Below are 111,527 nucleotides of genomic sequence, written 5' to 3' on the forward strand. Positions count from 1 at the left end.
GGCATATTTTCAGCCAGGGCGATCAGGCGCTGGGTGTGCAGGTTGATTTTAATCCCGCAGCGGGCCAGCAGTTCGCGTGAATCGTCGCTTAAACGGCCTGATTTTTGAATAGCTATGCGTAAACGTGAGTTATCTAACATTCTGTGTTCCTCGTTAACCTGTTTTAACCTGTCTGAATGCGGTCCAAAAAAAAGCCCCCGGAAGAAGATCTTCCGGGGGCTTTTTCATGCGTTCATGCACCACTGGAAGATCCAAACGTCTTCCAGCACACATCGCCTGAAAGACTAGTCAGGATGATGGTGATGATGGTGGTTTTTAAAAGGAACGCGTGTCATATAAATTCTCGTTGAATGCTTATGCATTTGATGTCTTTTAACCTAAACCAGTTGTACGCCATAAAGCAAGGGCTTTTTTTGATCATTAATTCATTTCATATTGATGGTATGAATTGTGCGTTCCAACAGGCTGGCGTAGCCTTATAACAGGCATCGTTAAGCGGAGAATGTAATGAAAAAGGTCGCGATTGTCGGGTTAGGATGGTTAGGAATGCCACTGGCGATGTCATTAGCCGCGAAAGGCTGGCAGGTGACAGGGAGTAAGACCACCCGAGATGGGGTTGAAGCGGCACGCATGTGCGGCATTGATGGTGTTGAGCTGCGTCTCGAACCCGAGCTTATCTGCGATACCGACGAGCTGGATGAATTGATGAATGTGGACGCGCTGGTCATTACCTTGCCGGCGCGGCGCAGCGGCCCGGGTGAGTCTTTTTACTTGCAGGCGGTGCAGGAGATTGTCGACAGCGCCCTGGCGCACCATATCCCGCGTATCATTTTCACCAGCTCCACCTCCGTCTATGGCGATATCGACGGTACGGCGAAAGAAAACACCGAGCGCCGTCCGGTGACCGCCAGCGGCCGGGTGCTGAAAGAGCTGGAAGACTGGCTGCACAATTTGCCTGGCACGCAGGTGGATATCTTACGCCTGGCCGGGCTGGTGGGGCCGGGGCGTCATCCGGGGCGCTTCTTTGCCGGTAAATCCGCGCCGGATGGCCAGCACGGGGTTAATCTTGTGCATCTTGAGGATGTTATCGGCGCCATAGAACTGCTTTTGCAGGCTCCGAAAGGGGGCACATCTATAATATATGTGCGCCTTCGCATCCGCCGCGCAGTACCTTTTATCCGCTGATGGCGCGCCAGCTGGGTCTGGCGCCGCCGGTATTCAGTGAGGCGCAGGGAGAACGCAAAGGCAAAATTATTGATGGCAATCGTATTTGCCATGAACTGGGATTTGAATATCAGTATCCCGATCCGCTGGTTATGCCCATGGAATAATTGCGCCGGCGGAGACAATCGCACACCGCAAGGGGGCGAAGATGAAACCGCTGCTGGATGTTCTTGTTATTCTGGATGCGCTGGAAAAAGAGGGGAGCTTTGCCGCCGCCTCGGCGAAGCTCTATAAAACCCCTTCGGCTCTGAGCTACACCGTGCAAAAGCTCGAGAGCGATCTTAATATCCAAATCCTTGACCGCACCGGGCATCGCGCGCGTTTCACCCGTACAGGGCAGATGCTGCTGGAAAAAGGGCGTGACGTGCTGCATACGGTTCGCGAGCTGGAAAAACAGGCCGTCAAACTTCACCAGGGCTGGGAAAATGAGCTGGTAATTGGGGTTGATGATACATTCCCTTTCTCCCTGCTCACTCCGCTTATTGAGGCGTTCTATCAGCGCCATAGCGTCACGCGGCTGGTTTTTATTAATGGCGTGCTGGGCGGTTCCTGGGAGGCCCTGACGCAGGGCAGGGCGGATATCATCGTTGGGGCGCTGCATGAGCCTCCCCAGTTGAGCGAATTTGGTTTTGCGCGGCTGGGTGTTCTGGAGCAGGTTTTTGCCGTTGCGCCTCATCACCCGCTGGCGAATGAACCGGAGCCTGTTACCCGACGCGTCATTAAAAACTATCGCGCCATTGTGGTTGGAGACAGCTCTCGCCCCGAATGCGGCATTTCATCGCAGCTGCTGGATGAGCAGGAGGCCATCACCGTTTTTGATTTTAAAACCAAGCTGGAGCTGCAAATAAGCGGCCTGGGGTGCGGTTACCTTCCCCGTTATTTAGCGCAGCGGTTTATTGACAGCGGAGCGCTGGTGGAAAAACAAGTTTTAGCGCAGAGCAGTAACGAACCGGTATGGGTGGGCTGGAATGAACAGACCGCCGGGCTTGCCAGTGCCTGGTGGCGAGACGAAATTTTAGCAAATAGTGCTATCGCCACAGTTTACGCTCAGGCAGATGATGGGAAATCAATCAGTTAGTAAAATTAATTTATGGGCAGGTTTCTCAATGTATTGCCTTTTGTATCTGGAATAGGGCAAAATGCCGCCGCTGCAAACAAATGAATAATCGACGATATAAAAGGCGTCGGTTATTTTTTTTTGCATGTACGAAACGAAACTAAAAACCAAGAGGCCGGGCTTCGTACCGGATAGATATTTACTAAAATCCGACAGTTGTTGTCGCTGAGGAAGAAAGAAATGGGGCAATTTTTCGCTTACGTGGCGGTTATCACCGTAAAGGAGAATAACTATGTCGCATAACGCAACTCCAAACACCTCTCGCGTGGAATTACGTAAAACGCTTACGTTGATTCCGGTTGTTATGATGGGCCTTGCCTATATGCAACCGATGACGCTGTTCGATACATTCGGTATCGTATCAGGCCTTACTGACGGTCACGTTGCAACGGCGTACGCCTTTGCGCTGGTCGCCATCCTCTTTACAGCGCTGAGCTACGGTAAACTGGTTCGCCGTTTCCCGTCCGCAGGCTCTGCGTACACCTATGCTCAGAAATCCATTAGCCCGGCGGTTGGCTTTATGGTGGGCTGGTCATCACTGCTGGACTACCTGTTCATGCCGATGATCAACATTCTGCTGGCAAAAATTTACTTCGAAGCGCTGGTGCCTTCCGTGCCGTCGTGGATCTTCGTTGTGGCGCTGGTGGCCTTTATGACCATCTCTAACCTGCGCAGCATCAAGACCGTGGCTAACTTCAACACCCTGATTGTGATCCTTCAGATGGGGATTGTTGCGGTTATCGTTGGGCTGATCATCTACGGCGTTTCCCACGGGGAAGGCGCAGGTACGCTGACCAGCACCCGTCCGTTCTGGTCTGAAGGCGCTCACGTAGTGCCGATGATCACCGGTGCAACTATCCTGTGCTTCTCGTTCCTGGGCTTCGACGGTATCTCTTCTCTGTCTGAAGAGACCAAAGACGCTGAGCGCGTGATCCCGAAAGCGATTTTCCTGACCGCGCTGATTGGCGGCCTGATCTTCATTGGTGCGTCTTACTTCTTACAGCTGTACTTCCCGGATATCTCTCGCTTTAAAGATCCGGATGCATCACAGCCTGAAATTATGCTGTACGTGGCGGGTAAAACCTTCCAGTGGGGCGTGCTGATCTTCTCCAGCGTCACCGTACTGGCTTCCGGTATGGCAGCGCACGCGGGCGTCTCTCGTCTGATGTACGTGATGGGCCGTGACGGTGTGTTCCCAACCCGCTTCTTCGGTTACGTGCATCCTAAATGGCGTACCCCGGCGTGGAACGTGCTGCTGGTGGGCGCTATTGCCCTGCTGGCGATTAAATTCGACCTGGTAACGGCCACGGCGCTGATTAACTTTGGTGCGCTGGTGGCGTTCACCTTCGTTAACCTCTCCGTGATTTCGCAGTTCTGGATCCGTGAGAAGCGCAACAAGACGCTGAAGGACCACATCAACTATCTGGTGCTGCCAGTGTGTGGTGCCCTGACGGTGGGCGCCCTGTGGATCAACCTGGAAGAGAGCTCAATGGTTCTGGGTCTGATCTGGGGTGCAATCGGTCTGATTTACCTGGCTTGCGTGACCAGAAGCTTCCGCAACCCGGTTCCTCAGTACGAAGACGTCGCGTAAGACTGTGTCGGGTGGCGGCTTTGCTCAACCCGACCTACAGTTTCGTAGGCCGGGTAAGCGTTAGCGCCACCCGGCAAAAAAAAGCCGGAGACATCGCCTCCGGCTTTTTTGTACCCGCTATTCAGACAATCTCTTGCGCATACTGGAACAGCGCTTTCAGCAGCGCCTGCTTCTCAGCATTCCCTTCATACTGACCGTAAAGCATCTCCAGCTCCTGGGCGTAGCTATTAAGAAACTCCGGCGTAAACACGTTGCGCCGATGCTGTAACCAGCGTTCCTGCTCTGCTTCATCCAGCGTGCCGGGATAGTTACGCGCGCGATAATTAAACATCAGCTTCTCAATGCGCTTATCTGCGAAGGTGATATCCAGCGCGGGCAGGTTACGCGGGTCGGTTTGCAGCACGATATTCATCGCCGCGCGATCGGCGTCGCTGAAGAAGCCGTTATAAAGCTGCGCATCCACATTCTCAGACGGCACGAACGGCTCTGCTTCGGCAAAAATGGCGACAACTTTCTCGCGCACCTGCGGGTTGTCGCGCAGCACTTTCAGGTTATCGAGGCAGTGCTGACGGTTAATCCCCAGCCGGTCGGCGTCTTCCGGGCGCAGCGTGTTGGCCTGCGCCAGCACCGGGCACTTATTGATGTGCACCAGTTTTACCGGTACGGCTGGCAGGTCACCCAGCGCCTCTTTCGGCGTATAGAGCCGTTCACGTAAGGTGTCGCTGTTGAGCTCAAGCAGCGGGGAGATATCTCCGGCGAGATCCACCATGATGACGGCGTTACGGTTGTCCGGATGCCAGGCAAGCGGCGCCACCCAGCTTGTATTCCCGCGCCACGCACCGAACATCCCTGAAATATGCACCAGCGGTTTCATCTGCGGCACGTCAATTAGCGTCATCAGCTTTTGCTTGCTGCGATGGCTCAACAGATACTCAAACAGGCGCGGCTGCGCGGTTTTTACAAGTTTCGCCATAGCGATGGTCGCGTAAACGTCTGCCATCGCGTCGTGGGCGTTGCTGTGCTCAATGCCGTTGGCCCGCGTCAGGTGCTCGAGCCTGAAGCTCGGCAAGCCGTCGTCGTTCTCCGGCCAGTTAATCCCCTCCGGGCGCAGCGCATAGCAGGCGCGCATGATATCCAGCAAATCCCAGCGTGAATTACGGTTCTGCCAGCTCCAGGCATACGGATCGTAGAAGTTGCGGTAGAAGATATTGCGCGTCACTTCATCGTCAAAACGGATGTTGTTGTAACCCACCACGCAGGTATTGGGCACCGTGAACAGGTCGTGGATGCGACGGGCAAATTCTGCTTCGCTAACGCCTTTATCCCGCGCTTCCTGAGGCGTGATGCCCGTCACCATTACCGCGCCCGGCTGCGGCAGATAGTCATCGGCGGGCTTACAGTAAAACACCTCGGGTTCGCCGATGACGTTAAATTCGTCATCGGTACGGATAGCCGCAAACTGCGCCGGTCGGTCCAGCGCCGGATGGGTGCCAAAGGTTTCGTAATCGTGGAACAAAAAAGTCGGGCGCGCGGCAGAGTCAGACACCAGTAATCTCATCCTGTTAAAAATTGACGTCTCTATGGTAAACGATTGGGGTGAGCAGTCCGAATAAAAAGCACCGTCAGGCAAGAAATTTGCGAGATTTGTTCCGAAAAAATCTGCGTGCTGTCACATTTTTTTGCAATTAAGGCAGGTAACGACATCAGAACTCCCGTAAAAAGGTCATCGATTTTTACTGACCTGAGGATATACCGTTGAAACGCCGTCTGTTTATTGCTGTTTCTTTACTCGCTTCGAGTATTTCTTCCGCGCTGGCTGCCGAGCCGCTGGATTTTTCACCTCAGCCACCTGCCATCCAGGCTGGCTCCTGGGTATTGATGGATTACACCACGGGTCAAATCTTAACGGCGGGCAACGAACATCAGCAGCGTAATCCGGCGAGCCTGACCAAACTGATGACGGGGTACGTTGTCGATCGTGCTATTGATAGCCACCGCATCAGCCCCGATGACATTGTGACGGTCGGACGTGACGCATGGGCAAAAGGCAATCCGGTCTTTGACGGTTCGTCGCTGATGTTTCTGAAGGAGGGCGATCGGGTTTCCGTGCGCGATCTCAGCCGCGGCCTGATTGTTGATTCCGGCAATGACGCCTGCGTGGCGCTGGCGGATCACGTGGCGGGCGGTCAGCCGCAGTTCGTCAGGATGATGAATGACTACGTTGAAAAGCTGAACCTGCGCGATACCCACTTCGAAACCGTACACGGGCTGGATGCACCGGGTCAGCACAGCTCCGCTTACGATCTCGCCGTGCTTTCCCGGGCCATCATTCACGGCGAGCCTGAGTTCTATCACATGTACAGCGAAAAGAGCCTGACCTGGAACGGCATCACCCAGCAGAACCGCAACGGCCTGCTGTGGGATAAGACCATGAACGTGGATGGCCTGAAAACGGGTCACACCTCGGGCGCGGGCTTTAACCTGATTGCCTCCGCGGTGGACGGTCAGCGTCGACTGATTGCGGTGGTGATGGGGGCAGACAGCCCGAAAGGACGTGAAGATCAGGCGCGCAAGCTGCTGCACTGGGGACAGCAAAATTTTGATACGGTGCAGATCCTGCATAACGGTAAAAAAGTGGGAACCGAGCGCATCTGGTACGGCGATAAAGAGCAGATCGCGCTGGGCACGGATCAGGACTTCTGGCTGGCATTACCCAAATCGGAAGTGCCAAACATCAAGGCGAAATACGTGATGGATAAAAAAGAGCTGGAAGCGCCGATCGCCGCGCATCAGCGGGTAGGGGAGATCCAGCTGTACGATCGTGACAAGGTGGTAGCGCACTGGCCATTGGTTACGCTGGAAAGCGTTGAAAAGGGCGGCCTTTTCTCCCGCCTCGGCGATTATCTGCATCATAAACTCTGACCTTTTTGGGCAGACTGGCAGTGTTGCGAGTCTGCTCACATAATAAACACTCCTGGTTTGCCGATAATCTCGATTCTGCTTTACAGTGTATATATATACAGTAATAAACGGAGGCAGCATGGACTACAGCATCAGGCAGCAACAGAAACGTACGATCGCTGGCTTTCATCTCGTGGGGCCGTGGGAAAAGACGGTCAAGCAGGGATTTGAACAGCTGGTCATGTGGGTAGACGGGCGTCATATTCAGCCGCAGGAGTGGGTGGCCGTTTATTATGACAATCCGGATGACGTGCCGGCAGAAAAGCTCCGCTGCGTTACCGCCGTAACGGTAACGGACGATTTCACTATTCCTGAAAACAGCGAAGGGGTGATGATGACCGAAATTGCTGCCGGAGAGTATGCTATTGCCGCCGCGCGCGTCGAAAATCATGATTTCGCCACTCCATGGTATCAGTTCTTCAACTCCCTGCTGGAAGACAACAAATTCCAGATCGCGGCAAAACCCTGCTTCGAACGTTATCTTAACGATGGCAATGCTGACGGCTACTGGGATATTGAGATGTTTGTACCGGTAGAGCACAAAGTGGGATAATCCTGCGGAATGCAGGGTTTTTCAGCCGGGCGCGATCCACCCGGCTGAAAACACAGTACAATTGTGGTTTGCCGTAGAGCTGGAGACGGGTGTGCGCCCCGACAAGTCATTAACCCCTTTTGAAATTCGGTTATACAAACATTATCGCGTGGTGCACGGTTGCCGCATTGCGCTGGCGTTTGTGTTGACCTTCGTACTGGTTCGTCTGCTGGATATCCCGGAAGGGACGTGGCCGCTGATCACGCTGGTGGTGGTGATGGGGCCGATCTCATTCTGGGGGAACGTGGTCCCGCGCGCTTTCGAACGCATAGGCGGCACCGTTTTAGGCTCAGCGCTTGGGCTTATCGCCCTGAAGCTGGAGCTGATTTCGTTTCCGGTCATGTTGCTGTGGTGCGCGGTGGCGATGTTTCTTTGTGGATGGCTGGCCCTCGGCAAGAAACCGTATCAGGCGCTGCTGATTGGCATTACGCTCGCGGTTGTGGTCGGCGCACCGGCGGGCGATATGACCACCGCATTGTGGCGAAGCGGGGATGTAATCCTCGGCTCGTTGCTCGCCATGCTGTTTACCGGCATCTGGCCGCAGCGCGCCTTCCTGCACTGGCGCATTCAGATGGCAAACTACGTCACGGCATTTAACCGGGTCTACCAGGCCGGGTTTTCGCCGAATCTGATTGAGCGCCCGCGTCTGGAAAAGCACCTGCAAAAAATCCTCAATGATGTGGTCAAAATGCGCGGGTTGATTACCCCGGCAAGCAAAGAAACCCATATCCAGAAAGCCATTTTTGAAGCTATTCAGACGGTCAGCCGTAATCTGGTCTGTATGCTTGAACTGCAAATCAATGCCCACTGGGCCTCACGCCCCAGCCATCTTCTGATGCTCAACGCGCATACGCTGAAAGAGACGCAGCAGATGACGCAACAAACCCTGCTGACCATCGCCCATGCGCTATATGAAGGTAACCCACAGCCGATACGGGCGAACAGCGAGCGGCTGAACGAAATCGTCGCCGAGCTTAAACAGCTGATGAATGAGCGCCAGGGAGACAATGTGGCGGAAACGCCCATCCATGGTTATGTCTGGCTGAGTATGGAGCTGGCGCGACAGCTGGAGTTGTTATCGCAGCTGATTTGCCGGGCACTGCGCAAATAAAAAGCGTATGTGATGCCTGCTGCTTCGATTCAGCAACAATTAGGGTTATGATGGTTTTAAACGATATACTCATTGTCATTCGCAGCCGCTGTCTGTTAAAACGGTTGCTTTAACGAATCCGAATCTCACATTATCAGGGGTGTAAAAATGGAAACTACCAAGCCTTCGTTCCAGGATGTTCTGGAGTTCGTCCGCCTGTTCCGCCGCAAAAACAAGCTACAGCGCGAAATCCAGGACGTAGAGAAGAAGATCCGTGACAACCAGAAACGTGTCCTGCTGCTGGACAACCTGAGCGACTACATCAAGCCTGGCATGAGCGTTGAAGCTATTCAGGGCATCATCGCCAGCATGAAGAGCGATTATGAAGATCGCGTTGATGACTACATCATCAAAAACGCTGAGCTGTCCAAAGAGCGTCGCGACATCTCCAAGAAGCTGAAAGTGATGGGCGAAATCAAAAACGTCGACGCTAAAGGCGAGTAATCGCACACTCTGTTGCCCGGTGGCGCTGCGCTTACCGGGCCTACAGGACTGTTATCACGTAGGTCGGGTAAGGTGAAGCCGCCACCCGACAATTTCACGAACGCAGAAAAGCAAAAAGCCTGCTCTAAAAGCAGGCTTTTTAAATTTGGCTCCTCTGACTGGACTCGAACCAGTGACATACGGATTAACAGTCCGCCGTTCTACCGACTGAACTACAGAGGAATCGTGTGAACGGGGCGCATATTATCGATGCGCCCTGAGGATGTCAAAGGGTGAATGCAGATTTTCAATCGTTTGCCGATTTATTCTCCACTTCGCACATTTGTCAGGCACTTGCCGTTTCCGAAACCTCCTGCTCCGGTTTTTTTCGCGGATATTTCCACAGCCAGCGCCCGCTCACCATGCGCCAGTAGAACAGCGCCCCGCGCACGGCCCAGTCAAGGAACATCCCCAGCCAGACGCCGACAACGCCCATACCCAACATTACCCCCAGCGTGTAGCCCGCCACAACGCGACAGCCCCACATGCCGAGCATGGAGACCCACATCGCAAACCGGGCATCGCGCGCCCCTTTCAGCCCGGCAGGAAGTACCCAGGACGCGGCCCAAATTGGCATAAACGCCGCGTTGAGCCAAATGAGCACCTTCACGACCTCCTTCACGTCATTTTCATGCGTATAGAACGAGGCCATCAGCCCGGCAAAAGGCGCAGTTCCCCACGCAATCGCCGTCAGTCCAATAGTTGAAAGCCAGAAGACGTGCCGAAGTTGCCGTTCCGCCTGCCCTATCTGCCCCTTTCCGAGACGTCTGCCGGTGATGATCGTCGACGCCGACCCCAGCGCGTTTCCCGGCAGGTTAATGAGTGAGGCGATGGAGAAGGCAATAAAGTTGCCGGCGATGACGTCTGTTCCCATCCCGGCAACAAACATCTGCGTCAGCAGTTTCCCACCGTTAAACAACACGGATTCGATGCTGGCCGGAATCCCGATCCCCATCACTTCCCAGATAATGGCGAAGTTAAGCGGACGGAAATAGCTTTTCAGCGTCAGGCGCAACGATGGCGTAATTCCCGCCATCAGTACGCCAATTATCGCCGCCGCACCAATATAGCGGGAAATGGTCAGCCCTAAACCCGCGCCGACAAAGCCCAGCCCCTCCCAGGAAAAGACGCCGTAAATCAAAACGCTGCTGATAATGATGTTCAGGATGTTCATGCCGCCGTTGATCAGCAGCGGAATTTTGGTATTTCCTGCTCCACGAAGCGCACCGCTACCAATCAGCGCGATGGCAGCCGCCGGATAACTCAGCACCGTCATTTCCAGGTAGGTGAGAGCCAGATCCTTCACCTCGCTGGTCGCTTCTCCCGCGACAATGTCGATAATTTCTTTGCCGTAATAATGGATAACCGCCGCAAGGATGATCGAAAAGAGGGTCATGATCATTAGCGACTGTCTGGCCGCTTCGCGAGCACGCTTCGGATCAAGCTTGCCCAGGCTAAACGCCACCACCACCGTCGTACCGAGATCGATAGCGGCAAAGAAGGACATCACAACCATATTGAAACTGTCCGCCAGCCCTACCCCGGCCATGGCTTCTTTACCGAGCCAGCTCACCAGAAAGGTGCTCAGCACCCCCATTAGCAGGACGCAGGTATTCTCCAGGAAAATAGGCACGGCAAGGGGGGTGATTTCACGCCAGAACAGAACTCGATAGCTCTTACGTTTTGCATACCAGGGCGTGCGCATAATCGCCTGGCGTAGGGGTGCGGTGACGTTCAAAATGGACCTTAGCGAGAAAGTTGAAACTCCATTTCAAATGATGGGGCAGAAATGCGTATCCTGCAAAGTATTTTCCATAAAATTATGTTTGGATTTACAACAAAATGACGACAGAATCATCAAACAAACGCTTTTGCCTGAGATCAGGTTTGACAAAAGTTTTTTCGCCGCTAAGATAAGCCTCCACAACGATTCCTCTGTAGTTCAGTCGGTAGAACGGCGGACTGTTAATCCGTATGTCACTGGTTCGAGTCCAGTCAGAGGAGCCAAATTTGAAAAGCCTGCTTTTAAAGCAGGCTTTTTGCTTTTCTGCGTTCGGTCAGTTTGTCGGGTGGCGCTCCGCTTACCCGACCTACGGAATCCCAGGCCGGGTGAGTGGGTCCTTGTTATCAGCGGAACGGTGGCTCATTGAAGGTGCGCAGCTTGCGGGAATGCAGTTTGTCGCCCTCTGCACGCAGTAAATCGATGGCGCGAATACCAATCTGAAGATGCTCTGAGATCGCCCCTTCGTAAAAACGGTTCGCCTGGCCCGGCAGTTTGATCTCGCCGTGCAGCGGTTTATCGGACACGCACAGCAGCGTGCCGTAAGGGACGCGGAAGCGATAGCCCTGCGCGGCAATGGTGGCGCTTTCCATATCGATTGCGACCGCACGGCTGAGATTGAAACGCAGGGCGGAGGCGGAATAGCGCAGCTCCCAGTTACGATCGTCGGTGGTGACGACCGTACCGGTACGCAGGCGCTGCTTCACCTCTTCACCCGGCATGCCGCTCACCTCTTTGGTGGCGTCGTACAGGGCGCGCTGCACTTCCGCGATACTCGGGATAGGAATATCCGGCGGCAGAACCGCGTCAAGGACATGGTCGTCACGCAAATAAGCGTGGGCGAGGACGTAATCGCCAATCAGCTGACTTTCACGCAGGCCGCCGCAGTGGCCGATCATCAGCCAGACGTCCGGGCGCAGTACCGCCAGATGGTCGCAGATGGTTTTCGCATTCGACGGGCCAACGCCGATGTTAATCAGCGTAATGCCCTGACCGTCGGCGGTGATCAGGTGCCAGGCTGGCATCTGGTGCTTTTTCCACGCCAGGTCGGAAATGGCCTCTTCCGGTGCTTCGGTTTCGGCGGTGATCCAGATCCCGCCCGCGCAGGAGAGGGCGATGTAAGGGCTGTCCGGGTCGAGGATCTGGCTACAGCCCCAGCGGACAAATTCGTCCACATAGCGGGTGTAATTGGTAAACAACACGAACGGCTGGAAATGTTCGGCTGGGGTGCCGGTGTAGTGGCGCAGGCGTGCCAGCGAGAAATCGACACGGCGGGCATCAAAGTGCGACAGCGGTGAAAACTCTGCCGGGTGATAGATCCCGTCCGCCGTCTCATCGCCAATCTGCGACAGCTCAGTGGTCGGGAAGTGGCGGGTCAGCCCCGCGCTCATGGAGCGATCCAGCGTCAGCGCCGAGCCGTCTATCACGTACGGGTAAGGGATCTCGTGCAGGGACGGCTCAACGCTGATATGCGCGCCGTAATCCTGATACAGCAGGGTAAGCTGCTCTTCCAGATAGGGGCGGAACAGCGCTGGTCGCGTGATGGTCGTGCTGTAACAGCCGGAGTGGGTGAAACGCGCATAGGCGCGGGTTTTTGGATTGCTGCTGGCGCTGCCGTCCCAGGTGACAGAGAGCGATGGATAAACAAAAAGGCCCTGGGTTCTGGCCTTTTCATCGGGAAGTTTCCCTGTTTCGATATAGTCACTGATGGCGCTGCGCAGTGCATTGACGGACTGTTCATACAGCGCGTCGAGTTTTTCCAGCGCCTGAGCCGGGGTCAGGCTGGAGCCCTTATTATTCATGTCTGTCTCCTTGTTCCACAGGTGTGCGGCTTTACCCGATAGTATGTCACACGCCTGTGAAACAAAAGTGAGGAGATCAACTGTGCGCGGTTTCCTTCATCAACAGGGCGGTGGCGGCAGAAAGCAGGCAACCCGCCAGCAGATAAATCGCCACGCTGTGCCAGTTACCGCCGGAAAACGTCACCAGCGCGGCGGCGATAAACGGTGTAAACCCGCCGCCGACCACGCTCGCCACCTGATACCCCACGCCCGCGCCGCTGTAACGGTAGCTTGCACCAAACAGCTCGGTAAACATTGGCTGCTGCACGCAGACCACCATATCGTGAGCGATGTTCGCAAGCATGATCGCGAAGAAGACAATCCAGAAGACCGACTGTGCCTCCAGCGCCATAAAGAACGGCCAGGCGCTGAGTGTGCCGATGAGTGCCCCGGTGATATACACCCGTCGACGGCCAAAGCGATCCGCCAGCCAGGCGAAGCAGGGGATGGTCAGGCAGCTGATCCCGCCCACCACCAGGCCAATATTCAGGAACAATTCCCGCGGCAGGCCGAGGTTTTGCGTGGAGTAGTTCAGGGCAAAGGCGGTGACGATATACATCGTCAGCAGTTCGCACAGGCGCAGGGCAATGATTTTCAGAAAAGCGCCAGGGTGCTGCACCAGCGCTTCCATCACCGGCAGCCGTTTTTTCGCGACCGGTTTTTCGCGCTGCTGCCGCTCAAACTCAGCCGACTCTTCCATGCCGTTACGGATCCACAGGGCCACCACGACCAGCACAATGCTGAAGATAAACGGAATACGCCAGCCCCAGCTCAGGAACTGCTCGTCTGTCGTGAGCTGGCTTATTATCGACACCAGGCCCGTGGAGAGCAGCAGACCCACGCCATAACCCACCTGCACGCCGCTGCTGTAAAACGCTTTCTTGTTCTTCGGCGCGCTTTCCACGGACAGCAATGCCGCGCCGCCCCATTCACCACCGACGGCAAAACCCTGAATGGCGCGCAGCGTCACCAGCAACACCGGGGCCCACCAGCCAATCGATGCGAAGGAGGGCAAAATACCGATCAGCGCGGTGGCAATGCCCATCATCCAGACGGTGAGCATCAGCATACGTTTCCGGCCAAGGCGATCGCCGAAGTGGCCGAAAATTATCCCGCCCAGCGGACGAAACAGAAAACCGACGCCGAAGGTGGCAAATGCAGCAAGCGTGCCCATGGCGGGGCTGATCTGGGGAAAGAATTCACGGTTAAAGACCAGCGCAGCGGTAATACCGTAGAGCAGAAAGTCATACCAGTCGACGACGGCGCCTGCGAAGCTACCTAAAGCGGCGCGGCGGGCGCGGTTAAGCGAAGGTGTCTCCTCGTTGCGGCGAGCGGAGATAAGGGTGGAGTCCATAGTTGTCCTGTCTGTACTGATTTTTAATTATTGGTATAAGAAAAGGTCACTCACATCACGGCCGTCATATTGACGGAATGTATGAGACTACCGCGACAGGCGGCCTGAGAAAACGTTTTTATCTTTCCTGAAAGCGCAGAATAAATAAATTTCATCTTATCGGGCGACAACATAAATCAGCCTGTTTGGCTCCGGTTAGGGCTGAATGGTTTACAGTAATAACGATCGCTGCGTGACGTAAGCTGAGGGTATAACGATGCAACGCCTCTTTCCTGCACTGTGGGTAGTCCTGTTTTTAGTCGTATCTCCGCTGCATGCGGAGCCGAAAGTCTATGGCGAACAGCGTATTCACCGCTGGTGGGATGCAGTAACGGACGATATTGCGCAAACCTGGGAACAGCCGGATCGTTACGATCTCTACCTTCCGTTTCTGAGCTGGCATGCTCGATTCATGTATGACAAAGAGAAAACGGACAACTACAACGAAATGCCGTGGGGCGGGGGGCTGGGCGTGTCCCGCTATAACGACGAGGGCAACTGGAGCGCGCTCTTTGCCATGATGTTCAAAGATTCACATAACGAATGGCAGCCTGCGATGGGCTACGGCTGGGAGAAGGGCTGGTATCTGGATAACGCAAAAGATTTCCGCCTGGGGCTGGGGGCCGCTGCGGGGATCACGGCACGCGACGACTTTGCCAACTATGTCCCGCTGCCGTTTATCTTCCCGCTTTTCTCTGCCGGATATAAGCGCGTCACCGTCCAGTTCACCTATATTCCGGGGACCTACAACAACGGCAACGTGCTGTTTGCCTGGCTGCGTCTGGGCTTTTAGAGGGTGATCACTTTTTTGGCCACTGCGTTGGACAGGATCAGCAGCGAAAACAGGACCGACGTAACAAACGTAAGCACAATCAGAGCAAGTTTGGTGCTCAGGGACGTCACCGGAATGAGCGCGGTCAGCAGGTGAAACACCGAGTAGTGCATAATATAGACCCCGGTCATGGTTTTGCTAATGGCGGCCAGCACGGACTCTTTAAACTCCGCATTGCGGCGAAAACGTACGCCGTTGGCCGCAATCACCAGGGCAATAATCAGAATGTAGATTTGCGATCCGGTGAGAATAAAGGCGTTTCTGTCTGCTTTAAATAGCGCAAAAAAGAAGTGCCGCTCGTAAAACCACGTGAAGAGATAAATAAACGGTATGGCGATGACCGCTGCCCTGACCACATTTTTGCGGCCGATCCACGCCGCGATCTGCGGATCGCAAAAGAGCTGCCCCGTCAGATAAAACAGCAGCCACGTCCACAGGCGATACTGCGGCGACAATGAAAGGACGTGGGCATCAGGATAGAGGGCTGACAGCAAATCGTACCCGTATGAGAAAAGCAGCAGGGCGGCAATCACCCCGCAAAAGAGCGTTCGTCGCTGGCTGAGCCACTCCACCACCGGGTGAAACGTGTAAATCACGATAAACGCGAACACGAACCAGGGTTGGATCAGATATCCGCGCTGATAGGGCTCCCACAGGTAGTAAATCGTTACCCAGAACAGAAAGACGATCACCAGGCTTTTGATCTTATCCAGCTGCCAGCGCGTGCCGTGTCGGGATTGTCCGTCCAGATACCCTGCCACCACAAAAAATAACGGCGTGGCGATGGTCGAAATGAAGGTTAAAAAACCGAGGATCCAGTGATAGTCATAATCGTAATGATCCCAGGTGTTGTAGATGGTGAAAAAGGTAACCGCCGTCATACACCCCAGCGTCTTGATGATATTCAGCCCTGTCGCATTCATTATTGTTCAGCTTTGTCCTTACGATGGAAACACGCGTAAATTACGGGGAGTACCAGCAGCGTCAGGATTGTAGCAAACCCAAGCCCAAACATAATCACAACGGCCATGCTCTGGAAGAACACATCCAGCAGCAGAGGGGCGAGGCCGAGTACGGTCGTAAAGGCGGTGAGCAGGATGGGACGCAGGCGCGACGTGGCGGCATAAACGATCGCACTGTGCTGATCCTGCTGCGCTTTCTGCTGTTCTATCTCTTCCACCAGCACAATGCCGTTGCGGATCAGCATCCCGCTCAGGCTCAGCAGGCCAATCAACGCCATAAAGCCAAAGGGGATGCCGGTAATTAAAAACCCCGGCGTCACGCCGATCAGCGCCAGCGGAACGGTCAGCCAGATGGCGACGGCGTTTTTCACCGAACTGAACATCAGCACCGTGATCACAAACATCACCAGATAGCCGAGCGGCAGCGTGGTAAATAGCCCCTGCTGCGCTTCGCTGGAGTTCTCCGCGTCACCGCCCCACTCAATGCTGTAGCCGTGGGGCAGGGGAAGGGCATCTATTTGCGGCTTCACGCGGGCGAGAATATCGCCGGAGGTTTGCTGGCTTAGCGGGTCAGGGTCGGTCTGCACGGTCAGCACGCGGGAGCGGTCACGGCGCAGGATCAGCGGATCTTCCCACTCCAGCGCGAAGCCGCTGATGACGTTGCTCAGCGGAATATACTGCTGCCGAGTCTGGCTCCAGACCAGAACGTTATTCAGGTGATTGGCGTCCAGCCGCTCGCTTTCCGGCGGGCGCACCACCACGGGCAACAGGTCGCTGCCTTCTCTGTACAGTCCTGCCCGACTGCCGGAGAAATTCATCTCCAGTGCGTTATCGACGTCCTGCTTATCCACGCCAAGCTCACGTCCCAGCGCGGTGACGTACTGCGGGCGGATCACTTTGCTGCGATTTTGCCAGTCGTTCCTGACGCTGTCCGTCGCCGGATCGCGCGTAAGGATGTTGTCTACCTGGCTGGCGATCAGACGCAGCCTGTCCGGATCGGGGCCTTTAATACGTATTTCAATGGCGCTGTCGCCGGAGGGGCCAAACATCACCCGCTTCGTGCTGGCGTTAACCTGCGGATAGTTCCGTGCGATGTATTCATCCATGTGGCGGGTCAGGGCGGGGATGTTACGCTGGTCGTCCATTCTCACCATAATTTGCGCATAGTTGCTGTACTGCCGCTGTCCGCTGTAGGTCAAAATAAATCGCATACTTCCCTGACCAATCGTCGAGACCGTAGTTTCCACGCCTGGCTGGCCGTTAATGGTTTTCTCGATATCACCGGTCATCTTCTCGGTCCAGTTAATGTCGGTACCGTAAGGGAGCCAGAGGTCGACAAAGAAAATTGGCGTACTGGAGGAGGGGAAGAAGTTCTGTCGCACCGAGCCAAAGCCCCAGATGGCGGCGGCCAGCAGTGCGGCCATCACTACCAGCGTTGGCGCTTTACGCCGTAACAGCGCGTTGAGCACACCCTGATAGATCCGATAGATGCGTTTGTCATAGGGATCCGTTTCGTCGGCCTTTGGCGGTGCAGCATCTCGTTTAAACAGCCACCACTTAATCAGCACTGGCGTAATGGTGAGGGCTGAGAACCAGCTCAGCATGAGCGAAATCAGCAGGACCTGAAACAGCGACTTACAGTATTCGCCGGTGGAATCCTGTGACAGCCCGACGGGCGCAAAGGCCAGGATGGCGATGACCGTTGCACCCAGCAGCGGCAGCGCAGAACGGCGAATAATGTCGCTAATGGCGTTCATCAGGGACGAGCCCTGCTGCCGGGCTACCAGTACCCCTTCGACAATAACAATGGCATTGTCGACCAGCATGCTGAGGGCGATGATCAGCGCACCCAGTGAAATGCGCTGTAGTTCAATACCCCAGAGATACATGATCAGCAGCGTGCCCAGCACGTTGAGGGCGAGGGAAAAGGCGATAATGATCCCGCTGCGTAAGCCCATAAAGATCAACAACACGCCGATGACAATCGCCAGCGCCATCAGGAAGTTAATGATAAATCCGTTAACGGAATGCCCGACCTCCGCCGCCTGATCGTAAAACAGGTCGATATGGATACCTGCCGGTTTCTCGGCTGACATCTGCTCTAGCTTCGCCTCCAGGGCATGTCCCACGTCGATCACGTTAACGCCGGGGATAAAGGAGACGCCCATGGTGACGGCTTTTCTGCCGTTGGCATGGTAGATGCTGGCAGGGGACGCATCCAGCCCGCGTGACAGGGTGGCAATATCCCGTAAGCGGGTAGCCGCCCCAACGCCGGGCGGGGTCACGATGAGATCGGCCAGCTCGTCAATACTTTCGAATTCACCGGTAGGATGCAGACGAATTGACTCGGTACCGGAGGGGATCTCTCCCGCGCTGGAGACCACGTTCAGCCTGCTGAGCTGGGCAGAAAGCTGGTTCAGCGTTATCCCGCGCGCGGCCATTTTGCTCAGAGAAATGTCCACGTTAATCTGCTGAGTGAGGGCTCCGCCGATGGCCACTTTGCCCACGCCTGGCACGAGGACCAACTCCCGGCGCAGCTGCTCGGCATACCGGACCAGTTCCGGATTGCTGAATTCATCTCCGGAAATGGTAAAGAAAAAGCCGAACACATCGCCAAAATCGTCATTCACAAACGGGGTCACTACGCCGGGTGGAAACTGTCTGGCGGCATCTCCCACCCGGCGACGCAGTTCATCCCAGATTTGCGGCAGTGCATTTGAGTGGTAGCGCGAGGCTATATTGACCGTGATCTGCGACAGGCCGCTGGAGGAGATGGAGCTGACGTTATCCAGATAAGGTAACTGCTGAAGCGCATTTTCCAGCGGCAGGGTGACCTCTTCCTCAACCTGCTGCGCCGACGCGCCCGGATATTGGGTGATCACCACCGCCGTTTTGATGGTAAACGCCGGATCTTCCAGTCTGCCAATGTTCAACAGGGCAATAATGCCGCCTACGCCCAGCAGCAAAATCGTCAGCCAGACGCGAACCGGGTTGCTGATAAACTGACGAGAGATATCCATTACAGTCCCCGTTCACGCGTCCAGATACGTACCGGCTGGTTGGGATGTAGCTCCCCAACGCCTGCGGCCACCACGCGTTCACCGGCCTTAAGCCCACCGACGATGACGACCCCCTCAGCGCTGACTTGCCCCACGCTGACCTTACGATCTTCAAGGTGCAACGTATCGCCTTCGCCCGTCACCACCCAGACATGTGGCTCATTGCGCGGGCGGTTATCCGGGTTAAAGACCGCTTCAACCGGCACTACCAGCGCCTCACTGCCCACACCAGCCGGAAGGTTGGTTAAATTGATGGTGACCGTTCCGCTGACGCCGCCCACGACGGGAAAATCATCCGGGCGGGGCATGGTTAAAATCACCTGCCAGGTCAATGTGTTGCTGTCGCTACTGCCTGAGTGCTCTTTGTACACAGCGGTAAACTCGCGACCGGGCAGGGCATTGATCCTCACTACCGGTTTGTACTGCGCATTGCGAATATCGAAGGTGTTAAACAGGTTCTCTGGAAGGCTGAACACCACGTCCAGCAGATCGGTACGGGTCAAAGTGACGACGGGCTGGCCGGCGGAGACGACCTGATGATTTCGCACATGGACGCTGGCCGCTGTCCCGCTAAAGGGGGCGACGAGCGTCATCTGGCTTAATTCTTCGCGCGCAATCTGTAGCGCGGCGTTTGCTGAATCGCGGTTGGCGCGCTGGACATCCATCTCGGCTTTCGACACGGCCTGGCGTCCCGCCAGGGTCTGGAAGCGGTCGAATTGCCGCTGAGCCAGGGTCGCCGCCGTTTGCCTGTCGTTCAGGCGCTGCCGGGCTTCACGGGCGTTGAGGCTGGCGAGTCGTTGCCCCTGTTTGACAATGGCACCCTGGCGAATGTCCAGGGTCTCAATCTGCCCGGCTCGTTTGAACGCGAGATCCGTGGCGTCGCCGGATTCAATACGGGCGGGAAACACGCGCTGCTGCGCGTTGCCGGCCTTGACCACCTCTGCGACTTTTACCATTTTCGGCAGGGGCGCGGCGCGGTCGGGTTTCGGATCGCACGCCGTCAGCAGCAATAAAACAGCAGGCAGAAGAGAGAGGTAGCGCTTCACAGTATTCCCCTGATAATAATTGTTTTATTTATTTCGTCATCAATGCTGGGGTGGCGCTATTCTGCCAGGGCCGAGACGACCACATAGGTAAATAAACCGATTGCTGTGCTGGCGATAATGGCGAGCGCAATAAACAAACCAAGGCGAATCAGGCTTAAACCGTACATGCATTCCTCCATGAGGTTGAAGGTGGCGCGGGATAAAGAGAATAAACGTGTTGCATGCCTGACTATGAGCATAGTCGGTGAATAAATAAATGTTAAATAACCATTATTAGTGGCGTGACATACTCAGGCGAAACAAGCGTTACGATGGTGTATCCCCTTTGAATAACATCCTGATATTCCTGTGCTACGTTTAATAGCATCCATTCCTTTTTTCCGTAAAAGGCATTCACGCCTGTACCCATGGGTTTGATGCGATCTCTCCTGATTCACTCACTGTTGTGTTGGTTATAAAAAGGATGCTTGATATGTATAAAACGATTATGGTGCCGGTGGATGTATACGAAACAGCATTGTCTGATAAAGCGCTACAGCATGCCCAATTCCTGGCGCAAAGCGCATCGGGTGATGTCCATCTGCTGTACGTTATGCCAAAGTTCTCGGCGGAACTGACCCGCGGTTTTATTGCAGACGCGAGAAAGATGGATGAATATATGATTAATAATGCTAAAGAAAAACTGGCTGCGCTGGTAAAAAAAATCAACCTGCCCGAAGCAAATGTCCATCTACATGTTCGCAGCGGGAATATACGTGATGAGGTAATCAAACTGGCGGATGAGCTTAACGTCGGTGCGATTATTGTGGGATCACGTAATCCAAATATTCAAACTCATTTATTAGGATCAGAGGCGGCGAGTATCGTTCGTTACGCGCATGTTCCTGTTTTCGTTATTCGTTAATGTCATGAAAGCAAGGTGATTTCTGAAAAGAACCTGAGGAAGGAACGATGATAACAGAAAAGCCTCACCGTCCGTATTATCAACAGACCGTTGATGAAACCCTGACAAATATCCAATCCAGCCTCGACGGACTTAGCAGTACAGAAGCCACCGCCAGGCTGGAAAAATACGGTGAAAATGCCTTACCGCAAAAACCGGGTAAACCTGGCTGGCTGCGCTTTCTGGCCCATTTCAACGATGTCCTTATTTACGTCCTTCTGGCGGCGGCGCTGCTGAAGCTGATAATGGGACACTGGGTGGATATGTTTGTCATTCTTGGGGTAGCCATTATTAACGCCCTGATTGGCCATATTCAGGAGAGCAATGCGGAGAAATCGCTGCAAAGTATTCGCAATATGCTCTCCAGCGAGGCTGTGGTCATCCGGCAGGGCAACCATGAAACTATCCCGACGACAGCGCTGGTGCCCGGAGATATCGTCGTGATACGCGCCGGGGATCGCATTCCTGCCGATCTTCGCGTGACAGAGGCGCACAATCTGCGGGTGGAAGAAGCTATTCTCACCGGCGAATCCACGGTAGTGGAGAAAAGCAGCGATGCGCTCCACGGGGAGTTGCCGTTAGGCGACCGTTACAACCTGCTTTATTCTGGCACCACCGTCAGCTCCGGCGCGGGAAAAGGGCTGGTGGTGGCGACCGGTGGGGAGACCGAACTCGGCCATATCAACCAGATGATGTCAGACATTGAAAAACACCGTACCCCGTTGATGGTGCAAATGGACAAGCTCGGCAAGACCATTTTTATCACCATTCTGGTAATGATGCTGGCGCTGTTCGTTTTCAGTCTTATCTTCCGTGATATGCCCGTATCAGAGCTGGTGCTGTCGTTGATTAGCCTTGCGGTAGCGGCGGTGCCGGAAGGATTACCGGCCATTATCTCGATCATCCTCTCGCTGGGCGTGCAGGCGATGGCGCGTCGCAAGGCGATTATTCGCAAGCTGCCTACCGTGGAAACGCTGGGGGCGATGACGGTTATCTGCTCGGACAAAACCGGCACCCTGACCATGAATGAGATGACGGTAAAAGCGGTGATTACCGCGGACACCACCTACCGCGTGGAGGGAGACAGCTACGAGCCGGTGGGTACTATTCACCCCGTTGACGATCCGACACCGGTCACCGTGAACCCGGGATCTGTGCTGGAGCGCTATCTGCGCACAGTCGATCTCTGTAATGACAGCCAGCTGATCAAAGATGAGCAGGGGCTGTGGAAAATCACCGGCGGGCCTACCGAAGGCGCGCTGAAGGTGCTGGCGGCCAAAATTCCTCTTCCGGCAATTGACGCCGAATTGCGCAGTAAAATCCCATTTGATTCGCAATATAAATACATGTCCACCCTCTATCGCCTGGGCGACGAAGAGGTGATGTTAATCACCGGTGCGCCGGACGTCCTTTTCCGTCTTTGCCAGCACCAGCAGACCCAAAACGGGCTGGAGCCGTTCAACCTGCACTACTGGGAAGAGAAGATTGAAGAGTATGCGCGCGAGGGATTGCGCATGGTGGCTGCGGCCTGGAAACCGGCCGCCAGCGGGCAGCGCGAGCTGACGCATGCGGATCTGCAAGAAGGGGTCATACTGCTCGGCATTGCGGGCATGATGGATCCCCCGCGCCCGGAAGCCATTTCGGCCATTGCCGACTGCTTGCAGGCGGGCATTCGCGTGAAAATGATTACCGGGGATCATCCACAAACGGCGATGAGCATTGGACAGATGCTGGGTATTGGCAACGCGGCGAGCGCCATTACCGGGCGCGAGCTGGAGGCGATGGACGATCACCAGCTGAGCGAGGCGGCGCAAAAATACGATATCTTTGCCCGCACCAGCCCGGAAGATAAATTCCGCCTGGTGCAGGCGCTGCAAAGTAAGCAGGAAGTGGTCGGAATGACCGGGGACGGGGTGAACGATGCGCCGGCGCTGAAGCGGGCGGATGTCGGCATCGCGATGGGGATCAAAGGTACTGAAGTCACCAAAGAAGCCGCCGATATGGTGTTAACGGATGATAACTTTGCCACCATTGCCCGGGCGGTCCATGAAGGGCGTCGGGTCTACGACAACCTGAAAAAGACCATTTTGTTCGTTATCCCGAGCAACATCGCCCAGGCCTTGCTGATCATAATTGCCCTGCTGGCGGGAAACCTGATCCCATTAACACCGGTACTGATCCTGTGGATGAACATGGCAACCTCGGCAACGCTGTCGTTTGGCCTGGCGTTTGAAGCGGGTGAGAAGGACATCATGAACCGGCCGCCGCGTAAGTCTAACCTGCATGTGATGGACGGGTATGCCATCTGGCGAGTGGTGTTTGTCGGCCTGATGATTGCCATCAGCGCCTTTGTGCTGGAGGCCTGGCTGCAACCTCGCGGCTACTCGCCGGAGTTCATCCGCACCGTGTTGCTGCAAACGCTGGTCACCGCCCAGTGGTTTTACATGCTCAACTGCCGCGTCACCGACGGCTTCTCCCTGGGTAAAGGTCTGCTGGCTAACAAGGGAATATGGATCGTGAGCGGCGTACTTCTCGCCCTTCAGCTTCTGATCATCTATGCGCCGTTCATGCAAATGCTGTTCGGTACCGAAGCGCTACCGTTCCGCTACTGGATCATCACCTTCCTGATTGGGTTTGCGATGTTCATGATTGTTGAAGCAGAAAAAGTCCTTACCCGGAGATGGCGCACGACGAAAAGATGACTGAATGGGTAGGCTAAGCCTGCCCACCGGCAGGCTTTCTCTTTGACTGAGTACAGAACACTATGATTCGATTTGCCTCATTCGTTTTTACGCTTGGTATTCTGGTTCCCGCTGCATCTGCTGTAACCTACCCCCTCCCTCCCGAGGGCAGCCGCCTGGTGGGGGCACCGATCACCATCACCGTGCCTGAGGGCAATACTCTGCCGCTCGAAGCGTTTGCAGCGCAGCACGGACAGGGGTTGAGCAATATGCTGGAAGCCAACCCGGGGGTGGATCCGTTTTTACCGCGAGCCGGAACACAGCTGGTGGTACCCCAGCAGCTTATTCTGCCGCCAACGGTGCGCGAGGGGATTGTGGTGAACGTCGCGGAAATGCGACTTTACTATTATCCACCCGGCAGCAACACGGTTGAGGTGCTGCCTATTGGCATCGGTCAGGCCGGGCGCGAAACGCCGCGTAACTGGGTAACCGCCGTTGAGCGCAAACAGGAAGGCCCAACCTGGTCACCCACGCCAAATACGCGACGCGCTTACGCGAAAGAGGGGAAAACGTTGCCCGCGTTCGTTCCCGCCGGGCCGGATAACCCGATGGGGCTGTATGCCCTCTATATCGGCAGGCTGTACGCGATCCACGGTACCAACTCAAATTTCGGCATTGGTCTGCGCGTCAGCCAGGGCTGCATTCGCCTGCGTAATAACGATATCAAATACCTGTTCGATAACGTTTCGGTGGGGACGAGGGTACAGCTTATCGATCAGCCCTTAAAGGTGACCACCGAGCCGGACGGTAGCCGTTGGGTAGAGGTTCACGAGCCGCTGTCACGCAATCGCGCGGAATTTGAATCGACAAATAAGGTGCCGCTGCCCATTTCAGCCGCACAAAGGACGCAGCTAATTAGTGAAGGGGCGGGCGCTGAGCTGGAACGGCGGTCGGGGATGCCGGTGAAGCTTGCTATGCCCGGTGGCGCTGCGCTTACCGGGCCTACAGGACCGTAGGTCGGGTAAGGCGAAGCCGCCACCCGACAATTTTACCGAACGCAGAATGTAGGTCGGGTAAGCGCAGCGCCACCCGACAAACTGACCGAACGCAGAAAAGCAAAAAGCCTGCTTTAAAAGCAGGCTTTTCAAATTTGGCTCCTCTGACTGGACTCGAACCAGTGACATACGGATTAACAGTCCGCCGTTCTACCGACTGAACTACAGAGGAATCGTGTGAACGGGGCGCATATTATCGACCTGCGTACGCCTTGTCAAAGGATGGATCGCCGACTTTGAACTGTTTGCTGACAAAACCAGCAAAGTGACGTTTTTGCCAACGGAATGCACCATTATTGTGCAGATATACCCCGAATGGGGCAGATCGGAAACCGTTGTCCCCGTCTCAAAACAGGCACCAGTGATTGGCTTTCCTTATTTTCAGCCGCTTAGCAGCGACATACACCCGCTGCAAAAAACTGGCATCCATATTGCAAAACCTGTTTAACAACACAGCCGTTACCGGCACGCTATTTTCGAACAGGGGGCAACATGAACTTAAGACGACTGAAATACTTCGTAAAAATCGTCGATATCGGCAGCCTGACCCAGGCGGCTGAAGTGCTGCATATCGCGCAGCCTGCGCTGAGCCAGCAGGTCGCGACTCTGGAAGGCGAAATGGACCAGCAACTGTTGATCCGCACCAAGCGCGGCGTAACGCCTACCGAAGCGGGAAAAATTTTATATACCCATGCCCGCACGATCCTGCGTCAGTGTGAACAGGCGCAGCTGGCCGTGCACAATGTGGGTCAGACCCTGAGCGGCCATGTCTCCATTGGCCTGGCGCCGGGAACGGCCGCATCGTCTGTCACCATGCCGCTGCTTCAGGCGGTGCGCGCGGAGCTACCGGAAGTGCTGGTTTATCTGCATGAGAACAGTGGTTCCGTGCTCAATGACAAACTGCTCAACGGTCAGCTGGATATGGCGGTGCTGTACGATCGCTCCCCGGTTGCCGGGATCACCAGCCAGCCGCTGCTGAAGGAAGATCTTTACCTGGTCGGTACCCGTGATTGCCCCGGCCAGAGCATTGATTTAACCGCTGTGGCAGAGATGAACCTGTTCCTGCCGCGCGACTACAGTGCCGTGCGTGTGCGCGTTGACGAAGCGTTCTCGCTGCGCCGTCTGACGGCCAAAATTATCGGCGAGATTGATTCCATCTCCACGCTGACTGCCGCCATTGCCAGCGGCATGGGTGTAACGGTTCTGCCCGAGTCTGCCGCACGTTCACTGTGCAGCGCGGCGAACGGCTGGATGGCCCGCATCACCACGCCATCCATGAGCTTACCGCTGTCGTTGAATATGTCCGCGCGCGGCTCCCTGTCACCGCAGGCGCAGGCGGTGAAAGAGATCCTGATGTCTCTGGTCAGTAAGTCGTCGCTGGAAAATCGCGAGCTGCAACTCGTCAGCTGATATTCCAAATAAGCATAAGATGCTGGTTTTTATTATTTGTTCTCCAGCCCGCCTGACTCTAACAATAGCCTTATGTCAGATGCGCCGGAGTGAATTGTGAATTTCCAGCAACTTAAAATTATTCGTGAGGCGGCCAGGCGGGATTACAACCTGACCGAAGTCGCCAATATGCTTTACACCTCTCAGTCGGGCGTCAGCCGACATATCCGCGAGCTGGAGGAGGAGTTAGGCATTGAGATTTTTATCCGTCGCGGCAAGCGCCTGCTGGGTATGACCGAGCCAGGCAAGGCATTGCTGACCATCGCTGAGCGCATTCTCAACGAGGCCAGCAACGTTCGTCGGCTGGCGGATCTCTTTACCAACGACGCTTCGGGTGTGCTGACTATCGCCACCACCCATACACAGGCGCGTTACAGCCTTCCGACGGTTATCAAAGCATTTCGTGAGATCTTCACGGACGTACGTCTCGAACTGATCCAGGGCACGCCGCAGGAAATTGAAGTGCTGCTGCATAACGGTGGGGCCGATATCGGTATCGCCAGTGAACGGCTGAGCAATGACCCGCTGCTGGTGGCGTTCCCGTGGTTCCGCTGGCACCACAGCCTGCTATTACCCGCCGAACACCCGCTGAACCAGGTTTCACCGTTGACGCTGGAAGAGATCGTCAAATGGCCGCTTATCACCTACCGGCAGGGCATTACCGGGCGTTCGCGCATAGATGAAGCGTTCAAGCGTAAAGGGCTCACGCCGGACGTGGTGCTGAGCGCGCAGGATTCCGACGTGATCAAAACCTACGTCGAGTTAGGGCTGGGGATTGGCCTGGTGGCCGAGCAGTCTGGCGGAGAATATGAGGACGGTAATCTGGTGCGTCTGGATACACGTCATCTGTTCGATGCGAACACCGTCTGGCTCGGGCTGAAGCGCGGGCAGCTTCAGCGTAACTATGTGTGGCGTTTTATCGAGCTGTGCAATGCGGGGCTCTCCGTAGATGAGATCAAACGCCAGGTGATGGAGCCGGAAGAGGTGGCGATTGATTATCAGATTTAGTTTTTGCCCGGCGGCGCATTGTCTGCCGGGAACGGTAAGAGTGGCTCTAAGTCTTCCTGGGTGATGCGTGTACCGAGTTAAATAAAATAATGCCATCCATAAATGAATGGCATTATTATTTTATTCCTTAATGGCTAATTCCTTTTAGACATATTTAAAAAGTGTATCCGGCAGTTAAATAGTAGGCCCACCCCGTAGAGTCTATACGGGTAATCTGCCCTTTGCTATTATATGCTTTACTGCCTTCTTCAAATTGCCCACCATGATAGAAATAACGAAGGGTGGCGCCATAGCTCCAGTGAGAGTAAACTAAGCTGAGGATATGGGTAGAAACTATTGAGTCATTAGTACGGGAGTAAAAGGGTTGCTCGCCACCTGATTCGTCTTTTAAGTCTGAGCCAAAATCAAAATTGGTGAAACCGATGTAATTTAGCTTGCCGCCAAACAGTGTAGTTAAAGGAATAGCATATTTTAATTTAAAGCGATATCCATCCCATTCGTTTTCGTTGGCGGCGTTATAATTATTCCCCTGGTATTTAGCGTAGATGTTTGCAGATAAAGTCATCGGTAATCCCGTATCAATATCCGTCCCAATTCCCATATACCAGGTACTTTGACGCTGTCCTTCGTTAGTACCCGCATCATAAATATAGTTGTTAGCAAAATACCATTCTTTAAATGGACCAACGCTCAAATCAAGTCCCGTTAATTTGTCGATGCTAAAACGTGGCTCTATTTCTGTAAAGAATGGCGAGCCATTGTCCCAAATACCAATGTCGTTGTCATTTCCCAAACCAAAAAATTTAGGTAAATCCGCATAGCCGTAAAAATCAAACCAATCCACATGTGCCCACGCACGGTATTCTGGATAGAGATCGGACCTTTTTTGTGGCCCAAAGCGAGTAGAGTTGCTGCCGACTATATTAATGCTTTGATGCCACCAGTCTGATAGATATTCATTATTACCAGAGTCCGCAAACGCAATCAAGGGGAGCATTAACAATGCGCCTGGTAAAAGATATTTCATTTTTTTCATGCGTGTATTTCCTTTAATGGGAGTATGTTGAAAAGCGAGTGGTATTTAAAATACATGTCAGTATTTAATCACTTCTTGTTTAATTCAATTTGCTGCGCTTACATCAGTCACCCTCATTTCATGATCGGGTTTAACTGGGCTATGCGCCTTCACATAATCAATAATTGAATCGGCAGAGGTAGTGCTGTTAATAGTTTTAATATTTTTCCCTTTTAAAAATGCTTCAAATCCATCGCCACCTGTCGCACAAAATGAGTGTGTAGCAACCCGATATATCCTGGTCGGATCTATGGGTTGATTATTGACAGTGAATTTAATGAGACGTTTGCCCAGCGGTTTTGTACTGTCATAGACAACATGAACGCTTTTTGATACTTGCAAAATACCATTGGTGAGATTAGTCGCATGGATCATTAAATCGGTGAGATCTTTTCCGGAAAGATCCATTTCAACCAGGTCATTATTAAACGGGAAGGTGGTAATAACATCGCCGTAGGTTAAATTTCCCTGTGGGAAATCAGCACGTATCCCTCCGCTGTTTTGTAATCCAACGACGGCATCCGGCACTTTTGCCATCATGGCATCAATTATCAAATTACCGACGGGTGATGATTCCCCATATGAACGCGTAAAGTGCGCCGTTGTCGAACCAATAACCTGGCCAGTGATTTTTTTCAGACTGGCATTCCACTCATCAATTTTAAGCTGAACTTTTGGATCAGGTTTATATTCATCAGCAAATACAGTGATTAATTCACCTTTGTAACGCACAATTTTCTTCGTCTGAGGGTTAAAATCCAATACTAATTTACCAATGTCAGTACCATAGGCATCCGTTGAAACAATGAGAGTGTCATTAACTTTAATCGGTTCTGGCGTCCCTACATGGGCATGGCCTGTGATTAATACATCAATACCCTTAAATTTCTTCGCGGTATCGATATCAGCTTGTAGCATTCTGGCTACGTCTTTGTTTCCATAGCTTGACTGGCGCGCTGGCGTACCTTCATGAATAAGCAGCACGATGATATCCACTTTACCTTTTAAGGCATCAAGCCCTTTTTGAATATAAGGCTCTTCATCACGCGCCTCTGAACCAGCGTAAGCCTTAGCTGCAATCGTGTCATAAAATGCAAATTTCTGATGTACCCCGATTACGCCAATTTTGATGCCATCTTTTTCGACAACCGTCCAGGGGGTATTCCAGACGGGCTTTTCACTGTTGGTATAAAAAACATTACCTAACAAAATGGGGAAGTGTGCTCTTGATAACTGCTTAACCATGTTATCAACGCCATAGTCAAATTCGTGGTTTCCCACTGACACAGCATCAAAGGGCATGGTGTTCATGATATCAATAATGGCTTCGCCTTTGGTCAGGGTACTTATATAGGGCCCGGTAAAGTAATCACCTGCATCAAAGAAAAAAACATCTTTACTTATTTTCTTAGCATCATTGACGATGGTCGCTATATTCGCAAAACCTCCTACCAGACGTTCTTTGTCAACGGTGGGTAGTTTCCCAGGGGAGACATGAGCATGTAGATCGTTGGTATAGTAAATTGTTACATCTTTTGCATGAACTGAGGCGGTTAACGTTGCGAACCAACATAACGTAATCAGGCTCAGCTTTATATTTTTCTTCATAATCAATTCCCTTGAAAAAAATAATAGCTTGAAAAGGGTCCATGTAGAGGTATGAACCCTTAAACGTTTATTTTATTTCAATGCATTCAGCACCAATGCGGCGCCAAAAGCCTGTATGGTAAGAACCTTTACTTTTTCACATCAGCAACGCGCATGCCTTTGAGCTGCTCATCTGTAATAGTGTTGCCCGCTTTGAAGTAATCGATCACGGCATTAGAAACGTAGTAACCGCCTGTTGTATTACGCGCTTTACCCTCGGTAAAGGTGGTAAAACCATCGCCGCCGTCAGCAAGGAAGCTCTGAGTGGCAATGTGGTAGACTGTCGCATCCTCAATCGGCTTGCCATTAAGGGTAAATACGACGACCCGCTGACCGATTGGTTTACTGCTGTCATACTTCACCTCCAGGCCTTTTGAAACCTGCAAGACGCCATTACTTAAACTTGCGGCATGTTCCATCAACGTGCGTAATTGTTTACCCGTAAGATCCATCGTGGCCAGCTCGTTAGGGAAGGGGAACGTACTGATGACGTCACCCATCGTAATTGCGCCCGACGGGATCTCATTGCGAATGCCGCCCGAGTTGGTCAAGGCTAGCTGAGTATTTTTACCCGCAGCCACCAGTAGAGCGTCCGCAGCCAGATTACCCAGCGGGGCTGATTCACCATACGCGCGCGTCAACTCAACCGGCGACTGCGCCACCGTTTGTTGAACTACTTTATCCAGTTTCTTATTCCAGCCGTCTATAACCTGTTTCGTTTGCGGATCGGGCTTCCACTCATCGGCGTAAATGGTTTTAAGCTCAAAATTTTTCATCGTAAACTGATGCGGCTTCGTGTAGTCCAGTACCAGTTTCCCCACATCAATGCCGCCGCTGTCGGTCGAGAGGATCAGCGTATTGCCAACTTTAATCGGTTCCGGCGTACCGACATGCGCATGTCCCGTAATCAGAATATCCAGACCTTTCACCTGGCTTGCAGTTTGAATATCTTTATCCAGTGCACGTCGTACGTCGGTCCCTCCCATACTGGACTGACGCGCCGGTGTACCTTCATGGACCAGCAATACGGTCAGGTCGACTTTGCCTTTCAGTTCATCCAGATAGCGCTGTAACCACTTAATTTCATCCCGCGCTTCAATGCCTACGCGCGTTGCCGCGGAGACGGTATCATTGAAGGCAAACACGCCGTGCAAACCAATGACGCCAATTTTCACGCCATCTTTTTCGACGATGGTATAAGGTTTATCCCAGAATAATTTGCTGCTGTTCTCATAGAATATGTTGCCCTGTACGACAGGGAATTTCGCCTGGCTTAGCTGTAATAATGTATTATCCCAGCCATGATCAAATTCATGATTACCTATCGTTACAACATCAAACGACATGGTATTCATAATATCAATAATTGCTTTTCCCTTCGTTAAGCTACTAATATAAGGGCCAGTGAAATAGTCACCTGCATCAAAAAACCATGTCGCTTTACTTTTTGATTTTTCCTCTTTTACCAGAGTAGTGATATTCGCCCAGCCACCAATATCCCGTTTGCCGTCAGCAATCCATGGCACTTTATAAGGTTCTACATGAGCATGGAGATCATTGGTATAAAGGATGGTGACATCCTTAGCGCAGGCCCAAAATGGTAGCGTCGTCAGAATACCCGCAGCGATTAACTTTATCTTCATAAGTCGTTCCTTTCAGTCATATAAAGATTCGCTACTTTACGTTCTGAAAGGATTTTTTATGCGAACCTGCTCACACACTTATGCAAGAGTTATGCGGCAAAATCACCGACCCATTCAAATCGTTGGTGATTAATATTGATTCTGTTTACGATTAATACCTGTAAATCGTTTGGTTGCCGTAATTTAGGGCTGCCAGTATCAGCATCTGAAGATTACAGTTGGCCAGACTACAGGCTGGGATATCCAGCATTGCACTGCCGGGCATGTGGGAGTTATCCCCCTCTGTTTAATGAACAACAATTTAATGAATGGCTTTTTTCTTGCTTAAGCGCCTATGCCTTAGAAAACGGTTATTTTTGCCCTGAATGTTATTGCCCGAAAACTATTTGTTATGGTTATAACCCACGGGGGACACAGCGCGTTCAGTGCCGCGCCTGCAAAAAAGTCTGGACACCCAAACAGCAAAAGCAAAGAAAAATAGTGTATCCAGAACGTATTGAAACTGTGTCACTGGTTGTACCGTTCCAGGGGAGAATTGCAGAACAGAAATTGTATGTCCTGATCAGTTTTGATGCCATCCGCGGTAATATTATTCATCTCTCTACTAATTTTACTGAGCATCAAAGTGGGGAAACATTACGTTATCACTGGAAGGGAAATATCGAGCCTGATTTGCATCACGCTGATATTGTAAAACGCGTTGATATGCGAGAGACACAGTTTCTGCGTCGGAGCCAGTTCGATGAAATACAGTATGGAAGCGCGGCTCTGAAATGTAACGCCAGAGGTTCGATTGTGCGCCCGGTGATAGCGGCTCACGGGCATTTTCGAATACTGAATCTCCTCTTTCCTGAGGTAAAGATGCATGTTATTTCACACGAATGCTTTCTTCGGGGAGCAGTCATTACCGCCTGGGCAAATTTGTTTCGCCTGGGGCAAGGTGAAATGTGGTTTATAGAAGAAGAAATCAACGATAATGATAGTGATATACCCTGGAATTTTCAGAGAACGTCACAGCATGGCTGGTGGCAAAGTCAGTGGCAGCTTTGGGAGCAGGGAAAAAACCGTAAGATGGTTTGCCCATTAACAGGGGGGGATAGCAGTAACGCTAAAAGGCTCTCTTTAACGGCCAGCAGGTGCTTTATCAACTGGCTATATAAACAAACGCATTTTAGTCGCAGCGCGCAACTATCCGCAGGGCGGGTGACGCAAATACTACTTTCCCTGGCGCAAGACTATAACGATAAATTTACATTAGCGCCTTCAGGTATGAATAATGGCTCAATCTTTTCGGCGATGAAGTCATGACCTGTGCGCTTCGTATATAGCATCAAGGGGTCATGGCTCGACATGACCCCCTATTAACATATGCAGTGATCAATTGCATCTGTTCCAGATTGTTACATCATTTGATTAATTTGCATAAATAGATGCCGCAGTGATGACGTCAGTAAGCTCCGTTTCATTAAATAATCTTGCACGGTAGGCCTCCCCAGGGTATTGAGGAGCGCCATCAGATAAAGAAATCACATCATAGATAGAGGCAACCATATTACCGTCTACGTCACTGATAAAGAATGAGCGCGCATGGCAGGTAAAAATAGTGAAATAATCACCATGATCAAACACGCCTCCCATAAAGTCGGTCCATTGGAGGATAGGCGTCGTTGGGAGTTCAACAGGCGCATGAATCTCAACAGCGGTGCCTGCTGCTAAGTCGACCGCATAGAACAGAATGCGGGCTGGATCTGTTTGATAGGGGTCCGACGTCGCTGCGTCATTTATCGGACGAATAACGGGGTTGCCATTTTCATCTACGCAAGATCGGTTATCGAACACTGATAAGACAAATTTTCCTGCGGTAGGATCGATACTGGCAGAAAAAGCACTATTATTCGTGATGCACACCGTATGGGCACCATTTTCAAAATGAGTAATACCCGAATTATCAATATGAATAGTCGCTTGTTTTGCCGGGAACTGAGGGTTGAAATTACCTGTGTCGATTGCCCACAAGATACTGCCATCAACGATAGAGATACCAAAAGTTGTACTCGTTGTGCGAGAATGGACAATAATGGCTTCTTCGTTATTTGGGCTGCTTGCAATCCATGTAAGAGAGTTAAAATGGACATCATTAGGCGTATTGTTATTCAGAATTTGATGATGGGTCTTTCCATGGCAAAACAATTACCTCCATAGGGTATATAAGTAAAAAACTTTAGCTCTTGATGAGATTATTTTTCCTGGTCTAACGATTTGCTTTTGCTATGCGATAAATAATAAACGTTGAGCAATCCCGTTTTGTGATGAATATCACACGGAATGTAATTAATAGTTTTTGCCGATCGATATTTGATGGATGATAGTTATGTGTTATTAATATTAATGATTCTATTTATTAGTGGAATATATAACAGGGACAGGTGAGGAGGTGGGGGTAAACACTAAAACGGCAACGGGCGCCGTCCTGCATTTCTCATGCGCTGAAAAGCAAAAAGCCTGCTCTAAAAGCAGGCTTTTCAAATTTGGCTCCTCTGACTGGACTCGAACCAGTGACATACGGATTAACAGTCCGCCGTTCTACCGACTGAACTACAGAGGAATCGTGTGAACGAGGCGCATATTATCGACCTGCGTGCGCCTTGTCAAAGGGGAAAACACCGTTTTTGTTCGTTTGCCGAGAATTTCAGCAAACCGATGATTTAATAGCAAATTTGCTTTCAAATTGCACAGCAAATCGCGCCGCCCGCAGGCGGCGCGCAGGATCAGAACAGAACGGAGTAGTTCAGGCCAAACGTACGTCCACGGCCTTTATAAGTATAAAGACCCGGTGAGCCATAGGTTGGGCTATACAGCCCCGGTGCGCGCTGGCCCCAGGCGGTGGTGTAGTCTTTGTCCAGCAGGTTTTCCACGCTGAAGCTGACTTTGCCCACCGGCAGGGCGTAGCTGCCCAGGAAATCAACGGTGTTATAGCCATCAATCTTCTTACCGTCGGCGTCAGACACGTCGAAGGTTTGTGTGCTCTGCACGCGCAGGGCCCAGTCGCCCGGCGCCCAGTTAACCCATGCGCTGGCTTTAGACGGGCTGGCGCTATCGACCGTCAGCTTCTCCCATTTCCCGTTTTCACGCGTTTCGGACTTGATGGCGTTAAAGTTCGCCCCGGTGCTCCAGTCGCTGTCGGTGAAGAAATAGTCCACCTGGCCTTCAACCCCATAGATACGACGTTTATCGTCCTCCAGGTTGATGGTCATGTCGCTCTTGTTGATGGTGATGGTTTTATCCGAGAGCGAGTAGTACGCCGCCACCTGGGTACGCAGGTTATCGCCGGTGAAGCGCCAGCCCAGCTCGTAAGCATTGACCTTAATACCGTCCAGCGTTGAGTCGTTCACGTTGACGCTGTTTTGCAGGCGATAGTGACCATCGACCAGCTGATAGGTGCCGGAGCCGTAGTACTTCGCCAGGTCCGGGATCTCGAAGCCCTGGGAGAAGTTAAACCACAGCTGCTGCTGTTCGGTAAGACGTCCAAGGATCCCGGCGTTAAACAGGAAGTTGTTGTAGTCGGTTTTCCCGCCCGGCACCGCGTCAGCGGAGGTCGCTTTGCCCGTGGCGATTGCCTGCTGCTGGGCGTAGCCGACAAAATCGTCCACCTTGTTTTCGGTGTACTGGTAACGCACGCCGCCGCTCAGGGTGATGGCGTCAATGTCATAGCTGGCTTGCAGGAACGGCGCGAGGTTGGTAATGCTGTAACCCGGATAACGGCCCACGTTGTAGGCATTGTCCAGCTCCATGCCGCCGCTCGCCGCCGCTTTGCTCAAGTCAAAGAACTGCTGGTTGGCATCGAATGTTTCGTGGTCGGCATCCACACCCCAGGTGAGGGTCAGGTCGTCCATCGGCTTGCTGTTTAGCGTTAGCTTGCCGCCGTAAAAATCGGTTTTCTGCTGGGAAGCGCCAATGCTGGTCACCGCGCCTTTGCTCAGCGTCGGGAACGGGTAGTAGGTCAAGCTCTCGTCACGGTAGTAAATCTGCGCAACCAGATCCTGACCCCAGAAATCGGTGTTCGAGTATTGCAGGTTGATCAGGTGACGCTCTGTGCCCGGGATACGGTCAGAGTTCAGGTTGTCTTTGTTATAGGCTTTGGCATCGCCCGTGACCGCAGCGAAATTCTCCCCAAGGAACAGGCCGTGCTTGCCGTCGGATTCGCTCTTGTAGTACTGCGTGGTTAACTGGAGCTGCTGATGATCGTCGATGTTGATGGTGCCTGTCCCCATCACGTCGATACGGTCGGAATACTGCAAGCCGGTCTGGGTGTTATCGATAATCACCTCGTCGCCGTTGCCGTCATACCAGCCGCCGTAGCGCTGATAGGAGACCGACAGACGGCCAGAGGCGTTGTCATTGCCGCCGCTGACCGCTGCCGATACGTTCTCATCATGGTCGTTATGGCTGTTAAACCCGCTTTTTGCCCCGGTCTGGAACTCCACTTCGGTCTCCGGCTGGCCTTTTTTGGTGACGATGTTCACCAGCCCGCCGGTACTGCCGCCGCCGTACAGCGAGGTGGCGCCGGAAATGACTTCGATACGGTCAATGTTGAACGGATCGATAGAGTCGAGCTGGCGGCTGTCGCTGCGGGAAGAGTTCAGACGTACGCCGTCCACCATCACCATCATGGAGCGACCGCGCAGGTTCATGCCGTAGTTGGTACGTCCCTGGCTGCTGACGTCCATGCCGGGGATCAGCTGGGCCAGCACGTCTTTAATCTCTTTCCCGCCCTGAACCTGCTGCTCAATTTCCGCCCGCTCAATAACCCAGGTGGTTTGCGCCATCTCTGCCACGCTGCGATGTGCCCGGCTGGCGGAGACCACAATATCTTCTTCCTTTTGTTCTTCCGCCCACGCAGAGGTAGAAAGCATGGCAAGCAAGCACGGATTTAAAACCCAAAGATGAGAACGTTTCATTGTTATGTTGATCCTGAATGTGTGTGTCAGTACTCGGTGGTCTTCATTAATGATTTAAAAACCTGGCTGCTCTCCGGGCTGGTGGTGCTCCGCCAGTGGATCACGCCGGGGGTGGTTGCCAGCTCAAACGGCTCGTCATCGTGAGCGCGATTCAAAATTCGCGCCGCGCGCCAGGCCATCAGGCTGAGCTGGGGTTCGGCAATACCGAGACGGTGCATCCCGGCATTGACGGCAAACAGGCGGTTGCTCTGCGGGCCGTCCCATTCAAGGGTGAAATCGTTGTTGATGCAGAAGGCTTCATTCTCATCCAGACGCAGTCGGGAAGAGAGCGGGGCGAGAAACGCGGGCTGCACGGCGCGGTAGCCGGTGGCGAAAATCACCACGTCGCTCTCCAGCTGTTCGCGCCCGCCGTCCAGGTGATGCTGGATGCTGAGGCGATGTCCGGTTTCCTGGCGCGTCAGCGCCGTCACCGAGCGGGACGGCATCAGATGCGCCCAGGGTTTTTCGCGCAGCACTTCGAAGCGGTGATACATGGCGCGATAGATGGCCAGCAGCGACTCCGTGGTGATCCCGTCGGAGGTCATCTTCTGCTCCTGCAACATCTGACGTCGGGCGTCGTCACCAAGGGTCGAGAAGCTGTCCACGTACTCCGGCGTGAAATACTCATTGGCAAACGCGGCTTCATCCAGCGCGTTGTAGTTGTTGCGGCGCGACACCCAGTTGAGGCTCAGCGGCTGCCCCCATTCCCCACGGAAGATATTTAAAAACAGATCCGCACCGCTCTGGCCGCCGCCGACGACGGTGACGCGCTTGCCCGCTAAATCCGGCGTGCGCAGCATCATTTCGCTGGCGTGGAAGCAGGTGTCGTCCTGCGCGGTGACGCAGTCTGGGAGATTGATCTGCTTCCCAATCCCCACGCAGACGTGGCGCGCCAGGAAGCGATCCCGCTGGGTCACGACCTCAAACAGGCCGTTTTGCTCATCAAAGCTGACCTGCTGTACCTGCTGGCTGAAGGCCAGGTTAGTGAGGTTATCCGCCGCCCAGCACAGGTAGTCGGCAAACTCCTCGCGCGACACGGTGCGCTGCTCGGTGGTGAGGAAACGGTAGAACTTTTTGCGCTGTACCAGATAGTTCAGGAAGCTGTGGCGGTTGGTAGGCTCCACGGCGCTGACCAGATCCTTCAGGAAGCTGGTCTGCATATGGCAGTCCGGCACCATCATCCCCGGGTGCCAGGAGAAGTGCGGCTTGCGTTCAAGAAACAGCGAGCTAAAACCGTCCAGCCCCTCTGCCAGCGCGGCAATACTGAGGTTGAACGGACCGATACCAATGCCGATGAAATCATAGGTTTTCATTGCGCTGACTCCTGGGAGACCAGAAAAAGAGGGTTATCAAGATCGCAGACGTAGTTCGGCAGCATGCGGCTGCCGCCGTCGTGTTCAGAGAAGGTCAGTTTGACCGGGTTGAGGATCACGCGAATAATCTGCGGCTTAAACAGGTCGAATTTGGCGAAGCGCGCTGCAAGATCCGGATGGGCGGCCATATAGCGACGTAATACCAGCGCCAGGATCTGATAGAAGCGGGTTTCGCTCACGCCGCATTGCAGGGTGAGGCGGGATATAAAGCGCAGCACCGTGACAAAGTTGCCGGTTTGCAGGTCGTGGATGATGTAATCCGCGCTGAGGCGCGCCGTCACCGCTTTTACCTGCTCCGGCAGGCTCTTCGCCTGCGGGAAATCTTCATCCACCAGGCGCATGTCGCCCTGGAAATCCTTCAGCAAAATGCGCTGCGGAACGTAATCTTTCATCACCAGCGTGACGTTCTGGCCGTGGGCGATGAGCGCCACCCCGTAGCGACAGAGCAGGTGATAGAAGGGGATCACCGTCGCCTCAAACAGCTTTTCCAGCCATGCGTCAGCGGTTAACCCCGAGCGTTTGATCCACGCGTCAATCAGCGGGCGCCCCTGGTTATCGGTTTCCATCAGCGCCGCCATCAGCACCGCCTGTTCGCCATCCTGTAAATAGCAGGATGGGTTCTCGCGCCAGATCACCCCCAGCATCTCCTGATAGCGGTACGGCGCCTCAGGCAATGCGGCATAACCCGGATGCGACAGATATCCGGCTGCGGGTTCGCCAAGCACCTGCGCCCCGGAGTGAATCAGCGTGGCATCGCTGGCGAACTGCTGCTGTAGCCAGCGCGAGGCCAGCGGACCGGCGGCGATATACTTGCCCGGAATACCGCGATAGCAGGAGGTGTTGTAGATAGTCAGCGGCAGCTTGATGTCATACGGCGCGCGACGGCTGGCGTTGGTCAGCGTGCGCAGGGACTGCTGCGCCAGATACTCATCGCCGAACTCACCCAGCTCTACCATCTCACCGCGCGCGAGCTGCGCCAGGAAATGAATGGCAATTTTTTGCTGCCACTGCCACGGGTGCAGCGGCACCGGCAGCCAGCTGTCGTCCAGATCCAGCTCCTGCCAGCGGTCGTCGAACCGCTCGCGCTCGGCATCGTCCATGGCGCTGGAGAGCAGGGCGTTAATATCGCAATCGGCGTCGCTGCTCCAGACCAGACGCTCGCGCTGCACGGCGACCCAGTGCAGGCGGAAACGCCCGCGATATTCCGGCGCGTACAGGCGCAGGGCATCCATCCCCCAGCCGCGGCGTCCCTTGTTGAAAATAAACTTCGGGTGACCGCGCATCAGGCACTGTAGTTCGTCCGGGTCGAGGTGGATCAGCGCATCGGCATCCAGCGTTTCACGCGCCTGCAACAGCTGCATGTCACCCCGCAGCGTGGCGTAGAGATCTTCCATGTGCTCCGCCGTTTGCGCGTCGCTCATCTCCAGCACGGTGGCCAGTTGCAGCAGCGCGTTTTCCGCTTCAACCGTCGCGCCGCTGGTGGTGGTCAGGGTATCAGGGTCAATGTGCAGCCAGCCCCAGATCCCACGCGTGGCGCGAAACTGCCAGCACGCGTTACCCATACTGATGCGCCAGTTGTCCGCCGAAACCGGCTCGGCGCGCAGGGTGCGTTCATATTCCAGTTCGGCGAGGATCTTCGCCACCATCTCGCGGTTCACTTTCTGCCAGAGTGCGTTCACAGTTCCACCTCGTGGAAGAAGTGATGACGCTCGCTCATGATCAGACGGGAGCGTTTGTGCGGGAAGTCGAACTCTTTCACCGTGTCGAAACCGGCGGACGCCAGATGGCGGAACAGACGCTGATTGTCGAAGCGCGGCTCGGCGACAATGCGCGTGGTGCGCGGTTCATCGAGATACAGATAGTGGCTCAGGCCGCGCAGCCAGCTGCGGATGTATTGCGCGCCGCGCCAGTTTTCTTCACCCACCAGCATGTGCAGCCCGCGGTCAAACGGCTGCCAGCGATAGTGGCGGCCAATGCGATCTTCTGCCGCCCAGTAGAGTTCAAAATAGCCGAACGGCTGATCGTCAAAGCAGCCGATCACCGGATAGCAATAAGTCGAGTCGAGCTGGCGACGCAGGTAGTTCTCCTGCTCGGCCTGCGGACCGGCCATCTCCCAGAAGGCATTTACGCGCGGGTTGTTCATCCAGCGGGTAAAACGCTCGCCGTCAACGCCACGTCCGCCACGCGGAAGCTCAGGGTGCGCTTAATCTGCGGATCGTAACGGCGGTACACCTCGCTCTGCGGGCGGTGAGGGCGCAGCGGGAAGTACAGCTGACGGCTTTCGTCAAACTGCATTCCGCCGCTCGCCTGCGGACGTTCGCCTTTCAGCCACAGCGGCAGCTGCCAGAAAATTTCACGCGCCAGATAATCCCCATGAACGAGGCTAAACAGCGCCTGCGCCTGAGGTTCATCCTGCCAGGCTGCCCACGGCAGGGTAATGCCGGTCAGGGCGGGCGCGGCAACAAACAGCTGGTCGAGGGCGTCCACCAGCCAGCCGTCCGGGAGCCCGGTCAGCCGCTCCAGCACCGCGCTGCCGTCGAGACCCAGCGTCAGCGGCAGGTTTTGTTCCGTGACCGTGCAGCGAAAGCCGTAGCCGGAATGGACGATATTCGCGTTTGCCATCACGCCTTCTCCTTATAAAACGGGTTGCTAAAGTCGAAATAGATCACCGCCGGATCGACGATGGTGTTTTCGTTGCGATCGTGCAGATAGCAGAAGAAGTTGCCTTTGCAGTTCCAGGTCGGGCTGTCGAGCACGTAATCGAGGCAGCGGGTCTGCTTCGCCGTGGTGCGCAGTTCGGCCAGCGCGTCACGCACGCGGGACATCAGGTTCTCTTCGCTGTCGAAACCGGCGGCGGCGAGCGCGGCGGTGACGGCAAGGGTAGAGTTCAGCAGCAGGTAATAAGGGAAGTAGCGCAGCAGCTGGCTCTCACCGAAGCGGTTTTCCACCTCGGTTTCACCTGCCTCTTTCAGCCACGCGTCGGCCCCTTCGGTCCAGGCGCTGCCCTGGCAGTCGCGGTAGATCAGCCCAACGGGGAAATCCTGCTGCATCTCAACGAGGATATTTTGCTGGTGCGCCAGCAGGACCAGACCGTAGTCCGCCTCGGCGCTGAACAGCGGAAGCAATACCCGGTCGCAGTAGGCATCCAGCCAGCAGCGCGCGGCCTGGGCGAGGGGTAAGTCCAGACGCTGGCTCAGACGACGCACCGCCGCGGCGAGCAGGCTGTCGCCGCCGTCCGGCGCGGCCTGGGTCAGGCTCACCAGCACGTTGGTTTGCGTTTCAGGGGTATCGAACAGCAGGTTGACGCGCAGGGCCATCAGGCTCTCTTCCTGAACGACGCCGTGCTCATCGCGCAGCCCCGCCCAGCCGTCCTCCTGCATCACGCGCATGGTCGGGTAGCGCGCCTGAAGTTCCTGCCAGCGTGCCGTTTTCGCCAGCCGTGCCAGGCGCATGCCGCGCTTAACCTCTTTCACCGACAGCGTGCGCACGGAGTTGGTCAGGCGCACGCTCAGGGAAAACTTAATCATGTCGCTGTTGGTTTCACTGTACAGCGAGCGGGAAGAGCTGGTGGGCAGCCATTGCGCACCGGCTTCGCCCAGATCGCGCAGGGCGCTTTTTTCTACCAGACGCTGGCACCAGTCCTGCTCCAGCAGATAGTCGGCCTGCCACGGGTGCATCGGCAGCAGCCAGCAGGTGTCGGTGAAATGACCGAGAAGGGCCGGCGCGCTCTGCGCTGCAAAGCGCAGCAGACGTTCCCGCAGGGAGACATTCAGGCTGTCGCCGGTAATCAGCTCATGCTCAACCGCAAACCAGCGCAGCGGGAAGCGGGAGGCGAAATCCGGCAGATAGCGACGCGCCTCGGCCTCGTTGAACGGCTCGTGCGACTTTGGGGCAGGATGAAAAGCATGGCCGACCAGCAGCGCCTGTTCCGCTTCGGCAAACGTCAGCGGCTTATCGCGCAGGTTTGCCCAGTTGTGGCGTAAATCAATGGCCTGCCAGGTGTGCGTATGGCTTTCCAGGACGCGCTGCTTAAAGCGAGCCAGCGTATCAGCATCCAGATCGCCTTTTACCGTCTCTTTTTGAAGAATGAAATCAATCAGTTGATGAAATGTGACCGTGTCACCGCCGTCGCTGTCGGCCTGAATCAGCGTTGCCGGAAAACAATACTGGTGATGCTGCGTGGGGGAGAAATAGCGTACCGGAACCCGAATGGCCTGGGTTGGGGAGAGCGGGATATGAATCTGTGATAACTCATCCGCACGGGTTGCGGGAAGATAATGCCAGTCCTTCGTTTCGCGCAGCAGCGCGTTCAAAAAACACTGAGCCGCAACATCTGTACCGGCGGAGCGGGGCAGAGTACGCATAGTTGTACCTCATTCCATGACTGATAATAATTCTCGTTATGATATTCATTCTGTTTACAGTGGCAACTATTTTTGCAATATTTGTTTTCATAAACTTCATAATTTCCACACATTTATTGACATTATCTTCACAATTTTATGCGCACCCGTACTGAGAATCTCACTGACGTTGTGACCCCTAAAGCTAACTGGCCCCTGGCACTGGGCGCCGGTTTATTAGGTATTGGGCAAAACGGTTTGCTGGTTATGCTGCCGCAGCTGGTCTCCCTGACCGGACTGTCGCTCTCCGTCTGGGCCGGGCTGCTGATGTTCGGCTCGATGCTCTTTTTACCCGCATCGCCCTGGTGGGGACGCCAGAGCGAGCGGCACGGCTGTAAGATCGTTATGCTGGCCTCGCTGGGAGGCTATCTGGCGAGCTTTGTCGTGATGGCGCTGGTGGTCTGGGCGATGGCGAACGGCGCGCTGAATGCTCTCTGGGGAATGGCAGGCCTGGTGCTGTCGCGCATGCTGTACGGCCTGACGGTATCAGGGCTGGTGCCTGCGGCCCAGACGTGGGCCATTCAACGCGCGGGGCTGGATAAAAGGATGGCGGCGCTGGCGACGATAAGCTCTGGCCTTAGCTGCGGGCGTCTGCTGGGACCGCCTCTGGCCGCGCTGATGCTCAGCGTCAGCCCGGTCGCACCGCTCTGGCTGATGGCGGTGGCGCCGTTTATCGCGCTGCTGCTGGTGCTGCGCGAAGCCGCCGATCCCCCGCTGCCGCCGGTGGCGCACCAGTCGACGCGGTTACAGGCCTCCATGCTGCCTTTCCTGGTGCTGGCACTGCTGCTGGCGGCGCTGGTCAGCCTGATGCAGCTTGGTTTATCGCCGCATCTTCACCCGTTATTTAATGGCGATGCCGTGCAAATCAGCCATCATGTCGCGCTGCTGCTGAGCCTGGCCGCGCTGGCGACCCTGGCGGCGCAGTTTCTGGTGGTACGCCCGCAGCATTTTACCCCGAGAGTTTTACTCTTAATTGCCGCGGTCTTGATGGTGGCGGGTCTTGGGCTGATGTGTCTCGCCAGTTTAGCCCTGTTCTACGTGGGAATTGTCATCACTTCGCTGGGGGCCGCCATGGCAACGCCGGGATACCAGCTTTTGCTCAACGATCGGCTGACGACGGGCAAAGGCGCAGGGGTGATCGCCACCAGCCATACGCTGGGGTACGGGGCCAGCGCGCTGCTGGTACCCGTGGTGACGCGCTTTTACGGTGAGCAGTTTTTGATTACTGCCGCATGGGGAATGGCGCTGCTGTTTCTCGCGGTGAGCGTGTGGGTACGATCGACCGATCGTACCTCTGCTGAACATTAGTGGAACGGATGAGAGGATGTGCTGGCTGCGTCCTCACTTTGCCGCAGACGCTGAAGCGGATCCTGCTGATAAAACTGGCAAAAACGCTGCCACAGCGCCGGGAAGCGCGGAGCGAAAAGCTCAGGTGCGCTAAAGAAATACTCGGACAGTACCGCAAAACACTCGGCGGGATCGGTCGCGGCATAGGCATCAATGCTGGCCGCGCTTTCACCCACCAGGTCTATCTCATCCTGAATGTTTTCCATCGCCGCGTGCAGGTCGTGCTCCCATCCCGCGACTTCACGCAGCGGGATCAGCGGCACGCCGCTGGCGCGATCGCCGTTGCGGGTATCCAGCTTATGCGCCACTTCGTGAATGATCAGGTTGAAGCCCGAGGCATCGAACGAGTCCTGAATATCCAGCCAGTTGAGGATGATTGGCCCTTGCTGCCAGCTTTGCCCGGACTGCACCATACGCTGGTTGTGCACCAGCCCGATGTCATCCTCCCACTCATCATCGACGATAAACGGCGCCGGGTAGATCAGCACTTCGTGGAAGCCATCCAGCCATTCGATACCCAGCTCCAGCACCGGCAAGCAGAAGAGCAGGGCGATGCGGGAATTTTTAAGCGGATCCAGTTCGAAGCCCTGTAGCGGTACCAGCCGTTTTTGCTGTAAAAAACGCTCGGCCAGCTGAATCAGCTTTGATTGCTCTTCAGGCAAGAGATTCGCCAGCACGGGGATCGCCAGAGCCTCATCCCAGGGCAGCGCCATATTTCGACCAGCGTCGTTCGTTTTCCAGGGCCACTTAATCATCGCTTTGCTCGTTACTCGCACGTGAACAAAATGGAAAGGTCAGGGGCTGTTAGCATGCCAACATACTCTGTTAAGCAGTATGACACTCCTCTTCGGCTGCATGCAGACTGGCAGCCTGTTTAAGAGGAATCCAGCCCGCATAAACTATCACTATGTGCCGTCAGGTTGATAGCGCTTTAGGGGTATCCCCTTCATTTTGTGAAGTATGTCGTGCGCGACTATGATAAATCTCTTCTTACCCTACCGTGCTTAAGGATCCCGTCAGTATGCCCGTCAATTTTGACCTCAACGATCTCTATGCCTTCCGCGCTTTACTGGAATATGGCAATTTCCGTCTTGCGGCGGAGTCTATCTGCCTTTCCCAGTCGGCGTTGAGTCGCAGAATTGAAAAGCTGGAGGCGGCACTGGGGACAAAACTGTTCGACAGAACCACCCGGCGCGTCACGCTGACCCTGTATGGACAGACCTTTGCCGACCGATGCGGACAGCTGCTTGCTGATGTGGAGTCCATGCTTTCGGATATCGATAAGGCCAGCGAGGAGCGTACGGGGCTAATCACCGTGGCGACGGTGCCGTCCGCCGCCTGTTACTTTATGCCGGATGTTATCCGCCGCTTTCAGTCCCGTTACCCCCGCGTGCGCATAAAACTGATCGACAGCAGCGCCGGAAATGTTATCGAGGCCGTCACCCGCGGACAGGCGGATTTTGGTATCTGCTTTGCCCGGAGTTTGCAGCCCGACATCGAGTTTGTCCCGCTGGTGGAGGATGTCTACGTGGCTGCCTGCCGGCGCGACAGCCCGCTTGCAAAAAGAAAAAGCCTGACGTGGCAGGCTTTTTATCAGCAGGATTATATCGGTCTGGATAAGACCTCCGGCAACCGCAATCTTCTCGACCAGCGGGTCGGGCATATTCGGCCTGAGCGCCCCAGCATCTGCGAAACGCGGCACGTGACGACCATGCTGGGGATGGTTGAAGCCGGGATCGGCATTGCGGCCGTTCCCGCCATGTCAATGCCCCGCGCAGAGCATTCGCTGCTGACGTCGGTACCTTTAACCGAGCCTGAGGTCAGGCGAACCGTGGGGCTGATCCGCCGCCGCGGGCGGATCCAGTCCTATATTGCTGCCGAACTCGAAACGCTGATTACCGAGCAGTATCGCGAGGTGCACTGACGGGCGTTAAGCCCGTTGCCGTAATGACGCTGGCGGCCTGTGGCGAAGAGAGAAAGGCCAGCAGCGCTTTTCCCTGTTCGGGATGGTCAGCCTTCTGCGTTACGGCTCCGGCGAAACGGGTAATGTACTGCATGTCGTCAGGCAACTTACCGACAAACGTCACCCCCGGGACCGGCAGAAGCTCGCTCACCTGCTGAAAGCCGAGATCGTATTTCCCTTTTGCCACTTCAGACGCCACCGGGATGCGCTCAACCCGGTGCGCTTTATCGTGAACCTGGCCGTCGATGCCCAGCTTACGGAACAGCTGACTCTCTACATACCGGCCGCTGGCGCTGTCGGAATAAGCTATGGAATGCGCCTTCAGCAGCGTTTGCCGCAGGGCAGGCACCGTACTGATATCCGGCACCGGCGCGCCCGCTTTGACGACCATCCCGACGGGCGAATCCGCCAGCTCCACGCGGGAGCCCGCCGCCGTCCTGCGATCCTGTTCCAGTTTCGCCAGCGCATCGCCCACCATAATCACCACGTCCGCTTTTTCGCCCCGGGCGAGCCGGGCCGGAATGGCCTGCGGCGTTTTGCTCATCGACGGGCCGGAGATCACAATGAGCCTGTCACCGCTTTGCGCTTCGTACTGCGGCGTCAGCTTCTCCAGCGCCGCTTTGAAGCCGCCAGAAATCATCACCGTCACATCCTGCGCAAGCGCGCCCGCGCTGAGGGTGGCGAAGGTCAGGGCGGCAATCACCGTTCTGAATGTAAGCATGAGGGATCACTCCTTAACGGCAGTTTGCAGGATTAACGCGCGACGACGATAGAGATAAAGCGTTGCCAGCAGGGCGCAAACGGCGGCAAAGCTCATCCAGTAGCCCGGAGAGGCTTTGTCGCCGGTGTACTCAATTAAGGCAGTCGAAATCACCGGCGTGAAACCGCCAAAGACCGCCGTTGCCAGGCTGTAAGCCAGTGAGAAGCCCGCCACGCGCACCTCTGCTGGCATGATCTCCGTCAGGGCCGGGATCATCGCGCCGTTATACAGGCCGTAGAGGAAAGAGAGCCACAGCAGCACGGTCAGCATCATTGAGAAGCTCGGGGCTGCGGCCAGCATCGTCAGCGCCGGATAGCTGGTCGCCAGCGCCAGCAGCGTCATGGCGATCAGCACTGGTTTACGTCCGAAGCGATCCGACAGCGCGCCGCCCACCGGCAGCCAGATGAAGTTGGACACCGCCACCAGCAGCGTGACAAGAAGACTGTCCGATGCGCTGAGCATCAGGACTTTTTTACCGAAGGTCGGCGCGTAAACGGTGATCAGGTAAAACGCGGTGGTGGTCATCGCCACCATCAGCATGCCCGCGACGACTACCGGCCAGTTGGCGAGCAGCGTTGTGAAGACCTGACGCATTGCCAGATGGTGGCGACGGGCGCTGAATTCCTCGGTCTCTTCCAGCTTGCGGCGCAGGAAAAAGATAAACGGCACAATCAGACAGCCAAACAGGAACGGAATACGCCACCCCCATTCGCGAATGGCACTCTCCTCCAGCACCACATTCAGCGCAAAGCCCATCGCCGCCGCGATCATAATGGCGACCTGCTGGCTACCCGACTGCCAGCTGGTGTAGAAACCCTTGCGGCCCGGCGTGGCGATCTCCGCCAGATAAACCGAAACCCCGCCCAGCTCGGCGCCTGCCGAAAAACCCTGCAACAGGCGGCCGGTCAGCACCAGCAGCGGCGCCCACAGGCCAATGCTCTGGTAAGAAGGGATCAGCACGATCAGGAAGGTTCCGGTGGCCATAATTGACAGGGTGACGATCAGCCCTTTACGGCGACCCACTTTATCAATGTAAGCCCCCAGCACAATGGCCCCGATCGGACGCATCAGGAAGCCCGCGCCAAAGACGGCGAAGGTCATCATCAGGGACGCAAATTCACTGCTTGCCGGAAAAAAAGTATGGGCGATGTAGGTGGCATAAAAGCCGAACAGAAAGAAGTCGAATTGCTCAAGAAAGTTGCCCGACGTGACGCGGAAAATCGCGCCCGCTTTGGCACGAAGCGTTGCAGGTGAGGTTGAGGAAACCATGATTATCTCCAGTTTTATAGTGACGTTATGCTCGTCTGTTTCTGAAAACTGGATCAGGAAGTGGGAATTAATAAGCGCAAATAGCGCATGGACTGATGCGTGTGGTGCATTAATGACAAAGCGTTGACCAGTATTTACATATTCAACAATAACTTAACATTTCGGTGATCTTTTATTTACTCGATTTCGCTAAGTTGCTGATATATCGGTTTTGTGACATCGCGCAGGTGAGAAGCCAGGCGGGGCCTGGCTTGGGATTATCAGCGCAGCGCGTTCGCAATCGCGCTAAACATCAGCGACGCTTCCAGCGGCTGCGCGCTGAATGACGGCTCTGCCTGCGGCCAGATGGACCACTGGACGATAACCAGATTTTCTTTCTGATTAACCATGATCATCTGACCAAAAATACCCAGCGCCCACAGGGAATCCTTCAGCGAATTTTCGACTTTCGGCTCCACGTGTGTGGCGGTGGCTGGTACTTCGTTGTTCCACCACTGGTAGCCGTATAACCCCTTCGGATGCGCGTCGGACACCGATCCTTTGGCCTGTGTCCAGGCTGAGGACTGTTTCACCCAGCCCTCGGGGAGGATCTGTTTTCCGTCCGGCAGCGTACCGTTATGCAGGATAAACTCCCCGAAACGCCCCCAGTCTTCCAGCGTGGCGTTAAACCCATGCGCACCCACGTCGTGCTGGCCTTTGCTGTAGGCATGCCACACGCCGTCGCTCGCCATGCCGTACGGCTGCCAGATGGTCTTCTCCAGATACGCCGCGAGCGTCATGCCGGTGGCGCGCTCAAGCACATCGCCTAACAGCCAGGCGCCACCCGAGGAATAGGACCAGTTTTCGCCCGCCGGGTGTTCACGGTGTAACCCCTTCACCAGGGTGCGCACGCAGTTGTAGGTGCCCGGCTTCGCTTCGCATTCGGTAAGCCGGGCGAAGTCAGATTGCGGGTTGGTGTAATCTTCGTTCCACGCCACGCCAGAGGTGTGGGTGATGAGCTGTTTTAGCGTTACGCCCTCCCAGGCGGTGCCTTTTAAGTCAGGTTCGTATTGGGTGACAAGGTCGTCCAGGGAGTGGATTTTCCCTTCTTTAATTGCAGCACCCACCAGCGCGGAGACCACCGATTTGCCCACGGAACGCGACGTCCAGAGCGTTGAGTCGGTATTGCCTTCTCCCAGGTATTTATAGGCCACTTTGCCGTTTTTAAGCACCAGCATGCCGCTGACGTTCTGGCGTTTCAGGTAATCCTGAAGAGTGTAACTCTTACCCTTCACCTGATAGCGGGCATCGGTGAGCGGTTTTTCTGCGGGCAGCAGCGGCGTAGCGTTGCCGTGGCGGAACACATCCGCTGCGTAGTTGCGGTAGTCATTGCGAAAGCCCACCACGCGATCGGCCTGGTTCCAGGTGAGCATGGTATGCGCGTCCGGGAGTCTGGCATCGAAAGGCGCCGGACAGGTGGTGAGGTCGGTACCGTTGCAGGCCGCCATAACGGCGGGCGAGAGCAGGCTGCTGACAACCAGCGCCGCGAGCAGCGTGCGGTTTGTTTTGATTTTCATATTTATCTCGTTTGGCTCAGGAAGGACTTCAGTTTAAGAACCTGCGGCCTATAATAAAAAACGCGTTATGGGGGAAAATCCCCCGTAAAAATTGCGTGGAGAATGGCGTGGCATCACTGATCTATTCCTTTGCCCAGCTTGAGGCGTTCACTGCCGTCGCTGAACACGGCAGCCTGATGAAGGCGGCCAGTAAACTCGGCAAAGATCGTACTACCCTGCGGGATCTGATCGATTTCCTTGAGGATGGGCTGGGCTATGCTCTGTTCCTGCGGGAGGGGCGCAGCCTGCGCCTGACGCCGGAGGGGGAGCAGCTTCAGCGGCAGGCGCACCTGCTGATGCGCCAGGTCAAAGCGTTTGAGGCGTTTGCCAGATCGGTACCGGACAGCGCGACGCAGGACATCGCCCTCGCTTACGATCCGTTTACCCCCAGAGCTTTTTTACAGGCGCTGATTGCCACACTGGCGGCGAAAAAGATCCGCCTGAGCCTGACCAGCGCATCGCGCGATGAGGCGGAAGCGAGGCTGGCAAACGGTCAGGCCGATCTAGGGATCTGCCAGGCGCGTAACCGCAGCGTGGGCAATGAGATGGAGTGGCGGGCGCTGGGGGCGATCGAAATGGATTTTTACGCCGCAACGGCACTTTTTGCGGAGGTTGCGTCGCCGGTGTCGCTGCTCGCTCTCTCTCTGGTGCCACAGGTGATTATGCATGCCGCATCAGACGAGCCGGTCGCCCGTCGCCTGCAAATTTCAGGGCACACGCTTTTCGCTAACGAACTGGAGATGCTGCGCGGCCTGCTGGAGCAGGGCTGCGGCTGGGGGTTTTTGCCGACCCATCTTCAGGCAACGCAGTGGAAAAATGTAAAAAGGCTGCCCACCGAAGTGGGCAGCCAGGGAATAAGCCAGACGATGGTCACCATCTGGAAGCCGGGCAGCGACAAGCGCGGGTTGATCAACGATACGCTGTCGCTGCTTCCGGCGTTATGGAAACGCTCAGCGCTGTGAGCACCCTTTACACTGTTTATTCTGGATCTGCTGGAAGAAGTCGTTGCCTTTGTCATCCACCAGGATAAACGCCGGGAAGTTCTCCACTTCAATTTTCCAGATGGCTTCCATTCCCAGTTCAGGATACGCCACGCACTCCAGGCTCTTGATGCTGTTTTGCGCCAGCACCGCCGCCGGGCCGCCGATGCTGCCGAGGTAGAAGCCGCCGTGCTTATGGCAAGCGTCGGTGACCTGCTGGCTGCGGTTACCTTTCGCCAGCATGATCATGCTCGCGCCGTGGGATTGCAGTAAGTCCACATAGGAGTCCATACGTCCCGCAGTGGTCGGGCCGAGTGAGCCAGACGCGTAACCTTCTGGCGTTTTGGCCGGGCCTGCGTAGTAAATCGGGTGATCTTTAACGTACTGCGGCAGTTCTTCCCCGTTGTCGAGCAGCTCTTTCAGCTTCGCGTGGGCGATATCGCGCGCCACGATGATGGTGCCGTTCAGCGACAGGCGGGTGGAGACCGGGTGCGCGGAAAGCTGCGCCAGGATCTCATTCATCGGCTTGTCGAGATTGATGCTCACCACGTCGCCTTCACCCTGTTGACGCAGGGATTCAGGAATATACTGGCCAGGATTGTGCTCCAGCTTCTCAATCCAGATCCCCTCGCGGTTAATCTTCGCCTTGATGTTGCGGTCAGCGGAGCAGGAGACGCCCATGCCGATCGGGCAGGAGGCACCGTGGCGCGGCAGACGGATGACGCGAATATCGTGCGCGAAGTATTTCCCACCAAACTGCGCGCCAAGGCCGAGGTTTTGCGCTTCCTGAAGCAGTTCCTGCTCGAGCTGGACGTCGCGGAACGCCTGGCCGTGCGCGTTGCCTTCGGTTGGCAGCGCATCGTAGTAGCGGGTAGAAGCCAGCTTAACGGTTTTCAGCGTGGCTTCCGCTGAGGTGCCGCCGATAACGAAGGCGATATGGTAAGGCGGGCAGGCCGCGGTACCCAGAGTTCGCATCTTCTCAACCAGATAATTTTTCAGCTTCGCCGGGGTGATCAGCGCTTTGGTTTCCTGATACAGATAAGTTTTATTGGCGGAACCGCCGCCTTTCGCCATGCACAGGAATTTATACTCGTCACCATCAACGCTGTAGAGGTCGATCTGCGCGGGCAGGTTGGTGCCGGTGTTCACCTCTTTATACATATCCAGCGCCGCATTCTGCGAGTAGCGCAGGTTGTCTTCAATATAGGTGTTATATACGCCCTGACTCAGCGCCGCTTCGTCACCGCCGCCGGTCCAGACGCGCTGGCCTTTCTTACCCATAATGATTGCCGTACCGGTATCCTGACAGGTGGGCAGCACGCCTTTCGCCGCAATCTCGGAGTTGCGCAGGAATTGCAGGGCAACGTACTTATCGTTCTCGCTGGCTTCCGGGTCGCTCAGAATAGCCGCAACCTGCTTCTGGTGAGAGGTGCGCAGCATAAATGCCGCGTCGTGGAAGGCCTGCTGTGCCAGCAGGGTCAACGCCTCTGGCTCGACTTTCAGCACTTCCTGACCGTCGAACTCGGCAACGGAAACGTGCTCTTTGGTCAGCAGATAATATTCGGTGTCGTCATGCGCGAGGGGGAAGGGGTTCTGGTAGATAAACGGTTTGTTTGACATAGCGTATTGCTCCACAAAAATTTAACCGCCGGAGGAAATGTCCGGCGGTCAGGAATCAGAACATCATGGACATCCACGGGTAACCAATCAGCAGCAGAGCTGCCAGGAAGATGGCACCGAAGATGGTACCGAGGCGCCAGTAGTCTTTGGTTGGCAGGTAGCCGCTACCGTAGTAAATCGGGCTTGGACCCGTACCGTAGGGGGTAATGATCCCCATCACGCCCAGCGAGGTCACCATCAGCAGAACGAACACTTCCATATTCATGCCCGGAATGGTGGAGGCGATGGTCAGCATCGCAGGCAGCAGCGCCGTGGTGTGCGCGGTGGTGCTGGCGAACAGGTAGTGCAGCAGGTAGAACGCCAGCAGCAGCACGATGGTGGCGACACCCGGAGAAATACCGCTCATCAGCAGGCCGCCTTCTTTACCCAGCCAGCTGATAAAACCGGTGGAGGAGAGGCCATCCGCCAGCGCCACCAGGGTGGCGAACCAGACGAAGGTATTCCACGCGGCTTTGTTACCGGTGATATCGTTCCACTCCAGCACGCCGGTCCACAGCATCAGGCCAACGATCAGCAGGGCAGCCATGGCCGGTTCAATCCACGCCGCGGCGAAGATCCACATCAGCAGCGCACAGCACACGAACACCAGCAGCAGGATCTCATTGCGCGACAGTTTGCCCAGTTTTTCCAGCTCACGGGTCGCCCACAGCGGTACTTCGTTGTTTACCTTCACTTCCGGCGGGTAGAACCAGTAGGCCAGCAGCGGCATGGTCAGGATCAGCAGGATACCCAGCGGCAGGAAGGCGAGGAACCAGGTCCCCCAGGAGATATCAATTCCGACCGTGCTTTTTACCAGCGCCAGCGCCAGCAGGTTAGGTGCCAGAGCGGAAAGGAACATCGAGCTGGTGATACAGGCCGCGGTGATGGCTACCCACATCAGATACGAACCAATTTTGCGCGCGCTTGGGTCGTTGGGTTTTGAACCATACAGCGGCGGCAGGTTGGCGATGATCGGGTAGATGGTCCCGCCGCTGCGCGCGGTGTTGGACGGGGTGAACGGGGCCAGCAGCAGGTCCGCAAACGTAATGGCGTAACCGAGCGTGAGGCTGCGACGGCCCAGGTACTTCACCAGAATCAGCGCCAGACGGCGGCCGAAGCGGGTTTTGTCGTAGCCTGCGGCGAACATAAAGGCACCGAAAATCAGCCAGACGGTGGAGTTACCAAACCCGCTGACCGCCCATTTAAAGGAGGCGCCCGCCAGCTTGAATTTTGGGTCAGCCAGCTGTTCCGGGCTAAAGAGCACCCACTGGCTGCACAGCGCAATCGCCACGACGCCGGTAAGACCGATCACAGCGCCCGGCAGCGGTTCGAAAATTAAGCCGACGATGACACCGACAAAGATGGCGAAGTAGTGCCACGCATAAGGCGGCAGCCCTTCCGGAACGGGGACAAACAACAGCAGGACGGCAACAATGACGGGCAAAGCCATCATCAGCAGTCGTTTTGCTGTTCCATTTGATGCCAGATTCGCCGCAGGAGGCGTTACAGCAGTTTTTGTATTCATAGTTTCATGTCTTAAGTTGTCAAAAATTCGTCGCCCGGCGAAAACACAAATTCGATTGAAATATCCTTTTTGCTTTTTTTAGTTATTTAAGGTGCGGATTTGTGTTTTCACTAATAGCGATTTAACGCATTTTGGTTTGCGCTAAATAAAAAATGATGATGTTTTTATATTGCTCTTTTGAATGCCATAACTATTGATCGCGATCAAAAAAACGGAACTGAATGGCTATTTTTATATTTTTTATAATAACCACTCTGAGTAGTGTGGTTATTCGCTAATTTTACGCATTTTATGTATCAAAACTATAACATTTAAATTCTGGTGCTTTTGTTTATCGTTGTTTTATATGGTTTTTTGCTAGATTTGGTGTATTGGTTTGACCTTTTATAATTTAACTTTTTTTAAATTCTTGTGAACGAGTGAAACATTCCCGCTAACACCAATGTGTTATTAATGTTATCGAAGGGATTAAATAGTTTATTAACTAACGTAATGACTTTAGAAACTAAAAAAAGCTTTATATTACTATCATGACATCGGCAAAAAACACGAAATAAAAAATCATCCCGATAACGAATTCTTAATTTTTAAAGTTTGGAGTTTCTATTATGAGCACTAACGAACGTATTTTAAGCCCCTTCACATTACCGAATGGTACTGAACTGAAAAACCGTTTGTTAATGGCCCCGATGACAACCTGTACCGGTTATTACGATGGCACCGTGACCAGCGAGCTGGTGGAGTACTACCGCGCCCGCGCGGGCAGCATCGGCACCATCATCGTTGAGTGCTGTTTTGTTGACGATCTCGGCCTGGCGTTCCCGGGCGCAATTGGTATTGATAACGACGAGAAAATCGCCGGGCTGGCAAAAATCGCTGACGCTATCAAGTCCAAAGGCTCCAAAGCCCTGCTGCAAATCTACCACGGCGGCCGCATGGTCGACCCAAAACTGATCGGGGGCCGCACGCCGGTTGGCCCAAGCGCCGTTGCCGCGCCGCGTGACGGTGCCGCCACGCCGGTTGCCCTGACCGCGGAAGAGGTGGAAGGCATGATCGGCAAGTTCGGCGAAGCCGTGCGCCGCGCAATTCAGGCCGGGTTCGACGGCGTCGAAATCCACGGGGCGAATACCTATCTGATCCAGCAGTTCTTCTCCCCGAACTCTAACCAGCGCGACGACGAGTGGGGCGGCAGCCGCGAAAACCGCGCGAAATTCCCGCTGGCGGTGCTGGACATTACCCACAAGATGGTGCGCCAGTACGCGGACGACGCGTTTATCATTGGCTACCGTTTCTCTCCGGAAGAGCTTGAAGTCCCGGGCATTCGCTTCGAAGACACCCTGTATCTGCTGGAAAAACTGGCCGCGCGCGGGGTAGATTATCTCCACTTCTCCCTTGGCGCCGCCCTGCGTCCTTCTATCGTCGATACTCAGGACCCGACGCCACTTATCGAAAAATACTGCGCCATGCGCTCTGACACGCTGGCGCAGGTACCGGTAATGGGCGTTGGCGGCGTGGTGAATGCCACGGATGTGAATGAATCGCTGGATCACGGTTACGACCTGATTGCCGTTGGCCGCGCCACCATCGCCTATCCGGACTGGACCGATCGCATCGCGGCGGGCGAAAGCCTGGAGCTGTTTATGGACAGCACCCGACGCGAAGAACTGAGCATCCCGGAACCGCTGTGGCGCTTCTCGCTGGTGGAAGCGATGATCCGCGACATGAGCATGGGCGAATCTAAATTCAAACCGGGCACCTTTATTGAAAAAGTGCAGGACGATGCTAACGAACTGGTGATTAACGTCAGCCTCGAAACCGACCGCATCGCCGATATCGAACTGGCCTCCGGCCCGAGTGAAGACGTGGAGTTTGTCACCAGCTTCGAAGAGATCCGTACCCGTATTCTGGATGCCAACACCCCGCACGTGGACGCGATTACGGGCGCGACCAGCCAGAGCGAGGCGGTGAAAAAAGCGGTCTCGAAGGCGATGCTGAAATCCAGCAAAGCGCTGGCGGCGGAAGAGGGCGCAGACCCGAATGAGACTAAAAGCGTGGATGTGGTGGTGGTCGGCAGCGGCGGCGCCGGTCTGGCAGCGGCGATTCAGGCGCATGACGAAGGCGCGAGCGTGCTGATCGTCGAGAAAATGCCCACCATCGGCGGGAACACCATTAAAGCCTCGGCCGGGATGAACGCGGCGGAGACCCGCTTCCAGCGCGTGAAAGGTATTCAGGACAGCAAAGAGCTGTTCTACCAGGAAAGTCTGAAAGGCGGTGGCAACAAGAACGACCCTGAACTGCTGCGTCGCTTTGTCGAGAACGCGCCGCAGGCCATCGAATGGCTGGCCACGCGCGGCATTATGCTGAACGACATTACCACCACCGGCGGGATGAGCATCGACCGTACGCACCGTCCGAAAGACGGTTCCGCAGTGGGCGGGTATCTGATCAGCGGCCTGGTGCGTAACGTCAACAAGCGCAACATCGAGGTGATGCTGGATACCTCCGTGAGCGACATCATTTTCGAAAATGGCGAAGTGACCGGCGTGCGTCTGACCACCGAAGAGAACGAAACCCTCACCGTGGCAACCAAAAGCGTGATTGTGGCAACGGGCGGCTTCAGCGCCAACAGCCAGATGGTGGTGAAATACCGTCCGGATCTGGCAGGGTTCGTTACCACCAACCACAAAGGGGCGACCGGAGGCGGTATCGCGCTGCTGGAGCGTATCGGTGCGGGCACCGTGGATATGGGCGAAATTCAGATCCACCCAACCGTTGAGCAGAAAACGTCGTATCTGATTTCCGAATCCATCCGCGGCGGCGGGGCGATTCTGGTAAACCAGCAGGGCAACCGCTTTTATAACGAAATGTCGACCCGCGACAAAGTCTCGGCGCAGATCATCGCGCTGCCGGAGAAATACGCTTACATCGTCTTTGACGAGCATGTTCGCGCCAAAAACAAAGCCGCGGATGAGTACATCGCAAAAGGGTTTGTTACCAGCGCCAGCTCGCCAAAAGCCCTGGCGGAAGCGCTGGGGATGGATCACCACCAGTTCCTGGCAACGCTGGAACGCTACAACGGCTTTGTGGAGAAACAGCACGACGATGATTTCGGTCGCACCACCGCGCTGCGTGCGCCAATCAACGAAGGGCCGTTCTACGCCATTCAGATTGCACCGGGCGTTCACCACACCATGGGCGGCGTGACCATTAACACAGAAACCTGCGTGCTGGACAGCAACCACAACGTATTGCCGGGAGCGTTTGCTGCGGGTGAGGTTGTCGGGGGCATCCATGGCGGTAACCGCATCGGCGGTAACGCGGTGGCAGATATCATTATTTTTGGTACGCTTGCAGGACATCAGGCGGCTATGCGTTCGAAAACACGGTAAGGCTCCTGTTTCCCCGGCGGCGCGGTGCCTGCCGGGGCTACATCTGAGGACTCATGAAATGCCTGATAGCCATCGCGTTTACAGCTACTCCGCCGTTCTGATGGGATCGCCCATCCTCCTGAAACTCTTTTCCCATGACGAAGCGCTTGCCTCTCGCGTGTTTCGCCTGATCAAACAGTACGAAGATCTGCTTACCGTTAACCGAGCGCACTCCCAGGTAATGGACATCAACCATGCGGCCGGTCAGCATCCGGTTGCCGTCAGTCGCCCGGTGTTTGAGCTGATCCGCTGCGCGAAAGCGGCCAGCCTGCTTAAAGACAGCGCCTTTAACCTGGCGATCGGCCCGCTGGTGAAGCGCTGGAAAATTGGCTTTAAGGGGGACGCGGTACCGCCCGCGGACGAGATCGCCGCCTTGCTGGGCATCACGCATCCAGCGGACGTGGTGCTGGATGAAGCCAACAGCAGCGTGTTCCTTACTCGCCAGGGAATGGAGATCGATCTGGGGGCCATTGCTAAAGGCTATATCGCCGACAGGGTGCGGGATTACCTGCATAAAGAGGGCGTTGAACTTGGGCTGATCAACCTTGGCGGCAACGTCCAGACGTTAGGCTCGCCGGAGGGCGGCTGGCGCGTCGGCCTGAAAAAACCGTTCGCCGGTGACGCGCTGATTGGCGCCATGACGGTCGAAAACCGGTCGGTGGTGACGTCAGGCACCTATGAGCGCTACTTCGAGCTGAACGGCAAACGTTATCACCACATACTTGACCCACGCACCGGCTACCCGCTGGATAACGAACTGGACAGCGTGACGATTATTTCGCCAGACTCCCTCGACGGCGATATCTGGACCACGCTGATCTACGGCATGGGCGTGGAAAAGGGCTGCGCCGCGCTGCGTTCGCGCCCCGATATTGAAGCCATCTTTGTCACCAAAACAAAAGAAGTGGTGATCTCCTCGATGCACCACTTCCGTTTTACCCTTCTGGACGACAGCTACCGAATTACTGGCAGTACTGTTTGAGTAGGCCGACCTGTTCCGGCTGCAAACGGTAGCGATATACCGGCCGGCCGGTAGCGCCGTAGTGAATGCTGGTGAACAGGATATTAATTTGCGCCAGCCAGATCAGGTATTTGCGGCAGGAGACGCGGGAAATGTTGACCGCATTCGCCAGATCGTCGGTGGAAAACTCTATCTCCGGATGGCTGTCGATCCACTGGCAAATGGTGCGCAGCGTCTGCGGCGTCAGGCCTTTCGGTAATTTTTTGCTGTCGGCCAGCTCCGGAGCGCCGCCGTGGATCAGCCTGTCGACGTCGGCCTGTTCATAATACTGATGCGATCCCATCAGGCTGCGCTTTGCCTTCCAGCCGTTCAGCGCCTCTTCAAAACGCGGGAACTGGAACGGTTTAATCAGGTAATCCACCACGCCATAGTGCATTGAGGTCTGGATCGTTGCGGCGTCGGAGGCCGACGAGATCATGATGACGTCAATCGGGCGGCCCGATGCGCGGATGATGGGCAGCAGATCCAGCCCGTTATCCTGCTGCATATAGACATCCAGCAGCACCAGATCGATCGGCTGGCCTGGGTTGGCGATCAACGCCTCGGCCTGGTTGAGCGTGGAAGCGACGCCGCAGCAGCTAAAACCCTCAACGCGGTTAACATACAGACGGTTGAGGTCGGCTACCATGGCGTCATCATCGACAATTAACACATTTATCACGCGATATTCCTCTCGCTATCCCAGGGGATCTGAACAAAAAATTGGGTAAATACGCCAGGCTCCGACTCGACGGTAATATCTCCGCCCAGATTCTGGATCTGCTGACGCGCAAGGAACAGCCCAACGCCGCGGTTTTCACCTTTTGTTGAGTAGCCCTTTGTAAAAATAGCCTCCAGCCGCTCGGGATCAATGCCCGGACCGTCATCGCTGACCTCACCGCTCAGCCAGCCGTTCTGATAATGCAGCAGCAGGCCTATCTCGCCTTCCGGCTGGCCTTCCATCGCATCCAGGGCATTTTCGATTAAATTGCCCAGCACGGTGATCAGCACCGCAACCTGCTCTTCATTGGCGGTGTCGGGAAGCTGACTCTCCTCCGCCAGCGTCAGGGTCACTCCGGTCTCTTTAGCGCGGTTAATTTTACCCAGCAGGAAGCCCGCAATGACCGGGGATTTAACTTTACGTTGTATCGCGCCGATATCCGTCTGATAATTCTGCGCGGTCTGGATGATGTACTCCTCCAGCTTATCGTAGCGCTTCATGTGCAGCAGGCCGAGGATCACGTGCAGCTTGTTCATAAACTCGTGCGTATGAGCGCGCAGGGCATCAACGTAGCTGACCATGCCATCAATACGCTGCATTAACTGGCTGATTTCGGTCTTATCGCGGAACGTACTGATCGCCCCGATCACCTGATTCTGGCTTTTCACGGGGACCATGTTGCAGAGCAACAGCCGCCCGTTACAGCCGATCTCCTGATCCTGGCGGGCAATGCCGGTCCTGGATACTTCGCGCAGGCTGGCCAGCAGCGGTTCACTGCTGCTTTCGGAGTGCTGGCCTGAGGTCAGGAGTAATATTTCTCTGGCGGTGTGGTTAATCATCGTCACGCGCCCGTGCATATCCACGGCCATCACGCCTTCGCGCAGGGACTGCAACATGGCCTGGTGCTGCTCAAAGAGGGCTGAGATCTCGTAAGGCTCCAGCCCAAAGAGAATACGTTTCAGAACCCGGACCAGACCCCAGATCGCCACTGAGCTCATCAGAACGCTGAATAAGATGGTCCACACGGCGTTGAGCCGCCCGCGGGCAATCTGATCTTCAACTTTATTCAGCGAAATACCCACCACCACCACGCCGATCTGGTCGTGCTGGTCGTCATACACTGGCGTAAAGACGCGCAGCGCTTCCGCGAGCGCGCCGCGGTTAACGGAGACATTCTCTTTCCCTTCCAGGGCGGGCGTCAGATCGTCGCCAATAAAATGCAAACCTAACAGCGCTTCGTTTGGATGGGAATAGCGGATCCCACGCAGGTCGGTGACCACGGTAAACAGCAGGTCGTTGCGCTTCGTCACCGCCTCGGCAATCGGCTGGATGATGCCAGCCTGCGGCGATTCCATCAGGCCACGCTTGATCTCCGGGCTGTCGGCCAGCGTCCTGGCGATACCCAGCGCGGTATCTTTCACGTCATCGCGCGTGGCGCGGGTGATCTGCACAGAGTACAGCGCGAAGACCACCAGCAGCACCGAGCCGATAATCGCGCACACCATCAGCGTAACCAGCGTATTCAGCTTCATAGGGCGCTTGCGCGTCGGGGGGAAGGGCTGCAAATCGCTCATTAACACTCCGCGATGAATAAGAAAGGGCTAATTATCGCTGATGACGGGCGTTTCATAAAGCCATGTAAAGAGAGGCGTTTCGTGAGCCTCCTCTCAGGTGACCTATATAAAACACTTTATAGTGTGAGGGTACTCATAATAAGGAGGCAGTTTATGAGCATTATGCTTACCGGTACGGCCAGGGAAAGACGGCACGCCAGCACCACGAACATCGACAGATTATCGACGCTGGATATGCTTAACGTCATACACCAGGATGACGCGCAAATCTCTTCTGCACTTACCCCTCACTTAAGTATGCTGGCCCGCGTGGTGGATAACGCGGCGGCGACGCTTAGCCACGGCGGACGTCTGGTACTGACCGGCGCGGGCGCGTCCGGACGCGTGGCTGAACAGGCGGCAGAAGCGTTTGCGCCGGGAAAACATCCCGTCATTGCGATGACAGCAGGCGATCACGCCGGTAGCTACGCGCGCGGCGTTGCCGACCTTCAGACGATAGAATTTGGCGAGCATGACATGATGCTGGCGCTGTCCGTCAGCGGCAAAACCCCATGGGTATGGGGCGCGATGCGTCATGCGTGGTCTCTGGGCTCAACGGTTGCGATCATTACGGAGGATGCGCAAAGTGAAGCGGCGCAGCTGGCGAGCATGGTCATTGCCCCCGAACTGGGCGCGGATGTGGTGGCCGGGTATACCAACGCTAAAGCAGGCATTGCGCAAAGCATGATCCTGCATATGATCACCACCGGTCTGGCGGTACGTTCCGGACGGGTGTACAGCAACCTGCGCGTTGATCTGGAGGCAAGCAATACCAGATGGGCCGAACGACAAATTGCCATTGTGATGGAAGCGGGGGGATGTAGCCGGGCTCAGGCGAAGGCCGCGCTGGAAAGCTGTAACCACCAGTGCAAAACGGCGGTACTGATGGTGCTGACGGGGCTGGATGCCTGGAAAGCGCACGAATTGCTGGCGCAGAATAACGGGTTTGTTCGCCTGGCCTTGCAGGAAGCGCCATAACATTTCAGCGTCAAATAAAAAAAGCCCGCATCGCGGGCTTTAATATTGATGGGAATTAGAACTGGTAGGTCATGCCTACGCCAACGATGTCATCGGTAGAAATACCGTTGTCATTGTAGAAGGCATCATCTTCGTCCAGCAGGTTGATTTTATAATCAACGTAGGTGGAGAAGTTTTTGTTGAAGCTGTAGGTCATGCCCACGTCGATGTAGTTAACCAGATCCTGGTCTACATAGTCATAGCCATTGCCTGGGTGATAATCGTTACCGCCCAAATCGATGCCTTTAGAATAGACCCACGCCAGGGATGGACGCAGACCGAAGTCAAACTGGTACTGCGCTACGGCTTCAAAGTTCTGTGTTTTGTTGGCGATGCCATCGTTGCCGTACGGAGTCATGTTACGGGTTTCCGCATACATCATGGCCAGGTAGACATCATTAGCATCGTATTTAGCACCGATTGTCCACGCTTCCGCACGTTCACCGCCAGCATATTTGCTGAAGCGGTTATAGGTGCCAGCGCCGTAAGCGACCTGGTCGTTAGTACGGTCAGAGGAAGAATAAGCCGCACCCAGCGTCAGGCCGAAATCGAAGTCATAGGTGGTAGACATACCGAAGCCGTCGCCGTTCTGGAAACGAACGTCATCATGGCCGTTTTTGGTGCCTTCCTGAGTATTGATATAATGGCCTTCCTGATCTTCGTGTGGTCCACCTTCATTATTTCCCTGATATTGCAGCGCAAAGTTCAGGCCGTCGACCAGACCAAAGAAATCATTGTTACGGTAGGTCGCCACACCGTTAGTACGGCCAACCATATAGTTATCCGTCCAGGTGTAAGAATCTCCACCAAATACCGGCAGCATATCGGTCCAGGCTTCAACGTCATACACGACGCCGTAATTACGGCCGTAATCAAATGAGCCGTAGTCGCCATATTTCAGACCAGCGAATGCCAGACGGTTGAAAGATTTATCCCCTGCGCCTTCGGTGTCGTTAGCGTAGGTTTTATATTCCCACTGGCCATAGCCTGTCAGGTCGTTCGTGATCTGCGTTTCGCCTTTGAAACCCACCTGTACGTAGGTTTCATCGCCGTCGTCGCCTGGGTTGTCGGAGAAGGTATGACGCGCATCAACCTTACCGTACAGGTCAACTTTGTTGCCATTCTTGTTATACATTTCCGCCGCATTTGCTGCGCCAGCCATTAATAACGCGGGTACGAGAATTGCCAGAACTTTTCTTTTCATTATATATTCCCTTTAAATATAAATTGTCTGAATATATGTAATTACCCTCCGTAACTACATGGCTGATACTATTCTATGGATTATTATTTAGGTTCAAAAATAAATGTAATTAAAGTGGTAAAAATATTACAAAATATTTCTTTTTATCTCTTTATTTTTCATGTGAATTAATTCATTGAAAATATAGCGGGTAATTATTATTAAGTATTTCGTAATTCTATTTATAAAAGATTTTAATTCGGGTGTATTATAATTCACTCACTTTTGAGCAACAGGATGGGATGATGGAACTTGCGCAGTGGCAGCACCGTTATGAGCGCTGGCTCGACGAAAATCATTTTACTGATGATGCGGCGCACGATATCGCCCATTTTCGCCGCGTCTGGATGACCGCGCAGGCCATAATGGCTGACGAGGATAGCGATCCGCTGGTTGTGCTGACCGCATGCTACTTCCATGACATTGTCAGCCTGCCGAAAAATCACCCGCAACGTAGCCACTCCTCGCGGCTGGCAGCGCGAAAAACGCGCGAGATCCTCAGTCGCGATTTTCCTGATTTTCCGCCCGATCGTTATGCAGCCGTTGAACATGCCATTGAAGCGCACAGCTTCAGTGCCGGTATCGCGCCGCAAAGCCTGGAGGCCAAAATTGTGCAGGATGCCGACCGGCTGGAGGCGTTAGGCGCTATCGGCCTGGCGCGCGTCTTTGCCGTCTCCGGTGCGCTGGGCGCCGCGCTGTTTGATGCCGACGACCCCTTTGCCGGAACACGAGAGCTGGATGATAAAGCCTTCGCGCTCGACCACTTTCAGACCAAACTCCTGCGCCTGCCGGACACCATGCAAACCGCGCGGGGGCGCGAACTTGCGCGTCACAATGCCGATTTCCTGATCCAGTTTATGGCGAAGCTGAGTGCCGAATTACAGGGCGATTACCTCGGAACCGACAGCCAGATATTGACCCATTTCCGTCGCAGTGTGCGATCCTGAACTGTGGTACTCTGTTTTCTGTCTTTATTGTCCGGTTAAGAGAATGCAGGAAAATCGATCAGTGACTGTGCCCGCGCCTGAGCGGGTTGAGAAATCAACGGCAGCCGTGCAGGCACTCCTGCGTCAGCTGCTGGAAATGTATGATGCTAAAACGCTGGCAAACCAGCTGGTGGCCCATGGCGAGAGCCACTGGAGCCCGGCGATACTCAAGCGGCTGCTGATAAGCGACAGGGCAGGTCACCGCCTGAGCGATGGTGAGTTCCGCTATCTGCAAAATTTGCTGCCGCGTCCGCCTGCTGCGCATCCAAATTATGCCTTTCGCTTTATCGATCTCTTTGCCGGTATCGGCGGCATTCGCCATGGCTTTGAAGCTATTGGCGGGCAGTGTGTATTCACCAGTGAATGGAACAAACATGCCGTCCGTACCTATAAAGCCAACTGGTATTGCGATCCCGACGCGCACCAGTTCAACGCGGATATTCGGGATGTCACGCTGAGCCACAAAACCGGCGTCAGCGATGAAGAGGCCGCCGAACACATTCGCAATACCATTCCGGCGCACGATGTGCTGCTGGCGGGCTTTCCGTGTCAGCCGTTCTCGCTGGCTGGCGTGTCGAAGAAGAACGCGCTGGGACGCGCACACGGCTTTGCCTGCGATACGCAGGGCACACTGTTCTTTGATGTTGCCCGGATCATTGATGCCCGCCGCCCGGCAATTTTTGTCCTGGAGAACGTCAAGAATTTAAAGAGTCATGACGGCGGCAAAACCTTCCGCATTATCATGCAAACGCTGGATGAACTGGGTTATGACGTGGCGGATGCAGAGGACATGGGGCCGGACGATCCGAAAATTATCGACGGCAAACACTTCCTGCCGCAGCACCGCGAACGCATCGTGCTGGTGGGCTTCCGCCGCGATCTCAATCTGAAAGGCGATTTTACGCTGCGTGATTTGCCTTCGCTGTATCCGGCGCGCCGACCGACGGTGGCCGATCTGCTGGAGCCCGCCGTCGATGCGAAATTCATTCTGACCCCGGTGCTGTGGAAATACCTCTATCGCTATGCCAAAAAGCATCAGGCCAAAGGCAATGGCTTTGGGTTTGGCATGGTCAATCCGCTTAATCCTGACAGCGTGACGCGTACGCTGTCGGCGCGCTATTACAAAGATGGTGCGGAAATTCTTATCGATCGCGGCTGGGATAAGGCGCTGGGCGAAAAAGATTTTGACGATCCCCAGAACCAACAGCACCGACCGCGGCGCTTAACGCCGCGCGAGTGCGCCCGCTTAATGGGCTTTGAGACGCCGCAGGGCTACAGTTTTCGCATCCCGGTATCAGATACCCAGGCCTATCGTCAGTTTGGCAACTCGGTGGTGGTGCCAGCCTTTGCCGCGGTAGCTAAACTGCTGGCCTCACGCATCAGCAAGGCCGTTCAGCTTCGTCAGAGCGAGGCCGTCGATGGCGGACGTTCACAATAAGGCCACGCGCAGTAAAAACATGCGTGCCATCGGCACGCGTGATACCGCGATTGAAAAACGGATCGCGGGCCTTCTGACCGCCGCCGGGTTTGAATTCAGGGTTCAGGATGCCACGCTTGCGGGGCGTCCTGATTTCGTCATCGACGCGTACCAGTGCATCATCTTTACCCACGGCTGTTTCTGGCATCATCACGACTGCTATCTGTTTAAAGTCCCGGCGACACGCACCGACTTCTGGCTGGAGAAGATTGGCAGAAACGTCGAGCGTGATAAACGCGATGTTTCGCAGCTTTACGCTCAGGGCTGGCGGGTGCTGATTGTCTGGGAGTGCGCGCTGCGCGGAAGAATGAAGCTCAATGACGTGGAACTGACGGAGCGGCTGGAAGAGTGGATCTGCGGCGGCGGTCAGGCCGCGCAGATCGATACCCAGGGCATTCACCCGATCACGGTTTCTCCACCTCACACCTCGTGACAATCGGTTTCGCGGGCAGCAAATATTTACCCAGCGTGACCAGTACCACGGCAAAGACAATCACACCCAGCGCCAGCCATTCAATCGTCGACAGCACTTCGCCCGCAAAACCGGTACCCAGCAGCACGGCCACCACCGGGTTAACGTAGGCGTAGCTGGTGGCAACCGCCGGTGAGACGTTGCGGATCAGGTACATATAGGCGTTAATGGCGATAATCGAGCCAAACAGCGCCAGATACCCGACGGCCAGGAAACCTGAAAGGTCTGGCATCGCCGTCAGTTTTTCACCCGTCAACGCGGAGGCCATCAGCAGCACAATGCCTGCCGCGAGCATCTCAATCGCACCCGCCATCATCCCGGAGGGCAGCTCGATGCGGGAACCGTAGACCGAGCCGAAGGCCCAGCTCATGGAGCCGATCATGATCAGAACGGCAGCCCAGGGGTTCCCGCTCAGGTTACCGCCGCTGTTCAGCAGGATGATACCCACAAGCCCAATTGCGATGCCCAGCCATTCGAGCTTACGGGTGCGGATCCCGAAGAGACGACTAAAGCAGAGCGTAAACAGCGGCACGGTCGCGACAACCACCGCGGCGATGCCCGACGGCACGTTTTGGTGTTCGGCGACGGTTACCGCGCCATTGCCCACCGCCAGCAGCAGCAGGCCAATCAGGGCGGCGTTAAGCAAGGGACGCAGCGGCGGTAGCCGGTGGCCGCGCAGCAATAAAAACGCCATCAGCAGCACGCCAGCCGTAAGGAAACGAATACCGGCCATCATCAGCGGGGGCCAGCTTTCCACGCCTATACGAATGACAAAATAGGTGGATCCCCAAATGATATACAGGGAAAAGAGTGCTCCAATGAGCGGTAATAAATGCCGGAAACGCATAGTCCCTCACGACGAAATAAAAAGTTCGCTCATAGTTAACGCCAAAACTATCAGCCTGGCGAGTGCTTTAATTGTGTTGTTGATGTGAAATTTTTGTTGACGCGCGGTGCCAGTTTCCGGGCGGTGAGTTTTGTTCCATACTATTCACTTAATTAGCAAAAAAAGAAGGAAAGAGATTTTGGCAGGAAGTAGCTTATTAACATTACTGGACGACATCGCCACCTTGCTGGATGACATTTCGGTTATGGGAAAACTGGCGGCGAAAAAGACCGCCGGGGTACTGGGAGATGATTTGTCGCTTAACGCGCAGCAGGTCAGCGGCGTGCGGGCGAACCGTGAGTTGCCGGTGGTGTGGGGCGTTGCGAAAGGGTCCTTTATTAACAAGGTGATCCTCGTTCCGCTGGCGCTGCTGATTAGCGCCTTTATACCCTGGGCCATTACGCCCCTGCTGATGATTGGCGGGGCGTTCCTGTGCTTCGAGGGTGCCGAAAAAGTGTTGCATATGTTCGCTGCACGCAAAGAGAAAGACACCCCGGAAATGCGCCAGCAGCGTCTGGAAGCGCTGGCCGCGCAGGATCCAAAAACGTTTGAACGCGATAAGGTCAAAGGCGCGATCCGCACGGACTTTATCCTCTCGGCCGAGATTGTGGCGATTACGCTGGGGATCGTCTCTGATGCCCCTCTGATGAACCAGGTGCTGATCCTGTCCGGCATTGCGATCCTCGTGACGATAGGGGTTTATGGCCTGGTCGGGCTGATCGTCAAGCTGGACGATATCGGCTTCTGGCTGGAAAAAAAATCCAGCGCAATTGCGCGCGGCATTGGGAAAAGCCTGCTGGTGCTGGCGCCGTGGCTGATGAAAACCTTGTCGGTGGTGGGAACCCTGGCGATGTTCCTGGTCGGCGGCGGAATTATCGTGCACGGTGTTGCTTCGCTGCATCACATGATTGAACATTTTGCGTCAGGCCAGGGAGCGGTAGTCGCTGCGATCCTGCCCACACTGCTTAACCTCGTACTGGGCTTTATCGTCGGTCTGATTGTGGTAGCCGTTGTTAAGCTGGTTGAAAAAGTACGCGGGAAATCGCATTAATTATTGCTGACCCCGGATGCAAAAAGACTATTCCTCGTCTAAATTGAAAACGTTTCACCCTGATACAGGAGGCAGGTATGGTCTTTTTGATCAGTGATGAAGTTAAGCCCAAAAATGGTGGTCCAGGTATGATCGTCACCGGGTATTCCAGCGGAATGGTGGAGTGTCGGTGGCATGATGGATACGGCATTAAGCGGGAGGCTTTTCGCGAAGACGAGCTTCAGCCTGCTAATAAAAGGCAAAAACGCGACAAGGCTTAATCACACAACGCCCGGCCTTGCCGGGCGTTTTTACTGGCAGAAGACTTATCATATCGGATGGTGAGCGACAATCAGGGAGTGTGTGTGCAGCACGATACCTTTGTTGTAAAACAATCTTTTTTGCAGTGGCTGCATAAGCGTAGCAATCCCCGTTTGATTGTTAACCTCTGTTTTATCGTTGTCCTGATCTTTTCCACCCTCCTGACCTGGCGCGAAGTTGTGGTACTGGAAGATGCTTATATCTCCAGCCAGCGTAACCATCTGGAAACGGTTGCCAGTGCGCTGGACAGACAGCTTCAGTTCAGCGTCGATAAGATATTGTTTTTTCGCCACAGCATGCGTGATGCGCTGGAAACGCCGCTGGCGTTTGGCGTGCTGCATGATGCGGTAAAGCGTTTTGCGCATTTGCGTACGTCCCCCAGCTGGCAAATTGCGGTTGATAAACAGCGCACGTTACCGATCAACGGTGTTTCGGATGCCTTCGTTGAAAAGACGACCCTTCTGAACCGTGATGATGAGTACCTTGATAATGAACTGTCCGCCGCGCTTGAAGTGGGGTATTTGCTGCGTCTGGCATCCAGCCCTTCCCGCAACGAAGAGCGCGTGATTTATGTCTCTCGCGCCGGATTCTTTCTGGAAACGGATACGCCGGGAAATTCCAGCGATATCGTGCAGCGCTATTACCATCTGGTCACTCAGCCCTGGTTTACCCAACAGTCCGAGCGTGAAAACCGTGCGCGTGCCGTGCGCTGGTTTATCTCGCCGCCTTCCACCTTTGTCGGCAAAAAGCCGCTGATCACCGCCAGCGTGCCGGTTTATTACAATCACGTCTGGTATGGCGTGGTGGCGATGGATTTCACCTTTGCCACCCTGCGTCGCCTGCTGGTGGAAGCCGTGGGCGATAACCCGGAAGGGGAATACCAACTGTATGACAGTCGGCTTACCCAGCTTGCAACGTCTGAATCACCGGCTGCGGACGTTAATCATTTTGACGCGCGCGAATTAGCGCAGATAGCGCACGCGATAGAATCGGATTCCGAAGGCGGCATTCGCCTGGGGAGTCGTTTTGTGAGCTGGGAGCGTCTCGACCATTTTGATGGCATCGTCCTGCGCGTGCACACCCTGGATGAAGGGGTGCGCGGTGATTTCGGCAGCATCAGCATTGTGCTGGCATTGCTTTGGGCGCTGTTCACCGCGATGCTGCTCATCTCATGGCTGGTGATCCGGCGCATGGTCAGTAATATGTATTCGATGCAGAACTCGCTGCAATGGCAGGCCTGGCACGACCCTCTGACCCGGCTGAATAATCGTGGGTCGCTGTTCGAGCAGGCGAAAATGCTGGCGAAGCAGTGTGAACAGCAGTCGCTGCCTTTCTCGGTCATTCAGATCGATCTTGATTGCTTCAAGAGCATCAATGATCGGTTCGGGCATCAGGCGGGTGATAAGGTGTTGTCCCATGCCGCGGGTCTGATTGCCAGCACCCTCCGGACTAAAGATATTGCCGGACGCGTCGGGGGCGAAGAGTTCTGTGTGGTGCTGCCGGGCATGACGCTTGAAGAGGCGGCGGAAGTCGCAGAGCAGATCCGCGAGCGTATCGACAGCAAAGAGATCCTGATTAAGAAAAGTACCACCCTGCGCGTAAGTGCGTCGTTTGGCGTCTCTGGCGCGCAGGAGAAGGGCAATTATCACTTCGAAAATCTGCAATCCACCGCCGATGCGCGTCTGTATGAGGCGAAACAGCGCGGGCGTAACCGGGTCATCTGGCAGGATCACGTCAAAAAGTAATAAAGCCCCTCGCACCAGCCGGTCGGCCCGGTGTGCTGAGTGTGATAAACCCGGGCGGGATCGTTGTTCTTAAGGCTGACGCCCTCCCGGTTGAAGCCTTTCACCACGACGGCAAAGCCTACGCTGTCCAGCAGCGGGGCATCATTCGGGCCGTCGCCCAGGCCCAGCGTCGTCGGTTCGGAACCCTCGTGCAGGCGATACTGGTCCACAAGCCAGTGAACCGCCGCGTCTTTGCCGCAGCAGGTGTCCAGGATATGCCAGAATCGTGCTCCCTGGACAATCTTCAGCCCCTGCCGGGCGAGTTCGGCGGCAAAGCGTTCCATTTGTTCATCACTGTCACGCCAGATCAGCGTCACGGAAGCCTCGTGTTTACGCGCAAGCACTGAGCGGGGACGACTCAGCCCAGTCCATCCGGCGACCACGCGCTCATCCACGTCATCGAAGGTGGTGAATTTAAGATGCATTTCCTGACGTACCCGGGCAATACACTGCCGGATATCGTCATGCTTCTTTTCTGAGATGAACCGTGCGGCGTTTTCCCACCGTACGTCAGGCTGGATCACCGCGCCGTTTTCCGCAATATAGGGCAACCCGCCAAGCCCCAGCTCCTGCTGGATGTCATCCATCTCGGACGCGGTTTTGCTGCTGCACAGAATGACCGGTACCTGTTCATCCATTAACTTTTCCAGCCAGGGGGCCGCAGGCTGCCAGTCGAGTGTGTGAAAATCCAACAGCGTGCCGTCGAGGTCGGTAAAAACAAGCAGAGTCTCCTCAAACGAAGGCATAACGTCTCCCGGGTGATGATTTCACCTAAGATAAATCTTAAAAAAACAGGCATTGACGCGCCGTTGAAGTGGAAACGATCCCGACAAACCCACAGGCGGCGCATGTTTATACTCATAACCAAAATTCACATGTATAAAATATAATATTCGCTAAGAGAATATATGCTTGTAAGACTATTCCGTTGGGGATAATGTCTTACCTGCATCAGATTTCCTGGTGTAACGAATTTACAAGTGCTTCTTGCATAAGCAAGTTTGATCCCGGTCATCCCCATGACCGGGATTTTTTTCGCCTTAGCGGTTCGTCTCCGAGACGCTAAAGTCATGGATATCCAGCTCGAATGCTTCAGCCAGTTCACGGTAGGTATGGTAATCCCTACCATTGACCACGACACGGTCGGAATTATCCTCCGCGCGATGAACTTCGGACTCACTGATTTCATTGATGGCGGCAAGCAGGGCATCGACATCCACTTCAACCTCACGCTTAATGGTGTCGCTGTACTCTTTGTCGGTCTTCATGGCGGGTTCCTCATTTAATCGTCTCAACAGTTAAGTATAGACCGCACACAAAAACGCCATTCGCGCCAGGTGGCGATGCCAGGCAATGCAATTTGTTCTACACTGGCTCAAAACCACAGGAGGAATGTATGAAGGTCAACGATCGGGTAACCGTCAAAACGGACGGTGGGCCGCGCCGCCCGGGCGTGGTGCTGGCTATAGAAGAGTTTAATGAAGGCACAATGTATCTGGTGTCGCTGGAAGATTACCCGCTCGGCATCTGGTTCTTCAACGAACTGGGGCACCCGGATGGGATCTTTGTGGAAACGGCGGAATAGGGCGGCGTCGGGGGCGTCTTCTCCCCGGCTCCGGCTCCTGAAAAGCAAAATCTCTGGCCAGGCCAGAGATCAAGGTAGGGTACAACATGGCCGTGCAAATTAGCGCATATTAACGAAAATCCCATTCGTCACATTATCTGTCAGGCGTACGACATGGTATATGACTTGCTTATTATGCGTTTTAATTTTCCTTTTAATATTTCCTTTGTGTGACGATACTGTTTTTGCCTTGATATTCATCTGGTCTGAGATCTGAATTGTCCCTTGTCCAGCCATCCACATTCTTAGCATACTTGATTCAGTTCTGCTTAATGATAGGGTGGGTAAGTTAACCGCCCCTACATTCTTAACTTCTTTATTCAAATAATCGCCCAGGATATCATCAAGCGACTCTGGTTTAATCGATTTCGAACTGATTAATAAGTTTTTACGCACCAACAAATACTCATCGAAATGAATATTGGCGATCGCCATAAAAACAATAAACAGGGTCTTAGGATGCTGATTAATGATCTGCTTAATGTGCTGACTGTTAGCGGGGTCGTGAATGAAACAGTCCTCATTAATAAACACCACGCCGGGCTTGTGGGCGTCACAAGCGGCTGCGAGTTCTTCAACGGTGTGTGCATCGTTGATGTCTCTCTTTCTTACCCCTCTGCTTGCTAAGTACCCGGTTAACCCTAGCCGGGTGTAGCTGCATAAATCCATAATGATCGTTGACATGGCATACCCTCACTCAATGCGTAACGATAATTCACCACCTGCCTGAGAGCTCATAAACAGCCATACGGGATGGAAAAAATCTAATAAAACCTGTGAGCATGACAAAGACTTTCAGGCGAACTCACTATCCCGTAAAGTTACGTATAATTTGCCAGGAATCATCTTAAAGTAAAGTAAATATTAAGTATTGTGAGGTGGTTAGAAACATTTAAACCGCGTCAGATATATCCTGGTAGATGTTTTTCGAGATTATTTTTAGGAATATCCTCAGAAAGACATTGCAAACACTGCGGGTTATTATTTGCGTGGAAGTTCGCTGACAATATCCGCTAACAGATTGAATATCTCGCTGAATAAATGCTCGCAGAAGGGGGCGATAAGTGGCATCAATAATGACATTAATAAAAGGCCAACCGTCAAAGTCACCGGAAAGCCGATGACGAATACCGACAGCTGCGGAGCCATTCGGTTGAGTAAACCTAATGCGAGGTTAACGGTGAGCAGCAGGGTAATGATCGGCAGCGCCAGCATCAGCCCGTTGAGGAAGATCAGCCCGGCAGCCCGCACCAGCGCAAGAAACGCGTTGCTGTTTACCGGGTTGTCGCCAATCGGCAGCGTGTGGAAGGTGTCCACCAGCATCGAGATGAGCCACAGGTGGCCGTTGAACGAGAGAAACAACAGCATCGCCAGCAGGTCGATAATACGCGCCAGCACGGGCATATTCAGATGGCTGCCCGGGTCAACGAACGTCGCGAAAGACAGGCCCATCTGCAAACCGATAAGTTCACCCGCCGTTCGTACCGCGGCGAAGGCGAGCTGCATCGTAAACCCGACCGCCACGCCAATCATCACCTGTTGCAGGGCAATCCAGATCGCATTCGGGGAAAAGATCGGGATATCCACCGCCGGCAGGGTAGGGGCAACGATAATCGTGATAACGATGCCCAGCCCAATTTTGACGCGTTTAGGCACCGACTTTTCACTGAGTATGGGGGCGGTGGAGATCAGCGCCATGATGCGCAGCATCGGCCAGAAATAGATCCCGAGCCACTGAACAAACTGATCGCTGGTGAAATGCAGCATCGTCCGTCAGCCGATGATGTAAGGCAGATTGGTGAACAGGTTGCGCATATAGTCCAGCAGCAAATTGAGCATCCATGGCCCGGCAACGATAATCGCCACGAAGACGGCAATGATCTTCGGGATGAACGACAGGGTCATTTCGTTAATCTGCGTGGCGGCCTGGAGAATACTGATAATCAGACCGGTGACCAGCGCAACCAGCAGCAGGGGCGCGGCGACGGCAATCGCGACTTTCATCGCCTCCGTGCCCATCATCATGACCGACTCAGGCGTCATTGCGCGCTCCTCAACTGTAGAAACTCTGCGCCAGCGAGCTGACCAGCAGCTGCCAGCCGTCGACCAGCACGAACAGCATGATCTTAAAGGGCAGGGCAATGGTTGCGGGCGGGACCATCATCATCCCGAGCGCCATCAGGACGCTGGCGATCACCAGGTCAATAATCAGGAACGGAATGAAAATGGTGAAGCCAATCTGGAACGCCGTTTTCAGCTCACTGGTCACATACGCCGGGAGCAGAATGCGCATCGGCACCGCTTCCGGCCCCTGTAACTCACCGGTGTTAGCGAGACGGGCAAACAGGGCCAGATCCGCTTCGCGCGTCTGGCGAAGCATAAATTCACGTAATGGCTGCGCGCCCTTTTCCAGGGCAACCTGCATGGAAATTTTATCTTCGCTGAACGGCTGGTAGGCCTCGGTGTAAATCTTGTCGATCACCGGCGACATAATGAAAAAGGTCAGGAACAGGGCTAAACCCAGCAGCACCTGATTGGGCGGCGCGGACGGCGTGCCGAGCGCGTTGCGCAGCAGGCCAAACACAATGATAATGCGGGTGAAGCTGGTCATCATTAGCAGGATCGCCGGGATAAAGGTCAGCGAGGTGATGAATACCAGCGTCTGCACGGACAGGGACCAGCTTTGCCCCCCGTTCGCCAGCGGCGTGGAAACCAGCCCCGGCAGTTGCGCATACACAGAGGGCGCGAACAGACCCAGGCCTGTCAGCGTAAGGAATAACAAACGGCGCATCAGGATCTCCCGGGACGCTTGAGCAAACTCTTCATTACGGACTGGAAATCCGCAGGGGCCTGGGCGTTAGCCTCCACCGTGACAGGCGCAGGGGGGAGCGTGTGAAGGACGTTAATGCTGGAGGCGGTCACGCCCAGCACCAGTCGTGCATCTTCCACCTCCACAATGACCACGCGCTCGCGCGGTCCTAGCGGGGTGCTGGCGCTGACCTTCAACCCGCGGGTACCGGCCGTTTTCCCCGCCAGACCGAAACGCTTTGCCAGCCAGGCGGCGATAAGGATAAAGGCAATAATACCGAACAGCGCGCCGCTCACCTGGAGCAGCGGTGAGCCGGGTACGGCGGAGGGCGCGGACAGTGTTGCCTGGGTTTTCATACTTAACGACTCAGACGACGCATGCGTTCGGAAGGGGTAATGATGTCGGTGATACGTACGCCGTATTTATCGGCCACCACCACTACTTCGCCCTGTGCAATCAGGTAGCCGTTGATCAGAATATCCAGCGGCTCACCCGCTAAACCGTCAAGCGCCACCACGGAACCCTGCGTCAGGCGCAGCAGCTCTTTAATGGTCATGCGGGTGCGACCCAGCTCAACGGTCAGCTTGACCGGAATGTCCATAATCAGGTCGATGTCCTGCAACGTGCCGCTGACGTCGCCGCCGCCTAACTGCTGAAAGACCGCGTCTGCCGCGCTTTTCGTCGGCGTCGCTTTCTGCTCGTTTAACGCGTCAGCCCACAGATCGTCCAGTGCTCCGCTGTTTTCATCGGACGGATTGTTCATGTCACTCATTTGGGCTGTTCCTCATTCAGCGAATTCAAAATCGGGTTGATCAAGTGCTCAACGCGTAACGCATACTGGCCGTTAATCGTGCCGTACTGGCTTGTCAGCACGGGTACGCCATCCACATGGGCAATAATGCGGTCAGGTTTATCTATCGGCAAAACGTCGCCGGGTTGTAATTTCAGGATCTGCGATAACCGCATGGAGATGTCGGCGAAGTTGGCCACCAGCTCCAGCTGCGAATGCTGCACCTGACGCACCAGGTTTTCACGCCAGTTCTGATCTTCGTGACGTGAGTTCTCCAGCGGCGGGTTCACCAGCAGTTCGCGCAGCGGTTCAATCATGCTGAACGGCAGGCAGATGTTGAACTCGCCCGTCAGGTTGCCGATCTCGACGTGGAACGGGGTGTTCACGACGATGTCATTCGGGGAGGTGGTGATGTTGGTAAACTTCACCTGCATCTCGGAACGCACGTACTCCACTTCCAGCGGGTTAATCGCTTTCCACGCGTCGCTGTAGGATTCCAGCGCCAGCTTCAGCATGCGGTTAATCACACGCTGTTCGGTATGGGTAAACTCGCGGCCTTCCACTTTGGTCGGGAAACGGCCATCGCCACCGAACAGGTTATCCACCGCGATGAACACCAGGCTTGGCGAGAACACAACCAGGCCGGTACCGCGCAGCGGTTTCAGATGGATCAGGTTAAGGTTGGTTGGCACCGGCAGGTTGCGGGCAAACTCATGATACGGCTGAATGCGGATCGCACCGACGGTGATATCCGGGCTACGACGCAGCAGGTTAAACAACCCCATACGGAATTGACGTGCGAAACGTTCGTTGATGATCTCCAGCGCCTGTAAACGCTCGCGCACCACACGACGCTGGGTATTGGGATCGTAGGGACGAATATTATCATCGCCGGTCAGACCCGGTTTCGGTTCGTCACTTTTATCGCTGTCGCCGTTGAGCAGCGCATCGATTTCTGCCTGAGAAAGAATACTGTCGCCCATGTCGTTACCGCAGAATGAAGGCTGTATACAGAACGTCAGTGACTTCCTGCTTAGGTTGGCCGTTTACCAGCGGGGTCGCCAGCGTCTGTTTTATGGCATCGACCAGCTTTTGCTTGCCCACATCGGTGGCGAGCGCGGAGGCATCCTGACGAGAAAACAGCAGCAGCAGACGGCTACGCACTTCTGGCAGGTAGTCGTTCAGGCGTGCACGGGTCGCTTCATCTTTCAGACGCAGCGTAATACCCACGTAAAGCACGCGATCCGCATCGCCCAGGTTCACGGTGAACGTATCCAGCGGGTAGAAGACCGGCGCCGGTGGAGGCGGCGCTTCAGCTTTGGCGGCCGCGCTGGAGGGTTCCTGCTGCATACGCCAGTAACTGTAGCCTGCGGTGGCGCAGGCCGCGAGGGTAATCAACACCAGCAGCGGGATCCAGATGGAACGCTTGCTTTTTTTGGTGATAGCGGAGTCTGTCATCTGATACGAGCTTCCTGTTTCGGTACAGCTTAATACGGTGATTATCCCGTGTCCGGCTTAGGTCAAAGCGTGGAAAAGACGGGGATAATCACGTTACCTCTGGCGTTTAGGCAAAGATGTCTACGGCACGGCTGCCGCGCGCGGCGGATTGCAGGGCGGCAGGGGCAGGCAATAACTCTTCACTCTCATCGTTAAACCCGCCATGCTGGCCGGAACGCGAAGCGTGCTGTTGCTGCCCGGATGAGGACTGCTGTTGCCCGGCAAAGCCCTCGCTGCTGACGCTGCTTTGGGAAAGCTGAATGCCGTTTTCCGCAAGCTGCGTGCGCAGGATCGGCAGGGCCGCTTCCAGCGCCGCGCGGACGTGGCTGTGGGGCGAAACCATCTGCAACTGCGCCTGGTTGTCATCCAGCTTAAGCGAAATTTGCACCTGACCCAGATCCTCCGGGTGCAGACGCAGCTCTGCGGTCTGCTGTCCCTGCTTTGTGAACAGGGTGATGTGCTGGCTCAGATTCTGCTGCCATTCGTGCGTGCCCAGAGGCTGGCTTAACACCGGCGCTGTCGCAACGGTAGCGGCAGGCTGTGAAGGCGCCAGGTGACTGACGATCGGCGCCAGCGTCGCGGTTGGGCTGGCGGCAGACGACGCCGCGCTCGCTACGTCCTGCTTCTCTGCGACGGCGGCGACGGCTGGCGTAACGGCTGCCGTGGCGGGCAGCGACGTGTCGCTGTCCTGAACAGGCATTTTTTCCTGACCCGTTAACGCATGGCTAAGCGGCTGATGCTGGCCGTTGTCCGTCTGGGCTAGCGCAGAGGGGAGGGCAGCTCGGGGGGCGATCTCCCCTGTGCTCGCAGGCTGCGTCGCTACCGGGGTGGTGGTCTGCTGGTGCGGTAACATCGCCATCAGCGCGCTTAACCCGGCCAGCTCCTCTTCTTCAGTCGTGGTCTCGCTGTTTGTTTTCGCCTCCGGCTGGGTCAGCGTCTTCAGCGCATCCGTATTCGCTGCGGGGTTCAGGCCGGAGACGAGGCTTTGCAGGGAGACGGCGGTATCTTCACCAGTCAGGGTCTCCTGACGGGAGAGCAGTTCGGCGATTTTGGCCTGGAGCGTGGTATCACCGTTTTTTTCCTTTGCCGCTGTCGACAGCTTGCTGCCCGCCGCTTTTAGGTCCGCCAGCGTCAGCGGGGCATCTTTGCCTTTGCCGGTGGTCTCGGTCAACGCGCCCGCCAGCAGAGAGAGAAAATCTTGCGCGCCCTCAGCGCCTTTTCCGGTCAGCGTGCCGCCGGACGGGTCGCTGTCGGTCATCAGCAGTTGTTGCAGTGTGATCATTCTGGTTTCCTCATTGATGCGCGCTGGGCAAACTCATCCATTTTTTTCTGATCCAGACGGTTTTCCGCCAGGGTCGAGGCTGCAATCTGCCGGTCCTGTAAGGTTTGCCAGGCCTGCAACCGCTGTTTTTTCTCGCGCCAGAAATTCAGCGCGGTATCGACTTTTTGCGTCCACTGGTTAAGCTGCTGGCGATGCTGCTCAATCGCCTTTTCCAGCGTCTGGATAAACTGCTGATAGTTAATCCAGCGCTGGCTACCAATGCCCTGCGTCATGTCGGTGTTAAGGTTGGTGCGATATTCATGCTGATAGTCGATTAACATCTTCAACTGTTCTTCAGCCTGCTGGCACCCGCGTCGCATTGCGCCAAGCTGCAATGCGGCATCATCAACTTCTTTTTCAGCCAGATCTTTCAGCGTTGATAACGCACTGTTCTGCGCCATGACCTTCGCCCTCCACCTGTGTTACACCTGCGGGAAAATCAGCGCCAGTGCCTGGAGGGAATCTTCCCAGTCGGCGCGTTCAAAAATACCCTGTTGCAGAAATGCCTCCAGCTGCGGCCACAGGGCAATCGCTTTATCGAGCATCGGGTCGCTGCCTTTGGCGTACGCCCCGACGCTCACCAGATCGCGGTTGCGCTGGAAGCTGGAGAGCAGTTGTTTGAAGTTACGCACGCGGGCGTAGTGTTGCTCGGTGATCAAGGCCGTCATCGCACGGCTGATCGAGGCTTCAATATCAATTGCCGGGTAGTGCCCGGCTTCGGCCAGACGGCGCGACAGCACGATATGGCCGTCGAGAATCGCTCGCGCGGAGTCGGCAATCGGGTCCTGCTGGTCATCGCCTTCGGTCAGTACCGTATAGAACGCGGTGATGGAGCCTCCGCCGCTGATGCCGTTCCCCGCGCGCTCAACCAACGCCGGGAGCTTGGCGAAGACCGACGGCGGGTAGCCTTTGGTCGCGGGCGGCTCGCCGATGGCCAGCGCAATCTCACGCTGCGCCATCGCGTAGCGGGTCAGGGAGTCCATAATCAGCAGCACGTGCTGGCCCCGGTCGCGGAAATCTTCCGCAATACGCGTGGCGTAGGCGGCACCCTGCATACGCAGTAGCGGCGACACGTCCGCAGGCGCGGCGATCACCACCGAGCGGGCGCGGCCCTCCGCACCCAGAATGTTTTCGATGAAATCTTTGACTTCGCGACCACGCTCACCAATCAGGCCAACCACGATAACGTCCGCCTGGGTATAACGCGCCATCATGCCGAGCAGGACCGATTTACCCACGCCGGAGCCGGCAAACAGCCCCATACGCTGGCCGCGTCCCACGGTGAGCAGGGCGTTAATCGGCCGCACGCCGGTATCCAGTACGTGCTCGATTGGCGTGCGTTGCAGCGGGTTGAAGGGTTGGGTGATCAGCGCGCCGGTTTCGGTGGTATCAGGGGAGGGCAGGCCATCGAGCGGTTTGCCGCTTCCGTCCAGCACGCGGCCCAGCAGCGCCGGACCGAGCGGGAGCTGTTTGCCGCTTTGCAGGCCGTCACCGCTGATGTTTTTCGCGTAGACGCGGGCGCCGGGCAAAATCCCTTCCACTTCTTCAAGGGGCATCAGAAACAGGCGCTGACCGTTGAACCCGACCACTTCGCTTTCCACTTCACGCGTCTCCCCCCCGTCCTGACGCTCAATCACGCAGGTGGCGCCGAGCGGAAGTTGCAGCCCAGTGGCTTCCAGGACCAGACCGGTGGCGCGCGTCAGGCGTCCATAACGACGAACGGATGGCAGCTGCGCCATCTTCGTTTCAAAATTATCGAGCGTGTTAAGCCAGCGCGTAAGGCGAGCGGTCATCAGATGACTCCCGGTGCCGCCAGGCGGCACAGTTCCTGCCAGCGGGTCGCGACGCTGGCATCCAGATCGCCCTCATCCGCCGAGACCTTACAGCCTCCGTGATGGAGCGACGGATCGCCGCGCAGCCGCCAGCCGTGCAGGCTCAGCGTCGCGCCGAGGCTCTCTTCCACGCGCTGCAAATCATCAGGATGAACGCGCAGCTGCGGTTTGCCGCTGAACAGCGGCTCCTGCTGGAGCAGCCCCTGGATCTGCTTAATCAGCGCGGCGTTATCCACTACCGGCGTCTGGCCGATCACCTGACGGGCCGCCTCCAGCGCCATCTGCATCAGGCGCGAAGCAATCACGCTGTCGAGCGCATCCAGCGTGTGCTGAAACTCGCTCACCAGTTGCTGCATGCGGGCATGCAGCGGCGCCTGCTGCTGGCGCGCCTGCTCGATGCCCTGTTCTAAACCTTTCGCCAGCCCTTCCTGATAGCCCTGTGCGTGCCCGGTCTGACGGCCTTCGTTCATCCCGGCGTTGAAGCCCTGCTCGTGCGCCTGCATTTGCATCTGGGCCAGCATCTGGGCGCGTTGTTCCTCTTCACTCAGCTCGGGGATGCCCGCCCCGGCGTCGCCCTCGTCGGACGACACAACGGCAGGGGTGAACTCTGCGGTGGGAGGGGAGAGGTCGTCAGGCGTCCAGCGCTTCCACGACAGTTCATCAGACATAGGTGTCGTCTCCGCTGCCAATCACCATCTCGCCGGTTTCTGCCAGACGACGAACAATAAGCAGGATCGCCTTCTGTTCGTTTTCCACCTGAGACAAACGCACCGGGCCACGGTTGGCCAGGTCGTCGCGCAGGATATCGGCCGCACGCTGGGACATGTTGCGCAGGAATTTCTCGCGCAGCGGCTGCTCGGCGCCTTTGAGGGCGATAAGCAGCGATTCGGAGTCCACCTCCTGGAGCAGGCGCTGGATGCTGCGATCGTCCACTTCGACCAGGTTTTCGAACAGGAACATCTCGTCGATAATTTTCTGCGCCAGCTCGCCGTCGAACTCGCGTACCGCCGTAATAACCGCCTCTTCCTGCTGCGTTTTCATCAGGTTGATGATTTCCGCTGCCGTTCTCACGCCACCCATTTTGCTGCGCTTGAGGTTCTGGCCGTCGAGCAGGTTGTTCAGCACTTCGGTCAGCTCCGCCAGCGCGGCTGGCTGGACGCCGCCGAAGGTGGCGATACGCAGCATCACGTCGTGGCGCAGGCGCTCGTCAAACAGCGCCAGAATATCGGCTGCCTGACCCCGTTTGAGGTGGACCAGAATGGTGGCGATAATCTGCGGGTGCTCGTCGCGAATAAGATCGGCGGCGCTTTGCGGCTCCATAAAGTTGAGCGTTTCGATCCCGCTGGCGGTGTCGCGCGTTTCGAGAATATCTTCCAGCAGGCTGGCGGCGCGCTCTTCGCCCAGCGCCTTAACCAGCACGGAGCGCAGGTATTCGTTGGCGTTGACGTTGAGCGCGGCAAACTGCTCGGCTTCCTGCTCAAACTCCGCCAGCACTTCTGTCAGCTGCTTGTTGGAGATCTGGCGCACGTTGGCCATCGCCGCGCTGAGGATCTGCACTTCTCGCTGGGAGAGATGTTTAAACACTTCCGCCGCGCGATCTTCGCCAATGGTCATCAGCAGGATGACGCTCTTATCGGTGCCTGTAAGCGTATTACTCATGTTCGTTACCCATCCAACCGCGGATGACCAGCGCGACGACGCGCGGATCGTTATCTGACATTTCGCGAATGCGCTGGCTCATCACCTCTGCGCCCATACGCTGGTTAGCACGGCGCTGCTGCATCTGTTCATCTTTGCTGAGACGAACTTCAACCGCTTCTTCCTCGTCCGGACGCGCGTTCTTCTGTTCCAGCGCGGCTTTCTCGGCTTCAGCACGGCGCTGTAGCTGAGGACGAACGCCCTTACGCCACAGCAGCCACGCGACAATCAGCACCAGCAGCCAGCGGCCTGCGGACATCAGCTGATCGAAGAACGCCTGCTGTTGCCAGAACGGCAGTTCGCCACCGGTCTCATCCACCGGGTTGAACGGTGAGTTCACAACGTTGAGGGTATCGCCACGTTTTTCAGAGAAGCCCATCGCTTCGCGGGTTAAATCTTCGATCTGCTTCATCTGCTCCGCCGTGAGCGGCAGCGGTTTACTGTCCGGCAGCGTTTTGTAGTTCACCACCACGGCAACAGAGAGACGCTGAATATCGCCCGTGTTCAGTTTGGTATGGCGGATAGTCCGGTCGACTTCGTAGTTGGTCGTTTCGTTACGGCTGCTGTTACGCGGGCCGGTACTGTTCGCGGTCGAGGTCGTCTGCTGATTCGTTTGCTGACCGTTCTGCGGGTTTGCCGGCGGGGTGGAGATTGGCGCGGCGTTGGCAGGCGCAGGCTGGTTAGAGAGCGCGCCCGGCACACCGCCAGGATACTGTCCGCCGACCTGTTCCGTCTCATTGATCTGACGCGAGCGTAACACGGCGCGGGAGGCATCCCCGTTCGGAGCGTACTGCTCTTCGGTCTGTTCTTTATTCGAGAAATCAATCTGCGCGGTGACCTGCGCGTGTACGTTGCTGCTGCCGACCACCGGGCCCAGAATCGCTTCGATGCGACGCTGGAGACGGCCTTCCACATCCGCGGCGTATTTCAGCTGGGCGTCATTGAGATCGCGCCCGGCGGTGTTGGACTGCGTCAGCAGATGACCACTCTGATCCACCAGCGTAACGTTACCCGGCGGCAGGCCGGCCACCGCACTGGAGACCAGGTGCGTGACGGCGCTGATCTGCCCTTCATCCAGCGCACGGCCAGGTTCGAGGTTAACGGTCACAGAGGCCGAAGGGGACTTTTGTTCACGGACAAACAGGGACGGCTTAGGCATCGCCAGGTGCACGCGGGCACTTTTCACCGGGCCTAAGGTTTCAATCGTACGGGCCAGCTCACCTTCCAGTGCGCGCTGATAGTTAACCTGCTCGCTGAACTGACTGATGCCGAATTTTTCCTGATCCAGCAGCTCAAAACCAACCGCGCCGCCTTTTGGCAGCCCCTGCTGGGCGAGACGCAGGCGAAGCTCGTGCACTTTATCTGCCGGTACTTCAAGCGCACCACCGTTATCGGCAAAGCGATACGGGATGTTCATCTGGGTTAACTGGGTGACGATGGCACCGCCATCCTGGTCAGAAAGGTTGCTGTAGAGCGTGCGGTAATCCGGGCTTTTTGCCCATAAGACCATCGCGACAACGATCGCAATGGCGGCAGCGCCTGCCACAATCAACGGGATCTTAGGGTTGGCGCGAAGGCGGTTCATCCACTCGAGTGATTTATTCTGTGGCGCTGTCGATGCTGCTGTCGCACTCATTGCGCACCTCTTAAATCCTGGTGGTTTACGTTATTCGTGTAGAGAAACAAAACTGACTCCCGGGTCGGCAAACACGACAAAAGTTCCATACTGATGGCCCTGCCATTATTTGATGATTCGGGATTTTCTATGCGTCAAATAACCTGGTTTTTTAACGCTATTTACCGCCATTATCTTATTGACAAGCTGTTAGTCTTGACCTCGTAAAAAACCATCCAGGGGAGAGTCATGGCTATACAGGGCATTGAAGGGGTACTCAGTCAGTTACAGGCAACGGCGATGACCGCCCGTAATCAGAGCGTGGCTGACCAGCCGCCGGGCGTTAGCTTCGCCGGTCAACTGCATGCGGCGCTGGACCGGATCAGCGACAAGCAAAACGCGGCCCGTACCCAGGCTGAGAGATTTACCCTTGGCGAACCCGGCGTGGCGCTCAACGATGTGATGGCCGATCTGCAAAAAGCGTCGGTGTCATTGCAGATGGGGTTGCAGGTGCGTAACAAGCTGGTGTCGGCATACCAGGAAGTGATGGGCATGCAAGTTTAGGTTATCTAACCTAATGATATTTATAATTAATAACCATCCGATCCCACGGCGTGGGGCATGGATGGGGCAAACTCACTCAATTTCTGGTTGAGGATGAGTACCTGGTCCTGGTTATTTTCAGCCATCCAGGATCCGTACACCCGGTAAACCATTTGCGCGTCGGTGTGGCCCATTTGCTTCGCGATGAAGTTCGGGTTAGCACCGGCAGCCAACGACCAGCATGCATACGTGTGTCGGGACTGGTATGCTCTGCGATAGCGAATCCCGGCGCGCCGCATTGCTGCCTCCCATGACTGGTTGATCGACCCCACAGCGTAATGATGCCCGGCACGGCTGTTACGCGAAGCGATCTGCGGGTTGAACACGAACGTGCACGGATGCACATCGGTACGGCCATACTCGCGGAGTTTCACTTCAACCTGATACTGCTTACCCAGGCGTGTTAACTCGGCCTGGCTCTTCAGCACGTCGATCGCTGGCTGAATGAGGTTGATGATACGGTCCGTTCCGGCCTCTGTTTTCGGAAGGGTGAACTCCTTCGTTAACGTGTGGTTCCGGCGGATCATCATCGTACCCGCTTTCAGGTCGATATCTTCCCAGGCCAGCGACACAAGTTCTCCGTGGCGCACACCGGTGTAGACGGCAAGAGACCACATGTTTTTCAGTTGCTGGTGGGCGCAGGCGTTAATCAACCTGACAAACTCATCGCGCGTCAGCGGGTCAGGCTCGCATCGTGACCGCTTAAGCATGGCGATCCCGGTGAACGGATTCACCCGTACATAACCGCTATCAGCGGCAAACTTAAACATCCCGCCCATGGTCTTCATGTAGTTGTTGACCGTTCTGACGGAGCGGCCTTTAACCGGAGTTTTTTGCCCGGCCTTCAGAGTGTGATAACCGGTCAGCAATTCCTTCCTGATAAACAGCAGGTCTTCCTGCGTTACCGCAGATACCAGCCTGTCGCCACCAATCCTGGGCACCATGTTGCGCGCTATAGATGCATAGCGTGACATCGCGTTGGTGCTGATCTCCATGCGCTTCAGATCCAGCCATTTATTTGCCAGTTCGAGAACGGTTATCTCCTTGCTCTCAACCCCAAATTTCTTCAGGTTCGGTGAGTCCGGGAACTGGGCGGCATAGTTGAAGTTGCCGGTCTTAATCGAAAAGCACACCGACGCCCGCAACTCGCCAGCTACTTTTCTGTTTTTTGGTGTATCCGGCACGCCGAGGCTTTCACGCACCCGGCTGCCTTTATAGATGAACCATATGCGGAGCGTACCGCCATGGTTCTCCACGCCTGTTGGGTATGCTGACTTAGCCATTATTCCCTCCTGACGTCCAAGAGCCCGCTAAGCATAAACGGATCTTCATTGGCGCGCACCCGGCTGTTTCTTTGACATGCTCTCCACCCACTGGTCGACAGCCTTTCGGTTGTACATGCATTCGCTGTTTTTCTTCGGCACGCCGTCCGGTGAGACGTGAAGGTATTCCCGTCCTACCATCCAGCATTTTTTGCGGGCCCGCTCGATAGTGCCCGGGCGAAGGCCGGTAATCTCGACGAGCTTTTCTTCGGTTACCCAGTCATTGGGCACGATTAAGGTCATTTCGCTCATGGGTGTCTCCAGGCAAAAAAAGAGCCCGGCGCGGGGCCGGGCAAAAGGGATGACGTTGCAGTGCTTTCGCACCCAATAGCCAGCTCATAACTGGCTATCAGTTGCGTCATGGTTTGATGTGGAGGCGCGGCTCGCCGTCTTTCGGCTCCGGCCACTGGCGAGCCATATTCACCTTTAGCTTTTCTTCCAGCGCCGCGGTGATTTGCTCATCGGTGATACCGGCGCGCCGCTGCGCGTCCCATAGCAGGAACTGCATATCAGCCCATTCACTTAGGTCGGCAGGATCGGCAGCAGCTTCCAGTGCCTCTTTCGAAAGGTGCTTCAGAGGTCCGATGGGACCGACATTGCCGAAGGTCTTTTCTGACCATTCAGCGTGGCGCCGCCGGATCAGGTTTCTGGTGAACTGCGATTTCTTCGATTCGTAAGGTTTCACGCTCTCTCCTCATGCTGCACGCTGGGCGCGCAGTTTCTTCAGGTGTTCTGCTGTTTCGATTTCTTCTGCGATCCGCTCAGCCTGTGCTTTGGTCAGCGGCTCGAATTCATGCTGAAAGCGACCTATGCTGGCGATGCAGGTGCGACCGTTGCGGATGTAGTGGATTACTTCGTGGGTAGCGCGGAGGATTTTGCATGGCTCACCGAACATGTCGGCTTACCAGGTATTAGGCTGGATTATCCTGAACATTGGGCACCACCTTAAATTCGATTACCCAGACCCAAGGGTTGACCTTCCAACTTTCATCGCCGTAAATAGATGTCCAGAGGCGAGCAAATACATCGCTTAGGCAGTCACCACTTTCCATATCAGCAATACAGCAACCTTCTTTCGATGCATCAGAATCGCTTATGCTGTTTAACCTCTCTACCCGCACCCCGGTTATCTCCAACGTGATGCGGCTGGCCCAGCGCGGCATGTGAATCGAAGGAACCCATTTACCATACGGACCGTTTCCGTCAGCTGCGTAAAGAATGGCTGAACAACCAGCAGGCTCTTCATGATCAGGAACCGGGCTGAATGTTTCACGCACCCAGATGCGATCGCCGACGGCACCGAACGGACAGGCGTAGCCTTCATTCTCATCGGCAACGCCAAATACATCTTTCTTTGCAGGCTGCAAGTATCCGTTTTTATCGACCACGCCAGGCGTGTACCAGTGTGCGTTTAAATCCAGATCGTAACCGTTATGCGTTGGGTGGAAGCCATCAGACGGCTGAACTTTCATGACCCGCCGCGTCTGCGTCTTCCGCCCGTCGAGGATGGCGCGCACCATCTCGCCGTTAAAAATCATTCCGTGCTCTTTCACTGGATCCCCCTCTGCTTGTTCCTCAATTCGATGACGCTCTGACACTCCGCGCACGTCTGGCAGCCGGGAACGGCAGCGCGCCGCGGCTCGGGAATTGGTTCGTCGCATTCTTCACAACGCTCAGCTGATACGTCGTTACGGTTCACTCGGTGAGCGGAAAGGGCAGCGTTACGCTGAAGCTCTTCAATCTCTGCTGCGGTATCGATGATGTCCATGGTCAATGCTCCCGGAACTGTCGGTTAATTCTGTTGAATGTGAATGCCAGCAATAAAAAAGGCCGCTTTAGCGACCTGACGATTATTGATTTCATGGCTGAATCCACCCCTTGCCTTTAACGTGCTGGATGACACCAAGCTTCCTGAGCGACTGGAGCCGGCGGTCAAGGATGCGGAAGACGTCCATCGGGTGCTTTCCTTCTGCTTCAGCAATGACGAGGCACTCCTGCCTGACGGAAGGGCTAAATATCTTCGAAAACGAGGTTGGCTGAGCGCCGATAGCGCTTAACACCTCGCTATCAAGCTTCGCGTATTTGGTCATGCTGCACCGCCTTCATTCTTCTCTGCTTCGACTGCCATCTGCTCAAGCCGTCGAGATAGCTCGGCGGCCAGTGTCTGGAAATCTTCCTCAGACGCCACCGGAATCGGCACGAAGCGAATCCCGATATGCGCAAGGTTATTGGCGATTTCGAGGCTTTTCCTCAAATCAACGGGCGAGGCTCTATTCATGCGGCACGCTCCAGTTCTATGATCCCGCCGCGCACTGCGTCGATGATGCGTTCAAGGTATTGATAATTGTGATTTGGCACTGCCGGCCATTTGGCATACCACGGATCATCACCAAGTAGTTCCAGCAACTTCTCACCGACTCGGCAATCGCAACAGTTAGCCTTCACATCCTCAGCACCCTCTGCCTCCTCCCACATTTCCCTGGCATCATCAGCATCGATTTCCTGCTGGCGCCGGAGCTTGATGATCTCACCTTTGACGAATTCAAGGTTGGCGTCGTTGTCATCATCCACCGTGCTTTGCAGTTGCGGGTCGAAATAGCCTATAAGGTACTCATTGCTGACGCGCTTAATGAAGTCCTGCACGGTATCACCGCCCATAGCAAACCAGGCACCGGTCCAGGCCTTACCGAAGCAGGTGATGGTGATGCGCCCCTTACCGGGCTCATAGTTTTCAATCATCACCCTTACCGGGTCGAGGCGTTCAACATCTGAAATGGTAAACGCCAGAACATCGCTTTTTTCAACCTTCACGAATCAACTCCGAAGCGGCGATTAAGCCGACCTGTGTATACGACGAACTCCAGGAGGCTAACTCCCAGAGCTTCTATTTTCTTGTGATGCTTGTTGATGATGGGAGGCACCGTTTCGTTCCAGTTAGGCTTTGGCTTCTTGCGCATGGCCTGCTGGATTTCCTCGGTGCAGCGGCGGCAAGCTGCGCGGATGGCGTTGTCTTTTTCTGGCGTCATGCGGCCTCCCGGCGGGCGAGAAGTTTCGTCCCGAAAGCCATAAGCTCGTCCCGGTCCACAGTTGCAAAGTGGCAGTGTGTACGCGGATACGGTCGCCAGATGATGAGCATCGACCCTTTATTGTTGCCGCTGACTGGCTTACCGGTGACCGGGTTGATAAATGCGAGCCGCCCGGCAGTGATAAAGCGAACCTCACTGGCGGTCTGGATCGCCTCTTTGAACCAGCCAACCGAAGTGTCTGCCGGAACCAGCATGACCGTGCCGATCTGATTGGCGCTCTCGGCAGCGGCCTTCTTAACGAACGGCATGATGTCGCTGTATGGCGGGTTCAGCCAGACGTAGCCAGGCACATTCAGGTAATCAGCCCATGGCGTTTCCAGAGTGTTCTGCTCGGCGGTGATGAACTTCCTGCACAGAGCGTTATGCGGCGCTGCGGCGGCATCAAGCTGGAAGCAGAACTCAGCATCAAGGGAAGCGAAGAGGGCTGGTGGAGTGCGCCAGAGGTCGCGCTGGTCGAGCGGTGTTTTACTTCCGCCATAACCACCATTCAACTTCTCTGCTGGCAGCGCTGCGGCGATGCGCTCACCAATCCAGCGCATAACCGGCACCGCCATGCTATTGCCGATGGCTTTATAGCGTGGCCCGTCCGGGCATTCATCAGCATCCTTTCCGCGCCAGCCGATCAGAGTGTGATTATCAGGAAAGCCCTGAAGGCGCTCGCACTCAATCGGTGTTAGGCGGCGAACCTGCATACCCCACCCGATAGCCCCTACACCCATGCCTGCACGGCCGCCATTCGGCGTCAACAGCGCGTTGGCTGTGCCGTCATTTCTCACTTCGACCGTACTTCCTTCTGATCGCCCACGGATTGCCAATGTGAATGGTTCAGTAACTATCGCGTTTTCCTGTCCGTTGTTGCGTCCAAGAGTGTGCGCCAGTTCTCGGTTGGTGTCAGGATCCTGCGTGCCGTGCACTGCGAAAGTCTCAGTATCAAAATCCAACCTGATCCCATGCGCGGTGCAGGAGGTTGCCACATCAATATGGCCGGCGGTATTGCCACCGCCAAAAGCAATCAGATGTCCAGCTTGTGCCTGGTTGTCGTCTGCGCCACACGTTCCAACGCCTCTTGCAGTAAGTGCGGCAACAGCCTTTTGCGTTTCTCGGCGCGGCGCAGAATCCCGGCGCACGCTGTCGAGCTCAAAAAGTACCGCTGAGGGATCGAATCCTTTTCGAGCACTTGCGACAACGAACACACGGCGGCGTCGTTGGGCCACTCCGAAAAATTGAGCATCAAGGACGCGCCAGGCAATAACCCTTTCTGGTCCAGACACACAACCTGCGTGCGTCCATTTTCCCCCTGCTGGTTGCAATTCACTGCTTTCTCCGGCAAGTCCTGCCAGAAAGCACCCGAAGGCATTGTCTTTGCTGCTGAGCACGCCGGGGACGTTTTCCCAGACGATGATTGCTTCTGGCTCACCGCGTTCGCGGCGCTTTGCGTCGATTGCATTGGCTAATTCCACGTAAGAGAGGGTTAACTGCCCGCGGTCATCAGACAGGCCTTCACGTAAACCGGCGATGCTGAATGCCTGGCAAGGCGTACCGCCGACCAGAACATCAGGCGCTTCGACATCACCAGCGCGCACCGCATCGGCGATTTTGGTCATGTCGCCGAGGTTGGTTACTTCCGGCCAGTGATGGGCGAGGACTGCGGAAGGGAATGGTTCGATTTCAGAGAACCAGGCAGGTTTCCAGCCGAGAGGTTCCCACGCTTTACTGGCAGCTTCGATGCCGCTGCACACGCTTCCGTATTTCATGCCGCCTCCTGCCTTTCCCGATATTCCTCAGCGAGCCGCTGCGCCTTTAATGGATTGCTGACCACTTCACCCCATGGCATTAGCCAGCCGTTACCAATGAAGGGAAGGCACAGCGTGCCAACCCTGATGTCGTCGTGAGCGTGAGTCATAGGATGGACTCCATTTCGTCGATGTAGAGGCCCTGAGCAATCAGGCGGCGGCGGCGGGCGGCACGTTCAATGCATTCCTGCCGTCTACCTTCCTGCGACTGCTCTATGGCGCGCCGGGTGAACAGCCGCGATTTGCCCTGCGGCGTTACGACCTTTGGCTTCGTGACCAGGTCGAATGCCCGGTCGCAGATGCCGTCCTCGTTGACCCATTTTCCCGACTCAACGATCTGCGCTATCTGTCCTGAGCCGCGGGTAATGCCGTTGGCGACCCGGTTAAACTCAATGAGCGATACGCCAAACTTCTCGGCGATTTCGCTGCCGGTGACCGGGCGACCGCGCGTCTGAATCATCCAGATAACGCGCTCTCGGAGGCCGGAGAATTGCCCGGTGCGCCCGGGCCTGCGGTAGAAGGGTGTGCGTTTCATTTCCACTGCTCCCCGAACGTGAAGCCGATTTCCGCCAGCGCCTCGTCCATGTTCTCGATGAACTCCGGCACCATTTCGTTGAAATCGGTCATGTACTGTGGATCCCGCTCAACGACGACGTGGTGAATACCTTCGCGTTTCATGCGCGGGTCGTAGTTTGCAAAGAACCAGGCGTCTTTTCCGGTAACCCACATGCTGTACTGCACCTGGGCCATGTACGCAGACTTGATGGCTTCAAAACCCCCAAGGCGGAATTTCATGAAGTCGCGAGAGGTGAAAGGGCATTTAAGCTCAAGACCGAATCCGTTACTGCACAGGCCGTCAGGGGAGCACGCGGTGCGCATGCTCTCGTCACGGAACAGGATCGGAGACTCCGTGACTTTCACGTCCGTGGTGAACTCGAAGAGGGTGCGGGCGTCTTCCTCGTACTGCTTGCCCCAGGCCAGCGCCTTGGCGTTAACCTCTGGCGCGACGCCGGTGCATACCTCGGCGAGCAGCGTGTGGAAGTAGGACATTTTCATGTCTGTCCACTTCTTCCCAGATCTTGGCTTTGCGATGACGTTATGCACTTCGGAGGCGGTGATGACGCCGAGGCGCAGCCGGTGCCACGCCTCATCGCCCTGTTGGATGGTTGTTACGTCAATACCGGTCCGGGCCAGGATAATTTCTGGTGTCATGCTGCCGCCTTAGCTCTTTTCTGAAGGAAGCCATACCCTTTCTGCGCCTCTTCTTCAGTGAGTTCTGACGCCTCAAGGATTTGCCGCTTGAAGATGTCGCTGCAAAGAGGAAGAAAGTCTTGCTCCATGTCCTTACCAAGCTCTTTCAAAAGATTGGTAATGGACTGGATGGTTTCTTCGCTTGCGGCTGGTGGAAGCGCTTCTGTGGTGCTGCGGGGCGTGACGTCACGGATATCAACGTCCAGTGATTTGCCTTCCATTTCTTCGGCGGTAGGCTGCTGTCCAATCTCAGGCCATGCCTTACGCAACGCCTGGGCTTCTGCGCATTTAGCCAGCTGGCCGTATGGGCGCTTTTTCCACATCGCGTTCGGCGCCGTGGTGTCGCGTCCGCCGGTGGCGTAGTTTTCAATCCAGTATTCTTTGGCGCTGAACTCGACGATCTCTCCGCTAGGCATGCGCTTGTAGACGGTGTATTTGCACCACTGAGGGAATGTGACCTCGACACCAGAAAGCGTCTGCGTCGTGTCTGGACCGAACTCTGGTTCGCGGGCACCGGCATAATCACCTGAGCGGTCCGCCTGAATGCGGTAAAGCCCGATGCCCGGCATGACCACGTCGCGCCAGTCGCCTTTACCTGTTTTCGAGTCTTTGACGTACATCGGAACGAGGTGGACAGGTTTGAGCAACGGATCCAGCTGGCGTGCGCGGCAGTAGTCAAGCGCCATCATTACCGATTCGTCTTTGGCGCCAGGGTAGATGCTATTCTTCAGCGCGCTCCAGGTGGAGACGTCGACGCCTATCTCCTGAAGTGACGTCGCTGTGATTGTTAATTCGTTTGCCATCGTTAATCCCCTCAAAAATTAAAACGGGCAGCCGGTACGGTGTTCCCAGTCGTATTCCGCCTGGGCGTAAGCAACTGCAGAAATGAAATCGTTGTACGCCTCGCCAGCTTTATCGCTGCGAAGCCCTTCGTACGGGCTGGAGTCAATCGGGATCGTGAAGTGGAAGAGGCCGGACGGTTCTTTTGGCATCATGTCGATGATTTGCTGCGCCCGGTCACCGATCCACTTCTCTTTCTCGTCGTCGAGCTGCTGCTCAACCCATAGCCGATCTTCGATGCGGTCGTAAGTGAGGTATGCGTTCATGGCTGAACTCCTGAAATTTGGATGTGCAGATCCCGCCCGCAAAAAGCCAGGCCGATCGGTTGAATAGGGTGGTTAATATCAGTGAACCATCGGCTCGCCGCGCTCATTCAGCAGCACAACGACGGAATCACTTTTGATGATGGTTTTTTCGAAGATGTTGAAGGCGTACAGGCCTTTCTCAACGTTCGCAGAGGCGCGATAAGTTTTGCCGTGGTGTTGCAGCATTGTTCCCGGTAAAACCTCGCTACGTGGCACTGATGCGGTGCCGTAGTGCATTCCAATCATACCTTCACCTCAACCTGTTCCAGGAGGCCAGCGATATGCATCTGCCAGCGGTTCAGCACCAGTTTTTCCCGCGGTGCCGACACCGACGTCAGCTGCCACTCGTTATCGTTGAGCTTTTTGGCGGTGTACTGCTTGCCGTTATGGGTGACTGTCATGATGCCTCCCGAGCGCGGAGCATTGCGTCGGCAATGTGATACGCATCTTCGGCTAATTCTTTGTATTGTGGTGATTCAGGGCCTCCACCAAACGAATGCCCGTCCCATCTGCGCACAATGGCAGCCATGGCCTTAGCCGCGAAGTAGTAGCGTAGCGACATACCACCATTGGTAATAACCTCTTCCACACCTGGGGCTACCGTCTTTCTTATGTGCGGAAAAGCTGGTCCGCCATGATTTTCTTTGCTCATAATCATCTCCGCGCTTAAGGCCGCGCCGCCGAACGTTAAACAAGACTTCTGCGCTAATGGGCGGTGGATGGCCGCCGGTTGTCATAACTAACCGCACTCATAGAGAACGGTGAGGTATGAAAAAAGCCGCTGGTTAGGCGGCTTTACCTTCGAACTTTGCCCCGCAGAACGGGCAGTAATTAATTGCGAGTTTGGTGTCAGCGTTTGTTAGGCGCTGCTCCGGATCCCCGTTTTTCTTGCGTTTGCGATATCGCACGTTGAATGGGAGCATTACTTGGCAATAGTCGCCTTTTTCGAGAACCCAAACGCGGTTACCAAAATCACACTCATCCATCGAATGAACGGCGTCACCAAGTGCCTCTTTGACGCGCTCTATCATCCTTTCCTTAACTTCTGTGAAACACTTACATGCCATCGCCTTACCCTCTGTAGTTAACCGCTGATGTGGGAGAAATGCTTTGGTCGGTGTGGTGGATTCGTGGACCGGATTGATCCGCGAGCATCACGAATCAGCTGCCCACCACACCCCAAAACATTCCACTGTATGCCCCGGAATAATCCGGGGCTGAATGTTGGTTTTCAGTCGTCACTGTTACCTGTTACATAACTCCTCCGATACGGTGCGCCGCGTCGAAAAGGGTGGCAGCGGCTAGCCATTTGAACGTGATGCCCAATCGGGCGTGAAAGATTCTGTGATTCAGCCCAACCCACTCACTTCGAATGGACTGGAATAAATCTGTTTGCGCTTCGCACCTCTCATCCCGTCAGTGTTGCCCGTTCCCACGCCTTTATCGCTCTCGCGAGGGGGTAGCCTTCTCACCGACCGGTTCGCCGCCGGTGATACGCCGCATTTTGTGCGTTGGGGTCTAAACAGGATTACCGAGTGCTGTTCCGACTTTGCATGTTATTAAAAAGCAGGCGACTTGCTGTCCGCCGCTGGCTAACTTCGCTCAGCTGTCGATGTTTCGTTTCGATGGATTAAAGATACAGATAAAACTGTATTATCGTCAACAGACAAAACTGTATTTAATAGCGTGCGAAACATATGTTTCTGTATTTATGAGTAATTTATTTTGTAAGGACGAAAAAAAACCGGCATTAGCCGGTTTGATTAGACGTTTGAGAGGGGGTTTTAGCGTTTGCGGCGGTAAATACGGTGCTCAATCATTACACCGATAATGGTTAAAGGTTGGTGATCGCTGTTAATGACAGGGTAGTCGTCATTGAGTGGGACCAGTTCAAAGTGCTGGCAGCCGAGAGGGTCTACCCATGTCGGGCGGTATTTTTTGAAGGTTGCCTGTGTTCCGCCGTTCTTCGCAACAACAAATTCCCCAGGCGTGGGTTCTACCTCAGGGTCGACAATAATAACGTCACCAGCCTTAAAATCTGGTTCCATTGAGTCGCCTTCAATACGCAACGCAAAGGTGTGCTGGGACACATCCAGATCAGTAAGTATGTATTCAAGGCTGCCATCGAAAGCCTCGATAGGGTTTTTCTCAGCCAAGGCTCCTGCCTGTACGTAGCTTATCAACGGAACTCTCCTGCTGTTGATCTCTGCCATCGGCATAAACGCGCCGCCGTTCATTAGCCAATCGGCGTCGCATTTAAGCGCCTTGGCTATTCCAATTATATTACGTGGCTTGAGAGTTTTCCCATCTTCAATGCTCTGCCATGACTGCTGCCGAATACCGGCCTTCTCAGCAGCTTCTGTCTGGGTTAATCCCAGCTCAATTCTTTTTTGTTTAACGCGATCCGCAAGGCTCATAAATCCCTCTCTCTGTATGCCTTGATAATCACAGTTAAAACTGTAATTGACAAACAGAAATAACTGTCACAGAATACAGATAAAACTGTGGAGGTGATATGGAAACAATTTCTCAACGCCTCAAGCAAAAACGTGAAGAGATGAATCTGTCTCAGGACCAGTTAGCAAAACTGGCTGGCATGAAACAGCAATCACTTCAGGCCATCGAGGCCGGGACTACTAAGCGTCCACGTTATTTGGTTGAGCTGGCTCGGGCTCTCAAATGTGAACCTGAATGGCTTCTTTTTGGCGATGAGCCGAATAAAACAACAGCCGCTTAACGGCGGCTCTAACCACGAAAGGGAAAGCAATGCATTCACTTGCGTATCAACAAGGTAACAAATTTTCGCCAACGGCGATGATTTACCAGAATCGCCGGGAACCTGATTCCTCGGCGTTAAACATCGATGGGATCCGCGCAGCCGTACGCGCCTGGGCAGCTGATTGCCGCAGCCGTGAATTTGTCGCCGCTCTGATTGTTGAAGAGTGGCGGGCAACCGGCGGCACCGGGCTGGATATCCCGACTGACTCACACCGCCAGATGCAGAAGGTGTTCCGCTGGATCGACGGAGACACCGAATATGCGACCAACAACATTCGCCAGCTGGCGCCGGCAATCATGTCCGTCCTGCCGCTGGAGTATCGCCATCGACTTCTTCCAGAGGACAGTTTCATGTCCCGCTTAGCTCGACTTGAGAAGGAAACGAGCGAGGCGAAAGTGGCCGTTGCGATGAACGCCCCGCGTCACCAGAAGCTCAAGGAACTCAGTGAGGGGATTGTAGAGATGTTCCGTGTCGACCCGGATCTGACCGCTCCGCTGATGGCCATGGTCACTTCGATGCTGGGGGTTATGTGAGAACTATAGAAATGGCGAAAGCCGGTCTGCGCGAACAGAGCCGACTTTCTGGTGCAAAAACGAGAGTAGTTGCAGGAGGAATAATGGCAAAAAATCCACGCTATTACCATACCGCTGTACATAAAAACATAACCCGCGACCGCTTCATCCGCTCGGTTAACCCGATTGTGGCAGAGAAGATGCGCGCCATCCTGGAAGAACTGAAACGTAAGGAGAATGGCCGTGGGTAACGTATCCAATTTAGCCGAAGCCAGAGAGGCCAGAAGGCTCCAGAAACCGCGCACGAATGACGGTAAGGGGTTTGCCTTGCTGCACCGTAAAATTATGGATGTGCCGTTCTATAAGGACGCTGAGGCGGCTCATTTATGGGTTCACCTGCTCCTGCGCGCTAATCACGAACAGACACTGGTATCGACTGATGTCGGCGATGTGATCTGCGAACGCGGAGAGTTCATTACCGGGCGAAACACGCTGGCAATGGAAACGGGTTTGACCGCTGATCGCGTTAAATCACTGCTCCGTAAATTCCAGAATCTGGGCATGATCACCACCAAATCAAACAACCGTTTTACTGTTCTAAAAGTGGTCAAATATGACGAATATCAGTCAAATTTTTGTCCAGCCGATGTCCAGCCGGTGTCCAGCCCAAACGCAGTCGTACCAATGCCTGTGGAGGTGGAGTGTCCAGCCGATGTCCAGCCAGTGTCCACAGATAACAATATATTAAATAACTTACTACCTAACGGTAGTAAGTATGTCGCAAATGACCAGAAACCCGCTGAAGAGAAAAAGTCCCGTTTGTCATGCGATGAAGTATGGCAATGCCTGAAAGACGAACTGCCTGAAGCCCGGGGATGGAGATGCCTCACTGATGAGCGACGCAATCTAATCCGCACCTTCTGGGGTAAGGCTAACAAGATTGCCCGCAACCTGGACGGCAAGCCGATGGATATGGACGGTTTCAGAAGCTATCTGCGCTACATCGCTCAGAACTGCCGCTGGATGCTTGAAGACCGACCAGACCAGAAATCCGGGAAGACCTGGCGCCGCATGAAATTCGATAAGTTCCTGACCGAAAAGCTCTACATCGAAGTGCGCGAGGGGGATCGTGATGACCGCTGATTTCATGGCTGTACCACAAAACCTCGAAGCAGAGCAGAGCGTTATCGGTGGCCTGCTGCTGGATGATGACAACAGCGAGCGAGTCCAGAAGGTTCTGGCGATGCTCAAGCCTGAGTCGTTCTACAGCCGACCTCACCAGCTGATCTTTGCCGAGATGCGCCAGATGTTCCGCGACAACAAGCCAGTCGATGGTCTGACATTGTTCGACGCGCTTGAAGGCAAAGGGCTCGCGGAGCAGGTAGGTGGCTTTGCTTACCTGGCGGAGATAGCCAAGAACACTCCCAGCGCTGCAAACATCGTGGCATACGCTGCGTCAGTCCGGGAAGCCGCAATGGAGCGCTACGGTATCAGCCGCCTGACCGAAGCTACTGAGCTGCTGTATTCCCGTAACGGCATGAGCGCTACGCAGAAGTACGAGGCCATTCAGGGTATTTTCACCCAGCTCGCAGACCATTCAAAAACCGGTAGTCGCCGTGGGTTGAGATCGTTTGGCGAGGTTATGGATGACTGGGTAGCAGATCTGGAGAAACGCTTTGACCCTTCAGGCGAACAGCGCGGCATGAGTACCGGTATCCCGTCACTCGACCGACTGCTGGCGCCGAAAGGTCTGGTTAAAGGCTCTCTGTTCGTGATTGGCGCAAGGCCAAAGATGGGCAAGACAACCCTGTACGGGCAGATGGCGATCAACTGCGCGGTTCGTGAGAAAAAGCCAGCGCTGATGTTCAGCCTGGAAATGCCAGGCGACCAGATCCTCGAAAAACTGGTTGGTCAGAAGTCTGGAGTTAACCCGAGCATTTTTTACATGCCAGCCACGGATGACGCCGATGACCAGTACCAGGGCGATTACGACGGCGACTTTAAGAAGGCGATCGCCACCGCCGGGCGATTGAGTGAAATCGACATGCTGTACATCGACGATACTCCTGGCCTGTCACTGGCGCACATCGTTAGCGAAAGCCGCCGAATCAAGCGCGAGAAGGGCTGCGTAGGAATGATTCTGGTTGACTACCTGACTCTGATGACCGCCGAAAAAGCCGACCGTAATGACCTGGCCTACGGGATGATCACCAAAGGTCTGAAGAATCTCGCCAAAGAGCTTGGCTGCGTCGTCGTGCTGCTGACCCAGCTCAACCGCGAACTGGAGAAGCGAGTGAATAAACGCCCGTTGCCGAGTGATTCCCGCGACACAGGGCAGATTGAGCAGGACTGCGACTACTGGGTTGGTATCCACCGGGAAGGTGCTTTCGATGACAGCGTGCCGCCGGGAGAAACCGAGTTAATCCTGCGACTCAACCGCCACGGCAGTGCCGGAACGGTTTATTGCAATCAGAACAACGGGGCAATTTACGACACAGATCAGCAGGCCGCCGCCGCAGAACGCCGCGGGCGTGAGCAGCAGCCGAAAAAGAAAGGGGGATTCTGATGACCATAACCATTCGTGGGCAGATTCTTGCAGCCCTGCGTAATAACCCGGGCCTGAACAGTGCTCGTATTGCCAGCATGATCGGCATGACCACCAAAAAGATTTCCGGCCCGTTAAGTACGTTGTTTGCAGACGGCCTGATCGAGTTCGAAGGTAAGCACGGCCAGCGGCTGTATCGTCTGACCAGCTACGGCATGAAATACGCACCGGAAACCATACCGGCCATGCCGAAGGGAAATTCGAAGCTGGTGCAGCGTACAGAGGCAAACGTGATCTGCCAGGAGTGCCGCAACAGCGCGGCTATGAAGCGAGTATTGATGGTTTGGGGGAGGGAAGGGGTATGAAAATTTACATCGCAGGACCAATGACGGGTTACGAAAACTACAACCGTCCGATGTTTAACGCAGTAGCACAGCAGATGTTATCAGGTGGTCATGTGGCATTAAATCCGGCCACGCTCCCGGATGGTTTATCTCAGCGTGAGTATATGGACATCTGCCTGGCGATGCTTCGCTGCGCCGACGCCATTCACATGCTGCATGGGTGGCAAGAGTCGGAAGGTGCCGTCGCTGAGCATGCCATGGCTAAAAAGCTGGGAATTAAAATTTCTTACCAATTTGAAGGAGCTGCCGCATGAAACCAACATACGAAGAGCTGGAAGCAAAATGCGCGGCACTGGCTGCGGAGAATGCGCTTCTGAAAAAATCGGAGCCAGCACCATTCAGTAAGCTGATGATGGAGGCGCTTGATGTTTATCAGGCGGGCGCTGATGAAGTGCCGGAGTTGGCAATGCTGAGCGCATATAAAAAATTGCGAGATGGGCTAAAAACCCCAGCGACCGACGCTTTCCTGGCTGAAGTGCGGGCGCAGGGTGTAGAGATGCTCACCAAAGAGATGCATGCAGATATCAGCGGTGATGATGCACGCGAGTTCGCCGACAATCTTCGCAAAGGAGTGCAGTCATGATTACAGGAACCTCTCATTACGACGAAGTCCAGGTGGTGCCATGCACAATCTGCGGCGGTTACTACAAGGCTGATGAGCCAGAAATACACGTCTGCGAGGAGGCCGCCCAATGAGCAACATCGACAAACGCGCATTACGAGAAGCTGCGGAAAAGGCTACGAAAGGTCAGTGGGCTGTTGAGTTCGACGATGAGGTTTACTCCACTGATGGCGTGAACAATGAGCAAATAGCCATGGTGTTCAGTGAAAACGAAGTGCGTGACGCTGCGTTCATCGCCGCCGCTAACCCCGCCACCGTGCTGGCGCTGCTGGATGAGCTGGAAGCCAAAGACCGTCGCATCGAAGAAGAGATTGCCCGAGCTAACCGCGAGCATCACCGTGGTTTCATGATGGCGTGCGGGCATCTTAAAGAGCATTCAAACGTTCATTATGCTGATGCTGCCGAGATGGAGATAGCAGCCCTTCGCAATCGCATCAATGAGTTGGAGTCCGCCGCAGCCGGTAAAGGAGGTGCATCATGATCACCTTCACCAAAGAACAGCTTATCGCTTCTGCGCACGCGCGTATTGAGTTTGCAGAGATGATGCTGGCTGGAGAGTTAGAGCCCCTCAAAGAGCGCACATGGTCAATTGAACTGGAGCTGGCGCGTATCGCGCTGGCATCACTCGAAGCGGATAGTAAGTTAAGCAACTTCATCGCTACTCAGGAATCTCTGGGTGTCGCTTTTGAGAGGGTACTGGCTGAGAATATCGAAGAACTTTACGTTCCCAGCAAATCAACCCCGCCAGCGCTGGTATCTGATTCGCTTCTGTCTGAGCTTTTAGCGATAGCGAAGAAGGCGGCTGATGCAGCAGACGAATGCGCACATGCGGAGTGGAGCGATGACTCCATGGAGCATTCAACTGCAATAGCTGATTGGGAACGCCGCGCCTCCATGCTTCAGGGTGACGAACCTGTAACGACGGCTTACAAGTTGCCGGATGAGTTCGACTTCGATCGCTTCAACGATGTCGTATGGCTGGAGGCTGTGGCAAGCAATCCGCACATGCATTCACCAACAACATCGACTATCGCTATGGTGGCGCTGGAGCTGAACAGGAAATTAGCCGATGGCAACTCTCCGGTGATTCCGGATGGTTGGGTGATTCTTCCTGCTGAGCCAACCCAGGCAATGATGAATGCGTGGCTTTCAGAGGTCGCCAACTGGCACGGACATGCAGCAGGATACAGGGCCATGATTGCAGCAGCGCCGCAGCAGGAGGCTAAAAATGTCTAATTTGAAGCCAGGGAATGTTTATGTCGAAATATCTCACAATCAGGCTGGAGGCCTTTCCCTCTGCGTAAGCAACGATGATGGCGGGTGCCGAATCTCCGGTGCCAAGGTTGGCGGATGCGAAACTCTGAAGTGCTTTGAGGTTAATGCGGAGGAGCTAATCGCGCAGATTCGTGAGCACGCGAAAAAGGCAACTGGAGAGCCTGAGCATAACGACGAAATCGCTATTCAGGCAGGTATTGACCCAGCCTTAGCTGATGCTTACATGCAAGGATATCACGACGCTGAAGCGCGGAGAGCTGAGCGGCAGGATGCTAACTGATGTGATATAAAACCCCTTCATGGTGGAGGGGTTGCTTATGTCAGAATATGCGAAGCTGTCAGAAGACTTGTATCGGGAAGCGTGTCGCATTGTTGGCGAGTGCTGTCTGATGCTTGCCAGCAATGATGCGGAAACAAACAGAGACCAGCTGGTTCACGAATTAAAACGACTTCACTGGGAAATCATGAAGCAAACAGACGAATCCAATCTGCCTATTTTGCTTGCCATCGAAAGACTTACTACCAGCGAGGACTGGAAGAAGCCATATCTTGGATGATGCCTGCTCCATTCGAGCATAACAATCAGGCCTCTTCGGAGGCCTTTCTCTTCAGTTGATTTTGTTGAATCAACCGTCCATACTTTCTTTGCTGATGGCCTGAACACCCATTGGTGACTTCTGCGCATTTAAGGGGACTTAAATGCGACCACAATCTGAACTCCTCACCTTGTCACAGATGCAGAAATGCACCTGCGATTTTCTGCATTCTGCGTTACCTCTCGGAGGTGGCGCATGAAACAGCACTACTGCATCGTCAACGACACCGTTAAAGAGAACCTCATTGCGTACATTCGCACCCTGCCGGTAAACCCTCGCGCGCCGATGGTGGTCGAGGCCCGGGAAGAGACCCGCACCGATAAGCAGAATCGTTTGATGTGGCCGCTACTGAAAGACCTGTCTGACCAGGTTGTCTGGCACGGCGAAAAGCTGACCCGCGAAGAATGGAAGGACCTAATCACCGTTCTCGTAAACCAGACTCAGGATCAGGAACAGAAATCCGCGCCGGGCATCAACGGCGGCCGCGTTTATTTCGGCGTCCGCACATCCAAATCCAGCAAACGCTACATGGTCGACGTGATCGAGGCGATTTACTGGTTCGGAACCGACCGCGGCGTGAAGTTCTCCGAGGTATCCAGTAAGCGCATTGCCTGGGCGCAAGAGTGGAGGGTTTCCCGTGGGTAATCCTCTCGCACGCGTCATCACAAATCACATCTTCAACGTTCCGGCGCGCCGCAAGCGTAAGGCCGCGGTTAAGCCGTCGGATATTCCGACTCTGAAAGGCTACACCGCCCGCCTGGTGGATCAGAAATGGCTGCGTCTCGCGGCACGGAGGAATCATGCGTAAACCATCCCGCCGTAAATGCAAAGTATGCGGTGAATACTTCGAGCCGAAATTCCACGACATCCGGATCCGCTGGTGCAGTCCGGAGCACGGCACAATCCTCGCGATGGAAGAACGCGAGAAGGAGAAGGTGAAAGCCGCCGCTAAGCGAATCAAGGAGCAGAAAGATGCAGAGAAGGCCGGGCGCAAACGCCGCAAGGAACGCCTGGCAGAGCTACGGCCTGCCGGGTACTACAAGGCGCAGGCTCAGCAGGCATTCAACGCCTACATCCGTGCGCGTGATGCTGGTTTTCCGTGCATCAGCTGCGGCGAGGCCAACCCGCCTGATCTGCACGGCGGCCAATGGGACTGCGGTCACTTCAAAACGGTCGGCGCCAACCCTGAGCTGCGCTTTGAAGAACGCAACGCCCATAAGCAGTGCAAATCGTGTAATGCCGGGGCTGGGAAGTATACCGCCAAGGAGGCCGCTGTCGCGCAGCACTACGAAGCGGGCCTGGTCGCTCGTTATGGGCAGGATTACGTCGACTGGCTCAACGGTCCCCACGAAATGACCAACTACCGCCGTGAAGATTTCATTCGGATCCGCGATGAATACCGCGCCAAGCTCAAAGCACTGAAACAGCGGGAGGGCGCATGAAACTTGAGTCTTTATTTCTGCTGGCCTTTTACCTCATTCCGCTGATCGCGATGGGCATTATCAGTCATATCAATTACAAAAAATGTCGCATTCAGTTCTCAGCAATCAGCAAAGGTATTCGGTTTCAAAGAAAGTACCAAATGCTGAAAAGCCTTCACCCGGGCCGGGAGGACTTATGAATTTTTCAGAACTTCTCCGGTACCAGGCAGAAAGCGTTAAGCGCGCCAACCTGCCGCCAGTAGCAAAGCACAGCCAGACCAAAACCAACCAGCCTCAGAAGGAAGCCGCATAATGAAACTGGAATTAACCAACGACCAGCATCAATGGGTAGACCAGTGGCTCCAGTTGTGGGGCGCATGGTGCCAGACCGGCAAGATTGATAAAGCGATGATCAACATGATTGCCAGATTCATGGCTAACGTCGAGCCCCAGCAAGCATCACGGCCGGTATGTAGTGATGATGACGGGATGCTCATTGATGCTGTCATTCGCCACTACCTGAAGAATGTGGATGAAAATGCCTGGCGGGTTATCTTCGCCTACTACGTCTGCAACTCCAGCGAGATCCGAATTGCATCATGGCAGCATGCAGTAAGTAAGCCTCGCCTTATGAAGACGCGTGGCGGCAATCAGTACAAACACCCAAGCATCTCGACAGTCCGTAGAGAGGTGAAGCAAATCATCAATGCTTCATTGTTCTGTTTATACCAACCGCTTCAAAATGCGTTTAACAATCGCGAAAATGTGAGGAAAATTGCAAAAAAGCCTCACAACACGCTTGCTTTTCAATGAACAAATGAGCAGAATAAATCGTATATGTTGCCGTTGTTGTGTGTGACATGAATGAATGCCAAGCCTCGCCATTGTGCGGGGCTTTTTATTTGCCTGTAGCTCAGAGGAAAGAGCAACCGCCTTCTAAGCGGTTGGTCGCTGGTTCGAATCCGGCCAGGCGAGCCATCTGCAAAACAAGTCGTCATCGCGGCGGCTTTATCTTGCATCAGGTGCATAACTGAATTCGCGAATACGTTATGCCGTCCGCTCCACGAAACGGAGTGCACAACAGGAAAGAGCATTGGCGTGAAGGGCTCATAACCCAACCCACGCAGCAGCATGGAGTTGGCGCGAAGTGCTCAGTGCTCTGTCCGTTGTGGTGAATGCGCAGGCTGATGCGCAAGGGCAAGAATCTTTCGCTGGATTCGGTGTGGCCACGCAGCCCGCTGTAGGCAGTCGCAGCAAGCCGGAGATCAGCGCCGGCCACCACAAACCAAACCCACTACCTGGGACCTTCGGCCAGAGAGCCGACATTGCCTTACCCTCACATTGCCAGCCTGTCGCTGGCTTTTTTATTTTCAGGTCCCGGGAAACATCCTCGACACGCCTACTTGTTAAATCGTCCCGAGGGCCTGAACCAACTACACACGGAATAAATATGTCTGAGACCTTCACTATCGTAGGCGTTGGTCTTACATCGTCATCAGTCGGTGTAACCTTTGCCACGCTGTTTCCGGAGGCGACTCCAGCAGTGATGCTCGGATCACTCGCCGGAACGGCGCTATACGTTCTGACCTCAGATCCCCATCAACTCTGGAAGCAGGCTATCTTTGCGCTGATATCGTTTATCAGTGGTGTGTTCTTCTCCGTACCCATGGCGAAAATCATGGCCGGAATCATCAACACGCCGTTAAGCCTGATGAAGCCACCGGCCAGCATTGAGGTATCGCCAGCTGTCGGTGCAATTGTCACTGCTTCCATTTCCGTGGCAGTCCTGCTGCGTATTCTCCGCAAATCCAAAAGCGGGAAGATGCCGGGGCTGGGGGAGGAAGATAAATGACATGGCAGCTTCTTCTGATGGATGCAAACGCCATAGTTTGCCTGTTAATCATGGTCAGGCTGATGTTTTTCCGGAAGGAGGGAAAGCGTCATCGCCTGAGTGTCGCGGTGCTGGCCTATCTGGTCATTCTTGCCGCCGGATTCAACGCCTTCAACATTCTACTCGGCCACTACGTACAGGTTAACCTCGGAGATCTGCTGCTTAACTCCGTCATCTGCATGGCGGTGTGGCTGGCACGCGGGAACCTGGCGAAGGTCGTCATTACGGAATAGCCATGACTAAAGACGATATCTTTAACACCATCCTCGGCAAAGAGGGCGGTTATGTTGATCACCCGAATGATAAGGGCGGACCAACGAACTGGGGAATTACTCAGGCAACTGCCCGCGCGCATGGTTATACCGGTGATATGCAAAACCTTACACGTGAGCAGGCTCTGGCGATCCTTGAGTCTGATTACTGGTATGGCCCTCGCTTTGACCAGGTGGCAGAAGTATCCCCTTCCATTGCCGCCGAACTTTGCGATACCGGTGTGAACATGGGTCCATCGGTGCAGGTTAAATGGTTCCAGCGCTGGCTGAACGTTTTCAATAACCAGCAGCAGTTCTATCCGGATCTGATCGCCGACGGGCAAATCGGCCCACGTAGCATCAGCGCGCTAAAGTCCTTCCTGGAGAAACGAGGCGGCGAAGGGGAAATCGTATTGCTTCGCGCACTGAACTGTAGCCAGGGCCAGCGTTATCTTGAGCTGGCAGAACAGCGGCCAGCTAACGAGTCATTTGTTTATGGCTGGATGCGCGAGCGGGTGAGCCTATGACGACACTCAAATCTGTACTGGCGGCAATCGGAGTTACGATCCTGATGGTGCTTGGTGCGTTTGGTGTGGGCCGTTTGCGCGGACGTGAACAGGCTGAAGTAAAAGCAGACCGGCAGCGCACAGAAGAAAAGGCCGCAGCCATTGAGTCAGCAGCCGAACGCCGGGTAGAAGCAACGAAAGAGGCCAGCAATGTACAGCAGAATGTTAACCGCATGCCTGATGACGATGTTGATCGCGAGCTGCGTGACACGTGGAAGCGTCCCGGTGGCGGTTGATACAGCCTGTGACTGGGTAAAGCCAATCTACCTTACTGATCACGACATTGATGTTCTTGACCGCCAGACGAAGCGCGACATCCTCGCGCATAACAAAGCGTGGCAGGCGAACTGCCAGAAAACAAAAGGATCGGGGGCAAAGTGACGAAAACCAACCAGTGCAGTGAAGGTTTCGACAACCCATCCAAGTTCCGCGAGGAATGGGATAAGCAGACCAAGGGGAAATAGAGCCTCATCCATGAGGTTCTGACACAGTCTCTCCTCTGGACTTTAACCGTAGCAAATTCTCACAGCCTCGCATCCGCGGGGCTTTTTTATGCGCATCGCAGCGCATTGCCAACCGAGAGCCTATAGGAAGCGAGCCTGAGATAAATCGTTATCTCTCGGGGCGGCTTATCTATGCGAACAGGCTCGCAACTTATAGGTGAATTATGAAGAAGTTGATGACTACTGCTTTTGTATTCGTTCTGGTCTGGGGGCTGTTTGGCCTGCTGGTCTACGCTACGTTACAGGGCGACCATTCACTGATGAGCATCGTCGTGGCGGCATACTGGGCGATCATCGCTCTTGCATGCTTCATTTCGCCTCTGTTCCTTGTGGCTGTATTCATGGCCGGGAAAGAGAGTGACCCCATGGAACGTGCCAAGCTGTTAATCCCTCTGAAGGACTATTACAAGCGCAAGGGCGCGATCAGAAAGTTCATTGGACTTGTGACTATGGCGGCCATCTTCGTAATGCTGTCTTACTCCGGATGGGTATTCACATCGCTGTTTTACATCCTGGCATGTTGCTTTGTAACGCTGCTTAATTCGGTCGGCAGAGACAAGTTCGAAGAACTGACAGGGCACATTGTTAAGTTGTGATTCATTACAGAAGCTCTTCACTGAGGGGCTTCGATAATGATCTGTGTAACCCCGCAAGGATGGTGATCACATCTTGCTGACGGGTAAGCCGTAAGTGGCTAAGCACTTCTGAGAAGCAGGGCAACAGCTGCAACACGTGGAGAACGAAATGGCTACCGTTTACAGAATCACAATCACCAAAAAATCCAAAGAGTCTTTTACGGGGCTCATGACCCGCAGCCAGCCTGAGATCGTCAATGGCTATGTCGCTCTGGCAATGGATAACGGCAAATGGCGCTACTTCAGCCAGGACAGCATTGATGACTTCCTGTTTGAGCCTGTAGAGCAGCCAGCAGAACAAATAACGGAGTAACGAATGAGCAAACCGGACTGGGAGGCCATCGAGACGGCGTACCGGGCCGGAGTGATGTCCCTACGAGAAATAGCGTCACAGCACGGTATCAGCGAAGGCGCTATCCGTAAGCGTGCCAAGCGTGACGACTGGTCGCGTGACCTCAATGCGAAGATTCAGCAAAAGGCTGACGATCTGGTACGCAAACAGGAGGTACGCAAACAGGTACGCAACGAAAGCACTTTGACCGAGCGCGTACTGATAGAGGCGACTGCCGAGGTAATTGCCACGGTACGCATGGAGCACAGGGGTGACATTCGCCGGGCTCGAGAACTGACCAACACGCTATTCGATGAACTTGGTGCGCAGTGCGCAGATGTAAGCGCGCTCGAGCAACTGGGCGACATCATGTTTGACCCCGACGATAAAGGGCGGGACCGGCTCAATGAAATTTATCAGAAAGTGATCAGCCTGCCTTCCCGCGTTAAATCAATGAAAGACCTGAGCGACAGCTTGAAGACGCTGATTGGTCTCGAGCGTGAGGCGTACAGCATCGAGAATAAGGCTGAAACGAAAGAGGTCACCCATAACGTCATGCTGGTGCCAACCAGTGACAACGTGGATGACTGGGAGGCGGCAGCGCAGAAACAACAGGACGGGGTGCTCGGTGGATGAATTACAAAGCTGTATGGAAGCCACTGCCTGGATCTCAGTCCCTGGCGCTGAGCTGCCCGTGTAATGAGATCCTGTTCGAAGGCACTCGCGGCCCGGGCAAGACTGCTGCGCAGTTAGCCAGATTCCGGCGTAATGTCGGCGTGGGCTATGGCTCGTTCTGGCGCGGCGTCATCTTCGACACCGAATATAAGAACCTTGCCGACATCATCACTCAGTCGAAGCGTATGTTTCGCCTGTTCAACGACGGTGCACGCTATCTGTCATCTGCAAGCGAATTGCGATGGGTGTGGCCCACTGGCGAGGAGCTTCTCTTCCGCTTCGGCAAAGAGGCGGACGACTACTGGGATTTCCACGGGCAGGAATTCCCTTTCATTGGCTTTAACGAGCTGACGAAACAGCAGTCACCTGAATTCTACGAAATGATGTTCTCCTGCCGACGTTCATCGTTCAGGCCTGAAAACTACCCGCTGGAGAATGGGAAGTTGCTGAGGCCGATCCCGCTGGAGACGTTCAGCACGACCAACCCGTTCGGCATAGGGCATACCTGGGTAAAGAAACGCTTCATTGAGCCAGCACCGCGCGGAACCGTACAGCGCGACCGGCAAATGGTTTTCAACCCTCAGACAGAACGAGAAGAGGAAATCACGCTGACCCGCGTGGCCATCCACGGATCGTTCAAAGAGAACCCGTACCTTGACCCACAGTACATCGCTACCCTGATGGCCATCAAAGACCCGAACCGGCGCAAAGCGTGGGTAGAGGGATCATGGGATGTGACCAGTGGCGGGCGATTCGACCACCTATGGAATGAGTCGCTGCACGTCATTAAGCCGTTCCTCATACCGGATAGCTGGACCGTCGACAGATCCCATGACTGGGGTGAGTCGAAGCCGTTCTCTAATCTCTGGTGGGCGCAGGCTGATGGCACTGCCGCCGAGCTGCCTGATGGTCGGCAGTTCTGCCCGCCGGCAGGGACGTTAATCCTGATCGGAGAATGGTATGGCTGCCCGCCCGATGAGCTGAACAAAGGCCTGAATATGTCATCCACCAACGTCGCGAAAGGCGTGGCGTGGATTGACAAGCGGCTGGTGGGCGAAGATGTCGACGAGCCGGAAGAGATACAGATCGACGGAGTCACGCAGGGCCAGCTAAACATTGTTCCAGGAATATGCTCGGAAGTTATTCCGGGCCCGGCTGACAGCGCCATTTTCAATACTGGTGACGATGAGTTATCGATCGGTCAGAAAATGGAAAATCAGGGTGTCGAATGGCTTGAGGCCAATAAGAAGCCTGGCTCGCGAGTAAACGGGGCCTCGGTATTCGCTGACATGCTTGAGGCTGTAGTTGAAGGTAAGAAGCTGGAATCTGGCATCCCTGAGAAGCCTGCCTTTTACGTTTTCGAGCATTGTCGTGGCTGGATTAGCCGCATACCCGTGCTGGTTCGCGACAGCAAAAACCCGGACGACGTAGATACCCAGCAGGAAGACCACGACTGGGATGCAACCCGTTACCGCGTGCTGCACTCTCCTCGCCGTTCAGGGGCGATATTCTTCACATAAGGACAACTCAGTGAGTAACGATACAGAAATGCAAGTCCTCGCTGGGCTGATTGTGAATAGCCTCAACGAGGTATCGCGATCTCGACAGCTTTATGCGGCCGGCTTCAATAAATCAGGCAACACCAAGCGACATCATCTGTGGTGTGAATTTGGCTATCCTGAGCGCCTCGACTTTGACCACTTCTACAACATGTATGAGCGTAATGGAGCCGCGTTCGGCGCTGTTCATAAGCTACTGGATGCATGTTGGTCTGATAATCCTGTAATCGTGGATGGTGACGAGACGAAGAAGTCCAAAAAATCGACGCCATGGGAAAAGAAAGTCACCAAGCTCATGAAGAAATACTGGGCGAAGGTGAAGGACGCGGATAGACGTAACCTTGTCGGTCACTACTCAGCTCTCATTCTTCAGTTTGCCGATAGCCGTAATTGGGATGAGCCAGTTAATCGTGAAGTGATGCGTAACTCACGCGAACGCGGCTTAGTGAAGATGATTCCTGCATGGGAGTCGCAGGTTAAGCCGGGTGAATTAGAGCAGGATCAGAAGTCCCCTGATTACGCCATGCCGAAGTTTTATTATTTCCAGGAACAACCCGTGGGGGACAACGGCAGTATTGTTGGTCCCATGCGCTCCATCAAAATTCATCCTGAGCGCATCATCATTTTCTGCGAGGGCTCAGAAGATGAATCCTCACTGGCTGGAATCCCTTTCTTGCGTGCAGGCTATAACGACCTGCTGGATATGGCTAAAACCTCCGGCGGCAGCGCTGAGGGGTTCCTGAAAAACGCCAGCAGGCAGCTCGGCATTAACATGTCGAAAGACACCAAGATTGACAAAATCATGGAGGATGCCAAGAAAGCTGGTTATTCAGGGCTGGCTGAGGCTTTAAACGCTGCTATCCAGAAACTTAACTCTGGTACAGATTCGGCCCTGGTGACGCAGGACGGAGAGGCTAAAGTGCTTTCCGTTGCCGCTGCCGATCCGAGTCCAACGTGGACAGTGTCAGCTAACCAGTTTTCATCTTCAGTTCAGATGCCATTCACCATCTTGTTTGGTCAGCAGACGGGAAGGCTTGCTTCAGATCAGGACAAAAACGACTTTGCCAAGCGCTGTAATGGTCGCCGCAACGGGTTCCAGACTGACCGGGCAAGTGCAGTTATAGAACGGCTTTGGACTGTGGAGGTTATCGAGCCACCTAAATCTGGCGAAATCACGTTAACCTGGTCCGATCTACTCGCTCCAAGTGAGAAAGAGAAGATTGCCAACATGAAGGAAATGGCTGCGGTGGCGAAGGATACCCAGCAAGCCTACGGCACACCGGCTGTTGATGAGAACGAGGTCAGGGAAGCGGGAGAACTTGAGCCGCGTGAAGATGTTAAGCCGCCTGACCCCAAAAAAAAGGTAACGACCGATGATCCTCTTTCCGATGACACCGGAGCAAAAGACGAAAGTCGGGACACCGGTAGTTCCGCGCAGCAAGGTTGACCCGACCCGATCGGCAAGGCAGGTAACCGCGATGTTCCGGGATATCGAGGAGCGATATCTCGGCATCAAGCGCGCGCTGAAAGTTCTGTTTGACCAGCGCCTTACTGGGCGAGAGCGAGAGGTAAACAGCCATAACTGGCGCTTCCTGTGCCACGACCATGGCGAGGATATGCGGCTCTACCAGGTCAACGCTGGCAAGTTCATCTACGACATGTCAGCACAGGAACTGGCTGATCTGCTGGAAGCGGTGCAAGGCATTCTCGACGATTACCTGCTGGAAGGCGGCGAGCAAAACCTCTGGGCGATGAATTACGTCGTTGCAGAAGCGCAGCGTGGCACACTGGAGGCATTCAACAACCTCTCGCAGCAGTCTCAGGTGTACGCCAGCCAGACGACGCTAGAGCAGCTTTTAAGCAGCCCCGGTTATCTGAACCAGATTTCTGTGGCCAGGCTGACAACGTACAGCGACTGGAAGGTCATCAGCGATACAGCCCGTGGTGACCTGACCAGCATCATCACCGATGCGGTAGCGCGCGGTGTGAATCCTCGCGAGACAGCCAGCGTCATCAGCAAGCGTCTCGATGTGTCGATGTCGAAGGCCAAAACCATCGCTCAGTCTGAGCAGGTCGGCGCGCTTCGGCAGGCGCAATGGAACGAAACGGACTGGGCCGCTGACAGGTTAGGTCTGAATACCGGCCTTCTGTGGCTGTCAGCGCTAAAACCAACGACGCGCACCTGGCACGCCAGCCGTCACGGCAAGGTCTACACCACGGAAGAGGTGCGGGACTTCTACGCCGAGAATGGTAACCGGTACAACTGCTATTGCAGCCAGATACCGGTGCTGCTTAACGACGACGGCAGCATTTTCAATGAAGGTCTGGCAGACAAGCTGAAGAAAGAGCGGAAGCAATGGACCACTAAGGAGGCTGCGTGATGTATATTTATTCGCAGTTTTCTCATTGAGGATATCGCGATGGTAGTTGCTCCAGTGTCCGGCATGAAAGTTAAGTGGCGCAGCGTCTACTGGCCGATTGGCGAGTGGGTAAATGAAGAGGGTGATATTGTAGAAATCACTAAAAACTTCAGAGCGAAAAGCGACGATGGTGAAATCTTGGTTGTCATGAATAATGAAACATCCGGTGGTGGACATGGTGAGCCTGCTATTACATCACCAACGCCATCATTCATTCATGCTGACACGTTAGATTCGCTGCCACATCCGCCAGGTTTTATTGAAATCAAATAAATTACAGGTCGCTATGGCGGCCTTTTTTATTGCCTGAAATCCACCAATGAGGACCCAGCATGAAACGCAATCGCGTTAACGTGCTGACCGTCGTCAACTCCGCTTCAAACATCACCACTGAAACCATCGACGGCAAGCCACATATCGTGGTTCGCGGCATCACGCCTGTCGTGGACGATATCGTGATGAACCGGAAGTTGTACCCGGCAGCAGAAATCGAAAAGGCCTACAACACGCTCGAGCGTAACCCGATGCCGCTGGGCCACCCGAAAGTGGACGGCAAGCATGTGTCGGCGCGAGATGTCCGGGCGGTGAACGAGTACCACGTCGGGGCCTGGTTACAGAACGTCAGCCACAAAGACGGCAAAGTGACGGGCGACATGTACGTTAACCGCCATTACGCCGAGTCGAGCGAGAAGGGTAAGCGGCTGATTAACCGCCTGGATGAGATGCTGGCCGGCACCAACTCCGACCCGATCCACATCTCCACCGGCCTGCTGTA

At 55.0% G+C, this 111,527-nt stretch carries 120 protein-coding genes, 5 tRNA genes, 6 pseudogenes and 1 other annotated feature (2 of these 132 running past the window's edge); of the genes and pseudogenes, 62 read left to right on the forward strand and 69 right to left on the reverse strand.

What is annotated here, in order from left to right; all coding sequences use genetic code 11:
- Both hisG and hisL read right to left on the reverse strand, forming a co-directional pair.
- A protein-coding gene (hisG, locus tag SK62_RS07250; protein ID WP_000886595.1) for an ATP phosphoribosyltransferase crosses the window boundary here: on the reverse strand, nt 1-140 show its start. 760 nt of this gene lie to the left of the window's left edge; only the first 140 of its 900 coding nucleotides appear in the window; its start codon is at nt 138-140; its stop codon lies beyond the left edge, outside the window.
- A 45-nt stretch (nt 141-185) separates the two neighbouring features.
- Nucleotides 186-309: a sequence feature (His leader region), on the reverse strand.
- A complete protein-coding gene (gene hisL / locus SK62_RS22825; protein WP_099516347.1) occupies nt 285-335 on the reverse strand; it encodes a his operon leader peptide in 51 nt (16 codons plus the stop codon). (Overlaps the previous feature by 25 nt.)
- Before the next feature lie 172 nt (nt 336-507).
- Here hisL and SK62_RS07255 point away from each other — a divergent pair.
- From SK62_RS07255 to SK62_RS07265, 4 genes and pseudogenes are all read left to right on the forward strand, one after another.
- Nucleotides 508-1,331 (forward strand): annotated as a pseudogene (locus tag SK62_RS07255) (SDR family oxidoreductase).
- A 41-nt stretch (nt 1,332-1,372) separates the two neighbouring features.
- Entirely contained in the window at nt 1,373-2,302 is a 930-nt protein-coding gene (locus tag SK62_RS07260; RefSeq protein ID WP_032654183.1) for a LysR substrate-binding domain-containing protein, read from the forward strand.
- Nucleotides 2,303-2,521: 219 nt separating this feature from the next.
- Complete coding sequence (yoeI, locus tag SK62_RS22830; RefSeq protein ID WP_099458931.1) at nt 2,522-2,584, forward strand: membrane protein YoeI; 63 nt, start codon at nt 2,522-2,524, stop codon at nt 2,582-2,584.
- Entirely contained in the window at nt 2,574-3,932 is a 1,359-nt protein-coding gene (locus tag SK62_RS07265) for an APC family permease (RefSeq protein WP_006811203.1), read from the forward strand. Before yoeI ends, SK62_RS07265 begins: the two co-directional genes overlap by 11 nt.
- Nucleotides 3,933-4,053: 121 nt before the next feature.
- Here the strand turns inward: SK62_RS07265 and sbcB are convergent, their stop codons facing one another.
- On the reverse strand, nt 4,054-5,490 hold the full coding sequence (gene sbcB / locus SK62_RS07270; protein ID WP_023294989.1) for an exodeoxyribonuclease I: 1,437 nt from the start codon (nt 5,488-5,490) through the stop codon (nt 4,054-4,056).
- 191 nt (nt 5,491-5,681) lie between these two features.
- Between sbcB and dacD the strand changes: the two genes are divergently transcribed.
- The 4 genes from dacD (at nt 5,682) to SK62_RS07290 (ending at nt 9,079) form a co-directional block, all read left to right on the forward strand.
- Nucleotides 5,682-6,854, forward strand: a complete 1,173-nt coding sequence (dacD, locus tag SK62_RS07275) for a serine-type D-Ala-D-Ala carboxypeptidase DacD (protein WP_047740833.1) — start codon at nt 5,682-5,684, stop codon at nt 6,852-6,854.
- Nucleotides 6,855-6,972: 118 nt separating this feature from the next.
- Entirely contained in the window at nt 6,973-7,446 is a 474-nt protein-coding gene (gene sbmC, locus SK62_RS07280) for a DNA gyrase inhibitor SbmC (protein WP_017383302.1), read from the forward strand.
- A gap of 91 nt (nt 7,447-7,537) precedes the next feature.
- Nucleotides 7,538-8,596 (forward strand): FUSC family protein, encoded by a 1,059-nt coding sequence (locus SK62_RS07285; RefSeq protein ID WP_017693112.1) that lies wholly within the window; start codon nt 7,538-7,540, stop codon nt 8,594-8,596.
- A 147-nt stretch (nt 8,597-8,743) separates the two neighbouring features.
- Nucleotides 8,744-9,079, forward strand: coding sequence for a DUF496 family protein (locus SK62_RS07290; RefSeq protein WP_000450410.1), 336 nt, complete (start codon nt 8,744-8,746; stop codon nt 9,077-9,079).
- Between the two features lie 146 nt (nt 9,080-9,225).
- On the opposite strand, the gene SK62_RS07295 is transcribed toward SK62_RS07290, so the two are convergent.
- Both SK62_RS07295 and emmdR read right to left on the reverse strand, forming a co-directional pair.
- A tRNA-Asn gene (locus SK62_RS07295) sits at nt 9,226-9,301 on the reverse strand.
- A gap of 103 nt (nt 9,302-9,404) precedes the next feature.
- On the reverse strand, nt 9,405-10,823 hold the full coding sequence (gene emmdR / locus SK62_RS07300; protein WP_023294986.1) for a multidrug efflux MATE transporter EmmdR: 1,419 nt from the start codon (nt 10,821-10,823) through the stop codon (nt 9,405-9,407).
- A gap of 226 nt (nt 10,824-11,049) precedes the next feature.
- Between emmdR and SK62_RS07305 the strand changes: the two genes are divergently transcribed.
- Nucleotides 11,050-11,125: transfer RNA gene (locus SK62_RS07305), tRNA-Asn, on the forward strand.
- Between the two features lie 120 nt (nt 11,126-11,245).
- On the opposite strand, the gene SK62_RS07310 is transcribed toward SK62_RS07305, so the two are convergent.
- The gene (locus SK62_RS07310; protein WP_015572404.1) at nt 11,246-12,700 is read right to left on the reverse strand and encodes an AMP nucleosidase; all 1,455 of its coding nucleotides are present in this window, start codon (nt 12,698-12,700) and stop codon (nt 11,246-11,248) included.
- A gap of 76 nt (nt 12,701-12,776) precedes the next feature.
- Nucleotides 12,777-14,093 (reverse strand): shikimate transporter, encoded by a 1,317-nt coding sequence (gene shiA, locus SK62_RS07315; protein ID WP_039270453.1) that lies wholly within the window; start codon nt 14,091-14,093, stop codon nt 12,777-12,779.
- Nucleotides 14,094-14,349: 256 nt separating this feature from the next.
- Between shiA and pagP the strand changes: the two genes are divergently transcribed.
- Nucleotides 14,350-14,925: a lipid IV(A) palmitoyltransferase PagP gene (gene pagP / locus SK62_RS07320; RefSeq protein ID WP_003859516.1), complete on the forward strand. Its 576-nt coding sequence runs from the start codon at nt 14,350-14,352 to the stop codon at nt 14,923-14,925.
- Here the strand turns inward: pagP and SK62_RS07325 are convergent.
- The 3 genes from SK62_RS07325 to SK62_RS07335 are packed head-to-tail and all read right to left on the reverse strand — an operon-like array spanning nt 14,922 to nt 20,031.
- The gene (locus SK62_RS07325) at nt 14,922-15,845 is read right to left on the reverse strand and encodes an acyltransferase (protein WP_026080612.1); all 924 of its coding nucleotides are present in this window, start codon (nt 15,843-15,845) and stop codon (nt 14,922-14,924) included. The genes pagP and SK62_RS07325 overlap by 4 nt on opposite strands.
- A gap of 41 nt (nt 15,846-15,886) precedes the next feature.
- Nucleotides 15,887-18,946 carry an efflux RND transporter permease subunit gene (locus tag SK62_RS07330; RefSeq protein WP_047718260.1) on the reverse strand — a complete coding sequence of 1,020 codons (3,060 nt, stop codon included), beginning with the start codon at nt 18,944-18,946 and terminating at the stop codon, nt 15,887-15,889.
- On the reverse strand, nt 18,946-20,031 hold the full coding sequence (locus SK62_RS07335; protein WP_045339064.1) for an efflux RND transporter periplasmic adaptor subunit: 1,086 nt from the start codon (nt 20,029-20,031) through the stop codon (nt 18,946-18,948). Before SK62_RS07335 ends, SK62_RS07330 begins: the two co-directional genes overlap by 1 nt.
- A gap of 472 nt (nt 20,032-20,503) precedes the next feature.
- Between SK62_RS07335 and SK62_RS07340 the strand changes: the two genes are divergently transcribed.
- The 3 genes from SK62_RS07340 to ldtA all read left to right on the forward strand — a co-directional run bounded on the left by SK62_RS07340 (nt 20,504) and on the right by ldtA (nt 24,671).
- The gene (locus SK62_RS07340; RefSeq protein WP_047718258.1) at nt 20,504-20,935 is read left to right on the forward strand and encodes a universal stress protein; all 432 of its coding nucleotides are present in this window, start codon (nt 20,504-20,506) and stop codon (nt 20,933-20,935) included.
- A 47-nt stretch (nt 20,936-20,982) separates the two neighbouring features.
- On the forward strand, nt 20,983-23,676 hold the full coding sequence (locus SK62_RS07345; RefSeq protein WP_048249374.1) for a cation-transporting P-type ATPase: 2,694 nt from the start codon (nt 20,983-20,985) through the stop codon (nt 23,674-23,676).
- Between the two features lie 62 nt (nt 23,677-23,738).
- The gene (ldtA, locus tag SK62_RS07350; RefSeq protein ID WP_015572412.1) at nt 23,739-24,671 is read left to right on the forward strand and encodes a L,D-transpeptidase; all 933 of its coding nucleotides are present in this window, start codon (nt 23,739-23,741) and stop codon (nt 24,669-24,671) included.
- 135 nt (nt 24,672-24,806) lie between these two features.
- On the opposite strand, the gene SK62_RS07355 is transcribed toward ldtA, so the two are convergent.
- A tRNA-Asn gene (locus SK62_RS07355) sits at nt 24,807-24,882 on the reverse strand.
- A gap of 320 nt (nt 24,883-25,202) precedes the next feature.
- Here SK62_RS07355 and nac point away from each other — a divergent pair.
- Nucleotides 25,203-26,120, forward strand: coding sequence for a nitrogen assimilation transcriptional regulator NAC (gene nac / locus SK62_RS07360; RefSeq protein ID WP_048249376.1), 918 nt, complete (start codon nt 25,203-25,205; stop codon nt 26,118-26,120).
- A 96-nt stretch (nt 26,121-26,216) separates the two neighbouring features.
- Entirely contained in the window at nt 26,217-27,167 is a 951-nt protein-coding gene (cbl, locus tag SK62_RS07365; protein WP_047718254.1) for an HTH-type transcriptional regulator Cbl, read from the forward strand.
- 154 nt (nt 27,168-27,321) lie between these two features.
- Here the strand turns inward: cbl and SK62_RS07370 are convergent, their stop codons facing one another.
- The 3 genes from SK62_RS07370 to SK62_RS07380 form a co-directional block, all read right to left on the reverse strand.
- Nucleotides 27,322-28,203, reverse strand: coding sequence for a nucleoside-specific channel-forming protein Tsx (locus SK62_RS07370; RefSeq protein ID WP_047718252.1), 882 nt, complete (start codon nt 28,201-28,203; stop codon nt 27,322-27,324).
- 84 nt (nt 28,204-28,287) lie between these two features.
- Nucleotides 28,288-29,850, reverse strand: a complete 1,563-nt coding sequence (locus tag SK62_RS07375; RefSeq protein ID WP_047718250.1) for a bifunctional metallophosphatase/5'-nucleotidase — start codon at nt 29,848-29,850, stop codon at nt 28,288-28,290.
- 128 nt (nt 29,851-29,978) lie between these two features.
- Entirely contained in the window at nt 29,979-31,532 is a 1,554-nt protein-coding gene (locus SK62_RS07380; protein ID WP_047718249.1) for a bifunctional metallophosphatase/5'-nucleotidase, read from the reverse strand.
- A gap of 132 nt (nt 31,533-31,664) precedes the next feature.
- Between SK62_RS07380 and SK62_RS07385 the strand changes: the two genes are divergently transcribed.
- Complete coding sequence (locus SK62_RS07385) at nt 31,665-32,840, forward strand: cytoplasmic protein (RefSeq protein ID WP_131646173.1); 1,176 nt, start codon at nt 31,665-31,667, stop codon at nt 32,838-32,840.
- Between the two features lie 105 nt (nt 32,841-32,945).
- On the opposite strand, the gene SK62_RS07390 is transcribed toward SK62_RS07385, so the two are convergent.
- The 7 genes and pseudogenes from SK62_RS07390 to SK62_RS07420 all read right to left on the reverse strand — a co-directional run bounded on the left by SK62_RS07390 (nt 32,946) and on the right by SK62_RS07420 (nt 42,266).
- Complete coding sequence (locus tag SK62_RS07390) at nt 32,946-33,722, reverse strand: aryl-sulfate sulfotransferase (RefSeq protein ID WP_226879424.1); 777 nt, start codon at nt 33,720-33,722, stop codon at nt 32,946-32,948.
- Between the two features lie 339 nt (nt 33,723-34,061).
- Nucleotides 34,062-34,137, reverse strand: a tRNA-Asn gene (locus SK62_RS07395).
- 163 nt (nt 34,138-34,300) lie between these two features.
- Nucleotides 34,301-36,490 carry a TonB-dependent siderophore receptor gene (locus SK62_RS07400; RefSeq protein WP_032654151.1) on the reverse strand — a complete coding sequence of 730 codons (2,190 nt, stop codon included), beginning with the start codon at nt 36,488-36,490 and terminating at the stop codon, nt 34,301-34,303.
- A gap of 26 nt (nt 36,491-36,516) precedes the next feature.
- Complete coding sequence (locus SK62_RS07405) at nt 36,517-37,842, reverse strand: lysine N(6)-hydroxylase/L-ornithine N(5)-oxygenase family protein (protein ID WP_017383315.1); 1,326 nt, start codon at nt 37,840-37,842, stop codon at nt 36,517-36,519.
- Nucleotides 37,839-39,581: an IucA/IucC family protein gene (iucC, locus tag SK62_RS07410; RefSeq protein ID WP_047718248.1), complete on the reverse strand. Its 1,743-nt coding sequence runs from the start codon at nt 39,579-39,581 to the stop codon at nt 37,839-37,841. The genes SK62_RS07405 and iucC overlap by 4 nt, the downstream gene beginning before the upstream one ends.
- Nucleotides 39,578-40,524, reverse strand: a pseudogene (locus SK62_RS07415) (GNAT family N-acetyltransferase). Before SK62_RS07415 ends, iucC begins: the two are co-directional and overlap by 4 nt.
- Nucleotides 40,524-42,266 carry an IucA/IucC family protein gene (locus SK62_RS07420; RefSeq protein ID WP_047718246.1) on the reverse strand — a complete coding sequence of 581 codons (1,743 nt, stop codon included), beginning with the start codon at nt 42,264-42,266 and terminating at the stop codon, nt 40,524-40,526. Before SK62_RS07420 ends, SK62_RS07415 begins: the two are co-directional and overlap by 1 nt.
- 138 nt (nt 42,267-42,404) lie before the next feature.
- On the opposite strand from SK62_RS07420, the gene SK62_RS07425 reads away from it, so the two are divergent.
- A complete protein-coding gene (locus tag SK62_RS07425) occupies nt 42,405-43,613 on the forward strand; it encodes an MFS transporter (RefSeq protein ID WP_023294970.1) in 1,209 nt (402 codons plus the stop codon).
- Here SK62_RS07425 and mtfA read toward each other — a convergent pair.
- Nucleotides 43,610-44,407 carry a DgsA anti-repressor MtfA gene (gene mtfA / locus SK62_RS07430; RefSeq protein ID WP_003859539.1) on the reverse strand — a complete coding sequence of 266 codons (798 nt, stop codon included), beginning with the start codon at nt 44,405-44,407 and terminating at the stop codon, nt 43,610-43,612. The genes SK62_RS07425 and mtfA overlap by 4 nt on opposite strands.
- A gap of 266 nt (nt 44,408-44,673) precedes the next feature.
- Between mtfA and SK62_RS07435 the strand changes: the two genes are divergently transcribed.
- The gene (locus SK62_RS07435) at nt 44,674-45,576 is read left to right on the forward strand and encodes an L-proline-binding transcription factor PsrA (protein WP_003859540.1); all 903 of its coding nucleotides are present in this window, start codon (nt 44,674-44,676) and stop codon (nt 45,574-45,576) included.
- On the opposite strand, the gene SK62_RS07440 is transcribed toward SK62_RS07435, so the two are convergent.
- The 3 genes from SK62_RS07440 to SK62_RS07450 form a co-directional block, all read right to left on the reverse strand.
- Nucleotides 45,548-46,336: a substrate-binding domain-containing protein gene (locus tag SK62_RS07440; protein WP_048249379.1), complete on the reverse strand. Its 789-nt coding sequence runs from the start codon at nt 46,334-46,336 to the stop codon at nt 45,548-45,550. The two genes, SK62_RS07435 and SK62_RS07440, sit on opposite strands and share 29 nt — an antisense overlap.
- 6 nt (nt 46,337-46,342) lie before the next feature.
- Nucleotides 46,343-47,644, reverse strand: a complete 1,302-nt coding sequence (locus SK62_RS07445) for an MFS transporter (RefSeq protein WP_047718245.1) — start codon at nt 47,642-47,644, stop codon at nt 46,343-46,345.
- Between the two features lie 260 nt (nt 47,645-47,904).
- Entirely contained in the window at nt 47,905-49,200 is a 1,296-nt protein-coding gene (locus tag SK62_RS07450; protein ID WP_047718243.1) for a serine hydrolase domain-containing protein, read from the reverse strand.
- Nucleotides 49,201-49,295: 95 nt separating this feature from the next.
- Here SK62_RS07450 and SK62_RS07455 point away from each other — a divergent pair, with 95 nt between their 5' ends.
- Entirely contained in the window at nt 49,296-50,201 is a 906-nt protein-coding gene (locus SK62_RS07455) for a LysR family transcriptional regulator (protein WP_047718242.1), read from the forward strand.
- On the opposite strand, the gene fumA is transcribed toward SK62_RS07455, so the two are convergent.
- Both fumA and SK62_RS07465 read right to left on the reverse strand, forming a co-directional pair.
- On the reverse strand, nt 50,190-51,839 hold the full coding sequence (gene fumA / locus SK62_RS07460) for a class I fumarate hydratase FumA (RefSeq protein ID WP_047718240.1): 1,650 nt from the start codon (nt 51,837-51,839) through the stop codon (nt 50,190-50,192). The genes SK62_RS07455 and fumA overlap by 12 nt on opposite strands.
- A 55-nt stretch (nt 51,840-51,894) precedes the next feature.
- Entirely contained in the window at nt 51,895-53,403 is a 1,509-nt protein-coding gene (locus SK62_RS07465; protein ID WP_017383327.1) for an anion permease, read from the reverse strand.
- 608 nt (nt 53,404-54,011) lie between these two features.
- Here SK62_RS07465 and SK62_RS07470 point away from each other — a divergent pair.
- Together SK62_RS07470 and SK62_RS07475 are read left to right on the forward strand one after the other, a co-directional pair.
- Nucleotides 54,012-56,792 carry a flavocytochrome c gene (locus SK62_RS07470; RefSeq protein ID WP_047718238.1) on the forward strand — a complete coding sequence of 927 codons (2,781 nt, stop codon included), beginning with the start codon at nt 54,012-54,014 and terminating at the stop codon, nt 56,790-56,792.
- Between the two features lie 58 nt (nt 56,793-56,850).
- Complete coding sequence (locus SK62_RS07475; RefSeq protein WP_017383329.1) at nt 56,851-57,813, forward strand: FAD:protein FMN transferase; 963 nt, start codon at nt 56,851-56,853, stop codon at nt 57,811-57,813.
- On the opposite strand, the gene dcuR is transcribed toward SK62_RS07475, so the two are convergent.
- Together dcuR and SK62_RS07485 are read right to left on the reverse strand one after the other, a co-directional pair.
- On the reverse strand, nt 57,794-58,513 hold the full coding sequence (gene dcuR / locus SK62_RS07480) for a two-component system response regulator DcuR (protein WP_003859556.1): 720 nt from the start codon (nt 58,511-58,513) through the stop codon (nt 57,794-57,796). The two genes, SK62_RS07475 and dcuR, sit on opposite strands and share 20 nt — an antisense overlap.
- A complete protein-coding gene (locus tag SK62_RS07485; RefSeq protein WP_048249381.1) occupies nt 58,510-60,126 on the reverse strand; it encodes a sensor histidine kinase in 1,617 nt (538 codons plus the stop codon). Before SK62_RS07485 ends, dcuR begins: the two co-directional genes overlap by 4 nt.
- A gap of 153 nt (nt 60,127-60,279) precedes the next feature.
- Between SK62_RS07485 and SK62_RS07490 the strand changes: the two genes are divergently transcribed.
- Nucleotides 60,280-61,143, forward strand: coding sequence for an N-acetylmuramic acid 6-phosphate etherase (locus tag SK62_RS07490; RefSeq protein ID WP_015572428.1), 864 nt, complete (start codon nt 60,280-60,282; stop codon nt 61,141-61,143).
- 55 nt (nt 61,144-61,198) lie between these two features.
- Here SK62_RS07490 and ompC read toward each other — a convergent pair whose 3' ends face one another.
- Nucleotides 61,199-62,386 (reverse strand): porin OmpC, encoded by a 1,188-nt coding sequence (gene ompC, locus SK62_RS07495; protein ID WP_047718234.1) that lies wholly within the window; start codon nt 62,384-62,386, stop codon nt 61,199-61,201.
- Nucleotides 62,387-62,670: 284 nt separating this feature from the next.
- Here ompC and SK62_RS07500 point away from each other — a divergent pair, with 284 nt between their 5' ends.
- Genes SK62_RS07500 through SK62_RS07510 form a run of 3 tightly spaced genes read left to right on the forward strand, consistent with a single transcriptional unit; the run spans nt 62,671 to nt 65,321 of the window.
- Entirely contained in the window at nt 62,671-63,372 is a 702-nt protein-coding gene (locus SK62_RS07500) for a phosphohydrolase (RefSeq protein ID WP_047718232.1), read from the forward strand.
- A 43-nt stretch (nt 63,373-63,415) separates the two neighbouring features.
- Complete coding sequence (locus SK62_RS07505; protein WP_086524581.1) at nt 63,416-64,849, forward strand: DNA cytosine methyltransferase; 1,434 nt, start codon at nt 63,416-63,418, stop codon at nt 64,847-64,849.
- A complete protein-coding gene (locus SK62_RS07510; protein ID WP_017383335.1) occupies nt 64,830-65,321 on the forward strand; it encodes a very short patch repair endonuclease in 492 nt (163 codons plus the stop codon). Before SK62_RS07505 ends, SK62_RS07510 begins: the two co-directional genes overlap by 20 nt.
- Here SK62_RS07510 and yedA read toward each other — a convergent pair.
- Nucleotides 65,293-66,207 carry a drug/metabolite exporter YedA gene (gene yedA / locus SK62_RS07515; protein WP_023303927.1) on the reverse strand — a complete coding sequence of 305 codons (915 nt, stop codon included), beginning with the start codon at nt 66,205-66,207 and terminating at the stop codon, nt 65,293-65,295. The two genes, SK62_RS07510 and yedA, sit on opposite strands and share 29 nt — an antisense overlap.
- Nucleotides 66,208-66,385: 178 nt before the next feature.
- Here yedA and SK62_RS07520 point away from each other — a divergent pair, with 178 nt between their 5' ends.
- The 3 genes from SK62_RS07520 to dgcQ all read left to right on the forward strand — a co-directional run bounded on the left by SK62_RS07520 (nt 66,386) and on the right by dgcQ (nt 69,342).
- A complete protein-coding gene (locus SK62_RS07520; protein ID WP_017383336.1) occupies nt 66,386-67,297 on the forward strand; it encodes a DUF808 domain-containing protein in 912 nt (303 codons plus the stop codon).
- 77 nt (nt 67,298-67,374) lie between these two features.
- Complete coding sequence (locus SK62_RS07525; RefSeq protein ID WP_003859574.1) at nt 67,375-67,557, forward strand: YodC family protein; 183 nt, start codon at nt 67,375-67,377, stop codon at nt 67,555-67,557.
- Nucleotides 67,558-67,641: 84 nt separating this feature from the next.
- Nucleotides 67,642-69,342 carry a cellulose biosynthesis regulator diguanylate cyclase DgcQ gene (gene dgcQ, locus SK62_RS07530; RefSeq protein WP_047718230.1) on the forward strand — a complete coding sequence of 567 codons (1,701 nt, stop codon included), beginning with the start codon at nt 67,642-67,644 and terminating at the stop codon, nt 69,340-69,342.
- Here the strand turns inward: dgcQ and SK62_RS07535 are convergent.
- Together SK62_RS07535 and yodD are read right to left on the reverse strand one after the other, a co-directional pair.
- Nucleotides 69,327-70,127, reverse strand: coding sequence for a mannosyl-3-phosphoglycerate phosphatase-related protein (locus tag SK62_RS07535; RefSeq protein ID WP_047718229.1), 801 nt, complete (start codon nt 70,125-70,127; stop codon nt 69,327-69,329). The genes dgcQ and SK62_RS07535 overlap by 16 nt on opposite strands.
- Before the next feature lie 294 nt (nt 70,128-70,421).
- Entirely contained in the window at nt 70,422-70,649 is a 228-nt protein-coding gene (gene yodD, locus SK62_RS07540) for a YodD family peroxide/acid resistance protein (RefSeq protein ID WP_017383339.1), read from the reverse strand.
- A gap of 128 nt (nt 70,650-70,777) precedes the next feature.
- On the opposite strand from yodD, the gene dsrB reads away from it, so the two are divergent.
- Nucleotides 70,778-70,966: a protein DsrB gene (gene dsrB, locus SK62_RS07545; protein WP_003859583.1), complete on the forward strand. Its 189-nt coding sequence runs from the start codon at nt 70,778-70,780 to the stop codon at nt 70,964-70,966.
- A gap of 99 nt (nt 70,967-71,065) precedes the next feature.
- On the opposite strand, the gene rcsA is transcribed toward dsrB, so the two are convergent.
- From rcsA to fliF, 14 genes and pseudogenes are all read right to left on the reverse strand, one after another.
- On the reverse strand, nt 71,066-71,689 hold the full coding sequence (gene rcsA, locus SK62_RS07550; protein ID WP_017383340.1) for a transcriptional regulator RcsA: 624 nt from the start codon (nt 71,687-71,689) through the stop codon (nt 71,066-71,068).
- A 290-nt stretch (nt 71,690-71,979) separates the two neighbouring features.
- Nucleotides 71,980-72,772: pseudogene (gene fliR, locus SK62_RS07555) on the reverse strand (flagellar biosynthetic protein FliR); the annotation flags it as partial.
- Nucleotides 72,773-72,778: 6 nt separating this feature from the next.
- Nucleotides 72,779-73,048 (reverse strand): flagellar biosynthesis protein FliQ, encoded by a 270-nt coding sequence (gene fliQ, locus SK62_RS07560; protein WP_003859587.1) that lies wholly within the window; start codon nt 73,046-73,048, stop codon nt 72,779-72,781.
- Between the two features lie 10 nt (nt 73,049-73,058).
- Nucleotides 73,059-73,796: a flagellar type III secretion system pore protein FliP gene (gene fliP, locus SK62_RS07565; protein ID WP_015572437.1), complete on the reverse strand. Its 738-nt coding sequence runs from the start codon at nt 73,794-73,796 to the stop codon at nt 73,059-73,061.
- Nucleotides 73,796-74,170, reverse strand: a complete 375-nt coding sequence (fliO, locus tag SK62_RS07570; protein ID WP_015572438.1) for a flagellar biosynthetic protein FliO — start codon at nt 74,168-74,170, stop codon at nt 73,796-73,798. The genes fliP and fliO overlap by 1 nt, the downstream gene beginning before the upstream one ends.
- Nucleotides 74,171-74,172: 2 nt before the next feature.
- A complete protein-coding gene (fliN, locus tag SK62_RS07575; RefSeq protein ID WP_014884399.1) occupies nt 74,173-74,586 on the reverse strand; it encodes a flagellar motor switch protein FliN in 414 nt (137 codons plus the stop codon).
- A complete protein-coding gene (gene fliM, locus SK62_RS07580) occupies nt 74,583-75,587 on the reverse strand; it encodes a flagellar motor switch protein FliM (protein WP_003859594.1) in 1,005 nt (334 codons plus the stop codon). The genes fliN and fliM overlap by 4 nt, the downstream gene beginning before the upstream one ends.
- A 4-nt stretch (nt 75,588-75,591) precedes the next feature.
- Nucleotides 75,592-76,062 carry a flagellar basal body-associated protein FliL gene (fliL, locus tag SK62_RS07585; RefSeq protein ID WP_003859598.1) on the reverse strand — a complete coding sequence of 157 codons (471 nt, stop codon included), beginning with the start codon at nt 76,060-76,062 and terminating at the stop codon, nt 75,592-75,594.
- Nucleotides 76,063-76,168: 106 nt separating this feature from the next.
- Nucleotides 76,169-77,383, reverse strand: coding sequence for a flagellar hook length control protein FliK (gene fliK / locus SK62_RS07590; protein ID WP_023303924.1), 1,215 nt, complete (start codon nt 77,381-77,383; stop codon nt 76,169-76,171).
- Nucleotides 77,380-77,823 (reverse strand): flagellar export protein FliJ, encoded by a 444-nt coding sequence (gene fliJ / locus SK62_RS07595; protein ID WP_006811155.1) that lies wholly within the window; start codon nt 77,821-77,823, stop codon nt 77,380-77,382. Before fliJ ends, fliK begins: the two co-directional genes overlap by 4 nt.
- Nucleotides 77,824-77,844: 21 nt before the next feature.
- Complete coding sequence (fliI, locus tag SK62_RS07600) at nt 77,845-79,215, reverse strand: flagellar protein export ATPase FliI (RefSeq protein ID WP_048249384.1); 1,371 nt, start codon at nt 79,213-79,215, stop codon at nt 77,845-77,847.
- Nucleotides 79,215-79,922: a flagellar assembly protein FliH gene (gene fliH, locus SK62_RS07605; protein WP_032619386.1), complete on the reverse strand. Its 708-nt coding sequence runs from the start codon at nt 79,920-79,922 to the stop codon at nt 79,215-79,217. The genes fliI and fliH overlap by 1 nt, the downstream gene beginning before the upstream one ends.
- Complete coding sequence (fliG, locus tag SK62_RS07610) at nt 79,915-80,913, reverse strand: flagellar motor switch protein FliG (RefSeq protein ID WP_003859608.1); 999 nt, start codon at nt 80,911-80,913, stop codon at nt 79,915-79,917. Before fliG ends, fliH begins: the two co-directional genes overlap by 8 nt.
- Nucleotides 80,906-82,588 (reverse strand): flagellar basal-body MS-ring/collar protein FliF, encoded by a 1,683-nt coding sequence (gene fliF, locus SK62_RS07615; protein ID WP_023303922.1) that lies wholly within the window; start codon nt 82,586-82,588, stop codon nt 80,906-80,908. The genes fliG and fliF overlap by 8 nt, the downstream gene beginning before the upstream one ends.
- 228 nt (nt 82,589-82,816) lie before the next feature.
- On the opposite strand from fliF, the gene fliE reads away from it, so the two are divergent.
- On the forward strand, nt 82,817-83,131 hold the full coding sequence (gene fliE, locus SK62_RS07620) for a flagellar hook-basal body complex protein FliE (RefSeq protein WP_003859612.1): 315 nt from the start codon (nt 82,817-82,819) through the stop codon (nt 83,129-83,131).
- Between the two features lie 26 nt (nt 83,132-83,157).
- Here fliE and SK62_RS07625 read toward each other — a convergent pair whose 3' ends face one another.
- The 22 genes and pseudogenes from SK62_RS07625 to SK62_RS07725 all read right to left on the reverse strand — a co-directional run bounded on the left by SK62_RS07625 (nt 83,158) and on the right by SK62_RS07725 (nt 94,184).
- Entirely contained in the window at nt 83,158-84,453 is a 1,296-nt protein-coding gene (locus SK62_RS07625; protein ID WP_048249386.1) for a tyrosine-type recombinase/integrase, read from the reverse strand.
- 45 nt (nt 84,454-84,498) lie between these two features.
- Nucleotides 84,499-84,744: an excisionase family protein gene (locus tag SK62_RS07630; protein WP_014070846.1), complete on the reverse strand. Its 246-nt coding sequence runs from the start codon at nt 84,742-84,744 to the stop codon at nt 84,499-84,501.
- A 112-nt stretch (nt 84,745-84,856) separates the two neighbouring features.
- A pseudogene (locus SK62_RS07635) lies at nt 84,857-85,141 on the reverse strand (DUF550 domain-containing protein); the annotation flags it as partial.
- 45 nt (nt 85,142-85,186) lie between these two features.
- A complete protein-coding gene (locus SK62_RS07640) occupies nt 85,187-85,387 on the reverse strand; it encodes a DUF4222 domain-containing protein (protein WP_233172198.1) in 201 nt (66 codons plus the stop codon).
- A gap of 16 nt (nt 85,388-85,403) precedes the next feature.
- On the reverse strand, nt 85,404-86,030 hold the full coding sequence (locus SK62_RS07645; protein ID WP_049108585.1) for an ASCH domain-containing protein: 627 nt from the start codon (nt 86,028-86,030) through the stop codon (nt 85,404-85,406).
- 11 nt (nt 86,031-86,041) lie between these two features.
- A complete protein-coding gene (locus SK62_RS07650; RefSeq protein ID WP_049108571.1) occupies nt 86,042-86,260 on the reverse strand; it encodes a TraR/DksA family transcriptional regulator in 219 nt (72 codons plus the stop codon).
- Between the two features lie 91 nt (nt 86,261-86,351).
- Complete coding sequence (locus tag SK62_RS07655; RefSeq protein ID WP_032671011.1) at nt 86,352-86,582, reverse strand: hypothetical protein; 231 nt, start codon at nt 86,580-86,582, stop codon at nt 86,352-86,354.
- Nucleotides 86,579-86,770, reverse strand: coding sequence for a DUF1382 family protein (locus tag SK62_RS07660; RefSeq protein WP_045324638.1), 192 nt, complete (start codon nt 86,768-86,770; stop codon nt 86,579-86,581). The genes SK62_RS07655 and SK62_RS07660 overlap by 4 nt, the downstream gene beginning before the upstream one ends.
- Nucleotides 86,767-87,303, reverse strand: a complete 537-nt coding sequence (locus SK62_RS07665) for a hypothetical protein (protein ID WP_045324636.1) — start codon at nt 87,301-87,303, stop codon at nt 86,767-86,769. Before SK62_RS07665 ends, SK62_RS07660 begins: the two co-directional genes overlap by 4 nt.
- On the reverse strand, nt 87,300-87,518 hold the full coding sequence (locus SK62_RS07670; protein WP_048249390.1) for a hypothetical protein: 219 nt from the start codon (nt 87,516-87,518) through the stop codon (nt 87,300-87,302). The genes SK62_RS07665 and SK62_RS07670 overlap by 4 nt, the downstream gene beginning before the upstream one ends.
- Nucleotides 87,515-88,117, reverse strand: coding sequence for a phage N-6-adenine-methyltransferase (locus SK62_RS23145; RefSeq protein WP_226869056.1), 603 nt, complete (start codon nt 88,115-88,117; stop codon nt 87,515-87,517). The genes SK62_RS07670 and SK62_RS23145 overlap by 4 nt, the downstream gene beginning before the upstream one ends.
- Nucleotides 88,106-89,332: pseudogene (locus SK62_RS07675) on the reverse strand (DNA cytosine methyltransferase); the annotation flags it as partial. The pseudogene SK62_RS07675 and the gene SK62_RS23145, both read right to left, overlap by 12 nt.
- Nucleotides 89,329-89,481: a DUF1317 family protein gene (locus SK62_RS07680; protein WP_006809793.1), complete on the reverse strand. Its 153-nt coding sequence runs from the start codon at nt 89,479-89,481 to the stop codon at nt 89,329-89,331. The pseudogene SK62_RS07675 and the gene SK62_RS07680, both read right to left, overlap by 4 nt.
- Nucleotides 89,478-89,906 carry a hypothetical protein gene (locus SK62_RS07685; RefSeq protein ID WP_048249391.1) on the reverse strand — a complete coding sequence of 143 codons (429 nt, stop codon included), beginning with the start codon at nt 89,904-89,906 and terminating at the stop codon, nt 89,478-89,480. Before SK62_RS07685 ends, SK62_RS07680 begins: the two co-directional genes overlap by 4 nt.
- Nucleotides 89,903-90,583 (reverse strand): lambda exonuclease family protein, encoded by a 681-nt coding sequence (locus SK62_RS07690; protein WP_048249393.1) that lies wholly within the window; start codon nt 90,581-90,583, stop codon nt 89,903-89,905. Before SK62_RS07690 ends, SK62_RS07685 begins: the two co-directional genes overlap by 4 nt.
- Nucleotides 90,580-91,425 (reverse strand): phage recombination protein Bet, encoded by an 846-nt coding sequence (bet, locus tag SK62_RS07695; RefSeq protein ID WP_045324626.1) that lies wholly within the window; start codon nt 91,423-91,425, stop codon nt 90,580-90,582. Before bet ends, SK62_RS07690 begins: the two co-directional genes overlap by 4 nt.
- An 18-nt stretch (nt 91,426-91,443) precedes the next feature.
- Nucleotides 91,444-91,728, reverse strand: a complete 285-nt coding sequence (gene gamL, locus SK62_RS07700; protein ID WP_048249395.1) for a host nuclease inhibitor GamL — start codon at nt 91,726-91,728, stop codon at nt 91,444-91,446.
- A gap of 78 nt (nt 91,729-91,806) precedes the next feature.
- Complete coding sequence (locus tag SK62_RS07705) at nt 91,807-92,013, reverse strand: cell division protein FtsZ (RefSeq protein WP_001752704.1); 207 nt, start codon at nt 92,011-92,013, stop codon at nt 91,807-91,809.
- On the reverse strand, nt 92,010-92,168 hold the full coding sequence (locus tag SK62_RS23030; protein ID WP_023330205.1) for a hypothetical protein: 159 nt from the start codon (nt 92,166-92,168) through the stop codon (nt 92,010-92,012). Before SK62_RS23030 ends, SK62_RS07705 begins: the two co-directional genes overlap by 4 nt.
- Entirely contained in the window at nt 92,165-92,419 is a 255-nt protein-coding gene (locus SK62_RS07715) for a hypothetical protein (protein WP_048249397.1), read from the reverse strand. The genes SK62_RS23030 and SK62_RS07715 overlap by 4 nt, the downstream gene beginning before the upstream one ends.
- A gap of 133 nt (nt 92,420-92,552) precedes the next feature.
- Nucleotides 92,553-92,798 carry a hypothetical protein gene (locus SK62_RS07720; RefSeq protein ID WP_048249399.1) on the reverse strand — a complete coding sequence of 82 codons (246 nt, stop codon included), beginning with the start codon at nt 92,796-92,798 and terminating at the stop codon, nt 92,553-92,555.
- Nucleotides 92,799-93,551: 753 nt separating this feature from the next.
- Entirely contained in the window at nt 93,552-94,184 is a 633-nt protein-coding gene (locus SK62_RS07725; RefSeq protein WP_017693163.1) for a LexA family protein, read from the reverse strand.
- Between the two features lie 98 nt (nt 94,185-94,282).
- Here SK62_RS07725 and SK62_RS07730 point away from each other — a divergent pair, with 98 nt between their 5' ends.
- From SK62_RS07730 to SK62_RS07875, 32 genes and pseudogenes are all read left to right on the forward strand, one after another.
- Nucleotides 94,283-94,504, forward strand: coding sequence for a helix-turn-helix domain-containing protein (locus tag SK62_RS07730; protein WP_017693164.1), 222 nt, complete (start codon nt 94,283-94,285; stop codon nt 94,502-94,504).
- A 29-nt stretch (nt 94,505-94,533) separates the two neighbouring features.
- Complete coding sequence (locus tag SK62_RS07735) at nt 94,534-95,079, forward strand: toxin YdaT domain-containing protein (RefSeq protein ID WP_048249401.1); 546 nt, start codon at nt 94,534-94,536, stop codon at nt 95,077-95,079.
- An 83-nt stretch (nt 95,080-95,162) separates the two neighbouring features.
- A complete protein-coding gene (locus SK62_RS23040; RefSeq protein WP_164724265.1) occupies nt 95,163-95,309 on the forward strand; it encodes a hypothetical protein in 147 nt (48 codons plus the stop codon).
- Complete coding sequence (locus tag SK62_RS07740) at nt 95,302-96,201, forward strand: hypothetical protein (protein ID WP_023294192.1); 900 nt, start codon at nt 95,302-95,304, stop codon at nt 96,199-96,201. The genes SK62_RS23040 and SK62_RS07740 overlap by 8 nt, the downstream gene beginning before the upstream one ends.
- On the forward strand, nt 96,191-97,624 hold the full coding sequence (locus SK62_RS07745) for a DnaB-like helicase C-terminal domain-containing protein (RefSeq protein WP_048249403.1): 1,434 nt from the start codon (nt 96,191-96,193) through the stop codon (nt 97,622-97,624). Before SK62_RS07740 ends, SK62_RS07745 begins: the two co-directional genes overlap by 11 nt.
- Complete coding sequence (locus tag SK62_RS07750) at nt 97,624-97,968, forward strand: winged helix-turn-helix domain-containing protein (RefSeq protein WP_048249406.1); 345 nt, start codon at nt 97,624-97,626, stop codon at nt 97,966-97,968. Before SK62_RS07745 ends, SK62_RS07750 begins: the two co-directional genes overlap by 1 nt.
- Nucleotides 97,965-98,261 carry a DUF4406 domain-containing protein gene (locus SK62_RS07755; protein ID WP_023303592.1) on the forward strand — a complete coding sequence of 99 codons (297 nt, stop codon included), beginning with the start codon at nt 97,965-97,967 and terminating at the stop codon, nt 98,259-98,261. The genes SK62_RS07750 and SK62_RS07755 overlap by 4 nt, the downstream gene beginning before the upstream one ends.
- Nucleotides 98,258-98,590, forward strand: coding sequence for a hypothetical protein (locus SK62_RS07760; RefSeq protein WP_232959141.1), 333 nt, complete (start codon nt 98,258-98,260; stop codon nt 98,588-98,590). The genes SK62_RS07755 and SK62_RS07760 overlap by 4 nt, the downstream gene beginning before the upstream one ends.
- Before the next feature lie 109 nt (nt 98,591-98,699).
- Nucleotides 98,700-99,089: pseudogene (locus SK62_RS22150) on the forward strand (ead/Ea22-like family protein); the annotation flags it as partial.
- A gap of 17 nt (nt 99,090-99,106) precedes the next feature.
- Nucleotides 99,107-99,865 (forward strand): hypothetical protein, encoded by a 759-nt coding sequence (locus SK62_RS23150; RefSeq protein ID WP_053071409.1) that lies wholly within the window; start codon nt 99,107-99,109, stop codon nt 99,863-99,865.
- Entirely contained in the window at nt 99,858-100,184 is a 327-nt protein-coding gene (locus tag SK62_RS23155) for a hypothetical protein (RefSeq protein ID WP_237425830.1), read from the forward strand. The genes SK62_RS23150 and SK62_RS23155 overlap by 8 nt, the downstream gene beginning before the upstream one ends.
- 37 nt (nt 100,185-100,221) lie before the next feature.
- Complete coding sequence (locus tag SK62_RS07780; RefSeq protein ID WP_048249901.1) at nt 100,222-100,461, forward strand: DUF2767 family protein; 240 nt, start codon at nt 100,222-100,224, stop codon at nt 100,459-100,461.
- Nucleotides 100,462-100,695: 234 nt separating this feature from the next.
- The gene (locus SK62_RS07785) at nt 100,696-101,145 is read left to right on the forward strand and encodes a recombination protein NinB (protein WP_048249408.1); all 450 of its coding nucleotides are present in this window, start codon (nt 100,696-100,698) and stop codon (nt 101,143-101,145) included.
- Nucleotides 101,138-101,308, forward strand: a complete 171-nt coding sequence (locus tag SK62_RS07790) for a NinE family protein (protein WP_048249410.1) — start codon at nt 101,138-101,140, stop codon at nt 101,306-101,308. The genes SK62_RS07785 and SK62_RS07790 overlap by 8 nt, the downstream gene beginning before the upstream one ends.
- Nucleotides 101,301-101,942, forward strand: a complete 642-nt coding sequence (locus tag SK62_RS07795; RefSeq protein ID WP_048249412.1) for a recombination protein NinG — start codon at nt 101,301-101,303, stop codon at nt 101,940-101,942. The genes SK62_RS07790 and SK62_RS07795 overlap by 8 nt, the downstream gene beginning before the upstream one ends.
- Complete coding sequence (locus SK62_RS07800) at nt 101,939-102,121, forward strand: hypothetical protein (RefSeq protein ID WP_048249414.1); 183 nt, start codon at nt 101,939-101,941, stop codon at nt 102,119-102,121. Before SK62_RS07795 ends, SK62_RS07800 begins: the two co-directional genes overlap by 4 nt.
- Nucleotides 102,118-102,234, forward strand: coding sequence for a hypothetical protein (locus SK62_RS23160; protein ID WP_131663530.1), 117 nt, complete (start codon nt 102,118-102,120; stop codon nt 102,232-102,234). The genes SK62_RS07800 and SK62_RS23160 overlap by 4 nt, the downstream gene beginning before the upstream one ends.
- Nucleotides 102,234-102,734 (forward strand): antiterminator Q family protein, encoded by a 501-nt coding sequence (locus tag SK62_RS07805; protein ID WP_048249416.1) that lies wholly within the window; start codon nt 102,234-102,236, stop codon nt 102,732-102,734. Before SK62_RS23160 ends, SK62_RS07805 begins: the two co-directional genes overlap by 1 nt.
- Nucleotides 102,735-102,823: 89 nt before the next feature.
- Nucleotides 102,824-102,899, forward strand: a tRNA-Arg gene (locus tag SK62_RS07810).
- A 472-nt stretch (nt 102,900-103,371) separates the two neighbouring features.
- A complete protein-coding gene (locus tag SK62_RS07815; protein ID WP_001514183.1) occupies nt 103,372-103,773 on the forward strand; it encodes a putative holin in 402 nt (133 codons plus the stop codon).
- Nucleotides 103,770-104,045, forward strand: coding sequence for a phage holin family protein (locus SK62_RS07820; protein WP_001514184.1), 276 nt, complete (start codon nt 103,770-103,772; stop codon nt 104,043-104,045). The genes SK62_RS07815 and SK62_RS07820 overlap by 4 nt, the downstream gene beginning before the upstream one ends.
- Before the next feature lie 2 nt (nt 104,046-104,047).
- The gene (locus SK62_RS07825; RefSeq protein ID WP_048249418.1) at nt 104,048-104,590 is read left to right on the forward strand and encodes a glycoside hydrolase family 108 protein; all 543 of its coding nucleotides are present in this window, start codon (nt 104,048-104,050) and stop codon (nt 104,588-104,590) included.
- Nucleotides 104,587-104,865, forward strand: a complete 279-nt coding sequence (locus SK62_RS07830) for a hypothetical protein (RefSeq protein ID WP_048249420.1) — start codon at nt 104,587-104,589, stop codon at nt 104,863-104,865. The genes SK62_RS07825 and SK62_RS07830 overlap by 4 nt, the downstream gene beginning before the upstream one ends.
- A complete protein-coding gene (locus tag SK62_RS07835; protein ID WP_048249422.1) occupies nt 104,816-105,010 on the forward strand; it encodes a hypothetical protein in 195 nt (64 codons plus the stop codon). The genes SK62_RS07830 and SK62_RS07835 overlap by 50 nt, the downstream gene beginning before the upstream one ends.
- A gap of 286 nt (nt 105,011-105,296) precedes the next feature.
- Nucleotides 105,297-105,728 carry a hypothetical protein gene (locus SK62_RS07840; RefSeq protein WP_048249425.1) on the forward strand — a complete coding sequence of 144 codons (432 nt, stop codon included), beginning with the start codon at nt 105,297-105,299 and terminating at the stop codon, nt 105,726-105,728.
- 148 nt (nt 105,729-105,876) lie between these two features.
- The gene (locus SK62_RS07845; RefSeq protein WP_048249426.1) at nt 105,877-106,080 is read left to right on the forward strand and encodes a hypothetical protein; all 204 of its coding nucleotides are present in this window, start codon (nt 105,877-105,879) and stop codon (nt 106,078-106,080) included.
- Nucleotides 106,081-106,083: 3 nt separating this feature from the next.
- Nucleotides 106,084-106,734, forward strand: coding sequence for a hypothetical protein (locus tag SK62_RS07850; RefSeq protein ID WP_048249429.1), 651 nt, complete (start codon nt 106,084-106,086; stop codon nt 106,732-106,734).
- Complete coding sequence (locus SK62_RS07855; RefSeq protein WP_048249430.1) at nt 106,731-108,293, forward strand: terminase; 1,563 nt, start codon at nt 106,731-106,733, stop codon at nt 108,291-108,293. The genes SK62_RS07850 and SK62_RS07855 overlap by 4 nt, the downstream gene beginning before the upstream one ends.
- A 28-nt stretch (nt 108,294-108,321) precedes the next feature.
- Nucleotides 108,322-109,779, forward strand: a complete 1,458-nt coding sequence (locus SK62_RS07860) for a DUF1073 domain-containing protein (RefSeq protein ID WP_033486697.1) — start codon at nt 108,322-108,324, stop codon at nt 109,777-109,779.
- Nucleotides 109,706-110,713 (forward strand): phage minor head protein, encoded by a 1,008-nt coding sequence (locus tag SK62_RS07865; protein ID WP_075261938.1) that lies wholly within the window; start codon nt 109,706-109,708, stop codon nt 110,711-110,713. Before SK62_RS07860 ends, SK62_RS07865 begins: the two co-directional genes overlap by 74 nt.
- Nucleotides 110,714-110,752: 39 nt before the next feature.
- Entirely contained in the window at nt 110,753-111,025 is a 273-nt protein-coding gene (locus SK62_RS07870) for a hypothetical protein (protein WP_048249434.1), read from the forward strand.
- 59 nt (nt 111,026-111,084) lie between these two features.
- On the forward strand, nt 111,085-111,527 hold the beginning of the coding sequence (locus tag SK62_RS07875; RefSeq protein WP_048249437.1) for a DUF2213 domain-containing protein. It continues 946 nt past the right edge of the window; the window shows 443 of its 1,389 coding nt (coding positions 1-443); its start codon is at nt 111,085-111,087; its stop codon lies beyond the right edge, outside the window.

It is taken from the genome of Enterobacter sp. BIDMC109 (assembly GCF_001037885.1).
In the GTDB taxonomy this organism is placed as follows: Bacteria; Pseudomonadota; Gammaproteobacteria; order Enterobacterales; family Enterobacteriaceae; genus Enterobacter; species Enterobacter hormaechei_C.

Bases quoted from the DNA above. Each gene is read 5' to 3' on its own strand.
- SK62_RS07745 (WP_048249403.1), top strand. From the start codon at position 96,191: ATGACCGCTGATTTCATGGCTGTACCACAAAACCTCGAAGCAGAGCAG.
- SK62_RS07830 (WP_048249420.1), top strand. From the start codon at position 104,587: ATGACGACACTCAAATCTGTACTGGCGGCAATCGGAGTTACGATCCTG.
- SK62_RS07370 (WP_047718252.1), bottom strand. From the start codon at position 28,203: ATGAAAAAAATGAAATATCTTTTACCAGGCGCATTGTTAATGCTCCCC.
- SK62_RS07500 (WP_047718232.1), top strand. From the start codon at position 62,671: ATGGAACTTGCGCAGTGGCAGCACCGTTATGAGCGCTGGCTCGACGAA.
- fliO (WP_015572438.1), bottom strand. From the start codon at position 74,170: ATGAAAACCCAGGCAACACTGTCCGCGCCCTCCGCCGTACCCGGCTCA.
- SK62_RS23145 (WP_226869056.1), bottom strand. From the start codon at position 88,117: ATGCGCTGGATTGGTGAGCGCATCGCCGCAGCGCTGCCAGCAGAGAAG.
- SK62_RS07375 (WP_047718250.1), bottom strand. From the start codon at position 29,850: ATGAAGAAAAATATAAAGCTGAGCCTGATTACGTTATGTTGGTTCGCA.
- SK62_RS07865 (WP_075261938.1), top strand. From the start codon at position 109,706: ATGATCCTCTTTCCGATGACACCGGAGCAAAAGACGAAAGTCGGGACA.
- SK62_RS07265 (WP_006811203.1), top strand. From the start codon at position 2,574: ATGTCGCATAACGCAACTCCAAACACCTCTCGCGTGGAATTACGTAAA.
- SK62_RS07840 (WP_048249425.1), top strand. From the start codon at position 105,297: ATGAAGAAGTTGATGACTACTGCTTTTGTATTCGTTCTGGTCTGGGGG.
- fliH (WP_032619386.1), bottom strand. From the start codon at position 79,922: ATGTCTGATGAACTGTCGTGGAAGCGCTGGACGCCTGACGACCTCTCC.
- SK62_RS23030 (WP_023330205.1), bottom strand. From the start codon at position 92,168: ATGACAGTCACCCATAACGGCAAGCAGTACACCGCCAAAAAGCTCAAC.
- fumA (WP_047718240.1), bottom strand. From the start codon at position 51,839: ATGTCAAACAAACCGTTTATCTACCAGAACCCCTTCCCCCTCGCGCAT.
- SK62_RS07290 (WP_000450410.1), top strand. From the start codon at position 8,744: ATGGAAACTACCAAGCCTTCGTTCCAGGATGTTCTGGAGTTCGTCCGC.
- SK62_RS07825 (WP_048249418.1), top strand. From the start codon at position 104,048: ATGACTAAAGACGATATCTTTAACACCATCCTCGGCAAAGAGGGCGGT.
- SK62_RS07440 (WP_048249379.1), bottom strand. From the start codon at position 46,336: ATGCTTACATTCAGAACGGTGATTGCCGCCCTGACCTTCGCCACCCTC.
- fliE (WP_003859612.1), top strand. From the start codon at position 82,817: ATGGCTATACAGGGCATTGAAGGGGTACTCAGTCAGTTACAGGCAACG.
- SK62_RS07660 (WP_045324638.1), bottom strand. From the start codon at position 86,770: ATGAATAGAGCCTCGCCCGTTGATTTGAGGAAAAGCCTCGAAATCGCC.
- SK62_RS07795 (WP_048249412.1), top strand. From the start codon at position 101,301: ATGCGTAAACCATCCCGCCGTAAATGCAAAGTATGCGGTGAATACTTC.
- SK62_RS23040 (WP_164724265.1), top strand. From the start codon at position 95,163: ATGGCAAAAAATCCACGCTATTACCATACCGCTGTACATAAAAACATA.
- SK62_RS07340 (WP_047718258.1), top strand. From the start codon at position 20,504: ATGTATAAAACGATTATGGTGCCGGTGGATGTATACGAAACAGCATTG.
- SK62_RS07435 (WP_003859540.1), top strand. From the start codon at position 44,674: ATGCCCGTCAATTTTGACCTCAACGATCTCTATGCCTTCCGCGCTTTA.
- fliI (WP_048249384.1), bottom strand. From the start codon at position 79,215: ATGACCGCTCGCCTTACGCGCTGGCTTAACACGCTCGATAATTTTGAA.
- SK62_RS07685 (WP_048249391.1), bottom strand. From the start codon at position 89,906: ATGAAACGCACACCCTTCTACCGCAGGCCCGGGCGCACCGGGCAATTC.
- SK62_RS07800 (WP_048249414.1), top strand. From the start codon at position 101,939: ATGAAACTTGAGTCTTTATTTCTGCTGGCCTTTTACCTCATTCCGCTG.
- SK62_RS07400 (WP_032654151.1), bottom strand. From the start codon at position 36,490: ATGAAACGTTCTCATCTTTGGGTTTTAAATCCGTGCTTGCTTGCCATG.
- SK62_RS07260 (WP_032654183.1), top strand. From the start codon at position 1,373: ATGAAACCGCTGCTGGATGTTCTTGTTATTCTGGATGCGCTGGAAAAA.
- shiA (WP_039270453.1), bottom strand. From the start codon at position 14,093: ATGGACTCCACCCTTATCTCCGCTCGCCGCAACGAGGAGACACCTTCG.
- SK62_RS07705 (WP_001752704.1), bottom strand. From the start codon at position 92,013: ATGATTGGAATGCACTACGGCACCGCATCAGTGCCACGTAGCGAGGTT.
- SK62_RS07465 (WP_017383327.1), bottom strand. From the start codon at position 53,403: ATGAATACAAAAACTGCTGTAACGCCTCCTGCGGCGAATCTGGCATCA.
- SK62_RS23155 (WP_237425830.1), top strand. From the start codon at position 99,858: ATGTCTAATTTGAAGCCAGGGAATGTTTATGTCGAAATATCTCACAAT.
- SK62_RS07805 (WP_048249416.1), top strand. From the start codon at position 102,234: ATGAAACTGGAATTAACCAACGACCAGCATCAATGGGTAGACCAGTGG.
- SK62_RS07750 (WP_048249406.1), top strand. From the start codon at position 97,624: ATGACCATAACCATTCGTGGGCAGATTCTTGCAGCCCTGCGTAATAAC.
- fliL (WP_003859598.1), bottom strand. From the start codon at position 76,062: ATGACAGACTCCGCTATCACCAAAAAAAGCAAGCGTTCCATCTGGATC.
- SK62_RS07715 (WP_048249397.1), bottom strand. From the start codon at position 92,419: ATGAGCAAAGAAAATCATGGCGGACCAGCTTTTCCGCACATAAGAAAG.
- fliG (WP_003859608.1), bottom strand. From the start codon at position 80,913: ATGAGTAATACGCTTACAGGCACCGATAAGAGCGTCATCCTGCTGATG.
- SK62_RS07310 (WP_015572404.1), bottom strand. From the start codon at position 12,700: ATGAATAATAAGGGCTCCAGCCTGACCCCGGCTCAGGCGCTGGAAAAA.
- SK62_RS07845 (WP_048249426.1), top strand. From the start codon at position 105,877: ATGGCTACCGTTTACAGAATCACAATCACCAAAAAATCCAAAGAGTCT.
- mtfA (WP_003859539.1), bottom strand. From the start codon at position 44,407: ATGATTAAGTGGCCCTGGAAAACGAACGACGCTGGTCGAAATATGGCG.
- gamL (WP_048249395.1), bottom strand. From the start codon at position 91,728: ATGAACGCATACCTCACTTACGACCGCATCGAAGATCGGCTATGGGTT.
- SK62_RS07755 (WP_023303592.1), top strand. From the start codon at position 97,965: ATGAAAATTTACATCGCAGGACCAATGACGGGTTACGAAAACTACAAC.
- SK62_RS07470 (WP_047718238.1), top strand. From the start codon at position 54,012: ATGAGCACTAACGAACGTATTTTAAGCCCCTTCACATTACCGAATGGT.
- SK62_RS07380 (WP_047718249.1), bottom strand. From the start codon at position 31,532: ATGAAGATAAAGTTAATCGCTGCGGGTATTCTGACGACGCTACCATTT.
- SK62_RS07325 (WP_026080612.1), bottom strand. From the start codon at position 15,845: ATGACGGCGGTTACCTTTTTCACCATCTACAACACCTGGGATCATTAC.
- fliM (WP_003859594.1), bottom strand. From the start codon at position 75,587: ATGGGCGACAGTATTCTTTCTCAGGCAGAAATCGATGCGCTGCTCAAC.
- fliN (WP_014884399.1), bottom strand. From the start codon at position 74,586: ATGAGTGACATGAACAATCCGTCCGATGAAAACAGCGGAGCACTGGAC.
- SK62_RS23160 (WP_131663530.1), top strand. From the start codon at position 102,118: ATGAATTTTTCAGAACTTCTCCGGTACCAGGCAGAAAGCGTTAAGCGC.
- nac (WP_048249376.1), top strand. From the start codon at position 25,203: ATGAACTTAAGACGACTGAAATACTTCGTAAAAATCGTCGATATCGGC.
- SK62_RS07645 (WP_049108585.1), bottom strand. From the start codon at position 86,030: ATGATTTTTAACGGCGAGATGGTGCGCGCCATCCTCGACGGGCGGAAG.
- SK62_RS07425 (WP_023294970.1), top strand. From the start codon at position 42,405: ATGCGCACCCGTACTGAGAATCTCACTGACGTTGTGACCCCTAAAGCT.
- SK62_RS07535 (WP_047718229.1), bottom strand. From the start codon at position 70,127: ATGCCTTCGTTTGAGGAGACTCTGCTTGTTTTTACCGACCTCGACGGC.
- SK62_RS07475 (WP_017383329.1), top strand. From the start codon at position 56,851: ATGCCTGATAGCCATCGCGTTTACAGCTACTCCGCCGTTCTGATGGGA.
- SK62_RS07720 (WP_048249399.1), bottom strand. From the start codon at position 92,798: ATGATAGAGCGCGTCAAAGAGGCACTTGGTGACGCCGTTCATTCGATG.
- SK62_RS07405 (WP_017383315.1), bottom strand. From the start codon at position 37,842: ATGAAAACCTATGATTTCATCGGCATTGGTATCGGTCCGTTCAACCTC.
- SK62_RS07735 (WP_048249401.1), top strand. From the start codon at position 94,534: ATGCATTCACTTGCGTATCAACAAGGTAACAAATTTTCGCCAACGGCG.
- yedA (WP_023303927.1), bottom strand. From the start codon at position 66,207: ATGCGTTTCCGGCATTTATTACCGCTCATTGGAGCACTCTTTTCCCTG.
- SK62_RS07690 (WP_048249393.1), bottom strand. From the start codon at position 90,583: ATGACACCAGAAATTATCCTGGCCCGGACCGGTATTGACGTAACAACC.
- yodD (WP_017383339.1), bottom strand. From the start codon at position 70,649: ATGAAGACCGACAAAGAGTACAGCGACACCATTAAGCGTGAGGTTGAA.
- SK62_RS07820 (WP_001514184.1), top strand. From the start codon at position 103,770: ATGACATGGCAGCTTCTTCTGATGGATGCAAACGCCATAGTTTGCCTG.
- SK62_RS07625 (WP_048249386.1), bottom strand. From the start codon at position 84,453: ATGGCTAAGTCAGCATACCCAACAGGCGTGGAGAACCATGGCGGTACG.
- SK62_RS07760 (WP_232959141.1), top strand. From the start codon at position 98,258: ATGAAACCAACATACGAAGAGCTGGAAGCAAAATGCGCGGCACTGGCT.
- SK62_RS07730 (WP_017693164.1), top strand. From the start codon at position 94,283: ATGGAAACAATTTCTCAACGCCTCAAGCAAAAACGTGAAGAGATGAAT.
- SK62_RS07345 (WP_048249374.1), top strand. From the start codon at position 20,983: ATGATAACAGAAAAGCCTCACCGTCCGTATTATCAACAGACCGTTGAT.
- SK62_RS07505 (WP_086524581.1), top strand. From the start codon at position 63,416: ATGCAGGAAAATCGATCAGTGACTGTGCCCGCGCCTGAGCGGGTTGAG.
- rcsA (WP_017383340.1), bottom strand. From the start codon at position 71,689: ATGTCAACGATCATTATGGATTTATGCAGCTACACCCGGCTAGGGTTA.
- SK62_RS07780 (WP_048249901.1), top strand. From the start codon at position 100,222: ATGTCAGAATATGCGAAGCTGTCAGAAGACTTGTATCGGGAAGCGTGT.
- SK62_RS07670 (WP_048249390.1), bottom strand. From the start codon at position 87,518: ATGACGCCAGAAAAAGACAACGCCATCCGCGCAGCTTGCCGCCGCTGC.
- SK62_RS07640 (WP_233172198.1), bottom strand. From the start codon at position 85,387: ATGTTCGGTGAGCCATGCAAAATCCTCCGCGCTACCCACGAAGTAATC.
- sbmC (WP_017383302.1), top strand. From the start codon at position 6,973: ATGGACTACAGCATCAGGCAGCAACAGAAACGTACGATCGCTGGCTTT.
- SK62_RS23150 (WP_053071409.1), top strand. From the start codon at position 99,107: ATGATCACCTTCACCAAAGAACAGCTTATCGCTTCTGCGCACGCGCGT.
- SK62_RS07815 (WP_001514183.1), top strand. From the start codon at position 103,372: ATGTCTGAGACCTTCACTATCGTAGGCGTTGGTCTTACATCGTCATCA.
- fliJ (WP_006811155.1), bottom strand. From the start codon at position 77,823: ATGGCGCAGAACAGTGCGTTATCAACGCTGAAAGATCTGGCTGAAAAA.
- ldtA (WP_015572412.1), top strand. From the start codon at position 23,739: ATGATTCGATTTGCCTCATTCGTTTTTACGCTTGGTATTCTGGTTCCC.
- dsrB (WP_003859583.1), top strand. From the start codon at position 70,778: ATGAAGGTCAACGATCGGGTAACCGTCAAAACGGACGGTGGGCCGCGC.
- fliP (WP_015572437.1), bottom strand. From the start codon at position 73,796: ATGCGCCGTTTGTTATTCCTTACGCTGACAGGCCTGGGTCTGTTCGCG.
- SK62_RS07655 (WP_032671011.1), bottom strand. From the start codon at position 86,582: ATGACCAAATACGCGAAGCTTGATAGCGAGGTGTTAAGCGCTATCGGC.
- SK62_RS07510 (WP_017383335.1), top strand. From the start codon at position 64,830: ATGGCGGACGTTCACAATAAGGCCACGCGCAGTAAAAACATGCGTGCC.
- SK62_RS07445 (WP_047718245.1), bottom strand. From the start codon at position 47,644: ATGGTTTCCTCAACCTCACCTGCAACGCTTCGTGCCAAAGCGGGCGCG.
- SK62_RS07855 (WP_048249430.1), top strand. From the start codon at position 106,731: ATGAATTACAAAGCTGTATGGAAGCCACTGCCTGGATCTCAGTCCCTG.
- SK62_RS07725 (WP_017693163.1), bottom strand. From the start codon at position 94,184: ATGAGCCTTGCGGATCGCGTTAAACAAAAAAGAATTGAGCTGGGATTA.
- SK62_RS07680 (WP_006809793.1), bottom strand. From the start codon at position 89,481: ATGACTCACGCTCACGACGACATCAGGGTTGGCACGCTGTGCCTTCCC.
- SK62_RS07870 (WP_048249434.1), top strand. From the start codon at position 110,753: ATGGTAGTTGCTCCAGTGTCCGGCATGAAAGTTAAGTGGCGCAGCGTC.
- SK62_RS07490 (WP_015572428.1), top strand. From the start codon at position 60,280: ATGAGCATTATGCTTACCGGTACGGCCAGGGAAAGACGGCACGCCAGC.
- SK62_RS07330 (WP_047718260.1), bottom strand. From the start codon at position 18,946: ATGGATATCTCTCGTCAGTTTATCAGCAACCCGGTTCGCGTCTGGCTG.
- SK62_RS07420 (WP_047718246.1), bottom strand. From the start codon at position 42,266: ATGCGTACTCTGCCCCGCTCCGCCGGTACAGATGTTGCGGCTCAGTGT.
- SK62_RS07450 (WP_047718243.1), bottom strand. From the start codon at position 49,200: ATGAAAATCAAAACAAACCGCACGCTGCTCGCGGCGCTGGTTGTCAGC.
- ompC (WP_047718234.1), bottom strand. From the start codon at position 62,386: ATGAAAAGAAAAGTTCTGGCAATTCTCGTACCCGCGTTATTAATGGCT.
- SK62_RS07785 (WP_048249408.1), top strand. From the start codon at position 100,696: ATGAAACAGCACTACTGCATCGTCAACGACACCGTTAAAGAGAACCTC.
- fliF (WP_023303922.1), bottom strand. From the start codon at position 82,588: ATGAGTGCGACAGCAGCATCGACAGCGCCACAGAATAAATCACTCGAG.
- fliK (WP_023303924.1), bottom strand. From the start codon at position 77,383: ATGATCACACTGCAACAACTGCTGATGACCGACAGCGACCCGTCCGGC.
- pagP (WP_003859516.1), top strand. From the start codon at position 14,350: ATGCAACGCCTCTTTCCTGCACTGTGGGTAGTCCTGTTTTTAGTCGTA.
- bet (WP_045324626.1), bottom strand. From the start codon at position 91,425: ATGGCAAACGAATTAACAATCACAGCGACGTCACTTCAGGAGATAGGC.
- fliQ (WP_003859587.1), bottom strand. From the start codon at position 73,048: ATGACGCCTGAGTCGGTCATGATGATGGGCACGGAGGCGATGAAAGTC.
- SK62_RS07630 (WP_014070846.1), bottom strand. From the start codon at position 84,744: ATGAGCGAAATGACCTTAATCGTGCCCAATGACTGGGTAACCGAAGAA.
- sbcB (WP_023294989.1), bottom strand. From the start codon at position 5,490: ATGAGATTACTGGTGTCTGACTCTGCCGCGCGCCCGACTTTTTTGTTC.
- SK62_RS07525 (WP_003859574.1), top strand. From the start codon at position 67,375: ATGGTCTTTTTGATCAGTGATGAAGTTAAGCCCAAAAATGGTGGTCCA.
- SK62_RS07850 (WP_048249429.1), top strand. From the start codon at position 106,084: ATGAGCAAACCGGACTGGGAGGCCATCGAGACGGCGTACCGGGCCGGA.
- emmdR (WP_023294986.1), bottom strand. From the start codon at position 10,823: ATGCGCACGCCCTGGTATGCAAAACGTAAGAGCTATCGAGTTCTGTTC.
- SK62_RS07485 (WP_048249381.1), bottom strand. From the start codon at position 60,126: ATGAGCGATTTGCAGCCCTTCCCCCCGACGCGCAAGCGCCCTATGAAG.
- SK62_RS07860 (WP_033486697.1), top strand. From the start codon at position 108,322: ATGCAAGTCCTCGCTGGGCTGATTGTGAATAGCCTCAACGAGGTATCG.
- SK62_RS07835 (WP_048249422.1), top strand. From the start codon at position 104,816: ATGTTGATCGCGAGCTGCGTGACACGTGGAAGCGTCCCGGTGGCGGTT.
- SK62_RS07650 (WP_049108571.1), bottom strand. From the start codon at position 86,260: ATGGACATCATCGATACCGCAGCAGAGATTGAAGAGCTTCAGCGTAAC.